At 70.3% G+C, this 115,343-nt stretch carries 95 protein-coding genes, 4 pseudogenes and 2 riboswitches (1 of these 101 only partly in view); of the genes and pseudogenes, 70 read left to right on the top strand and 29 right to left on the bottom strand.

All coding sequences use genetic code 11. From position 1 onward, the window contains the following. From ACZ49J_RS18825 to ACZ49J_RS18805, 5 genes and pseudogenes are all read left to right on the top strand, one after another. Positions 1-145, top strand: the 3' end of a protein-coding gene (locus ACZ49J_RS18825; RefSeq protein ID WP_467449302.1) for a L,D-transpeptidase. 1,088 nt of this gene lie to the left of the window's left edge; 145 of the gene's 1,233 nt are visible here — the last part of the coding sequence; its start codon lies off the left edge, out of view; it ends in the stop codon at positions 143-145. Between the two features lie 203 nt (positions 146-348). Continuing rightward, a complete protein-coding gene (locus ACZ49J_RS18820; protein WP_467449301.1) occupies positions 349-1,605 on the top strand; it encodes a L,D-transpeptidase in 1,257 nt (418 codons plus the stop codon). 325 nt (positions 1,606-1,930) lie between these two features. Beyond that, positions 1,931-2,698 (top strand): enoyl-CoA hydratase/isomerase family protein, encoded by a 768-nt coding sequence (locus tag ACZ49J_RS18815; RefSeq protein WP_467449300.1) that lies wholly within the window; start codon positions 1,931-1,933, stop codon positions 2,696-2,698. Between the two features lie 309 nt (positions 2,699-3,007). Continuing rightward, entirely contained in the window at positions 3,008-3,511 is a 504-nt protein-coding gene (locus ACZ49J_RS18810) for an ATP-binding protein (RefSeq protein ID WP_467449299.1), read from the top strand. Positions 3,512-3,756: 245 nt separating this feature from the next. Further along, positions 3,757-4,971 (top strand): annotated as a pseudogene (locus ACZ49J_RS18805) (YncE family protein). Between the two features lie 197 nt (positions 4,972-5,168). Here the strand turns inward: ACZ49J_RS18805 and ACZ49J_RS18800 are convergent. Beyond that, a complete protein-coding gene (locus ACZ49J_RS18800) occupies positions 5,169-5,807 on the bottom strand; it encodes a GNAT family protein (protein WP_467449298.1) in 639 nt (212 codons plus the stop codon). 64 nt (positions 5,808-5,871) lie between these two features. Between ACZ49J_RS18800 and ACZ49J_RS18795 the strand changes: the two genes are divergently transcribed. Next, positions 5,872-6,786, top strand: a complete 915-nt coding sequence (locus ACZ49J_RS18795) for a MerR family transcriptional regulator (protein WP_467449296.1) — start codon at positions 5,872-5,874, stop codon at positions 6,784-6,786. Positions 6,787-6,842: 56 nt separating this feature from the next. After that, a complete protein-coding gene (locus tag ACZ49J_RS18790; RefSeq protein ID WP_467449295.1) occupies positions 6,843-7,055 on the top strand; it encodes an EF-hand domain-containing protein in 213 nt (70 codons plus the stop codon). Between the two features lie 697 nt (positions 7,056-7,752). Here ACZ49J_RS18790 and ACZ49J_RS18785 read toward each other — a convergent pair. Beyond that, the gene (locus ACZ49J_RS18785; protein WP_467449294.1) at positions 7,753-8,910 is read right to left on the bottom strand and encodes an FAD-dependent monooxygenase; all 1,158 of its coding nucleotides are present in this window, start codon (positions 8,908-8,910) and stop codon (positions 7,753-7,755) included. Positions 8,911-8,983: 73 nt separating this feature from the next. Between ACZ49J_RS18785 and ACZ49J_RS18780 the strand changes: the two genes are divergently transcribed. Then, positions 8,984-9,541, top strand: a complete 558-nt coding sequence (locus ACZ49J_RS18780) for a TetR/AcrR family transcriptional regulator (protein WP_467449293.1) — start codon at positions 8,984-8,986, stop codon at positions 9,539-9,541. Between the two features lie 284 nt (positions 9,542-9,825). Next, positions 9,826-9,947 (top strand): annotated as a pseudogene (locus tag ACZ49J_RS18775) (VOC family protein); the annotation flags it as partial. Positions 9,948-10,038: 91 nt separating this feature from the next. Here the strand turns inward: ACZ49J_RS18775 and ACZ49J_RS18770 are convergent. Then, a pseudogene (locus ACZ49J_RS18770) lies at positions 10,039-10,221 on the bottom strand (VOC family protein); the annotation flags it as partial. Between the two features lie 499 nt (positions 10,222-10,720). Next, positions 10,721-11,278: a glycoside hydrolase family 25 protein gene (locus tag ACZ49J_RS18765; RefSeq protein ID WP_467449291.1), complete on the bottom strand. Its 558-nt coding sequence runs from the start codon at positions 11,276-11,278 to the stop codon at positions 10,721-10,723. A gap of 335 nt (positions 11,279-11,613) precedes the next feature. On the opposite strand from ACZ49J_RS18765, the gene ACZ49J_RS18760 reads away from it, so the two are divergent. The 9 genes from ACZ49J_RS18760 to ACZ49J_RS18720 all read left to right on the top strand — a co-directional run bounded on the left by ACZ49J_RS18760 (position 11,614) and on the right by ACZ49J_RS18720 (position 23,792). Continuing rightward, on the top strand, positions 11,614-12,711 hold the full coding sequence (locus tag ACZ49J_RS18760) for a LamG domain-containing protein (protein WP_467449289.1): 1,098 nt from the start codon (positions 11,614-11,616) through the stop codon (positions 12,709-12,711). Positions 12,712-12,941: 230 nt separating this feature from the next. Beyond that, positions 12,942-13,889 carry a glycosyltransferase family 2 protein gene (locus tag ACZ49J_RS18755; protein ID WP_467449288.1) on the top strand — a complete coding sequence of 316 codons (948 nt, stop codon included), beginning with the start codon at positions 12,942-12,944 and terminating at the stop codon, positions 13,887-13,889. Between the two features lie 95 nt (positions 13,890-13,984). Then, on the top strand, positions 13,985-14,788 hold the full coding sequence (locus ACZ49J_RS18750; RefSeq protein ID WP_467449287.1) for a hypothetical protein: 804 nt from the start codon (positions 13,985-13,987) through the stop codon (positions 14,786-14,788). A 19-nt stretch (positions 14,789-14,807) separates the two neighbouring features. Beyond that, positions 14,808-15,914 carry a glycosyltransferase family 4 protein gene (locus ACZ49J_RS18745; protein WP_467449285.1) on the top strand — a complete coding sequence of 369 codons (1,107 nt, stop codon included), beginning with the start codon at positions 14,808-14,810 and terminating at the stop codon, positions 15,912-15,914. After that, on the top strand, positions 15,911-18,784 hold the full coding sequence (locus ACZ49J_RS18740; protein WP_467449284.1) for a hypothetical protein: 2,874 nt from the start codon (positions 15,911-15,913) through the stop codon (positions 18,782-18,784). The genes ACZ49J_RS18745 and ACZ49J_RS18740 overlap by 4 nt, the downstream gene beginning before the upstream one ends. Continuing rightward, entirely contained in the window at positions 18,781-19,902 is a 1,122-nt protein-coding gene (locus tag ACZ49J_RS18735; protein ID WP_467449283.1) for a glycosyltransferase family 4 protein, read from the top strand. The genes ACZ49J_RS18740 and ACZ49J_RS18735 overlap by 4 nt, the downstream gene beginning before the upstream one ends. After that, on the top strand, positions 19,895-21,349 hold the full coding sequence (locus ACZ49J_RS18730) for a lipopolysaccharide biosynthesis protein (protein WP_467449280.1): 1,455 nt from the start codon (positions 19,895-19,897) through the stop codon (positions 21,347-21,349). Before ACZ49J_RS18735 ends, ACZ49J_RS18730 begins: the two co-directional genes overlap by 8 nt. Beyond that, positions 21,346-22,512, top strand: coding sequence for a glycosyltransferase family 4 protein (locus ACZ49J_RS18725; RefSeq protein ID WP_467449278.1), 1,167 nt, complete (start codon positions 21,346-21,348; stop codon positions 22,510-22,512). The genes ACZ49J_RS18730 and ACZ49J_RS18725 overlap by 4 nt, the downstream gene beginning before the upstream one ends. Positions 22,513-22,652: 140 nt before the next feature. Beyond that, on the top strand, positions 22,653-23,792 hold the full coding sequence (locus ACZ49J_RS18720; protein WP_467449277.1) for a glycosyltransferase family 4 protein: 1,140 nt from the start codon (positions 22,653-22,655) through the stop codon (positions 23,790-23,792). 145 nt (positions 23,793-23,937) lie between these two features. Here ACZ49J_RS18720 and ACZ49J_RS18715 read toward each other — a convergent pair whose 3' ends face one another. Next, a complete protein-coding gene (locus tag ACZ49J_RS18715; protein ID WP_467449275.1) occupies positions 23,938-25,143 on the bottom strand; it encodes a cellulase family glycosylhydrolase in 1,206 nt (401 codons plus the stop codon). A gap of 419 nt (positions 25,144-25,562) precedes the next feature. Then, the gene (locus tag ACZ49J_RS18710; RefSeq protein WP_467449274.1) at positions 25,563-25,793 is read right to left on the bottom strand and encodes a hypothetical protein; all 231 of its coding nucleotides are present in this window, start codon (positions 25,791-25,793) and stop codon (positions 25,563-25,565) included. A gap of 582 nt (positions 25,794-26,375) precedes the next feature. Between ACZ49J_RS18710 and ACZ49J_RS18705 the strand changes: the two genes are divergently transcribed. From ACZ49J_RS18705 to ACZ49J_RS18680, 6 genes are read left to right on the top strand one after another with little or no spacing between them, the layout of a single operon-like run. Next, positions 26,376-27,311 carry an aldo/keto reductase gene (locus ACZ49J_RS18705; protein WP_468349476.1) on the top strand — a complete coding sequence of 312 codons (936 nt, stop codon included), beginning with the start codon at positions 26,376-26,378 and terminating at the stop codon, positions 27,309-27,311. Further along, entirely contained in the window at positions 27,268-27,726 is a 459-nt protein-coding gene (locus ACZ49J_RS18700; protein WP_467449272.1) for an FKBP-type peptidyl-prolyl cis-trans isomerase, read from the top strand. The genes ACZ49J_RS18705 and ACZ49J_RS18700 overlap by 44 nt, the downstream gene beginning before the upstream one ends. A 35-nt stretch (positions 27,727-27,761) precedes the next feature. Next, positions 27,762-28,481, top strand: a complete 720-nt coding sequence (locus ACZ49J_RS18695; RefSeq protein ID WP_467449271.1) for a hypothetical protein — start codon at positions 27,762-27,764, stop codon at positions 28,479-28,481. Beyond that, complete coding sequence (locus ACZ49J_RS18690; RefSeq protein ID WP_467449270.1) at positions 28,430-29,500, top strand: UDP-N-acetylglucosamine 2-epimerase; 1,071 nt, start codon at positions 28,430-28,432, stop codon at positions 29,498-29,500. Before ACZ49J_RS18695 ends, ACZ49J_RS18690 begins: the two co-directional genes overlap by 52 nt. Beyond that, on the top strand, positions 29,497-30,081 hold the full coding sequence (locus ACZ49J_RS18685) for a hypothetical protein (protein WP_467449268.1): 585 nt from the start codon (positions 29,497-29,499) through the stop codon (positions 30,079-30,081). The genes ACZ49J_RS18690 and ACZ49J_RS18685 overlap by 4 nt, the downstream gene beginning before the upstream one ends. Next, complete coding sequence (locus ACZ49J_RS18680) at positions 30,081-33,587, top strand: alpha/beta fold hydrolase (RefSeq protein WP_467449266.1); 3,507 nt, start codon at positions 30,081-30,083, stop codon at positions 33,585-33,587. The genes ACZ49J_RS18685 and ACZ49J_RS18680 overlap by 1 nt, the downstream gene beginning before the upstream one ends. Here ACZ49J_RS18680 and ACZ49J_RS18675 read toward each other — a convergent pair. Then, positions 33,562-34,287, bottom strand: coding sequence for a PIG-L family deacetylase (locus tag ACZ49J_RS18675; protein ID WP_467449265.1), 726 nt, complete (start codon positions 34,285-34,287; stop codon positions 33,562-33,564). The two genes, ACZ49J_RS18680 and ACZ49J_RS18675, sit on opposite strands and share 26 nt — an antisense overlap. A gap of 112 nt (positions 34,288-34,399) precedes the next feature. Here ACZ49J_RS18675 and ACZ49J_RS18670 point away from each other — a divergent pair, with 112 nt between their 5' ends. Continuing rightward, positions 34,400-35,200, top strand: a complete 801-nt coding sequence (locus ACZ49J_RS18670; protein ID WP_467449264.1) for a hypothetical protein — start codon at positions 34,400-34,402, stop codon at positions 35,198-35,200. Positions 35,201-35,445: 245 nt separating this feature from the next. On the opposite strand, the gene ACZ49J_RS18665 is transcribed toward ACZ49J_RS18670, so the two are convergent. The 4 genes from ACZ49J_RS18665 to gcvT all read right to left on the bottom strand — a co-directional run bounded on the left by ACZ49J_RS18665 (position 35,446) and on the right by gcvT (position 39,837). Next, the gene (locus tag ACZ49J_RS18665) at positions 35,446-36,813 is read right to left on the bottom strand and encodes an L-serine ammonia-lyase (RefSeq protein WP_467449263.1); all 1,368 of its coding nucleotides are present in this window, start codon (positions 36,811-36,813) and stop codon (positions 35,446-35,448) included. A gap of 93 nt (positions 36,814-36,906) precedes the next feature. Further along, positions 36,907-38,172 carry a serine hydroxymethyltransferase gene (gene glyA, locus ACZ49J_RS18660; RefSeq protein ID WP_467449328.1) on the bottom strand — a complete coding sequence of 422 codons (1,266 nt, stop codon included), beginning with the start codon at positions 38,170-38,172 and terminating at the stop codon, positions 36,907-36,909. Positions 38,173-38,194: 22 nt separating this feature from the next. Further along, positions 38,195-38,575 (bottom strand): glycine cleavage system protein GcvH, encoded by a 381-nt coding sequence (gene gcvH / locus ACZ49J_RS18655; protein ID WP_467449261.1) that lies wholly within the window; start codon positions 38,573-38,575, stop codon positions 38,195-38,197. A 128-nt stretch (positions 38,576-38,703) separates the two neighbouring features. Next, positions 38,704-39,837 carry a glycine cleavage system aminomethyltransferase GcvT gene (gene gcvT, locus ACZ49J_RS18650; RefSeq protein ID WP_467449259.1) on the bottom strand — a complete coding sequence of 378 codons (1,134 nt, stop codon included), beginning with the start codon at positions 39,835-39,837 and terminating at the stop codon, positions 38,704-38,706. A 38-nt stretch (positions 39,838-39,875) separates the two neighbouring features. Then, a riboswitch (glycine riboswitch) is annotated at positions 39,876-40,000 on the bottom strand. Next, positions 40,001-40,108: riboswitch (glycine riboswitch) on the bottom strand. Between the two features lie 198 nt (positions 40,109-40,306). Here gcvT and ACZ49J_RS18645 point away from each other — a divergent pair. From ACZ49J_RS18645 to ACZ49J_RS18600, 10 genes are all read left to right on the top strand, one after another. Continuing rightward, positions 40,307-40,993: an AAA family ATPase gene (locus ACZ49J_RS18645; RefSeq protein ID WP_467449258.1), complete on the top strand. Its 687-nt coding sequence runs from the start codon at positions 40,307-40,309 to the stop codon at positions 40,991-40,993. A 170-nt stretch (positions 40,994-41,163) separates the two neighbouring features. Further along, positions 41,164-41,940 (top strand): enhanced serine sensitivity protein SseB, encoded by a 777-nt coding sequence (locus tag ACZ49J_RS18640; RefSeq protein WP_467449257.1) that lies wholly within the window; start codon positions 41,164-41,166, stop codon positions 41,938-41,940. A gap of 201 nt (positions 41,941-42,141) precedes the next feature. Continuing rightward, positions 42,142-42,933: an enhanced serine sensitivity protein SseB C-terminal domain-containing protein gene (locus tag ACZ49J_RS18635; RefSeq protein WP_467449255.1), complete on the top strand. Its 792-nt coding sequence runs from the start codon at positions 42,142-42,144 to the stop codon at positions 42,931-42,933. Positions 42,934-43,425: 492 nt separating this feature from the next. Next, entirely contained in the window at positions 43,426-44,427 is a 1,002-nt protein-coding gene (locus tag ACZ49J_RS18630) for an ABC transporter permease (protein ID WP_467449254.1), read from the top strand. 98 nt (positions 44,428-44,525) lie between these two features. Next, the gene (locus tag ACZ49J_RS18625) at positions 44,526-46,292 is read left to right on the top strand and encodes an ABC transporter substrate-binding protein (RefSeq protein WP_467449251.1); all 1,767 of its coding nucleotides are present in this window, start codon (positions 44,526-44,528) and stop codon (positions 46,290-46,292) included. 135 nt (positions 46,293-46,427) lie between these two features. Further along, a complete protein-coding gene (locus tag ACZ49J_RS18620) occupies positions 46,428-47,429 on the top strand; it encodes an ABC transporter permease (protein WP_467449248.1) in 1,002 nt (333 codons plus the stop codon). Then, entirely contained in the window at positions 47,426-48,523 is a 1,098-nt protein-coding gene (locus ACZ49J_RS18615; RefSeq protein ID WP_467449247.1) for an ABC transporter ATP-binding protein, read from the top strand. The genes ACZ49J_RS18620 and ACZ49J_RS18615 overlap by 4 nt, the downstream gene beginning before the upstream one ends. Beyond that, complete coding sequence (locus ACZ49J_RS18610; protein ID WP_467449246.1) at positions 48,520-49,773, top strand: ABC transporter ATP-binding protein; 1,254 nt, start codon at positions 48,520-48,522, stop codon at positions 49,771-49,773. Before ACZ49J_RS18615 ends, ACZ49J_RS18610 begins: the two co-directional genes overlap by 4 nt. Before the next feature lie 65 nt (positions 49,774-49,838). Further along, on the top strand, positions 49,839-50,522 hold the full coding sequence (locus ACZ49J_RS18605; protein WP_467449245.1) for a trimeric intracellular cation channel family protein: 684 nt from the start codon (positions 49,839-49,841) through the stop codon (positions 50,520-50,522). A 25-nt stretch (positions 50,523-50,547) separates the two neighbouring features. Then, a complete protein-coding gene (locus ACZ49J_RS18600) occupies positions 50,548-51,393 on the top strand; it encodes a thioesterase family protein (RefSeq protein ID WP_467449243.1) in 846 nt (281 codons plus the stop codon). Between the two features lie 313 nt (positions 51,394-51,706). Here the strand turns inward: ACZ49J_RS18600 and ACZ49J_RS18595 are convergent, their stop codons facing one another. Further along, complete coding sequence (locus tag ACZ49J_RS18595) at positions 51,707-52,333, bottom strand: TetR family transcriptional regulator (protein WP_467449242.1); 627 nt, start codon at positions 52,331-52,333, stop codon at positions 51,707-51,709. A 118-nt stretch (positions 52,334-52,451) separates the two neighbouring features. Between ACZ49J_RS18595 and ACZ49J_RS18590 the strand changes: the two genes are divergently transcribed. From ACZ49J_RS18590 to ACZ49J_RS18575, 4 genes are all read left to right on the top strand, one after another. Beyond that, entirely contained in the window at positions 52,452-52,619 is a 168-nt protein-coding gene (locus ACZ49J_RS18590) for a hypothetical protein (protein ID WP_467449240.1), read from the top strand. A 31-nt stretch (positions 52,620-52,650) separates the two neighbouring features. Further along, positions 52,651-52,920, top strand: coding sequence for a DUF4190 domain-containing protein (locus ACZ49J_RS18585; RefSeq protein WP_467449239.1), 270 nt, complete (start codon positions 52,651-52,653; stop codon positions 52,918-52,920). A gap of 194 nt (positions 52,921-53,114) precedes the next feature. Then, on the top strand, positions 53,115-54,284 hold the full coding sequence (locus ACZ49J_RS18580; RefSeq protein ID WP_467449238.1) for a cysteine desulfurase family protein: 1,170 nt from the start codon (positions 53,115-53,117) through the stop codon (positions 54,282-54,284). A gap of 381 nt (positions 54,285-54,665) precedes the next feature. Next, the gene (locus ACZ49J_RS18575) at positions 54,666-55,112 is read left to right on the top strand and encodes an SRPBCC family protein (protein WP_467449237.1); all 447 of its coding nucleotides are present in this window, start codon (positions 54,666-54,668) and stop codon (positions 55,110-55,112) included. A 17-nt stretch (positions 55,113-55,129) separates the two neighbouring features. Here ACZ49J_RS18575 and ACZ49J_RS18570 read toward each other — a convergent pair whose 3' ends face one another. After that, a complete protein-coding gene (locus ACZ49J_RS18570) occupies positions 55,130-55,858 on the bottom strand; it encodes an N-acetylmuramoyl-L-alanine amidase (RefSeq protein ID WP_467449236.1) in 729 nt (242 codons plus the stop codon). 60 nt (positions 55,859-55,918) lie between these two features. On the opposite strand from ACZ49J_RS18570, the gene mnmA reads away from it, so the two are divergent. Further along, on the top strand, positions 55,919-57,049 hold the full coding sequence (mnmA, locus tag ACZ49J_RS18565; RefSeq protein ID WP_467449235.1) for a tRNA 2-thiouridine(34) synthase MnmA: 1,131 nt from the start codon (positions 55,919-55,921) through the stop codon (positions 57,047-57,049). A 4-nt stretch (positions 57,050-57,053) separates the two neighbouring features. Here mnmA and ACZ49J_RS18560 read toward each other — a convergent pair whose 3' ends face one another. Then, positions 57,054-57,377, bottom strand: a complete 324-nt coding sequence (locus ACZ49J_RS18560) for a DUF427 domain-containing protein (RefSeq protein ID WP_467449234.1) — start codon at positions 57,375-57,377, stop codon at positions 57,054-57,056. A 106-nt stretch (positions 57,378-57,483) separates the two neighbouring features. Here ACZ49J_RS18560 and ACZ49J_RS18555 point away from each other — a divergent pair, with 106 nt between their 5' ends. The 4 genes from ACZ49J_RS18555 to ACZ49J_RS18540 all read left to right on the top strand — a co-directional run bounded on the left by ACZ49J_RS18555 (position 57,484) and on the right by ACZ49J_RS18540 (position 63,948). Continuing rightward, the gene (locus ACZ49J_RS18555; RefSeq protein WP_467449233.1) at positions 57,484-58,173 is read left to right on the top strand and encodes an SDR family oxidoreductase; all 690 of its coding nucleotides are present in this window, start codon (positions 57,484-57,486) and stop codon (positions 58,171-58,173) included. 42 nt (positions 58,174-58,215) lie between these two features. Continuing rightward, complete coding sequence (locus ACZ49J_RS18550; RefSeq protein ID WP_467449232.1) at positions 58,216-59,238, top strand: methionine synthase; 1,023 nt, start codon at positions 58,216-58,218, stop codon at positions 59,236-59,238. Positions 59,239-59,253: 15 nt separating this feature from the next. Beyond that, positions 59,254-61,446, top strand: coding sequence for an NAD-dependent DNA ligase LigA (ligA, locus tag ACZ49J_RS18545; RefSeq protein ID WP_467449230.1), 2,193 nt, complete (start codon positions 59,254-59,256; stop codon positions 61,444-61,446). Positions 61,447-61,674: 228 nt separating this feature from the next. Further along, entirely contained in the window at positions 61,675-63,948 is a 2,274-nt protein-coding gene (locus tag ACZ49J_RS18540) for a putative bifunctional diguanylate cyclase/phosphodiesterase (protein ID WP_467449229.1), read from the top strand. Between the two features lie 103 nt (positions 63,949-64,051). Here the strand turns inward: ACZ49J_RS18540 and ACZ49J_RS18535 are convergent, their stop codons facing one another. Further along, on the bottom strand, positions 64,052-64,636 hold the full coding sequence (locus ACZ49J_RS18535) for a TetR/AcrR family transcriptional regulator (protein ID WP_467449228.1): 585 nt from the start codon (positions 64,634-64,636) through the stop codon (positions 64,052-64,054). Positions 64,637-64,723: 87 nt separating this feature from the next. Here ACZ49J_RS18535 and ACZ49J_RS18530 point away from each other — a divergent pair, with 87 nt between their 5' ends. From ACZ49J_RS18530 to ACZ49J_RS18475, 12 genes and pseudogenes are all read left to right on the top strand, one after another. Further along, positions 64,724-65,095, top strand: a complete 372-nt coding sequence (locus ACZ49J_RS18530; protein WP_467449226.1) for a DUF4267 domain-containing protein — start codon at positions 64,724-64,726, stop codon at positions 65,093-65,095. A gap of 49 nt (positions 65,096-65,144) precedes the next feature. Beyond that, a pseudogene (locus ACZ49J_RS18525) lies at positions 65,145-65,680 on the top strand (cupin domain-containing protein). 43 nt (positions 65,681-65,723) lie between these two features. Continuing rightward, positions 65,724-66,020, top strand: a complete 297-nt coding sequence (gene gatC / locus ACZ49J_RS18520; RefSeq protein WP_467449224.1) for an Asp-tRNA(Asn)/Glu-tRNA(Gln) amidotransferase subunit GatC — start codon at positions 65,724-65,726, stop codon at positions 66,018-66,020. Positions 66,021-66,027: 7 nt separating this feature from the next. Continuing rightward, the gene (gatA, locus tag ACZ49J_RS18515) at positions 66,028-67,524 is read left to right on the top strand and encodes an Asp-tRNA(Asn)/Glu-tRNA(Gln) amidotransferase subunit GatA (RefSeq protein ID WP_467449223.1); all 1,497 of its coding nucleotides are present in this window, start codon (positions 66,028-66,030) and stop codon (positions 67,522-67,524) included. Beyond that, on the top strand, positions 67,521-67,760 hold the full coding sequence (locus tag ACZ49J_RS18510) for a hypothetical protein (protein WP_467449221.1): 240 nt from the start codon (positions 67,521-67,523) through the stop codon (positions 67,758-67,760). The genes gatA and ACZ49J_RS18510 overlap by 4 nt, the downstream gene beginning before the upstream one ends. 15 nt (positions 67,761-67,775) lie before the next feature. Next, a complete protein-coding gene (gatB, locus tag ACZ49J_RS18505; protein WP_467449219.1) occupies positions 67,776-69,290 on the top strand; it encodes an Asp-tRNA(Asn)/Glu-tRNA(Gln) amidotransferase subunit GatB in 1,515 nt (504 codons plus the stop codon). A gap of 311 nt (positions 69,291-69,601) precedes the next feature. Continuing rightward, on the top strand, positions 69,602-71,923 hold the full coding sequence (locus ACZ49J_RS18500) for an MMPL family transporter (RefSeq protein WP_467449218.1): 2,322 nt from the start codon (positions 69,602-69,604) through the stop codon (positions 71,921-71,923). Beyond that, positions 71,901-72,467, top strand: coding sequence for a GNAT family N-acetyltransferase (locus ACZ49J_RS18495; protein WP_467449216.1), 567 nt, complete (start codon positions 71,901-71,903; stop codon positions 72,465-72,467). The genes ACZ49J_RS18500 and ACZ49J_RS18495 overlap by 23 nt, the downstream gene beginning before the upstream one ends. A gap of 72 nt (positions 72,468-72,539) precedes the next feature. Next, positions 72,540-73,178: a hypothetical protein gene (locus ACZ49J_RS18490; RefSeq protein WP_467449214.1), complete on the top strand. Its 639-nt coding sequence runs from the start codon at positions 72,540-72,542 to the stop codon at positions 73,176-73,178. Positions 73,179-73,378: 200 nt separating this feature from the next. Next, positions 73,379-73,573 (top strand): hypothetical protein, encoded by a 195-nt coding sequence (locus ACZ49J_RS18485; RefSeq protein WP_467449212.1) that lies wholly within the window; start codon positions 73,379-73,381, stop codon positions 73,571-73,573. Positions 73,574-73,743: 170 nt separating this feature from the next. Continuing rightward, complete coding sequence (locus ACZ49J_RS18480; protein ID WP_467449326.1) at positions 73,744-76,812, top strand: helix-turn-helix transcriptional regulator; 3,069 nt, start codon at positions 73,744-73,746, stop codon at positions 76,810-76,812. Positions 76,813-76,858: 46 nt separating this feature from the next. Next, the gene (locus ACZ49J_RS18475) at positions 76,859-77,113 is read left to right on the top strand and encodes a DUF6191 domain-containing protein (protein ID WP_467449211.1); all 255 of its coding nucleotides are present in this window, start codon (positions 76,859-76,861) and stop codon (positions 77,111-77,113) included. A gap of 61 nt (positions 77,114-77,174) precedes the next feature. Here the strand turns inward: ACZ49J_RS18475 and ACZ49J_RS18470 are convergent, their stop codons facing one another. Both ACZ49J_RS18470 and ACZ49J_RS18465 read right to left on the bottom strand, forming a co-directional pair. After that, positions 77,175-78,323 carry a PQQ-dependent sugar dehydrogenase gene (locus tag ACZ49J_RS18470; RefSeq protein ID WP_467449209.1) on the bottom strand — a complete coding sequence of 383 codons (1,149 nt, stop codon included), beginning with the start codon at positions 78,321-78,323 and terminating at the stop codon, positions 77,175-77,177. 313 nt (positions 78,324-78,636) lie between these two features. Further along, positions 78,637-79,635: an aldo/keto reductase gene (locus ACZ49J_RS18465; protein WP_467449325.1), complete on the bottom strand. Its 999-nt coding sequence runs from the start codon at positions 79,633-79,635 to the stop codon at positions 78,637-78,639. A 75-nt stretch (positions 79,636-79,710) separates the two neighbouring features. Between ACZ49J_RS18465 and ACZ49J_RS18460 the strand changes: the two genes are divergently transcribed. The 6 genes from ACZ49J_RS18460 to serA all read left to right on the top strand — a co-directional run bounded on the left by ACZ49J_RS18460 (position 79,711) and on the right by serA (position 90,016). Beyond that, positions 79,711-80,664, top strand: coding sequence for a 2-hydroxyacid dehydrogenase (locus ACZ49J_RS18460; protein ID WP_467449205.1), 954 nt, complete (start codon positions 79,711-79,713; stop codon positions 80,662-80,664). 400 nt (positions 80,665-81,064) lie between these two features. Further along, positions 81,065-84,250, top strand: coding sequence for a putative bifunctional diguanylate cyclase/phosphodiesterase (locus tag ACZ49J_RS18455; RefSeq protein ID WP_467449203.1), 3,186 nt, complete (start codon positions 81,065-81,067; stop codon positions 84,248-84,250). A 246-nt stretch (positions 84,251-84,496) separates the two neighbouring features. Further along, on the top strand, positions 84,497-86,347 hold the full coding sequence (locus ACZ49J_RS18450) for an acetolactate synthase large subunit (protein ID WP_467449200.1): 1,851 nt from the start codon (positions 84,497-84,499) through the stop codon (positions 86,345-86,347). Positions 86,348-86,379: 32 nt separating this feature from the next. Beyond that, a complete protein-coding gene (gene ilvN, locus ACZ49J_RS18445; RefSeq protein ID WP_030942875.1) occupies positions 86,380-86,904 on the top strand; it encodes an acetolactate synthase small subunit in 525 nt (174 codons plus the stop codon). A 132-nt stretch (positions 86,905-87,036) separates the two neighbouring features. Continuing rightward, positions 87,037-88,038 (top strand): ketol-acid reductoisomerase, encoded by a 1,002-nt coding sequence (gene ilvC / locus ACZ49J_RS18440; protein WP_467449196.1) that lies wholly within the window; start codon positions 87,037-87,039, stop codon positions 88,036-88,038. Between the two features lie 388 nt (positions 88,039-88,426). After that, a complete protein-coding gene (gene serA / locus ACZ49J_RS18435; RefSeq protein WP_467449195.1) occupies positions 88,427-90,016 on the top strand; it encodes a phosphoglycerate dehydrogenase in 1,590 nt (529 codons plus the stop codon). Between the two features lie 140 nt (positions 90,017-90,156). Here the strand turns inward: serA and ACZ49J_RS18430 are convergent, their stop codons facing one another. The 5 genes from ACZ49J_RS18430 to ACZ49J_RS18410 form a co-directional block, all read right to left on the bottom strand. Then, positions 90,157-91,473, bottom strand: a complete 1,317-nt coding sequence (locus ACZ49J_RS18430) for an RNA-guided endonuclease InsQ/TnpB family protein (protein WP_467449194.1) — start codon at positions 91,471-91,473, stop codon at positions 90,157-90,159. A 240-nt stretch (positions 91,474-91,713) separates the two neighbouring features. Next, entirely contained in the window at positions 91,714-92,391 is a 678-nt protein-coding gene (locus ACZ49J_RS18425; RefSeq protein ID WP_467449193.1) for an ATP-binding cassette domain-containing protein, read from the bottom strand. Beyond that, a complete protein-coding gene (locus ACZ49J_RS18420; protein ID WP_467449192.1) occupies positions 92,388-93,407 on the bottom strand; it encodes an ABC transporter ATP-binding protein in 1,020 nt (339 codons plus the stop codon). Before ACZ49J_RS18420 ends, ACZ49J_RS18425 begins: the two co-directional genes overlap by 4 nt. Then, positions 93,397-95,172, bottom strand: a complete 1,776-nt coding sequence (locus ACZ49J_RS18415; RefSeq protein ID WP_467449190.1) for an ABC transporter permease subunit — start codon at positions 95,170-95,172, stop codon at positions 93,397-93,399. Before ACZ49J_RS18415 ends, ACZ49J_RS18420 begins: the two co-directional genes overlap by 11 nt. Next, complete coding sequence (locus tag ACZ49J_RS18410; RefSeq protein WP_467449188.1) at positions 95,169-96,656, bottom strand: ABC transporter substrate-binding protein; 1,488 nt, start codon at positions 96,654-96,656, stop codon at positions 95,169-95,171. The genes ACZ49J_RS18415 and ACZ49J_RS18410 overlap by 4 nt, the downstream gene beginning before the upstream one ends. Positions 96,657-96,822: 166 nt before the next feature. On the opposite strand from ACZ49J_RS18410, the gene ACZ49J_RS18405 reads away from it, so the two are divergent. Beyond that, positions 96,823-98,277, top strand: a complete 1,455-nt coding sequence (locus tag ACZ49J_RS18405) for an FG-GAP and VCBS repeat-containing protein (protein ID WP_467449187.1) — start codon at positions 96,823-96,825, stop codon at positions 98,275-98,277. A gap of 2 nt (positions 98,278-98,279) precedes the next feature. On the opposite strand, the gene ACZ49J_RS18400 is transcribed toward ACZ49J_RS18405, so the two are convergent. Continuing rightward, complete coding sequence (locus ACZ49J_RS18400; RefSeq protein ID WP_467449186.1) at positions 98,280-99,470, bottom strand: PucR family transcriptional regulator; 1,191 nt, start codon at positions 99,468-99,470, stop codon at positions 98,280-98,282. A gap of 181 nt (positions 99,471-99,651) precedes the next feature. Between ACZ49J_RS18400 and ACZ49J_RS18395 the strand changes: the two genes are divergently transcribed. Together ACZ49J_RS18395 and pruA are read left to right on the top strand one after the other, a co-directional pair. Beyond that, on the top strand, positions 99,652-100,578 hold the full coding sequence (locus ACZ49J_RS18395; protein ID WP_467449185.1) for a proline dehydrogenase family protein: 927 nt from the start codon (positions 99,652-99,654) through the stop codon (positions 100,576-100,578). Positions 100,579-100,630: 52 nt separating this feature from the next. Continuing rightward, a complete protein-coding gene (pruA, locus tag ACZ49J_RS18390; RefSeq protein WP_467449183.1) occupies positions 100,631-102,262 on the top strand; it encodes an L-glutamate gamma-semialdehyde dehydrogenase in 1,632 nt (543 codons plus the stop codon). Between the two features lie 209 nt (positions 102,263-102,471). On the opposite strand, the gene ACZ49J_RS18385 is transcribed toward pruA, so the two are convergent. Next, entirely contained in the window at positions 102,472-104,400 is a 1,929-nt protein-coding gene (locus tag ACZ49J_RS18385) for a glycoside hydrolase family 97 protein (RefSeq protein ID WP_467449181.1), read from the bottom strand. Positions 104,401-104,736: 336 nt separating this feature from the next. On the opposite strand from ACZ49J_RS18385, the gene ACZ49J_RS18380 reads away from it, so the two are divergent. Further along, positions 104,737-104,868 carry a hypothetical protein gene (locus ACZ49J_RS18380; protein WP_134036311.1) on the top strand — a complete coding sequence of 44 codons (132 nt, stop codon included), beginning with the start codon at positions 104,737-104,739 and terminating at the stop codon, positions 104,866-104,868. A 100-nt stretch (positions 104,869-104,968) separates the two neighbouring features. Here ACZ49J_RS18380 and ACZ49J_RS18375 read toward each other — a convergent pair whose 3' ends face one another. After that, positions 104,969-106,540 carry a purple acid phosphatase family protein gene (locus ACZ49J_RS18375; RefSeq protein ID WP_467449179.1) on the bottom strand — a complete coding sequence of 524 codons (1,572 nt, stop codon included), beginning with the start codon at positions 106,538-106,540 and terminating at the stop codon, positions 104,969-104,971. 143 nt (positions 106,541-106,683) lie between these two features. Between ACZ49J_RS18375 and ACZ49J_RS18370 the strand changes: the two genes are divergently transcribed. From ACZ49J_RS18370 to cimA, 3 genes are all read left to right on the top strand, one after another. Then, a complete protein-coding gene (locus tag ACZ49J_RS18370; RefSeq protein ID WP_467449177.1) occupies positions 106,684-107,727 on the top strand; it encodes a 3-isopropylmalate dehydrogenase in 1,044 nt (347 codons plus the stop codon). Positions 107,728-107,998: 271 nt separating this feature from the next. Continuing rightward, on the top strand, positions 107,999-109,087 hold the full coding sequence (locus tag ACZ49J_RS18365) for a branched-chain amino acid aminotransferase (protein ID WP_467449176.1): 1,089 nt from the start codon (positions 107,999-108,001) through the stop codon (positions 109,085-109,087). Positions 109,088-109,495: 408 nt separating this feature from the next. After that, on the top strand, positions 109,496-111,100 hold the full coding sequence (gene cimA, locus ACZ49J_RS18360; RefSeq protein ID WP_467449175.1) for a citramalate synthase: 1,605 nt from the start codon (positions 109,496-109,498) through the stop codon (positions 111,098-111,100). Positions 111,101-111,163: 63 nt separating this feature from the next. Here the strand turns inward: cimA and ACZ49J_RS18355 are convergent, their stop codons facing one another. From ACZ49J_RS18355 to ACZ49J_RS18340, 4 genes are all read right to left on the bottom strand, one after another. Beyond that, positions 111,164-112,531: a hypothetical protein gene (locus tag ACZ49J_RS18355; protein WP_467449173.1), complete on the bottom strand. Its 1,368-nt coding sequence runs from the start codon at positions 112,529-112,531 to the stop codon at positions 111,164-111,166. A gap of 10 nt (positions 112,532-112,541) precedes the next feature. After that, on the bottom strand, positions 112,542-112,772 hold the full coding sequence (locus ACZ49J_RS18350; RefSeq protein ID WP_467449172.1) for a hypothetical protein: 231 nt from the start codon (positions 112,770-112,772) through the stop codon (positions 112,542-112,544). A gap of 68 nt (positions 112,773-112,840) precedes the next feature. Continuing rightward, complete coding sequence (locus ACZ49J_RS18345; RefSeq protein WP_467449171.1) at positions 112,841-112,990, bottom strand: hypothetical protein; 150 nt, start codon at positions 112,988-112,990, stop codon at positions 112,841-112,843. A 37-nt stretch (positions 112,991-113,027) separates the two neighbouring features. Continuing rightward, on the bottom strand, positions 113,028-113,651 hold the full coding sequence (locus tag ACZ49J_RS18340) for a YceI family protein (protein ID WP_467449169.1): 624 nt from the start codon (positions 113,649-113,651) through the stop codon (positions 113,028-113,030). Positions 113,652-113,857: 206 nt separating this feature from the next. On the opposite strand from ACZ49J_RS18340, the gene ACZ49J_RS18335 reads away from it, so the two are divergent. After that, complete coding sequence (locus ACZ49J_RS18335; RefSeq protein WP_468349448.1) at positions 113,858-115,159, top strand: glycosyltransferase; 1,302 nt, start codon at positions 113,858-113,860, stop codon at positions 115,157-115,159. The last annotated feature ends 184 nt before the right edge of the window (positions 115,160-115,343 follow it).

Here is a 115,343-nt window from a genome sequence, read left to right as displayed (position 1 = left end):
CGCGGGCTGGTTCTTCGACCGCAGCCTCATCGGGGACGTCGTCGAGGTGGTCAACAGCAATGACAAGAACGTCGCTCCTGACAACGGCCTCGGAGGGTGGAACATGGGCTGGGAGGAGTGGAAAGCGGGCGGGGCGGTGAAGTAACCGACAGGGCGACGACACAGGGGGATCGCACGAGAGGGGGGCCGCATGGAACGGGATGGCGCTCAGGGCGGTCCTACTTGGGACTGAACAGTGACAATGGCGAGGCCCATTCCATCCCGATCTTGCGGTTAATGTACGCACAAACGCGGGGGACGCGTTGGGGGTGCGGGCCTTGAACAGGCCGTGCGAGGGGAGACACGAACTTGAACGCGCGACCGATATCGGGGGCGTCGCTTGGTGCGCGGACGCGGAGGAGCCGGCGGAGCCAGGGGATACCGGCTCTGCTGCTGGGGGCGCTGCTCCTCACGGTGACCGCGTGCGGCGGAGGCGGGGAATCCGGCTCCGGCTCGGAGAAGGCGAAGGACGGCAAGGGCTCTTCGGGTGCGGCGGGCAGCAAGGCCTCCGAGGCCGTCGTGACCATAGCCCCGAAGAGCGGCGCCGACGACGTGAAGACCAGCGGCGCCCTCAAGGTCACCGCCACGAAGGGCAAGTTGACCGAGGTCACGGTCAAGAACCCCAAGGGCGAGGAGATCGAGGGGAAGATCACGGGGAACGGCGCCGGCTGGGAGCCGTCGACCCACCTCGCCTCCGACACGAAGTACACGGTCCACGCCGTGGCCGAGGACAAGGAAGGCCGTGAGGTCACCGAGGAGTCCTCGTTCACCACGCTGACCCCGAAGAACACCTTCACGGGTGTCTTCACCCCCGAGGACGGCTCCACGGTCGGCGTCGGAATGTCGTTCTCGCTCCGCTTCACCCGCGGCATCACCGCGCCCGAGGACGTCGAGAAGTCCATCACCATCAAGACCGAGCCGGCCGTCGACGTCGAGGGCCACTGGTTCGGCAACGACCGCCTCGACTTCCGTCCCGAGAAGTACTGGAAGCCCGGCACGAAGGTGACGGTCGACCTCAACCTCCACGGCGTCGAGGGCCGTCCCGGCGTCTACGGCGAGCAGAAGAAGAGGGTCTCCTTCACCATCGGCCGCAGCCAGGTCTCCACCGTCGACGTCAAGACCAAGAAGATGACCGTCGAACGCGACGGCAAGGTCATCAAGACCATCCCCGTCACCACCGGCAAGCCCGGCTACGACACGTGGAACGGCCAGATGGTCATCACCGAACGCCTGGCCGTGACCCGCATGAACGGCGACACGGTCGGCTACGGCGGCGAGTACGACATCAAGGACGTCCCGCACGCCATGCGCCTGACCACCTCCGGCACCTTCATCCACGGCAACTACTGGGGCGGTGGCGCCTTCGGCAACTACAACGCCAGCCACGGCTGCATCGGCCTGCGCGACGTGAAGGGCGGCTGGGACAAGAACGTCTCGGCGGCCTGGTTCTTCAACCGCTCGATGATCGGCGACGTGGTGATCGTGAAGAACTCCAACGACCGGACCGTCGACCCGGACAACGGGCTCAACGGCTGGAACATGTCGTGGGAGAAGTGGAAGGCGTGAGCCTTCGATGACGGGCGGCCCCGGTGCGAGGTACGGCACCGGGGCCGCCCGCACGTGTGGCCGCCCGTGCGGTGTCTGCCTGGGGCGCCCCCCAGACCTCCGGCCGGGGTGTGATCGAGCGCACCAGGACCACTGCCGTTAGTGCCCGTGCGGTGTCTGCCTGGGGGCGACCCCCAGACCCCCGGCCGGGGTGTGATCGAGCGCACCAGGACCACTGCCGTTAGTGCCCGTGCGGTGTCTGCCTGGGGGCGACCCCCAGACCCCCGGCCGGAGTGTGATCGAGCGCACCAGGACCACTCCCGTTAGTGCCCGTTAACCTGCCTGCATGACTGTGCATCTGGAAGTCGCCGAGGGCGTCGGCACCATCCGCCTGGACCGCCCGCCCATGAACGCGCTGGACATCGCCACCCAGGACCGCCTCAGGGAACTCGCCGAGGAGGCCGCGAACCGCGCGGACGTGCGCGCGGTGGTCCTGTACGGCGGGGAGAAGGTGTTCGCGGCCGGCGCGGACATCAAGGAGATGCAGGCCATGGACCACGCGGCGATGGTCGCGCGCTCCCGGGCCCTGCAGGACTCCTTCACCGCCGTGGCCCGCATCCCCAAGCCGGTCGTGGCCGCCGTCACCGGTTACGCGCTGGGGGGTGGCTGTGAACTCGCGCTCTGCGCCGACTACCGCATCGCGGCGGAGAACGCCAAGCTCGGGCAGCCGGAGATCCTGCTGGGCGTGATCCCCGGCGCGGGCGGCACCCAGCGCCTGGCCCGGCTGATCGGCCCGTCCAAGGCCAAGGACCTGATCTTCACCGGCCGCATGGTGAAGGCCGACGAGGCGCTGCGACTGGGCCTCGTGGACCAGGTCGTACCGGCCGACGACGTCTACACGCGGGCGCACGAGTGGGCCGCGAAGCTCGCCCAGGGCCCGGCGATCGCGCTCCGCGCCGCCAAGGAGGCGATCGACACGGGCCTTGAGACGGACATCGAGACAGGGCTCGCGGTGGAGCGCAACTGGTTCGCGGGTCTGTTCGCCACGGAGGACCGGGAGCGCGGGATGCGGAGCTTCGTGGAGGAGGGGCCGGGGAAGGCCAAGTTCGTGTGACACCTCGCGGTCGTGCGCGGCGACACATGGCACTCAAGTTCCGTTGATCGGCTTGCAGTTGACGCGGTGTCCTGCCCGTGTCCCTCAAAGGGGCGGACTTGTGGAAACCTTAAGGCAGTCTTAACCGGACCGTGTGAGACCGGCGGACGATTGCCGATATCGCGCGAATCGCAGCAGCTCAGACGGTGGATGACACCTACCTTCATGCCTTTGGCATATGCCTATTGGCCCCCCGGGAATGGAAGGCCTCGGGGGGCGTATTCCTGAGGAACGGCCCCGGGCGAAGCACTGGGCGGCCATGATGGGGGCATGGCGGGGCTGGAGGGTGTCGAACAGCCGCGGCGGCACGGGAGTGCGACCGCGGCGCGCTGGTCGCCTGCGGTCGAGGACGAACGGGCGCTGAAAGCGCTGGAGTTGTTCGGCAACCCCGCCGAGGCCGAGGTGCCACTGCCGTCCCGGCCCGAGTCCGCGGCCACCGCGCGACGGCTGACCCAGGTCGTCGTGCTCCGCCACTGGGGGCACTCGCCGAAGATGACCGAGGACGCGGTCCTGCTCGTCTCGGAGCTGGTCGGCAACGCCGTGCGGCACACCGGAGCCCGTGTCTTCGGACTGCGTCTGCGCCGCCAGCGGGGGTGGATCAGGGTCGAGGTCCGCGACCCCTCGCGGGGGCTTCCCTGTCTCATGCCCGTCCAGGACCTGGACATCAGCGGACGCGGCCTCTTCCTCGTCGACAAACTCTCCGACCGCTGGGGCGTCGACCTGTTGCCCCGCGGCAAGACGACGTGGTTCGAAATGCGGGTCTCCGACCGCTGACCGCCTCCCGTGCCGTGAGGGGTGCGGGGAACTGCGCGACCAGCCACACGCGACCCGACAGCCAAACCCGCCCACCCGAGCCCTTCCCGGCGTCGCGGGGCGGAGCCCCGGGGATGGGACGGGTAGGGGCGGAGGGGGCGACGAAAACCGGTCACGCCCCCGCGACCAGGCTCCGCCGGGCCACCGAAACCCGTACGAGCCGTCAACCGGGTGAATCACCGGAATTCCCCACCGCCCACCCTTAAATGGTGCGCGTGCCCCCCACCACCCGCACCCGCACCCGCGCCCGCACCCTGATCGCAGCCGCCACCCTCACCGCCCTTACCGCCTGCGCCACCGGCACGGACACCCCGAACCGCACCCCCACCGCCGCAACCACCACCCACCACTCGACCGTCGAGTCCGCCCCGCCGAAGCAGCGCGGAATCCAGGGCTTGCGCGGCATGCCCCCTGTGCTCGACCCCAAGGACGCCTACGCCGCCAACCGCCCGGGAAAGCTCTCCCCGGTCGTCAGGGACTTCCCGTCCCGCGTCTACGTCCCGAACACCGAGTCCGACACCGTCACCGTCATCGACCCGAAGACCTACAAGATCACCGAGACGATCCCGGTCGGCCGGTAACCGCAGCACGTCGTCCCCTCCTGGGACCTGAAGACCCTCTGGGTCAACAACAACCGAGGCCACACCCTCACCCCCATCGATCCAAGGACGGGCAAGGCGGGCAAGCCGGTCGCCGTCCACGACCCGTACAACCTCTACTTCACCCCGAACGGCAAGTACGCCGTCGTCATGGCCTCCCTCGACCGCGAGCTGGTCTTCCGCGACCCGCACACCATGAAGCGGATCAGGACCGAGCCGGTCAGCTGCTACGGCGTCAACCACGCCGACTTCTCCCTCGACGGCCGGTACTTCATCGTGTCCTGCGAGTTCAGCGGCGAACTGCTGAAGGTGGACACCGAGAGGATGAAGGTCGTCGGACAGCAGAAGCTCCCCTTCGAAGGCGCCATGCCGCAGGACGTCAAGCTCTCCCCGGACGGCAAGCACTTCTACATCGCCGACATGATGGCCCACGGCATGTGGGTGCTCGACGGCGAGAAGTTCACCACCCCCGAACTCCTCCCCACCGGAAAGGGCTGCCACGGCCTGTACGTCAGCCGCGACTCCCGCGAGATGTACGTGTCCAACCGGGGTGAGGGCACCATCTCCGTCTTCGACTTCACCCGGAACAAGCTGACCAGGAAGTGGCACCTCCCCGACGGCGGCAGCCCCGACATGGGCGGCGTCTCGTCCGATGGCAAGGTCCTGTGGCTCTCCGGCCGCTACGACGCCGAGGTGTACGCCATCGACACCCGCACCGGCACCCAGCTCGCCCGCATCCCCGTCGGCAGCGGCCCGCACGGTCTCGCGGTGTACCCACAGCCCGGCCGCTACTCCCTCGGACACACGGGCGTCTTCCGCTGACGAACGCGTGTGACAAGCGCGTGTGACAAGCACATGCCCGGACACACCGCCGTGCGGGTGATGGTCCACGGCCCGCCGTCGCGCGAGAGCGATCGCGCTCCTCATGATCATCACTCGTCTGCGGACCGAGATGATGAGCGGCTGCCGCAGCAACCTGCTCTACGAACCCTGGCCCTGAGCCACGGCCCTTCCCGGTCTCAACCGGCGATGAGCAGCGCCTCCGCGCCCACGGGTCGGTACCCGGCCGCCTGGAACGCCCGCGCGCTGCGGGCGTTCCCCGCGGCCACCTGCGCCCACACGTGCCCGTCCGGCACCAGGTGCCGGGCCGCCGTCGCCAGCGACCGGCCGAGCCCCCGGTGCCGTACCCCCTCGTCCACCTCGATCGCCGTCTCCCAGCGCCCCCCGATCCCGCGCCCCAGGACGAGGACGCCGCCGTCGGCGGCCCACACCCGCACGTCGTCCCGTCGCTTCCGGGCGCTCACGACCCGCGGGTGATCCGGATCGGCGACCTCCTTCAACGCCACCGGCGGCTCACCGGTCAGCCGGGTGCCGACGTTCATCACGTCGATGGTGTCCGTCGACCGTCCCGTACGCGCCATGAACGCCGCCAGGAACCGCGGGTTCATGGTCGCGGCCAGCGCGTCGCACTCCAGGGCACCCAGCGTCTCGTACACCCACTCCGGGTCCTCGTCCGTGAAGACGACCGAGTGCGCGGTGAAGGCGAGGACCCCGGCGTCGCGGTGGGCGTGCTGACGGACGACGGTCGTCCCCCCGTCGGCGGGAGGGAAGCTCCCTAGAGCGGCCGCGTCCAGAACGTCCCGCAGACTGCCGGCCACGACGCCGCCCCCTCGCTCGAACCCTCTTGAGTCTCCACCCACTGGAAGGCCCAGACTCCCAGACATGATCGACGACGGCACCGGATTTCTCACCATCGGCCGGCTGGCCCGGGCGACGGGCCTCACCGTGCGCACGATCCGCTACTGGTCCGACGCGGGCGTTCTGGAGCCGGTGGCCCGCAGCGAGGGCGGCTACCGGCTGTACGACGCGGAGTCGGTGGCTCGCCTGGAACTCATCCGCACGCTACGGGAACTGGGCCTCGGCCTGGACGACGTACGGCGCGTGGTGGCGGGCGAGACGACGGTCGCGGAGGTCGCGGCCGCGCACGTGGCGGCCCTGGACGCGCATATCCGCGCTCTCAAGGTGACCCGGGCGGTGCTGTCGACCGTGGTACGACGCGGCTCGACCGCCGAGGAGACGACACTGATGAACAAGCTGGCGCGGCTGTCGGCCGCCGAACGCAAACGCATCATCGACGACTTCATGGAGGAGACCTTCGGGGGACTCGACACCGCGGACCCCGACATCCGCACCCGGATGCGGTTCGCCATCACCGACCTGCCCGACGACCCGACGCCCGAGCAGGTGGACGCGTGGGTCGAGCTCGCGGAGCTGTTGCAGGACCCCGGGTTCCGCGCGCGCATGCGCGGGACGATCGAGTTCAACGCGGCCGACCGGGGCCCGGAGGTGCCGCCCGGCACGTCCCTGTGGTTCATGAGCCGCCTGGTGCAACTGGCGGCCGAGGCGCGGGAACAGGGCATCGACCCCCGCTCGCCCCGCGCCGACGAGGTGCTGGACAGGCTGCTGGGCAACGCCGACCGGGCCGACGTACTCGAACGGATGGAGTCCGTCACGCACACCGAACTCGCCCGTTTCCGTGAGCTCACCGCGCTGGTGCGGGGCACCGAACCGCTGCCCGCGCACGCCGAGGAGTTCGCCTGGGCGGTCGCCGCGCTGCGGGCCCGGCTCGCCGGTTAATCTGAGCCCGCCAGTAAAGGCTGAATCGCACGAATGCACGATGAAGGGGCGGATCGGTGGCGGACATCGAGGAAGCACGCAAGCAGTTCCAGCGGATCGACACGGACGGTGACGGGTTCATCAGCGCCGCCGAGTTCAAGACCGCCCTGGCCCAGGGAGGCGACTGGAACGTCACCGAGTCGGTGGCCGAGGCCATCATCGCCAGCCGGGACCTCAACAGCGACAAGCTGCTCTCGTTCGACGAGTTCTGGGCCCACCTGAACAAGTGACCCACGGCATGGGGCGCCCGCCCGTCACGGCTGCGGGCGCCCCTTTGGCGTGCCCGCGGTCCAATTGCACGTCAGCAAGGGCGAGGGTGGCTGCTCATCCTTCGGTGTCGGTGTCGGTGTCGGTGTCGGTGTCGGTTGGGTTGCTTCCCGCCCGAGTGCCGAGCGACCGCGGGATTCGTGAAGCGCTGTGCGCCCTCGATCGCGAGGCCTCGTAAGCTCCCGCACGGCGCCAAAGCCTTCGTCACCGCGACAGACCCCGTCGAGGACCGGCCCACCCGGCTCCTCGCGGGCCGCGATCGCGGACGTTTACGAGGTCCGTTTCGCAGTCGAGGTTCATGTCGCCCGGCCGGTAGCGCTGCGGCGCACGCCCGAGGACGTCACCAACTGGAAGCCGGCCTTGTCGCCGCGAATGAGGCCGTTGCCGACGCCGTCGGTCTACTGCGTCGCGGCTGGGCAGCCTTACTGATCGTTTCAGGATGAGGCTCGTAGGCGGCGGAGGCAGGTGAGGCTGCAGGCCAGTGCGAGCAGCCCCTGGTGGATGTCGGCGCGTGGTTCGTAGCGGATGCGGGTCGTTTGTGAGGAACTGGGTGACATCGTGGAGGTTTCCTTCAGCAAGCGTGACCGCGGGGTTCCGCAGTGGTCGACGATTAGGCGATGCGTGGAGCCGGGACGCGAGTTGACGGGGGCGTGGATCGGATCAGTTCAGCTGGGGTGGGGTCCAGGCGTGGTGCCGAAGGATCATGCGGGTTGCAAGGTGGGAGGGTGTCAGCCGCATCGCCGTGTTGCGCAGGGTGACGGCCAGTGGGTGGGAGAGCTGGTGGCCCATCCGTCCGGCCTGTCGGGCTGCGCGCGCGACGGCCTGGCTGCGCGGCCGACGCTCGGCGTCGTAGCGGGCGAGCGCGGCTTCGACGGTGGGCTCGGTGGCGAGCGCGGCGGCCAAGGTGACCGCGTCCTCCAGCGCCTGGCAGGCGCCCTGTCCGAGGTGGGGGGTCATCGCGTGTGCCGCGTCACCGAGCAGCGCGATCCGGCCGACCGTGTACGAGGGGAGCGGCGTGCGGATTTCGTTGACGTCGTGGTGCAGCACGGCGGCGGGTCGGGTCGCGTCGAACAGCGCGGGGATCGGGTCGTGCCAGTTGTGGAACCGTCGGCGCAGTTCGGCCAGCGGGTCGGCGAACCGCGTCCCGGCGGGCATGTTGAGGACGGCGTGCCACTCGGCCCGCCCGTCAAGAAAGGCAATGTGGCCGAACTCGGCCCCCTGCCCCCAGGTCAGCTCGAAGTCGGTGCGAAGTTGGACCGCTTGCTCGGTGATGGCGCGCAGCACTGTCGAGCCGCTGTAGACCGGGCCGGGGTGGGTTGGGAAGAGAAGACCGCGCACCTTGCTGCCGATGCCGTCGGCCGCCACCACCAGATCGGCGTCAAGGACCGTGTCGCCGCAGCCGACTCGAACCGTCCCGGGGCCGGTCTGCCGGACCGAGCCGGCCTCGGAGCCGATCAGCAGTGCCTCGGTGGGCAGGGCCTCGCGAAGCAGCCGGTGCAAGGTGGAGCGAGGGATGCCCATGATCGGCGTGCCCACCGCCTTCTCCAGCACCGCGCCGTCCATCCGGGCCAGCCAACCGCCCTCTGGCGTGCGGGTGCCGCCTCTGTACTGGCCGCGCGAGGCATCCCGTACCGCCTCGCCGACGCCGAGTTCGTCCAGCGCCCGCACTCCGTTGGCGGCCAGTGATATGCCCGCCCCCGCGTCCTCAAGCATGGACGCGCGCTCGACGAGCGTCACTTCCCATCCGATGCGGCGCAGGCCGATCGCGGCGGCCAGCCCACCGATGCCCCCTCCGACCACCACTGCCGTGTCGCCCATGCCGAACCCCCAGCGCTTCTACATCTGTAGAAGGATCACCCTATCTGAGGCTCTACAGGTGTAGAAAGGAGCCATGGCTTCGGATCGGCGCACCCTCCTCGCGGACGCGGCTCTCGACGTACTCGCCGACGAAGGGGTCCGCGGCCTGACGCACCGGGCAGTCGACCGTAAAGCGGCCATGCCGCCCGGCACCACGTCGGCGTACTTCCGCACCCGGGCCGCGCTGCTCACCGGACTCGTCACACGCCTGGTCCAGCTCGATCAGGAGGAGCTGCAAACGATGGCCGAGCATCTCCCGCCCATCCGCACGGCCGAGGAACTGGTGGACGGCATGGTGTTGCTTACCCGACAGCGACTCACCGGCGAGGGCCGCCGCCGCTCGCTCGCCCGTTACGCCTGTGCCGTCGAGAGCGTGCGGGACCCCGAACTGCGCGAGATTCTTGTCCCCCGCGAGAACGCCGGCCGCGAGGCCGTCCGACTGTTCCTCGCCGATCAGGGCGTGACGGATGTGGAGAACCGCACGCACACCCTGCTGACCTGCATCGACGGGCTGGTCTTCGACCGGCTGGTGTGCGGCGGCGAAGTGCCACGCGAGCCTCTCGAAGGCATTGTCGCCGCCGCCCTGCGTTAGACCCCAGCCGCCCACCGGATACCGTTCCCCGACATGAAGATTGCGATCTGGTCCTTCCTTGCCCTGTTCCTCATCGTCTGTGCCATCGGTGGCTTGCTCAGCGCCGTCAATGGAAACGACGCGCCAAGCATCATCCGCGGCCTGGTCGTCAGTGCCCTGTTCTCGCGGGGGGCCTGGGGCAGTTGGAAGAGGGCGTCTCGCCCCCGGACCCCGGGAATTGCCCGGATGGAAGAACCGCACCTGAGACCTTGGCGGCGACGATGACCCTGCCGCCCGACACCGCCCTGAGCAGCCTTGGCGCCGCCAAGGTGGACCTGGGCCAGGGCCCTGGCCGGAGCTGGGTGGTCATGGCCGACCCCGAGGGCACGAGTTCGACGTCCTGCGCACCCTGGCACCGTCCAACTAGATGATCACATCCGAGGGTTAGCGGTCATCGACGGTCAGTGAGCGCAGGACGAGCTGTCCGCTCTGGTCGTTGTGCCAGATGGCGGTGGTCAGCGTGAGGATGCGAGGCCAAGCAGCCTGGCCACCTCGTCGTCGGTACTGCCGTCGATCGGGCTGACGTCCAGGTGGAGCCGGTTCTTTACGGTCTTGCCCTCGGGCACCCGGATAAAGACCAGGGTGGGCGGCATCTGGCGGGCCCGGTCCTCCTCGACGGTCGGCCCCCAGGAGTCGATCTCGCAACCCTTGGCATCGATCATTCAGACTCGGTACACCGAACGCCGCCCGCACCCTCCTCGCCGACCTCCTCGACGATCTCGGCGGCACTGCGGCCGTCCAGCGCCGCGAGGTCAGGTCGCCCCACTGGCCGAGCCCGATGTTTCAGTGGCCGTATGCGATGAGCGGCGTGCCGGCGGGACTGGATGCCGGCCTCGGGCCACTCCCGGAGGCGGCGCCAGGCCGTCACACCGGAGCAGCCCACGGTCTCAGCCGGGACGTCGCGCCGGTCCGCAGCACGTACATAACGCCGGCGAGGACCGCCCGGTCGGGAACGCGCAGCCGGCCGAGCCGGCGGTGGCGGCGTGCAGGAACGGATGGCAGCAGAGGAGCCACACGCTCCCGCAGGTCGTCCGGAACAAGATCAACACGCACTCGGATGCCCTGGCGAGCAAGATCACCGAGTGCAAGATCTGCGACTCAACTCGTTCTGAAACGATCAGTTGAGGGGGAGGGGAGTGGTCAGGCGCTCGTTGCCCACGTGCGGAGCGCGGCCCTCGTTTCGAAGTCGGCGACGTTCTTGTCGAGGGGGTTGTCCGTGTACTGGTGGAAGCGCCACTTGGCCTGGATTCGCGGTTTCCCGGCGGTCACGTAGTCGGCGATCCACAGGGCGTCGCCAGCGTACGAGGTGTCATCGATATTCAGCCAGTAGTGGCGGTTGCAATAGAGAACGACCCTGTGGTTCGGCCGGAGTGCCTTCACCTTGCGTATGAACCGGTCCTTCTCGGCGTTGCTCGCGTGGGTGCCGTCGCTGGTCGTCTCCCAGTCGACAGCGAGGATGTCCCCCGCCTTTTCGGGGGCCTTGCTCACGAAGTACTCGGCCTGGGCGGTCAGGTTGCCGGGCCAGAGGAAGTGGTAGAAACCGACGACGAGGCCCGCGTCTCTGGCGGTCTTCGTCTGCGCGGTCAGTTTGGGATTCGTGTACGTCCGGCCTTCCGTCGCCTTGATGAAGACGAAGGAGAGGCCGTCGGTGTTGTACGAGGACGACTGGTACGAACTGACGTCGATGCCTCGCAGCATGAGGCGCCTCCGGGCGTGGGGGGACGGGGCACTGGGGGGTGCTCGTTGGGGGGAAGCCAACCTACAGCGGCTTACTGTGGCTTTTCCCTCGCTCGGGCCATCTCACCCTTTTCACGCCCCAACACCCTGTTTTCGTCCCGGCAGCGGCTTTTGCGGGACGGACGGGGTACGTCGCGCGGGCCGAACGGGGCACGTCGCGCGGGCGGGACGCGCCAGGAGGCCGTCGCAGGTGACAGCGGGGTGCCGTCACCGCGGAGTTGACCGTGGCGCGGGCCGACGGCCAAGAGGAGGCAGGGAGTCGTGCCGGGTGCGGCGCTGCTTTAGCATCCGTGCTTATGACTGACGGCACGGAACACCCGGAGGGGGCAGCTGCCCCCGGGCAGGGCCCCTGGAACCCTTCGTCTGCTCCGCAGCCGTCCGCTGCGCCGGGCGGTTATGGGTATCCGCAGCAGGAAATACCGTACGGGCAGCAGCCCGGATACCAGCAGCCCGAATATCAGCAAGCCGGCCAGGAACTGCCGCCTGCCTATCAGCAGCCCTCCTTCTCGGGCGGCATGGACTGGGAGGCCATGGCCGAGCGCAACGAGGCGCAGCGGCGCCGGAGGAAGAGACTCTGGACGGCCGGAATCGCCTTGGTGGCATGCCTGCTCGGGGTCGGGGCCGGATTCCTGGTCGTCCGGCATGAGAACGGCAAATCAAACACGACCACCTCTCCTTCCAGCAGCCGTTCACCCTCGCCTTCGTCCTCGTCCGACAAGAAGTCGCCCACCGTTCCGGGCCAGGACAACGTTCTCGACGACAAATCCGGGGAGAACAATCTCGCTCTCGGGCCCGACGCCGCCGTGGACGACGTGGGGAACGGCTACGCGGCCCGATTCCGGAGCAACGTCAACTCCTACGCCCAGTCCTCCGCGCAGCTGATCGACGTCTCCAAGAGCTTCAGCGTCTCGGCCTGGGTCTACAACGAGGCCCGGAACAGCCCCCGTTCCGCGATCAGTCAGGGAGACGGTGACTCGTCCTCCTTCAGCCTGGGCCGCGACGCGTCGGGCGACGACCGGAACTGGGTGTTCGAGGTGCAGACCGCCGCGGGCGGCGCGGACAGCACGACCTACGAGGCCAAGGCGGCGAAGAACATCGGCACGGTCGGCGAGTGGGTGCTGCTCACCGGTACGTACGACGCGAAGGCCAAGACGATCACGCTGTACGTGAACGACAAGAAGGCCGCCTCGGCCAAGGTGCCCGGCATCTGGGCCGGCAAGGGCCCGTTGCAGCTGGGCCGGGCGCGTACGCACGGCGTGTGGGGGAACTACTGGGCGGGCGTCGTGGGCCACATTCAGGTCTGGGAGACGGCGTTGACGCCGAATCAGGTGAAGGACGTCGAAAAGGGCGGATCGGGTGGGGATGCGAAACCTGTCGCTTCCTGGCTGATGTGACGTCGATTACTGTCACAACTCGGTCACATCCTTAACAACTTCAACCAGGGTGAAATAGGGTCTCAACTGCTTCAACACTTATGATCTGACGGACGAACCGTTCTCCGTGTTCGCCGAGGTCCGCGTTCCTGGCCACAGTGCAAGCTGTGGCCTTCTCCTTCTGCGATGAAGTGTCCAGGAGAGGCGTGGGGCTCGGTATCCGTCCGGGCAGCCCTGGGGGAGGGCAACGCGTGAGAACCCTGTCAGTGGTCATTCCTGCCTACAACGAGGCATCCAACATCCCTGACGTCATCGCCTCCGTGCCGCTGGCCGAGTTGGCCGCGGAGGGCTGGGAGACCGAGGTCATCGTGGTCGACAACGCCTCGACCGACGGCACCGCCGATGTGGCGCGTTCACTCGGGGCGCGCGTGGTGCACCAGCCGGAGAAGGGTTACGGCAACGCTTACATGGCGGGCTTCGGGGCCGCCTCCGGCGAGGTCATAGCCACTGGGGACGCGGACTGCACGTACCCCTTCGACGCGCTTCCGCGGCTGCTGCGCACGCTGGTCGAGGAGGACGTCGAGTTCATGACGACCGACCGGCTGCGGCGCGAGAACCGCCATGCCATGAAGCCCTCGCACACCGCGGCCAACCACGCGCTCAGCGCCCTGAGCCGACGGCTCTTCCGCAACGGTCTCCGTGACTCGCAGTCGGGGATGTGGGTCTTCCGGCGCCATGTATGGGAGGGCCTGGACGTCCGTTCCGGTGGTATGGCCTTCTCCCAGGAGATCAAGAACGCGGCGACCCTGGCGGGATACCGCTACACCGAAGTGCCCATCGAGTACCGCCCGCGCCAGGGCGAGGTGAAGCTCAACGCGCTGCCCGACGGTGCCGCCAATCTCCGGCAGCTCTTCACGCACCGCTTCCGTCGCTCCGCCGCGCCGGCCGCGGAGCGGGCTCGGACGGACAGCGGGGCTCGGACGGACAGCGCGGCTCGGACGGACAGCGGGGCTCGGACGGGCCTGGTGGAGGAGGCCCCCGCGGCGAACCACCTGGTGCCCGGGCCCCGGTGCGAGCAGCGGCCGGCCGAGGCGGCGGAGGCCGGCGTGCCCGGCCGGCCGGGCCAACCCGACCAGTCCGGCCGACCCGCTCGGCCCGGGCAGCCCAACAGGCGGACAGGCCAGTACGAAACGGTATGAGTTCTTTGCCCGACGGACCCGACGAACCCAAAGGATCCGGCGAACCCGGCGAGCCCGGGAAGCCCGGGAAGCCTGACGTATCCGGCGCACCTGACGTGTCCGGTGATTCCGGCGTACCCGGCCAGGCCGACGCCCTCGAACCCGACGCCGATCCGTTGCCTGGCGCCGGTCCCGCGCCCGAGGCCGATCGGGAGCCTGGCGCCGGTCCCGCGTCCGAGGCCGATCCGGAGCCGGGCGCCGGTCCCGCGTCCGAGGCCGATCCGGAGCCGGGCGCCGATCGGGAGCCGGGCGCCGGTCCCGCGTCCGACGCCGATCCGCAACCCGAAGCCGATCCGGAAGCCGCCGCCGGTCCGGCACCCGGGCCGTCGTGGGCCCGCAGGCCACGTGCCGAGGGCGGGCGCGGGCAGCGCCGTGTCCTCGCGGCCCTCGACTCACCGGCCCGGCGGGCAGCTGCCCTGGTGGCGGCCCTGGCGGTCGTCGCCGTGCTGGCCGGGGGACTGTGGTCGGTGCCGTCGGTCCGTACGGTGCTGCTCCAGTCCTTCACCCGGCAGCAGACCCCGTACACCGAGCTGTACTTCACCGCCACGCCCAGCTTCGACGGGGGCAAGGTGGTCGTCCCCGTCGCGGTGAACGCCCACGGGACGGGCGTCACCTCCTACCGGCTGAAGGTGACCGTGGAATCGGACCAGGGAAAGCCGGTGGGCACGGCGACGGTGAAGTTCGAGCCGCGCGACGGCAAGGCGGTGCCGGTCGTGGCGCGCGTCAGCAGGAAGACGGCGGAGGTGGCCGTGGTGCGGGTCGCCCTCGTCGGCCATCCCCAGTCGCTGCACTACTCCTTCGTGACGCCGTCGCCCTCGGCAACGGCGACCGCTTCCCCCAGTACCACGCGCACCCCCTGACGTACGAGACTTGAGCCTGATGCGACGCACCGTTCTGCAGATCACCCCCTACTACCCGCCCCACTTGGGCGGGCTCGAACGCGTTGTGGAGCACCTCGCCGAGCAGCTCGGGCAGCGTCACGACGTCCGGGTCGTCACGACCGCGCTCGGCGCGGACGGTACGCCGCGCCGCTCCGGTGCCGGTCGGGTGACCGTACGGCGGCACCGCGCGGTCGAGTTCGCGCACACCGCGCTCGCGCCGGGGCTCCCCGTCTCCCTGTGGCGTGCTCCGCGCGGCGCCGTCCTGCATGTGCACTGCGCGCACGCCGTGATGCCCGAACTGGTCGCCCTCACCGCCCGGCTCCGCGGGCAGCGCTTCCTCTTCCACTTCCACCTCGACGTGGATGCCTCGGGCCGATTCGGGCGGCTGCTGCCCGCGTACAAGAAACATGTCTTCGGCCGGGCGCTGCGCGCCGCCGCCGGGGTGATCGTGCTGACCGAGGCCCAGCGCGCGTTCGTGGCGCGGACGTACGGGGTCGGGGCCGAGCGGGTGTTCGTGGTGCCCAACGGTGTCGGTCCCGACTACTTCATGCCGGTGCGTGAGGCGGCGGAGCGACCGCTGCGGCTGCTGTACGTCGGCCGGCTGAGCGCCCAGAAGAACGTCGCCCGGCTCCTGGAAGCGATGGCCCTGGTACGGGAGCCGGTGCGGCTGCGGATCGTCGGTGACGGCGAACTGCGGCAGGAACTCGAGGTCCGGGCCGCCGAGTTGGGGCTGAAGGACGTCGAGTTCTCCGGCGGGTTGCTCGGCGCGGACCTGGTGGGTGCCTACCGGGACGCCGATGCCTTCGTGCTGCCCTCGGAGAAGGAGGGCATGCCGCTGGTCGTCCTGGAAGCGATGGCCGCCGCCCTGCCGGTGATCGCGACCGACGTGCCCGGCACCGCCGAACTGCTCGACGGGGTCGGCCTGCTGGCCGCCCCCGACCCGGCGGCGCTGGCCGCCGCCATCGACTCCGTCGCCGCCGATCCGGGCCTGCGCCTGCGGCTCGCCCGGCGCAGCGAGGCGGCGGCACCCCGCTACTCCTGGGAAGCCGTGGCGGCCCGGGTCGAGCGGGTCTACGACGATGTCTACGCGGAGGTCGGCGGGTGACGGCGCGCGACGCGGCGGCCAAGGGAGCCGCCGAGACCAGGCACGGTTCCGGTACCGGCGGGCGGCGCGCCGACCGGCGCCCGTCCTGGGCGGTCGATCCGGACGCGGAGGACGCGTCCGGCAGCGAGCCCCTGCCCGGGCACGACGCCCCGGCCAAGGGCTCGGATGGCGGGGCCAAGGGCGCGGACGGCAAGGGTAAGGCCGGGGGCGGCAAGGCCAAGGGCTCGGATGGCGGGGCCAAGGGCGCGGACGGCAAGGCCAAGGGCGCGGACGGCAAGGCCAAGGGCGCGGACGGCAAGGCCAAGGGGCCGGACGGCAGAGGCAAGGGCTTGGACGGCGGGGCCAAGGGCGCGGACGGCAAAGGCAAGGGCACGGACGCCCCAGGCAAGCGCTCAAACGCCCCGGCCAAGCATTCAAACGCCCCGGCCAAGCACTCGGACGCCCCCGGCAAGCGCTCGGCCGACGACGCCGCGGCCAAGGGTCGCCGGGCCGCCCGGCATGCCGCCCCTTCCGGCTCCGCGTCCACCTCCGGTGCCGGGCGGGCCGGCGGGCTGCGGGCCGCCGACCTCGTGCGGGGCCGGCTCGGGGTGCTGGTCAGCGTCGCCGTGGCCTGCGTCCTGGAGATGCTGCCCGGGGTGCCCGGGGCGGTGCTGACGGTGGCCGGTCTGTGGCTGCTGTTCGGGGCGCCCGTCGCGCTGTGGCGGGGCGTGGCCTCGCGTGTGGTGTCCACCAGGGACGGCAGCCTGCTGCTCGCCGTCGGCATGGCGGTCATCACGGACATCGTGGTCGCCCTCGCCGTGAACACCGTGCTGCCGCTCTTCGGCGTCGACCGTCCGCTGACCCAGGTGTCGCTGGCCGGGGCCACGGCGCTGACGCTGATCGTGATCGGGGCCTTCGCGCCGGAGGAGGAGCGTGCGGAGCGGGAACCCCGGGCGTTCTGGCGGCGCGGCGGCCTGCCGCCGGGGGCGCTCCCCGTGGCCGGATTCGCCGCAGTGGCCCTCCTGCTGTCGGTCGCCGGACCGATCCGGCTGAACAACGGCCTCGGCGGCTCCGTCAGCATGGCCGCCCTCATCGCCGTCGCCGCGCTGCTGGTGCTGTTGATGATCCGCCGCTGGCGCTACCCGGTGGCGGTGCTGGAAACCGGGCTGTTCCTCGCCGCGACCGCCCTGCTGCTGCTGAACTCGCTGCGCGGCTGGTCCATCACCGGCCACGACGTGCAGCGCGAGTACGAGTACTTCCGGCTCACCCTGGGCGGCTCGCTCTGGGACATCTCGACGTACCCGGACGCGTACAACGCCTGTCTGAGCATCACCCTGCTGCCGGTCAGCGTGTTCCGGCTCACCGCGATCCCCGACACCTACATCTTCAAGATCGTGCTGCCGGTGCTGTTCGCGCTCACCCCGGTGCTGATCCACCGCGCGGTGCGCAACGTCGCGCCGCACCTGGTGTCGCTGCTGTCGGCCGTGCTCTTCATGGTCTTCCCCACCTTCCTGTCCGACATGACCTTCCTGGGCCGTCAGGAAGTCGCCTTCGTGCTGCTCGGCTGCGCGATGGTGGTGCTCACCGACGCCGGCCGGCCGGTCCGCGTCCGGCGGATCGCCTTCGTCGCGCTGCTGGCCGGCATCACGCTGTCGCACTACTCGACGATCTACGTCATCGTGGTGATCCTCGGCGTCGCCCTGGTCACCGACCTGGCGTGGCGCCTGGCCGAGCGCTTCCGGGCGGCCCGCGGGCACCAGGGCAAGCACCGTCCGGTCAAGGCGGGCTCCTTCGTGACCTGGTGGATCGTGGCGGGGGCGGCGGCCATGGCGCTGGTGTGGGCCGGCCCGGTCACCCACACCAGCGGGCAGCTGCGGACGACACTGAGCGATGTCGTACAGACCGCGCTGCACGGCAAGAGCGAGGGCGGCTCCTCCGACGTCTCCTACAGCCTGTTCGGCGGGACCGGCATGACCGCGCAGCAGCGGCTGGACGCCTACCGCGCCGAGAACCTGAAGCAGACCGCGAAAGGGCGCGCCGAGGGCAGATATCTGCCCCTGGAGACAGTCGACGCCTACCGGACCCCGGTGGTGAAACAGCAGGACATGCCGCTCACCGCCGCCGGGAGGGCCCTCGACGGGATCGGCGTGGACGTCAGCACCGTCAACTCCCTGCTCCGCCGGTCCGCGGCGGCCCTGCTCCAACTGCTGCTGGGCGTCGGCCTGCTGGTGATCGTCCTCGGGCGGCGAGGGGCCTTCCGGCCCGTGCGCGACCAGACCACGCTGACCGTCGGGGCCGTGGTCCTGCTCGGGATGCTCACGGTGATCCCCTCCCTGTCGGCCGACTACGGAGTGCTCCGCGCCTTCCAGCAGGGGCTGTTCTTCTTCGCGCCCTTCATCGCCGCCGGCCTGCTGGCCGCCCTGCGCTGGGCCGGGCGGCGGCGCATGGCGATGGTCTACGCCCTGGTCACGGCGCTCTTCCTGGACCTCACCGGCGTGGTGCCCAAGCTGCTGGGCGGCTACCCGGCGCAGCTGCAGCTCAGCAACTCCGGCCAGTACTACGACATCTACTACCCGACCGCCGAGGAGCGGAGCGCCGCCTACTGGCTGGTGCGCGGCTTCGACGCAGCGGGCAAGCAGTCGCTGGTGCAGACCGACCGCTTCACCTTCAACCGGCAGCAGACCACCATCACCGGCCCGGCCGTGGGCGACCTCTTCCCGACCGCGCTGCGCACGGACGCCTACATCCTGGTGGGGAGCACCACCGTGCGCACCGGCAGGGTGACCTTCTCCTACGAGGGCGACCTGGTCACCTACCGCTATCCCCTCGGTCTCCTGGACGCGACCAAGAACGTGATCTACAGCAGTGAGGGGGCGAGGATCTACCGATGAGAGTGCTCCTCGTCAGCCACTACTACCCGCCGCACGTCGGGGGCATCGAGTACGTCGTCCGTCAGGAGGCGGTCCGGCTCGCCGCCCGCGGCGCCGACGTCACCGTGCTCACCAGCGGCGAGCGCTCCTCGGTCCGCGAGGAGGAGGGCGTACGGGTGGTGCGCGTCGCGGCCTGGAACGGCGCCGAGCGGGCCGGTGTCCCCTTCCCCCTGCTGTCGCCGCGGCTGCCGGCGGCCGCGGCGCGCCTGGCCCGCCGGGCCGACGTCATCCATGTGCACGACTGCCTGTACCTGACCTCGTGGGCCGCCGGGCTCGCCGCCGTGCTCACCCGCACCCCGCACGTCGTCACCCAGCACGTCGCCCTGGTGCGGCACCCCTCCGCCGTCGTACGAGGCGTGCAGCGAGCGGTGTACGCGGTCGCGGGCCGCGGCCTGCTGCGCCGGGCCCGCACCGTGTTCACCCTCAACGCCACCGTCGCGGACTTCGTACGGCGCCACGGAGCCCGACCCGAGCGGGTCCGCCATCTCGCGAACGGCGTGGACACCGAGCTGTTCCGTCCCGCCGCCTCGGACGAGGAGAGAGCGCTCGCCCGTAAGCGCTTCGGCCTGCCGGGAGACCGCCCCCTGGTGCTGTTCGCCGGCCGGCTGGTGCCGAAGAAGGGGTACGACCTGCTGCTGGCCGCCCAGGACGACTCCTTCGACCTGGTGTTCGCCGGAGGCGGGGACACGGGCGCCCTGGCCGACAGGCCCGGCGTCCACCACCTCGGCGTGCTGCCGCCCCGGGAACTGGCCGAGGCGTACCGGGCCTGCGACGTCTTCGCGCTGCCGTCCACCGCCGAGGGCTTCCCGCTCACCGTCCAGGAGGCCATGGCGAGCGGCCTGCCCGTCGTCACCACGGACGACCCGGGTTACGCTCCCTACCGCCTCGACCCCACCTGGGTCACACTGCTGCCCCGGGACGCGGACGCGCTGCGCTCCGCGCTGTCCGCCCTCGCCGGGGACGGCCCGAAGCGAGCACGCATGGGCCGCTACTCCCGTGAGTACGCGACGAAGGCCTTCGCCTGGGAGGAGCATGTGAGCGCGCTGGTCCAGTGCTACCGGGACGTCACCGATGGCTAGGGGCAGGCACGCCCGGCCCGCCGATCAGGTGTACCGCAGCTCCTTCTTCCTGATGGCGTCCACCGCGACCACCGCCGGACTGGGCTTCGTCTTCTGGATCGTGGTCGCCCGTTTCTACAGCCCCGGACAGGTGGGCCTGGCGACCTCGCTGATCTCGGCGATCTCGCTGATCTCGTATCTGAGCCTGTTCGGTCTCAACAGCACGCTGATCCGCTTCCCGGCGGCGGCCGAGGCCCGCAACGGCCAGCTCACCCAGTCGATCGCCCTGGTGACCACGGCGTCGTGCCTGGTCGGCACGGTCTACCTGGCCGGCCTGCCGCTGTACGGGGAGAAGCTGGCCTTCGTACGGGACCGGCTGCCGCTGGCGGCGGCCTTCGTCGCCATCTGCGCCTGTGCCGCGGTGAACCAGCTCACCGACTCCGTCTTCATCGGCGCCCGCATCCCGCAGTACAACGCGCTCGTCGACGGAGTCCTCCAGGGGCTGACCAAGCTCGCCCTGCCGGTCGCCCTGGTCGGCCTCGGCTGGGTGGGCATCGTCGGCTCGGCCGGCGGCGGCTCCGCGGTGGCGGTGCTCGCCTCGCTGTTCCTGATGCACCGCCGGCTCGGCTTCCGCTTCGACTTCCGTACCCGCGGCACCAGACTCCGGGAACAGCTGCGTTTCTCCGTCGCCAGCTATGTCACCAGCCTGCTCAACCTGATTCCCCAGCTGGTCGTCCCGCTGATCGTGCTGCACGAACTCGGAGCGGCGGCGGCCGGCTACTACTACGTCGCCTTCCAGATCGCCAGCCTGCTCAACGCCGTGTCCTTCTCCGTCGGCGAGGCCCTCTTCGCGGAGGGCTCGCACGACCCCTCCCGGATCGGCGTACTGCTTCGCAGGACCGCCGCCGTCATCGCGGCCCTGATGGTCCCGGCAGCCGCCGTGGTGGCGCTGGGCAGCGGACTGATCCTGAAGCTGTTCGGCGGCTCCTACGCCACCGAGGCCGGGCCGCTGCTCATGGTGTTCGCTCTCGGTGCGCTGGCCGTCGCCCTGTCCAGCTGGTCGAACTTCGCGCTGAAGCTGACCCGGCAGATGCGGCAACTGGTCGTCAACAACCTGGTTTTCGCGACCGTCTCCATCACGCTCGCCTTCCTCTGGGCTCCGCGGGGCCTGGTCTGGGTGGGCTGGGCCTGGGCCGCCGGCAACCTCGCGTCCGGTCTGGTGGCCCTGGCGGCGCTGCTCGGCCACCGGCGCCGCAGTCTCGCGGCCGTACGGCGGTCCGAGCCGAAACCGGAGCCGGAACCGGAGCCGAAACCGGAGTCGAAACCGGAGTCGAAACCGGAGTCGAAACCGGAGCGGAAACCGGAGCCGGATCCCGAGCCGGATTCCGATGCGGATTCCGACCCGGAGCGGGATTCCGACCCGGAACCGGACCCGGATCATGTCCGAACCGCGGAGGCACAAGCATGAGGATCCTGCAGATCGTCAACATCGGCTTCGAGGCCGGCGGGGCGGAGAAGAGCGTCCGGCTGATCACGGAAGGACTGCGGGCCCGGGGCCACACCGTGAGCGTGGTCGCGACCGACCGCATGGCGGCCGGGCACGAGCTGTTCGCCGACCACATCGTGCCCGCGGTGAGCGGCGGCCCGGCCAGGCGGCTGCTCGGCTACTTCTGGCACCACACGGCCTACCGGCGGCTGGGGCGGATCCTGGCCGAGTTCCAGCCGGACGTCGTCCATCTGCACACCATCGGCGAGTTCAGCCCCTCGGTGCTGGCCGCCACCCGGCGTTACCCCCGGCTGCTGACCGCGCGGGGCCCCGAGGACTGGACGCTGAAGCTGCTGCGCTGGAACCTCGGCACCGCCGTGGGCGGCGGCCGGCTCAGCGCGACCGACACCGCGCGCTATCTCTATCTGCGGTTCCTGCAACGGCCCGCCTACCTGGTGTGGCTGCGGGGCCTGGACCGGGTGCTCGCGCTGAGCCGTTACATGGCCGACACCGTGCGCGGGGACGTGGGCCGGGTCCCGCTGTTCGTCGTGCCCAACGGCACCGAGAGCGGCTTCGGTTACGAGCCGATCGTCGACACCGGGAGCGTGCTCTTCACCGGCCGCCTGGAACGCGTCAAGGGCGTCGACGTCCTGATAGCGGCCTTCCGGCAGGTGACCGAGCGGCACCCTGGAGCCAGGCTGGTCATCATCGGCGACGGTGCGGACCGCGCGCGGCTGGAGTCGCTGGCGGCCGACCTGACAGCCCAGGGCCGGGTGGTCTTCCGGGGCTGGCTCGGCAAGGCGGAGGTCGCCGAATGCCTCAAGGCCGCCTCGGTCGTCGCCGTGCCCTCGCAGTGGCCGGAGGTCTTCGGGCGGGTGGTCCTGGAGGCGTTCCAGACCGGCCGTCCCGTGGTGGCGTCCCGCTGCGGCGGCCTGCCGGAGCTGATCTCCGACGACAACGGCCTGCTGGTGGACCCGGGAGACGTACGAGGGCTGGCCGACGCGCTGTCCTCCCTGCTCGGCGACCGCGCCACGCTGGAACGACTCGGCAAGGGCGCCGCCCAGTGCGCCGAGCGCTACCGCCTCGACGCGATCATCGACGCGCACGAGGAGCACTACAGGGCGGTTTTGCAGGGCCGCCGATGAAGCCCGCGGAACCGGCGCCGTACGTGGATCCGGTGGGTGCCGCGCCCCCGAAGGGGGCGCGGGGAACTGCGCGACCAGCCACATCGGACCGGCAGCCAGGCCACAACCGCCCCGAGGTACCCGCACCCATGCCCGTGCACATGACGGAGCCCGTTCGTACTGTCGCCGTCGTCGCGCCCTACTACCCGCCCAAGGTCGGCGGCGTGGAGAACTACGCCGCCCGGATCGCCCGCGCGGTCGCCGACGCCCCCGGCCTGCGGCCGGTGGTCATCACCACCCGCCTGTCCGGACGGCGGACCTCGGTGAGCGTCGAGGACGGCGTCCGCGTCATCCGCCTCGGCGCCTGGCTGCGGCTGTCCAACACCCCCCTCAGCCCGCTGTGGCCGCTGCAACTGCGCTACTGGCTGCGCCGCACCGGCGCCCAGGTGGTGAACGCGCACGCCCCGGTCCCCGGCCTCGCCGACCTCGCGGTCGCGGTCTCCGGCAGCCGGCCGGCCGTCCTCACCTACCACGCGGGTTCGATGCACAAGGGCGAGCCGGGCAGCGGTCCGGCGGACCGGCTCATCGGCGCGTACGAGCGATGGGTGCTGCCCCGGGTGTTCCGGCGGGCGCGGGTGCTGGTCGCGGTGTCACCGGTCTCGCTGGCCGCCGCTCATGCCCATGCCGTGGAGATCACACCGGGCGTGGACACCGAGCGGTTCACGCCCGGCGAGCCGGCCTCCAGGCGTCCGCGTACGGTCCTCTACGCCGGCCGGATGGACCGCTCGTCGGCCTGGAAGGGCGTCGACGTGCTGCTGCGGGCCTTCGCCGAGCTGGCGGGCGACGCCGCCGACGCCCGGCTGCTCCTGGTCGGCGGCGGTGACGCGGTCCCGGACCATCTGCGGCTCGCGTCGGAGCTCGGGATCGCCGACCGGGTGGAAGCCACCGGGGAGCTGACCGGGGAAGCGCTGGCCGGCGTCATGCGGACGGCGGCCGTGGCGGTGCTGCCGTCGCGTACCGAGGCGGAGTCCTTCGGCATGGTGCTGGTCGAGGCGATGGCCTGCGGAACCCCGGTCGTCGGCTCGGCGGTGGGAGGCATCCCGCATGTCGTGGCGGACGGCGAGACCGGACTGCTGGTCCCGCCCGGCGATCCTGATGCGCTGGCCGCCGCCTGTCGCAGGCTGCTGGCCGACGGCGAACTCGCCGACCGGCTGGGCGCGGCGGGGCGGCGGCAGGCGGAGCGCCGGTTCGCCTGGAACGGACTGATGGAGCGTTACATCGAACTGTTCCGGACCCTGTAGGCGAAAAACCTCGCAGGACGAACACCCCGCAAGGCGAACACCTCGCAAGGCGAACACCCCGCAAGGCGAACACCTCGCCGGGCGAACCCCTTGAGAGCGAACCCCTGTGAGGCCCGCCGGGCCGGGCCCCGGCTTCCTCGGCTTCCTACTTCCGCTTCCGCTCGTACGCCGTGATGGCTTCCTTGAGCGCGTCGAAGGCCGGCTTCTTCGAACCGTCGAAGCGGCGCAGCCCGTAGTAACGCGTCGGCCTCAACTTCTCCTCGGCGGGCGCCAGATCCTGGTCGGTGTACCAGAACATCGCGTCCACGTGCGGGTTCGCCACCGCCGTCTTCACCGTGTCGGCGGCGATCTCGGCCTGGCGGGCCTCGGTCACGTGGTCCGTGTCCTCGGTGATGGTCGTGCCGTCCGACACCTCGCCGGGCCCGCTGGTCGGCGCTCCGGTCTCGGTGAGCCAGATCGGCACGTCGGGGGTGCCGTACGTGTCCAGCACGGCCATCAGGTTCCCCTGGACGGTGCTGATCCGCTCGAAGGCCGTGCCGGTGCCGGGGGTCGCGCTGGGCAGAGTCGGGAAGTTGTACGGGTGGTAGCCGACGGCGTCCACGTACTTGTTGGCGCCCCGTTTGGCGGCGGCCGTCAGGAAGTCCAGCGGCGACAGCCTGGTGCCCTTGGAGTCGCTCTTGATCCCCGCGAGACCACCCATGACCACGTACGCCTTGGAGTCCGCGGAGCGCAGCGCCCGGCTGGTCGCCTTGAGCAGCTCGGCGAAGCGGGCCGGGTCGGGAGCGGGCTTCCAGAAGCCGATGTTCGGCTCGTTCCACACCTCCCAGGTGTGCACGCCCATCGCCGCGTACCGCTCGGCCGCCAGCTTGGCGAAGCCGGCGAAGGTGTCCGGGTCGGCCGGCGCGCAGCTCTGACTGCCCGTGCAGCCCGCCACCCGGGCCCACTTCGGGGTGTAGGCGATCACGGCGAGCACGTTCAGACGGTGGTCCTTGGCGGCCTTGGCGACCCGGTCGAAGCGGTGCCACTCGTAGTCGGACGGGGACTCCGGCTGGATGTTGTTCCAGGACAGGTCGACCCGGACCCACTTCGCGCCGACGGCGACCGCGTCGTCGAGTGCCCGGTCCAGGCCCTTGTCCGACTTCCAGGTCAGGGTGTCACCGTACGAGATACCCATCCGTACGTCGCGTACATCGCCGGAAGGAGATGCGGAGGAGGATGCGGCACCGTCCCCTTGCGGTGCCGCGGAGGAGCCGGACGGCAGGGAGGCGGCCACGATGGTCGCGGTGGCGGAGACCACGAACGCCACCAGTGCCACCAGCAGCCGCTGCCGTCGACTTGATTCCTTCAGCATGCCGCACAGCCTAAGCCAATGGTGCGCACCGCCCTTGGCGTTGCCGGGTCTTGAGACGGCCCCAGCCTGCGTGGAGCGGACTGGCCCACGGGGGTGTTTCCGTGGGTTCAACGCAATCGAGCGTCGTTTGCGGTACGCGGCGGAGTTCCTGCTGGTTGCCGATAGGGTCGGGGAAGCCGTGGTGGCGGGAGCGCACACGCCGGGCGGGACACGCCGCCGTCCCCGGGTGAACCGTCGCCTGCAGAAAGGCGTTGCCGTTGGCCGCCGCTCGATCACGTGCACGGCGTGCGAGGCACCGGGGACCAGTGAGCGAGTAGCCGGCGAGATGCTCGTCGCCGACGCCGGCCCCCTGGGCCGAGTCACCTCGACTTGTGCGGTCGACGATGGCTGCGAAGGCGCCTGCTCGTTCGCATGACGATCTACGGGCTGCGTCCGACTGTTTGCTCCTGGTACGTCTTCATGGCGGCCGTGTCGATCGTCATCCCGCCTCCCAGGTCCGGGACGAGCGTGACGACGGCGAAGGCCGGAGCCGAGGTGCCAAGGTCGGCGAGCAGTTCAGCTTCAACAGGCTCCAGTTGCCCGGCTCGGTCGCGCTCGGCGGTGAACTGGGAGAATGAGGCGGCGCGCACTTCGGGCTGCGAGGGGTGCACGGTCGTCGGGTTGCGGCGGGGAGAAGCGCGACGAATCGTTGACCAGGACAGCGTGGAGCCCCTTGGCGCTGTGTGAGACTGCGATCAGGTAGAAGCTCGGGCGGATTCCGTGCCCGGTCGCGCGCTCACACCAAGCTGCGGGACCGGCGAAACTCCGGCGGGGAGTCCGAATCGACGACTGCACGTGTCCCGTATCGGGGGCAACTGGGAGACTCCTCCGGGCGGTCATCACCCTACATCCGGCCAGATCAGAGCGAAGTTGGGAGGCTCAGTGCGTCGCAGCGCCGTGACGCACGGCATCCGCTCGCTCTCCTGGAGCTTGCGCGATGACGAGCCAGACATCATGCAGCTGACCGAGGCTCTGGCCGACGACCTCCTCCCCACTTACTCGTAGCTCCCGATCCGTCCTGGCTTACCGCAAACTGCGTAGCTGGAACGGTCCCTTACAGAAAGGGACGGCTGGCTGGCCAAGATCAGGGCTAACCTGATGACCCATCTCCTCGCGGCCCAACGGCGGGGACTAGCGAAAGGTGGACATCGACAGTGACGCCGATCCTCCCTTCGACCTTCACACTTCCCTCAATGGGTTTGGGCACCTTTCCGTTCAGCGGAGTGTTCACCCCTCTTGATCAGCAGGCCGCCAGTGACGTGCTGAGGGCGTTTGTGGAGGCCGGCGGATGGTACATCGAGACGGCCCCGGTCTACGCACCCAACGGCATCGACTTCGCGCAGCTCGTCAAATCTGTCGGCCGCGAAAGGCTGTTTCTCGCCACGAAGTGCGTGACCGGGAGAGACGCTACCGGCGCAACAGTTCGCAGCGGCAAGTCGCATCATCTACGGGAGCAGTGTCACGGCGAACTGAAGCGCTTGGGTGTCAACCATCTCGATCTACTGCAACTGCACACAGTTCCAGAGGATGCCAGCGCGGAAGAATCGTTCGGCACCCTGCAGGAGTTGAAGGCCGAAGGGCTCGTACGCAACGTGGGTGCGTCGAACGTGTCCCTGGCCCAGCTCAAGGCCTTCGCAGCTGTCGGTCCTGTCGACTTCGTCCAGAACCGCTTCTCCTTCGTCTACCGGGCCCAGCACCGGGAAATCGAGGGCTTCTGTCGAGCTAACGGCACACTGCTCAATCCGTATCAGGTCATTGAACGAGGTCTGCTCACCGACAGCCCCCGCCAGGCGTTCCGGGATGGAGACCTCCGCAACAACAAGTACGAGTACAGCGGAGACGTGTACGCGTACATCCGGTCATGGGTCCTCAGCGACCTGAAACCCATCGCCGAGGCACACGGAGTGTCGGTAACTCGTCTGGCCCTCGGATGGGCCATGCACCAACCCGCTGTGGGTGTCGTCCCTGTCGGCGCCACATCCACGGAACAGGTTCGCGCCAACATGGCGGCCTCGACCGGGGCTTTGCCGGCCGACGTCATCGCCGAGATGGAGTCGGCCTTCGAACGCCTCGAGGGCGCTGTTCGTGACCGCGTGGGCCTCTCGGTCGACGAATACCGGGGGCTTTGAGGTGCCCGCCGAGACCGAACTGCACATTCAGGACACGAAGGTGTGTGGGGGGCCGGCAGTCGAGCCCGGCAGTGTGGTCTCGTTGCTCTACCGTGTGGCACTCACCGCCGAGTATCTCGAGACCGGGCGCTGCATTGAGACGAACTACAGTCCGGACATCCCCATCACGGTCACACTCGAGCGCGATCAACTTCTCCCCGGCGTCTATGAGGCACTCTTGGGAATGCGCTCTGGCGGTTCGGTGAGACGGGTCCACATTCCAGCCGCACTGGCATTCGGAGACCGAGGCGCTCGAGGCGTACCACCAGGCTCCGACCTGTGGGTGGAGATATGTGTCACGCACATTGGCCAGTCCCCGCTCGAGCCGGACAGAAGCCGTACGGAACCCGGACCCACGGGCCGCGGTGGCGGATGAATTCGATCCACCGGACAGCAGTCCTCGAAGGTCGTGTGGAGATCGGCTCGAACAACGTCATCGGCCCCGGTGTCACCATCCAGGGGCCGGTGATCATGGGGGACGGTAACTACATCGGTCCAGGCGCATCGGTGGGATCGGTCAGCCGTGAACGACTGGAAGGCAGCCATCGCCTCGCCGACCCGTTACTGCCAGAGGAGTCTGCCGTAGTCATCGGCAGTAATACCATGTTGTTCGACCAGTCGGTCATCTTCAAACCGATGTTCAAGGAAACGCGGATCGAGAACAACGTGGAGATCGGTGCGCACGCCATGGTCGGCCACGACTGCACCATCCGCAATCACGCCATCCTTTCACCCCACGTTGCACTCGGCGCATACGTCACTGTCGGATCGGGCGCGAACCTGGGAATCGCCAGCGCGGTTCACAACAGGCTCACCATCGGCGGTCTCTCCATGTGCGGAATGGCTTCGGCGATCGTGGGTCATGTACCGCCGGGAGCGCTCGTATTTGGCAACCCTGCCCGCATCCGCGGTGTGAACAGCGTCGGCCTGACCCGCGCGGGCTTCCCCGAGGGCGACATCGAGACAGTGCTGGCCGCTCTGCGTGGGTGTCCCGTCAAGCCGGACAACGACCTCAGGGAAATCTTCGAGCAATACCGTGCGGACGTTCAAAAATGGCCGACAGGCAAGAAGGAGGTCCGGTGGGAGATCCTCAAGTCGTCATCATCGCCGGAGTCCGACCCCAGTACGTGAAGACCAGAGCCGTCCTGTGGCTCCTCGAACGACATCATCCCGACATCGCCGCGAGAACGGTGACCTTCGATATAGGCCAGCATTACAGTCCCGAACTCTCCGACGACATCGTCGCGGATTTGGGGTTCTCATTCACCCATCGGCTCACCCATGCTCCTGACCAGCTGCTGAGGGGCGTCATCCTGGGAAGCGCCATATCGGAACTGTCCACCTACTTCGACGGCCTCCGGTCCAGACCGGCAGTGATTGTCTTCGGGGACGCGGCGAGCGGGCTGGCGGGGGCCTTTGCAGCCCACAATGCGCAGTTACCCCTCATCCATGTCGAAGCGGGTGCGCGGCGGGACCCACGAGAGATCGAGCACCACAACAGTGTCGTCATCGACTGTCTGGCGGATAAACGTCTGGCCTACACGGAACGCGCCATGACCGAATTGGCCGAAGAGGGCCGAGCAGAGGGCAGCTTCCTTGTCGGAGACGTTGCCTACGACTGGTACAGGGACAGGTATGCCGAGCAGTTCGCCTCTCCCCGCCCTCATGGACCGGCCCCCGTCCTGGTCTCCATGCACCGCCCCGCCAACATGACAGCCGAGACGATGCGGACAGTCGCCGAAGCCCTCCTGGCCACTGGACGGGAGGTCCGCTGGCTCGATTTCCCACGCGCCCGGCCCTATCTGGGTCCGCTTCGGAAGATGGGAGTCACCATCGTCAGGTCCATGAACCACCACGAAGCGATCGGCGAACTCGCCCGCAGTGCCTTCTTGTTCACGGACAGCGGCGGCCTGAGTCGAGAGGCGCACTACTTCCGCTGTCCTGTCGTGATGCGCCGTGACGCCGGTGGCTGGCCGGAGCTGGCCGCAGCCGGGTACCTCTACTCGCTGACCGGGCGCACACCGCAGGACATCGACTCGGCCATCATGTGGGCAGAGTCCGCGAAGGTCCCTGACCTGGACCGGTCTCCTCTCGTCGTGCCGGGCGGGGGCGCACTGATCGCCGATCTCATTCAGGCAAGCACCCGATGAGAAAGCTGCTGAACGCGGTGGTGCGTGCATGGCGCTCGATCTGGAGCCGCTGGATCTTGCTGGCGGCTGTGTGCCTCCTGCTCTCCATGGACGCGTATGGAGTGTCCTTCTTCGGTTCCGGCACGATCGATCCCAAGCGAGTGGGTGATCTGGGCGAGTGGTTCGCCGGAGCAGCCACGGCCGGCGCGGTGATCGTGGCGGGCTCCGGCCTGCGCAGAGACCGCCTCGAGGCGGAACTGGCACGGGCCCGGCGTGAACGAGCGGCAACCGGCGAGGTCTATTCGTGGGTGGAGCTGCGCCAACTCAGACCGGGACGCAAGACGCCGGTCCTTTTGGTCGTCAACAGAACAACCAATCCGATCTACGACTGGGAGGTGACGTTGATCGGATGCAGGCACCAGCCGATAGGCCATGAGACGCACGGCCCTCTGCTCCCCGAGGCGCGTGTCGTAGAACTCGACGAGGACGACCTGGGCCGCACCGCAGCTTCGTCGCCGGTGAAGACGACGGTGTCCTTTACCAGCTCCATGGGGAAGAGACTCAAACGGGATTCGAGCGGACTGCTGACGGAGGTCGAGTAGTGACGCCAGACGACGAAGACTGGTCCAGCACACGCTCGCACTCCCACGTGGAAGCAGCCCTGGAAGCCCTGTATGAGGATCTTGCCTACATCCGGGGCGGTATGGGACAACGCGGCCCGGCACGACTCAGTCTTCAGAACATCTACGTCCCCCTCAGGTCGGACATCAGCATCGACCTGGCCGTGGAACGTTACGCACCGTCCTCGGTCGTGGTCCGCCAGGCCGCGAGCGCGCTGGGGACCGCCGCCGCCGACGGCCACGAAACCCGTATCACGAGCAGAAGCCGCAATGTGGACACGGGCTTTCTGGAGCTCCTGCTCACGCGATGCGAAAACCTGATCGCCGAGGGGGCGCTGCGGGGTCTGCGTCTGGCGCCACGACCGTTGATCGCGGCACCACTGTGGGCAGACGGGCAACGCTCGAACATCGCTGTCCTGGAGGCCGCCTCAGCTGTCAACGTCTTCCGCCGAGCCGTTCTCCTTGGCCCACCCGGCAGTGGCAAGAGCACTCTCGCCAAGATGCTCGCCCTCGCTCATCTGCGTCCGCTGACGCGCCTGAGCGTGGAGACCCCCGACTCACTGGGTCTGTGGAGGTCCAATCCGCTCACCCCGATCTTCGTCGAGCTCCGACATCTCGCGGCCTTCCCCGAATTTCCCCCAGTGGACCAGCCGGCCAATGTCGAACATCTGCTGCACTATGTTCAGCAAGTGATCTGCAAAGGGGATGCGGGACTTTACTCATATCTGATCGGCGAGCTCTACGGTGGTCGGGCGTACCTCATTCTGGACGGGCTCGACGAAGTCCCCATCCCGCACGACATTCCCGACGCCCTCGAGTTTCGCCGAGAACAGGTGACCGGCCTCATCGCCTCGGTGACCGGCCGGTTTCCACAGCTCAAGATCCTGGTGACCAGCAGGCCTGCAGGTTATTCAGGTTGGACCCTGCCTGACTTCGATGTGCTCTATCTCGTCCCGCTCTCGCCGATGGAAACGCGATCCCTGATTCATTCCTGGTACCGCGGCATGGGACATCCGGAGGACTGGTGTGCGGAGCGGACCGCTCGCCTGGAAAATCAGCTGCCCTCCATTCCGGAGAGTCTTAGATCACAGCCTCTGTTCGTCTCGCTGCTCGCACAGCTCTACGAGTCGAGCGACGCCGACCTGCCCAGACAACGCGGCGCCCTCCTGGCCGAGGCGATCGACCTTCTCCTGGGCGCCTGGTCGCTCCCGCGAACCGGCGAGGCCTCCCTCCCCGATGTTCTCGGCTGTACGACGGATCAACTCCTGTCTCGCCTCGAGGTGATCGCCCTGAAGTCACTGCAGAGTGGCGGGCTGAGCTCCAGGCCTGACGAACCGTCGATCCCGCGCTCACTGATCCTCGACGAGCTGTACGAACTCGGCTCCCATGTGAACCCGGCGGGCGCGCTCGACTACATAAGCCAGCATGCCGGCATCATGACATCGCCGGCTCCACGCAGGTACCGATTCGCGCATCGGCTGTTCCAGGAGTACCTGGCCGCCTCGGCCATCGCGAAGTCGCAGTCTCCGGGACCCCTGATGATCGACCTGCTGAAGGCAGGCCTACCCATATGGCGAGAAGTGGCACTGCTTCTTGCCGACGTGCTCACGAACAGCAGACGAGGCAGCGACGTCTGGGAATTCGTCGGCGATCTGGTCAGTTCGTCGGGCCCTCGGCTCCAACTGATGGCCGCTGACATCGTGGTGGACCAGTCCAGCACACTCACACGGACCGGACGCATCTACGAGTCCATCGCGCCTGTTCTGCGCGAGGCCTTTCGCCGTGTCCTGACAAGCCCGGAACTGGCACCGGATGAGCGCCGACGCGTTGGAAGTGCTCTCGCCTGGGTCACCGACGACCGGCCTGGCGTGGGAGTCGACGATCAGGGCCTCCCCGAACTCGACTGGTGCGTGATACCCGGCGGTCGAGCAATTCTCGGTACGAATGCTGCTACTCGCCGGGCGCTGGACAGATACGGCACCGGGTGGTCGTACGAACGGGAGGAACCGCCGCACCGTGTCGACGTCCACACCTTCGACATGTCGAGGTACCCGATCACCGTCGAGCAGTACCAGGCGTTCGTGGAGGCAGCCGACGGGTACAGCGCGGATCGATGGTGGCCGCCAGGCGGCCTCGAATGGAAACAGGCCAACCCTCCGGCTGCCCGACCAGTGGGCCTGCCGGACAACGCTCCTCAAGGAAACGTCACCTGGTACGAAGCGACCGCGTTCTGCGCCTGGCTCTCAACACGGTCAGGCCAAGCCGTACGGCTGCCGACCGAGGCGGAGTGGGAATGGGCCGCGCGCGGTCCAGCCAGCGCACTCTACCCTTGGGGGGACACCCCGGACGGCTCCCTCGCGAACACGCGTGAGGCGGGCGTGCTCCAGCCCATGTCCGTCGGATCCTTCGAGAACGTCACCCCATGGGGCCCCTTGGGCCCGAGAGATCTGATCGGCAACATGTGGGAGTGGTGCAGTTCTGCGGTGGAGACCGACAGCCGCACTTTCGCCTATCCGTACGAAATGTCAGATGGGCGGGAAGACTGCTCGGGCGGCGACAGCGTCAAGAGGGCGACGCGCGGTGGCTACTTCGGAACTTCCCAAGCGGTGTCCCGGTCCACTTTGCGCGGTCGCGACATCCCTTCAGTGCGCGTGGAGAGACAAGGTTTTCGTCCGGTTCGGTCCAGGAGTGAGGCTTCCGTGAATGTCACGCACCATCGAGTTACAGTACGAGAAGGCCTGAAACTGCACGTTCAGGTCAGCGAAGTAGATGGGCAGCAGTCCACCAAGCCAGTCATCGTGTTCGTACACGGATTCATCACCTCAGGCACCGAGAACCACGGCATTTTCGTGCGTGCTGCCCGTCTGGCACATCAACGAGGATATCCGACCGTACTGTTTGATTTTGAGGGAACGGGCTACAGCGACGGGGACTACAGCGATTTCCGGGTCACCACAGCTGTCGCCGATCTCGCCGCCATCGTGAACTGGGCAGTGGAAACCGTCGGGTGCAACGGCAGCGCTGTGCTCTTCGGGCAGAGCCTGGGTTCGGCTCTGGCAGTTGTGGCGCAGGCCAGCTCACGGAGCCGCTTGTCCGCACTCGTGCTCTGGAACCTCTCCGCCAACTTCGAGGACCGGTATCCGTCACTGTTCGGTCTGTCCGCAGACGCTTCGGAGGACCAGTGCGTGGCACGCAAAGGCTACGTGGTCGGGGCAGATTTCCTGAGGGACGCAGGCACCGTCGACGTACTCGCCCATGCTGCTGCCATCTCCTGTCCCACACTGCTGCTCAACTGCACCGGGGACGACGTGGGTGACGTCTCCATCGCCCAGGAGGCCGCACGCCTCGCGACCCGTGTCGGGCCAACCCTGAGAAGTCTCGATGCCAACCACTCGTTCAACTGCGAGCGTCCGCTTGAACTGGAGGCCGTCTGCACCTCGTTGGACTGGCTGGATGCGGCGCTCAGTGAGGGGGCTTCCAGTCGTTGACAACACGCCGGACGCGGTACCACTCCTGTGCACCCGTCCATTCCCGCATGCGTGGGTCGTTCTCGGGAAGCCAGGTGGTGCCGTCGACCTTCTGGCGCCTGTAGTGGTTCAGGAGCCTTGATTTGGCACGCGTGTCATGGTGGTAGGTGACATGAGCCTGACCAGGCGCGCTGAACGTCCAGACATCCCTCAGCCGCGTCGTTCCTGCCAGTGGCATGACAGCGTCGTGCACACACCGGTGCTGTGGATGGCCGTACTCGCCCGCAAAACCGTGGGTGATCACCACGTCGGCATCCGTGAGCAGGCCCGTCTGACGCACGGCCGTACGAACGGTCCTGACCCGCTCCTGGTAGTCCCGGTCCTGTCTGGTCGACGTCTGCGGCAGGTTGGGTACATGGAGTTGCAACGACCCGGCGTCGAGGTCGGAGCAGACAGCGTCGAACGCGGCAGTCCTGCGCCGCCTGCGCTCGATCTCCAGCGACGAAGGCACGGTGATCTCGCGCGGTGCACTGGTCGTCTCGACGCTGGTCACGACCACCACGTGCAGATGTGCCATGACCGGTCGCATGTCGGCTAGCAGGGCACCGCAGAACAGTGTCTCGTCATCGAAGTGGGCAACGACGACCCAGACGCGAGCCCCAGCCAGGTCGGCCGGCGACGGCTGCCGATCAGTTGAATGATCTTTTCTCAGGGCATACATGAGCGAGAGGTTGTATCCCCGCCACCTCTCCGTCAAGCGTACCTTGACTGACGCGATATACCCGTTTACGAAGGCTTGATGTGAACCAATCTCCTCCCTTATTGTCAACGGTATGAAGATTGGCATAGTGGGTTGCGGCACCGTCGGCAGAGCGGTTGAGCGGCTATTCGCCGGGTATGCCGAGACCATAGCTTGGGATGTCACGCTCGACATCGCTTACCCGACTGCAGAGTTCTCCGTCTGTGACTGCGTTTTCGTCTGCGTTCCCACGCCGCCCGCAAAAGACGGTTCGGCCGATCTGAGTTTTGTCTACGACGCGCTGTCCCGGCTCCCAGCCACCCGAGTCATCCTGAAGTCCACCGTCCCGCCAGGGACAACATCCGCACTGGCAAAAGAATTCAAAAAGGAGCTGTGTTACTGGCCTGAATACATCAGCGAAAGCTCATACTTCAACCCTTTCTTCAGTGACCAGATCGAGAGTGTTCCCTTTGTCATCGTGGGTGGTTCGCCAGAAAACCGGACGTGGGCTCTTTCGATATTACAGCCGATTCTGGGACCTACTCGACGGTACTTTCAATGCTCCGAACTGGAGGCGGAGCTGATCAAGTACACGGAGAACGCGTTCTTTGCGGCCAAGGTGACATTCGCGAACGAGATGCAGCGCGTTTGCGCGGCACACGGCGCCGACTGGAACATGGTCCGGGAAGGATGGATTCTGGACCCTCGGGTCACGCCGATGCACACCCTCGCCTTCGTGAACGACCCGGGCTTCGACGGGAAGTGCCTTCCCAAGGATCTGAGCGCCATAGTCGCCTCGGCGGTACGAAACGGGTACGAACCGGCGTTCCTCAAGGAGATCATGCAGTCGAACGCCCGCTTTCGGGGCGAGGGCAGACACCCGGGAAACGTGTGAGGGGCCCCGCCCCGTCTACCGTCGGAAGGTCGGGACAAGGGGGCGTCCAACTCGCGCGCGATGTGCTAGAGCTCGCTGACCCCGCCCCGTCAGCCCCGGCGCAGGTAGCGGCCGAGCGCGGACAGAGTGGGATTTCCCAGAGACTTGCACGTCTGTCACAGGCATTCTCCAGGGGCTTTCCGCCGAGTAGGAACGGAAGGCCCCGAAGCGCTGGAAGACACCAACGCGCTGGTCAGGGCTCGCTTCTAGCACTCGATGATGTTCACGGCCAGCCCGCCCCGCGCCGTCTCCTTGTACTTCACGCTCATGTCGGCGCCGGTGTCCTTCATGGTCTTGATGACCTTGTCCAGGGACACCTTGTGGGAGCCGTCGCCGCGCATCGCCATACGGGCCGCCGTGACGGCCTTCACGGCGGCCATGCCGTTGCGTTCGATGCAGGGGATCTGGACCAGGCCGCCGACGGGGTCGCAGGTCAGGCCGAGGTTGTGTTCCATGCCGATCTCGGCGGCGTTCTCGACCTGTTCGGGGGAGCCGCCCAGGACTTCGGCGAGGGCTCCGGCGGCCATGGAGCAGGCGGAGCCGACCTCGCCCTGGCAGCCGACCTCGGCGCCGGAGATGGAGGCGTTCTCCTTGAAGAGCATGCCGATGGCGCCGGCGGCCAGCAGGAAGCGGACGACGCCGTCCTCGTCGGCGCCGGGCACGAAGTTGATGTAGTAGTGCAGGACGGCGGGGATGATGCCGGCCGCGCCGTTGGTGGGGGCGGTGACCACGCGGCCGCCGGCGGCGTTCTCCTCGTTCACGGCCATCGCGTACAGCGTGATCCACTCCATGGAGCGGGCCAGCGGGTCGCCCTCGGCGCGCAGTTGGCGGGCCGAGACCGCGGCGCGGCGGCGGACCTTCAGGCCGCCGGGCAGGATGCCCTCGCGGGACATCCCGCGCGCCACGCAGGCCTGCATCACCCGCCAGATCTCCAGCAGGCCGGTACGGACCTCGTCCTCGGTACGCCAGGCCCGCTCGTTCTCCAGCATCAGCGAGGAGATGGACAGGCCCGTCTCCTTCGCCGTGCGCAACAGTTCGTCGCCCGTGCGGAAGGGGTACTTCAGGACCGTGTCGTCGAGTTTGATGCGGTCCGCGCCCATCGCCTCCTCGTCCACCACGAAGCCGCCGCCCACCGAGTAGTACGTCTTCGTCAGCAGCTCGCTGCCCGAGGCGTCGTACGCCCACAGGGACATGCCGTTGGCGTGGTAGGGCAGCGCCTTGCGGCGGTGCAGTTTCAGGTCCGCGTCGGCGTCGAAGTCGATGTCGCGGTCGCCGAGCAGGCTGATCCGGCGGGACTGCCGAATCGTTTCCACCCGCTCGTCGGCCGCCTCCACGTCCACCGTGCGCGGTGAGGCGCCCTCCAGGCCCAGCAGGACCGCCTTGGGGGTGCCGTGGCCGTGGCCGGTGGCGCCGAGCGAGCCGTACAGCTCCGCGCGGACCCTCGCGGTGGAGGCGAGGAGGTCCTCGTTCCGCAGACGCCGGGCGAACATGCGCGCCGCGCGCATCGGGCCGACCGTGTGCGAGCTCGACGGGCCGATGCCGATCGAGAACAGGTCGAAGACCGAGATGGCCACGGGGACTCCTCACGTACGGGGTGGTGCGGGGGCGGTGCGAGGGGTGGGCACCGCGCTCACGTCCGAGTGCGCGCGGTGCCCGGGGGCGGTGAACTACTTGTCCAGGCCCGGGTACAGCGGGTGCTTCCCCGCCAGCGCGGTCACGCGGGCCTTCAGCGCCTCGGCGTCGAACGACGGCTTCAGCGCCTCCGCGATGACGTCGGCTACCTCGGCGAAGTCCTCGGCCGTGAAGCCGCGGGTCGCCAGGGCCGGCGTGCCGATCCTGAGGCCCGACGTCACCATCGGCGGGCGCGGGTCGTTCGGGATCGCGTTGCGGTTGACCGTGATGCCGATGCCGTGGAGGCGGTCCTCGGCCTGCTGCCCGTCGAGCTCGGAGTTCCGCAGGTCGACGAGGACCAGGTGGACGTCGGTGCCGCCAGAGAGGACGTCCACGCCGGCCGCCCTGACGTCGTCCCGCACCAGGCGCTCGGCGAGGATGCGGGCGCCCTCCAGGGTGCGGCGCTGCCGCTCCCTGAACTCCTCGGAGGCGGCGACCTTGAAGGAGACCGCCTTGGCCGCGATCACGTGCTCCAGCGGACCGCCCTGCTGACCCGGGAAGACAGCGGAGTTGATCTTCTTCGCCAGCTCGGCGGTGGAGAGGATCACGCCGCCGCGCGGGCCGCCCAGCGTCTTGTGGGTCGTGGTCGTCACGACGTGGGCGTGCGGGACCGGGTTCGGGTGCAGCCCGGCCGCGACCAGGCCCGCGAAGTGCGCCATGTCGACCATGAGGTAGGCGCCGACCTCGTCCGCGATGCGGCGGAACGCGGCGAAGTCCAGCTGCCGCGGGTACGCCGACCAGCCCGCCACGATCAGCTTGGGCCGGGACTCCTTGGCGAGCCTCTCGACCTCGGCCATGTCGACCAGACCGGTCTCCGCGTCGACGTGGTAGGCGACCACCTCGTACAGCTTGCCGGAGAAGTTGATCTTCATGCCGTGGGTCAGGTGCCCGCCGTGCGCGAGGTTCAGGCCCATGATCGTGTCGCCGGGCTTGAGCAGCGCGAACATCGCGGCCGCGTTGGCCTGGGCGCCCGAGTGCGGCTGGACGTTGGCGTGCTCGGCGCCGAAGAGCTCCTTGATCCGGTCGATCGCGATCCGCTCGACCACGTCGACGTGCTCGCAGCCGCCGTAGTAGCGGCGGCCGGGGTAGCCCTCGGCGTACTTGTTGGTCAGCACCGAGCCCTGGGCCTCCATGACCGCGGCCGGAGCGAAGTTCTCCGAGGCGATCATCTCCAGGGTGGACTGCTGGCGGTGGAGCTCGGCGTCGACGGCGGCGGCGACGTCCGGGTCCAGCTCGCGCAGGGACGCGTTCAGAAGTGACATGTCAGCCATGGGGTACGACTCCTCAGCCGGCGGAGAAGGCGGTGTACTCGTCGGCGGAGAGCAGGTCGGCCGGCTCCTCGGTGACCCGCACCTTGAACAGCCAGCCGCCCTCGAAGGGGGCCGAGTTCACCAGCGACGGGTCGTTGACCACGTCCTCGTTGGTCTCGGTGACCTCACCGCTGACCGGGGCGTACAGGTCGCTCACGGACTTCGTCGACTCCAGCTCCCCGCAGGTCTCGCCCGCGGTGACGGTGGAACCCACGTCAGGGAGCTGGACGAAGACGACATCGCCGAGCGCGTTGGCCGCGTGCTCCGTGATGCCGACCGTCGCGACGCCGTCCTCGGCGGCCGACAGCCACTCGTGCTCCTTGCTGTAGCGCAGCTGCTGGGGATTGTTGCTCATGGCCTGAATTCTCCTGTACGCGTGGCAGTGGTGATGAATGGGGGACTGCTGGAAACGCATGTGAGCAGCGGAAACGTGCACGGGGCCCGGCCCGGGACAGGCACGGGACGCGATACCGCTCTCAGTCTCTACTTCTGCCGCTTGTAGAACGGCAGTGCCACGACCTCGTACGGCTCGTGGGTGCCCCGGATGTCCACGCCGACACCGGGCGTGCCGGGCGCGGAGTGCGCGGCGTCGACGTACGCCATCGCGATCGGTTTGCCGAGGGTGGGGGAGGGCGCCCCGGAGGTGACCTCGCCGATCACCTCGCCGCCCGCGACCACGGCGTACCCGGCGCGCGGGACGCGACGGCCCTCGGCGACCAGGCCGACGAGGACGCGCGGCGGGGCGCTCTCGGCCCTGGCGGCGGCCTCGGCGAGCGCCTCGCGCCCCACGAAGTCGCCCTTCTTGTCGAACTTCACGACCCTCCCGAGGCCCGCGTCGAAGGGGGTGAGCGAGGTCGACAGCTCGTGCCCGTACAGCGGCATGCCCGCCTCAAGGCGCAGCGTGTCCCGGCAGGACAGCCCGCACGGGACCAGGCCGGCGCCCTCGCCCGCCTTGGTCAGCGCCTGCCACAGCTCGACGGCGTGCTCCGGCTTCACGAACAGCTCGAAGCCGTCCTCGCCGGTGTACCCGGTGCGGGCGATCAGGGCGGGCACGCCCGCGACGGTGCCGGGCAGGCCGGCGTAGTACTTCAGGCCGTCGAGGTCGGCGTCGGTGAGCGAGGCGAGGATGCCGGGGGACTCGGGGCCCTGGACGGCGATGAGGGCGTAGGCGTCCCGGTCGTCGCGGACCTCGGCGTCGAAACCGGCCGAGCGCTCGACCAGCGCGTCCAGCACCACCTGGGCGTTGGAGGCGTTGGCGACCACCATGTAGTGAGAAGATCCGGCCTCCGTCTCGGCGAGCCGGTACACGATGAGGTCGTCGAGGATGCCGCCGTCCTCGCGGCAGATCATGGTGTAGCGGGCGCGGCCGGCCCGGACTCCGCTCATGTCGCCGACCAGCGCGTGATCCAGCAGCGCGGCCGCCTGCGGTCCGGTCACGGTGATCTCGCCCATGTGCGAGAGGTCGAAGAGGCCCGCCCTGGTGCGGACGGCGTTGTGCTCGTCGCGCTCGGAGCCGTACCGCAGCGGCATGTCCCAGCCGGCGAAGTCGGTCATCGTCGCGCCGAGCGAGCGGTGCAGGGCGTCAAGGGCGGTGCGGCGGGGCTCGGTACTGCTCATCGGTCGGTCGTCTCCCGGGGCATGACAGGCGAGGGCGTTCCTCCCCATCTGTCATCGGAACCTGAGAGGTTCGCCATGACCACGGATGACCCGGACGATCACGGCTTGCACCTTGGGTGGAGCGCGCCCCTGAGGTCAGGGACGGCCCGCTTTTCAGATATGCCTCGCCCGCGCGGTGACTGGGCCTGAGAGATTCAAGGGAGGGACTTGCTCCTTCGGCGTCCCAGCGTCGAGCGCCGTGCTCGTCTGGGAACTCTCCCGCGCGGATTCAAGCGGCCGGTATGCAGTTGGCGCGCACATCATCGCACGCATCGCTCCGGCACGGCAGGGGCCCTCCCGCACAGGGGGCGCACAGGACCCGCGGCGGAGCACGGCGTCCTGTAGCAGGGCTGTGGCAGGACGGGGACGGAAAGGAGAGACCCCGGGATTACCTTCTCTTTACACTCGACGGGGATGGGACTCCATACCCATGGGGAGGACGATCACGGTGAACAGGACCACGGTGTATGCGACGACCTACGGCATCGCGCTGCCCGGCCGGCCGACGGCCCCGGCCGGGGAGGCGTGCGGCCCGTTCCCGACGGCGGTCGTCCGCGACCTGCGCGAGCGCTCAGGCCGCAGCCCGCACGGACTCACCTTCGGTGCGAGCGACCTCGTCGTGGTCACCGGACTCCCCGGCAGCGGCAAGTCCACCCTCATGCGGCGGGCGGTGCGCGGTCCGCGCATCGACTCCCAGGACACCCGTGACCGCTGGGACGCCCGTCTGGCCCGCTTCCTGCCGTACGCGCTCTACCGGCCCTTCGTGCGGATCGCCCACTACGCCGGGCTCCGCCGCGCGCTGCGCACCGGCGCCGGTGTCGTCGTGCACGACTGCGGTACGCAGGCCTGGGTGCGCGGCTGGCTCGCCCGCGAGGCCCGCCGCCGGGGCGGCACGCTGCATCTGCTGCTCCTCGACGTCACCCCCGACGAGGCCCGTGACGGCCAGCGGGAGCGTGGGCGCGGGGTGTCGCAGTTCGCCTTCGCCCGGCACCGGGCGGCGACGGCGCGGCTGCTGAGGGGGGTGGAGAAGGGGCGGCTTCCCGAGGGGTGCGGGGGAGCGGTGCTGCTCGACCGGGCGGCGGCGGGGGTGTTGCGGCGGATTGATTTCTCCGGGTGAGAGCTCCCTGATGTTGGTGGGTATCCGCGGGGCGTCTGTGGCTTGTCGCGCCCACGCGGCGGAGCCGCACATGACACAGCCCCGCGCCCCTGACGGGGCGCACCTCCCCAACCGCCCATTAGGGTTCAGCCACAGCAGCGGTTCGGAGAACAAGCGGTAGGCAGCAGACGATGGATTTCGCGGCGGACTTCCCGGCACAGGCGCACCCCCATCCGCACGGCGGATGGCCCGGCAACGAGCTGGAGGAGGTGCTCTCGGCGGCCCTCGGCCGACCGGGCGCGGGCGGCCGGATCGTGGAGGTGCTCGGCCGCAGCTTCCTGTGGGTGCCCCTGCCCGAGGGCGGCGGCCCGCACAGTGGCCCGCTCGCCCTGCCGACGATGGAGATCGACGGGCAGGCGTATGTGCCGGTGTTCAGCTCCGAGGAGCAGTTCCGCCAGGTCGTCGGCAGCCACATGTCGTACACGATCGCGCCCGCCGTCGAGTTCGCACGCGGGCTGCCGCCGCACGTGGGCATCGCGGTGAACCCGGACGGCATGATCGGCGTACCGCTGCCGCCGCCGGCCGTGGCCGAGCTGTGCCGGGCCGGGCGGACCCCGCTGGACGGGTCGGCGAGCGGCGCCCGGGTGCGGTTGTTCGAGCCGGACTGGCAGGACGATCCCGTGGACTTCCTCGCCGCGGCCTCCGCCGAGTTCGCCGGCGCCAGAGCCGTACTCAGCGCCCGCCGCTGCCTGGCCGCCATCGAGACCTCCGACCCGGTGATGTTCATCGGCGTCGAACTGTCCTCCTGGGAAGCCGACCGCGCCCTCCCCCTGGACGCCCTGGCCCGCGCCCTGACCACCGCCCCGGTGCGGTACGCCGTGAACATGGTCTTCCTGGACGTCGCCCAGGACCCCGTGGGCGACTGGATGCGCGAAAAGGTCCGGCCCTTCTACCAACAGGGCTACTAGGGCGCGCCCCCGCAAGGGACGCGCCTGGGGCGTGGGGCCGTGTCCTTTTGCGGCTCCGCCGCGTGGGCGCGACAAGCCACAAACAACCCGCAGCCGCCCACAGACAACAAGCCCCGAGCTCATGGGCGGCTGTTGTCAGCTACCCCGCCTAAGCTGGTTTCATATCCAAGGTGCAGGTTTTCTCGAGAGGGCGGTAAAAGGGTGAGCGCGAGCGGCACGGCCGCGACCGGCCAGGTCGAGCACATGCTGCGCCAGGTGACGCCCGGGCGTTACGACGCCTACGAGGCGTTGCTGCGCGCGCTCGCGACCCCGTCCTCCGGCCAGGTCTGGATGCTGCTGTGGCACGGCCAGGCAGGCTCCCCGGACGCCCAGTACGGGAACATGGAGGTGGAGGGCCACGGCTACGCCCCCTGCGTCACCTCCGCCCAGGAGCTCTCGGCCAGCGGCTGGAACCGCAGTTACGAGGTGGTCGACGGCCTCGACGTGGCCCGCACCCTGTACCCCGACCACTACGGGCTGTGGCTGAACCCGCACGCGCCCGGCGGAGGCGTCGGCATTCCCTGGCTGGACCTGCGCCGGATCGCCACCGGCCTGGAGCGCCAGCCCGCCGGCCCCCTGCGGCTGTCCGAACCGGGCATCGAGATCCCGCAGTTCTACGCCCTGCTCACGCAGAACGCCCACCGCACCCCGGCCGTCCGCTCGTTGCGCCGCGCCTGGGTGCAGCCCGCGCTCGGCGCGCCGTACCTGGCCATCGGGCTCGACGTGTACGACACCTCGCCGCCCGCGGTGGACTCGGTGCGGGCGATGATGCAGCAGTCCATCGGCGCGGTCCCGGACGGGCTGCCCGTCTCCACCGTCGCGATGTCCGACGAGTACGACCCGGTGGCGATGTGGCTGCGCGCCAACGCCCGCCCCTTCTACGACCGCGAGGCCCACGCGGCCCCGGCCCAGGCTCCCGCGGCAGGCGGGTACGGATACCCGGGCGGGTACTGACGGAAAGACCCGGGCGCGCCGGACGGAAGACCCCGGCACGTACTGACGGGGAATCAGGCTTGTGCTGGAGGCCTGCACCGCAGGCCCGCACTGAGGGCCCGTATGCAGGCCCGACGAAGCGTCCCGGATCCCCCTCACGGCTCGTCGACCACCCCGCACGGCGCACCCACAGACACCCTCGGCGTTTTCGCGGGACATGTCCGCATCTACACGGGTAAATGTAAGCCGCGGCCTCTTGCGCCCCAACTGCCCCCCGTCCGAATCACGTTGCGTGACGTCCGCATAACGGAACTCCGAGGACAGCATCACGGTTAGGCATCCATTCGCCGTCAAGTCTGGCAACAGATCGGCGAAGCGTTGAAGACTCCCGCACCAGGGGGCTTCACCCCTGTGCACGGCAGGGGAACTCCACCCCTGCCCACGACGGACGATCAGGCCGCTACCGCGGCAAGTGCGGGCCGGTCACCGCCGGTTGAGAGGGGTCCCTGCCAGATGACGGCGCCATTGCACGACACGACCGCGGAAGCGGCCCCGACTGCTCCTGCCGATCCGGCGGAGACAGGCGCCGAGAAGGTCGAGGGCCGGTCCCTCAAGCAGATCGCCTGGAACCGTCTCAAGCAGGACAAGGTCGCTCTCGCCGGCGGCGCCTTCGTGCTCTTCCTGACCCTGGTCGCCGTGTTCGCCCCGCTGATCGTCGGTCTGCTCGGCCACCCGCCGAACGAGTTCCACCAGGACAAGCTGGACCCGCTGACCAACCTGCCGCAGGGCGCGTGGGGCGGCGTGAGCGGTGACTTCCTCTTCGGCGTCGAGCCCAACAAGGGCCGCGACGTGTTCAGCCGCATCGTCTACGGCGCCCGGATCTCCCTGCTCGTGGCGTTCCTCGCCGCCGTCGTCGCCGTGGCGCTCGGCACCCTGTTCGGCATCATCGCGGGCTACTTCGGCGGCTGGATCGACGCGCTGATCAGCCGCACCATGGACGTGCTGCTCTCCTTCCCGCAGCTGCTCTTCATCATCTCCCTGGTCTCGGTGCTCCCCGACGACCTGCTGGGCCTGACCGGTTCCGGCGTGCGTATCGCCGTACTCGTCCTGGTCATCGGCTTCTTCGGCTGGCCGTACGTGGGCCGCATCGTCCGCGGCCAGACCCTCAGCCTGCGTGAGCGCGAGTACGTCGAGGCCGCCCGCAGCCTCGGCGGCGGCCGACGGCACATCCTCTTCCGGGAGTTGCTGCCGAACCTGGTCGCCCCGATCCTCGTCTACGCGACGCTGATGATCCCCACCAACATCCTCACGGAGGCGGCGCTCAGCTTCCTCGGCGCGGGTGTGCGGCCGCCGACGGCGTCCTGGGGCGGCATGCTGCGCGACGCGCTGGAGACCTACGAGCACGATCCGATGTTCATGGTCTTCCCCGGCGCCACCATCTTCGTCACCGTCCTCGCGTTCAACCTCTTCGGAGACGGTCTGCGCGACGCGCTGGACCCCAAGGGCACCCGCTAGAGCTCATCCACGACTTGCCCCTGCCGCACCGTCAGGTGGCTGACCCCATGGTTCTCCGGCTCAGGACCGGGACCGCGAATCTCGGAGGTTACGAGAAAATGTCCACAGCTTCCCCGAAGCGACGGCTTGCTGCCGGTGCGGCCCTCGTAGTCGCGGCGCTGGTGACCACCACGGCGTGCGGCGGCGGTGACAGCGACAACGGCAAGGACGAGGGCGCGGGGTACAACGCGGCTCTCAACAAGGTCGTCAACGCCTCCACCAAGAAGGGCGGGACGCTGAAGTTCATAGGCAAGCAGGACTTCGACTCCCTGGACCCGCAGCGCACCTACTACGGCATGACCTGGGACTTCATGCGGTTCTTCACCCGCACCCTGGTCACGTACGACACCAAGCCGGGCGAGGCCTCCAACAAACTGGTCGGCGACCTCGCCACCGGCCCCGCCGAGGTCTCCGCCGACGGCAAGACCTACACGTACAAGCTGCGTGACGGTCTGACCTGGGAGGACGGCTCGGCGCTGACCTCCAAGGACATCAAGTACGGCATCGAGCGCATCTGGGCGACGGACGTCATCACCGGTGGCCCCGCGTACATCAAGCAGACGCTGGACCCCAAGGGCGAGTACAAGGGCCCCTACAAGGACACGTCCAAGGACAAGCTGGGTCTGAAGGCCATCGAGACGCCGGACGACAAGACCATCGTCTTCAAGCTGCCCAAGCCCAACGGTGACTTCGAGCAGTTCCTGGCCATGCCCACCGGTGCCCCGGTGAAGCAGAGCGAGGACACCGGCGCCAAGTACACCAACAAGCCGTTCTCCTCCGGCCCGTACAAGGTCCAGTCGTACAAGGCGGGCAAGGGCCTGACCCTGGTGCGCAACACCAACTGGAAGAAGGCGTCGGACCCGATCCGCCCGGCCCTCCCGGACAAGATCACCGTGACGATCTCCGCCAACCTGGAGGAGAACGACAAGCGGCTGATGGAGGGCGACTACGACCTCGACGTCAACGGCACCGGCATGACCCAGTCGGGCCGCGTCACCGCCGTCCAGGACCACAAGGCCAACATCGACAACATCCAGACGTCGTTCGTCCGTTACGTGGCCCTCGTCCAGACGACCAAGCCGTTCGACAACGTCGACTGCCGCAAGGCCGTCTTCTACGCCACGGACTTCGCCGGTCTGCAGCAGGTGCGCGGCGGTGAGATCGCCGGTGGTGAGATCGCCAACTCCGTCTTCCCGAAGTCGATCCCGGGCTACACCGACTACGACCCGTACGGCGTCCTCGCCCGCAAGGGCAAGCCGGACCTGGCGAAGGCCAAGGAGTCGCTGAAGGAGTGCGGCAAGCCGAACGGCTTCTCCACCAAGATCACCGCCCGGACCAACCAGCCGTCCGAGGTCGACGCCGCCGAGGCCCTGCAGGAGCAGCTCGGCAAGGTCGGCATCAAGCTGGAGGTCGACCCGATCGACGGCGCCCAGTCCTCCAGCATCACCGGCTCGCCGAAGGTCGTGAAGGAGCGCGGCTACGGTCTGACGATGAGCGGCTGGGGCCCGGACTTCCCGACCGGCCAGGGCTACGGGCAGCCGCTGTTCGACAGCCGCTTCATCTTCCCGAACGGCAACTACAACGAGTCGCAGATCAAGGACCCGGAGATCGACAAGATGTTCGACGACGCGATCGCGTCGACGGACCCGGCCGAGGCCAAGACGATCTACGAGAACATGAACAAGCGGCTGCTCGACAACGCCGACTGGATGCCCTTCATCTACGAGAAGAACATCTCCTGGCGCAGCCCGCGGCTGACGAACGTCTACTCGTCCGCCGCGTACAACGGCCGCTACGACTACGTCATGCTCGGCGTCACGAAGTAACCGCCGAACTGCCGTAGCCGACCGTTCCCACGCCGCCGAAACCCGCCAGTCCGAAGGGCAGGTGATGGCCCCGGGCGGCGGCCGGGACTCTTCCTGGTCTCTTGAGGAGTTCCGGCCGCCGCCGGGCCGCGCACAGTGCTTGCTTATCTCATCCGGCGCCTGATCGCCGTTGTCATCATGGTGCTGGTCGTACTGCTCGCGACCTTCACCGTCTTCTACATGCTGCCCAAGTGGGCGGGACAGGACATCGCCGTCCTCTTCGCCGGCAAGGCGACGGGAGCCGAGCAGGTCGAGGGCATCCGCACCAAGCTGGGCCTCGACGATCCGCTGCTCGTGCAGTTCTGGGAGTTCGTCAAGGGCATCCCCCTGGGACGCGACTTCGCCAACGGCAACGACGTGACCCACTGCCCGGCCCCCTGCTTCGGCTACTCCTTCGTCACGGAGGAGCCGGTGTGGAACACCCTCAAGGACGCGCTGCCCGTCACCGCCGCCCTCGCCGCCGGCGCGTGCGTGCTGTGGCTGGCCGGAGGCGTCGCCACCGGTGTGGTCTCCGCGCTCAAGCGGGGCACCATCTGGGACCGCGGCGCGATGATCGCCGCGCTCGGCGGTGTCTCCCTGCCGATCTTCTTCACCGGCATGGTCGCGATGGGCATCTTCGTGCACAGCCTGGGCTGGGTGAAGATCGAGGACAACCTCAGCACCGACGACTCCATCGGCGTCTGGTTCGAGACGCTGCTGCTGCCGTGGATCGTGCTCGCCCTGCTGAACGCCGCGATGTACGCCCGCCTCACCCGCGCCACCATGCTGGAGGTGCTCGGCGAGGACTACATCCGCACCGCCCGCGCCAAGGGCCTCGGTGAACGCGTGGTCATCACCCGGCACGCCCTGCGCTCGGCGATGACGCCCATCCTGACCGTGTTCGGCCTCGACCTCGGCGTGCTGCTCGGCGGTGCCGTGCTCACCGAGTCGACGTTCAACCTGCCCGGTCTCGGGCTCGCCGCGGTCCAGGCCATCAGCAGCAAGGACCTGCCGGTGATCCTGGGCGTGACCCTGTTCGCGGCCCTCGCGATCGCCGTCGCCAACCTCGTCGTCGACCTTCTGTACGCCGTCATCGACCCGCGAGTGAGGCTGGGATGACCGACCTGAACAAGACGGGAGCGGCCGTCGGGGAACCCGTCGCCGCCGGGCCCGCCCCCTCCGCCTTCCTCGAAGTGCGCGACCTGAAGGTGCACTTCCCGACCGACGACGGCCTGGTCAAGTCCGTCGACGGGCTCAGCTTCTCGCTGGAGAAGGGCAAGACCCTCGGCATCGTGGGCGAGTCCGGCTCCGGCAAGTCGGTCACCTCGCTCGGCATCATGGGCCTGCACACCGCCGGCCAGTACGGCAAGCGCAAGGCGCGGATCTCCGGCGAGATCTGGCTGGACGGCACCGAGCTGCTGTCCGCCGACCCGGACCACGTGCGCAAGCTGCGCGGCCGCGAGATGGCGATGATCTTCCAGGACCCGCTGTCCGCGCTGCACCCGTACTACACGATCGGCCAGCAGATCGTGGAGGCGTACCGCATCCACCACGACGTGGACAAGAAGACCGCCAAGCGCCGTGCCGTGGAGATGCTCGACCGCGTCGGCATCCCCCAGCCGGACAAGCGGGTCGACAGCTACCCGCACGAGTTCTCCGGCGGTATGCGCCAGCGCGCGATGATCGCGATGTCGCTGGTCAACAACCCCGAACTGCTCATCGCGGACGAGCCGACGACCGCCCTCGACGTGACCGTCCAGGCGCAGATCCTCGACCTCATCCGGGACCTGCAGAAGGAGTTCGGCTCCGCGGTCATCATCATCACCCACGACCTGGGCGTCGTCGCCGAACTCTCCGACGACATCCTGGTGATGTACGGCGGCCGGTGCGTCGAGCGCGGCCCCGCCGAGAAGGTGTTCTACGAGCCCCGCCACCCCTACACCTGGGGCCTGCTCGGCTCGATGCCGCGCCTGGACCGCGACCAGCAGGACCGGCTCATCCCGGTCAAGGGCTCCCCGCCCTCGCTGATCAACATCCCGTCCGGCTGCGCCTTCAACCCGCGCTGCCCGTACGCGGACCTCCCGAAGGACAACGTCACCCGCACGGTCCGCCCCGAGCTGACCGAGGTCGGCAGCCGGCACTGGGCCGCCTGCCACATGACGCAGGAGCAGCGGGAGCGGATCTGGACCGAAGAGATTGCGCCGAAGCTGTGAGCGACAAGGCAGACGACAAAGAGCTGAGCATCCCCGCACAGGCCGGCGGCGCGGAACCGGGTGCCACCGCGGGCGCGACCCTGACCAAGGAGGACCCCGCCCCCGGCGAGATCCTGCTGAAGGTCACCGGCCTCCAGAAGCACTTCCCGATCCGTGAGGGCCTGTTCAAGCGGCAGACCGGCGCCGTCCGCGCGGTCGACGGCATCGACTTCGAGGTGCGCTCCGGCGAGACCCTCGGTGTCGTGGGCGAGTCGGGCTGCGGCAAGTCGACGATGGGCCGGCTGATCACCCGGCTGCTCGAACCGACCGCCGGCACGGTCGAGTTCGAGGGCAAGGACATCACGCACCTCGGTGTCGGCGGCATGCGCCCGCTCCGCCGTGACGTGCAGATGATCTTCCAGGACCCGTACTCGTCGCTGAACCCGCGCCACACCATCGGCACGATCGTCGGCGCCCCCTTCAAGCTCCAGGGCGTCACGCCCGAGGGCGGCGTCAAGAAGGAGGTCCAGCGGCTGCTGTCGGTGGTCGGCCTCAACCCCGAGCACTACAACCGCTATCCGCACGAGTTCTCCGGCGGTCAGCGCCAGCGCATCGGCATCGCCCGCGCCCTCGCGCTCAACCCGAAGCTGGTCGTCGCCGACGAGCCCGTCTCCGCGCTCGACGTGTCGATCCAGGCACAGGTCGTGAACCTGCTGGACGACCTCCAGCAGGAACTCGGACTGACGTACGTGATCATCGCGCACGACCTGTCCGTGGTCCGCCACGTCTCGGACCGCATCGCGGTGATGTACCTCGGCAAGATCGTGGAGCTCGCCGACCGCGACGCGCTCTACAAGGCGCCGATGCACCCCTACACCAAGGCGCTGATGTCGGCGGTGCCGATCCCCGACCCCAAGCGCCGTACCGCCAAGAGCGAGCGCATCCTGCTCCGCGGCGACGTGCCCTCGCCGATCAGCCCGCCGAGTGGCTGCCGCTTCCACACTCGGTGCTGGAAGGCGACGGAGATCTGCAGGACGACGGAGCCCGCGCTGCTGGAGCTGAAGCCGGGCCAGCGGGTGGCCTGCCACCACCCGGAGAACTTCGAGGACCAGGCCCCGCAGGACACGGTCCTCCTCTCCGCCGCCAAATCCGCGGGGGAGCTCGTGCCGGACGCGGTGCTCGCGGAGTCGGCGGAGACGTCCCAGGCGCTGGCGGCCGAGGTCGCGGAGGAAAGCGTGGAGAAGTCGACGGACAAGTCGACGGACAAGTAAAGACTGTTGGAGGGTGTGCACCTTGCAATGCAAGGTGCACACCCTCCGTGTGTAACGATACTTAGGTGATCCAGCAACTCTTCACCCCTTCCGTCCAGCACGCGGTCGAACTCGTCGGCATCTTCGTCTTCGCGATATCCGGCGCGCTGCTGGCCGTCCGCAAGAACTTCGACGTCTTCGGCATCGCCGTCCTCGCCGAGGTCACCGCGCTGGGCGGCGGGGTGTTCCGCGACCTGGTCATCGGGGCCGTGCCGCCCGCCGCGTTCACCGACCTCGGCTACTTCCTCACGCCGCTGCTCGCCGCCCTGCTGGTCTTCTTCCTCCACCCGGAGGTGGAGCGCATCCAGACCGGCGTGAACGTCTTCGACGCGGCCGGCCTGGGGCTGTTCTGCGTCTCGGGCACCACGAAGGCGTACGAGTACGGGCTCGGCCTCACCGCCTCGGCCGCTCTCGGGGTGGCGACCGCCGTCGGGGGCGGCGTCCTGCGCGACGTGCTCGCCAACGAGGTGCCGTCTCTGCTGCGCTGGGACCGCGACCTGTACGCGGTGCCCGCGATGGTGGGCGCCGCGCTGGTCGTGCTGTGCGTCCGCCACGAGGCCCTCACCCCGCTCACCTCCGCACTCGCCGCGCTCACCGCCTTCGTGCTGCGGCTGCTCGCGATGCGCTTCCACTGGAGGGCGCCCAGGGCCTGGAACCGGAGGTCCTCGGCGGCGGAGGTGGACGAACAGGTCCACAAAGCTACCGCTTAGTAGTTTTCTGCTGTACGGTACCGCCATGACCCAGATGACCCAGGCGACCATCGGCGACAGCGAGTTCGACCGCGACACCGCCGTGACGCGACGCGAAGAGGGTGTCTACGACATCAACCTCTCCGCCGGCTGGACGATCATCAGCGCCGTCAACGGCGGCTACCTCCTCGCCGTTCTGGGCCGTGCCCTCGCGGACGCCCTGCCGCACGCCGATCCGTTCACGATCTCGGCGCACTACCTGACGGCGTCCGAGCCCGGCCCCGCGGTGATCCGCACGGACGTCGTCCGCGCCGGCCGCACCCTCTCCACCGGCCAGGCATCGCTCGTCCAGTACGACGAGGACGGCCGCGAGGTCGAACGGATCCGCGTGCTCGCCTCCTACGGCGACCTGGACTCCCTGCCCGACGACGTCCGTACGACGGCGGCGCCGCCCGCGTTCCCGCCCATGGAACAGTGCTTCGGCCCGGAGGACGGACCCGCTCCGGTCTCCGGCAGCTCCGCCATCACCGAGCGGCTGATGCTCAAGCTCGACCCGTCGACGCTCGGCTGGGCGCTCGGCGCACCGTCCGGGAAGGGCGAGATGCGCGCCTGGTTCGGCCTCGCGGACGGCCGGGACCCGGACCCCCTGTCGCTGCTGCTCGCGGTCGACGCGCTGCCGCCGACCGCCTTCGAGCTGGGCGTCTCCGGCTGGGTCCCGACGGTCGAGCTCACGGTGCACGTACGCTCCCGCCCCGCGCCGGGCCCGCTCCGGGTCTCCATCACCACCCGCAACCTCGCCGGCGGCTTCCTGGAGGAGGACGCCGAGGTCTGGGACAGTGCGGACCGTCTGGTCGCCCAGTCCCGCCAGCTGGCACGGGTGCGGCTCGGCTGAGGCGTTCGCACAGGTGGGCCACAGGGCTGACCCAGGTGACTCGTCGTCGGCCACGAAGGAGTCGACGAAGGACACGTGACCTGGCGGTCGGTACGCAGCGGTGGCGCGCCCCTCGGGGCGCGCCACCGCTTTTACGGGCGCGGGGGTGCCTCTTCTGCTGAGGTGCGCCCCTCGCTGTTGAGGGGCGCGGGGCCGCGTTGGATGTGCGGCTCCGCCGCGTGGGCGCGACAAGCCACGACGCGACCGGCACCGAACCACCGGCAGGACCCGGCAAGACCCGGCAAGACCCGGCAGGATCCGGCAGACGAGGCGATCACACCAACCAGTGCCGGCGCCCCACACTGATCAACCGCATCCGCCGAACCGCCACGTCCGCCACCGCCGCCCGCTCCTCCGCGGACGCGCCCACCGTCTCCAGGAACAGCGACGCGGTCACCAGCATCTGATCGACGTACAGCCCGGCGAGCATCAGCAGATCGTCGTCGCTCCAGCCCGCGGACTCGGGCTGTTTGGCCAGCTCGGCCTTCACCTCCTCCGCGAACCGCGCCAGTTGCGCACTGATCGCCGCTCGCACCGGCTGCACACCACCATGTCGCTCACGGGCGATAAACCGGACGTGCGCCGGGTACGCGTCCACGTGGCGGGCGATCAGATCGACCGCGCGCGCGATGCGTTGACCGCTGTCGCCGGCCGTGGACACCGTGGTCCCGATCATCGGGTGCAGGCTGCCGAGCGCCTCCTCGACCAGCGCCACGCCGAGGTCCGCCGTCGAGCGGAAGTGCCGGTAGAACGCGGTCGGGGCGAGCCCGACGGCGCGGGTGACCTCGCGCAGGCCCAGGCTGCTCAGGCTCTGCTCCTCCAACAGTTCCAGGGCGGCGTCCAGGAAAGCCTGCCGGGTCTTCTGCTTCTGGGCCTGCCGGATGCCGAGGGTGTGACTCATGCCATGCAGTTAACAACTGTTCTCTGAGATTGGGAAGTCGTACCGCGCGCTAGACTGGGTAGTCAGTGAACAAGTGTAACTACAACCGTTCACCGAACCGTAACGAGAGGCAATCGACATGCTGTTCCTCGTCGCCGCCCTCATGCTGCTGGGTGTCGTCATGGGCACCGTGGCCCACGCGCCGCTGCCCGTCTCCCTCATCGGCGCGGCCGTCATCGGCGTCTGGCTCGCGGTCTTCGCGGTCCGTGAGCGTCACGGCCGCCGCCGTCACACCACCACGCACTGACCCTTCGTCCTCCTGTGGGAGCTGACCGATCATGGAACTCACCGCCACACCGCAACGCCGCCGCACCGTGACCCGTGACGCCGACGGCATGGCCGTGGCGTCCTTCATCCTGGGCCTCCTGGGGCTCCTCGTCCTCAACGTCTTCCTGGGGCCGGTCGCCGTCGTGCTGGCCGCCGCGGCCCTGTGGCGCGGTACGAACCGCCGCGGCCGTGCCTACCTCGGGCTCGGACTCGGGGTCGCCGACCTCCTCGTCCTGGTCGTGCTGGTGCAGCTGGACCACACGGTGTCGTGGAGCTTCTAGAAGAACGCGGGCGGGCGGCCGGGGACGGGCCGCAGCCGCCGACGTACTGACTGAGCCGACTGAGCCGGCTTGGCCGATCGGCGGCAGTCGCAGCGCGTGCCGCAGCCCGGGAAGGGCGCTCCGTCGGAGGGCGCGTTCGCGACACCACGGCGGCCGAGGTCGGTGTGCCGGGCCCCCGTAGAATCGGGGCCACCATGGCTTACCTCGACCACGCAGCGACGACTCCGATGCTCCCGGAGGCGGCAGAGGCCCTGACCGCCCAGCTCGGCATCACCGGCAACGCCTCCTCGCTGCACGCGGCAGGCCGCAGGGCCCGCCGCACCATCGAGGAAGCCCGCGAGACACTCGCCGAGGCCCTCGCCGCCCGCCCCAGTGAGGTCGTCTTCACCTCCGGCGGCACCGAGGCGGACAACCTCGCCGTGAAGGGCCTGTACTGGGCGCGTCGCGACGCCGACCCCGCCCGCACCCGGGTCCTCGCCAGCCCCGTCGAGCACCACGCGGTACTGGACGCCGTTCACTGGCTGGGCGAGCACGAGGGCGCCACCGTCGAGTACCTGCCCGTCGACGCGCACGGGCGTGTCCACCCCGAAGCCCTGCGCGAGGCGATCGCCCGCAACCCCGACGACGTCGCCCTGGCCACCGTCATGTGGGCCAACAACGAGATCGGCACGATCATGCCGGTCCGTGAACTCGCCGACGTGGCGCGGGAGTTCGACGTGCCGCTGCACGCCGACGCCGTCCAGGCCTTCGGTCAGGTCTCCGTCGACTTCGGCGCCTCCGGCCTCGCCGCGATGACGGTCTCCGGTCACAAGATCGGCGGTCCGTACGGGATCGGCGCCCTGCTCCTGGGCCGTGAGTACAGTCCCGTACCCGTTCTGCACGGGGGCGGACAGGAGCGCCACGTCCGCTCCGGCACGCTCGACGTCCCGGCCGTCGCCTCGTTCGCCGTCGCCGGCCGCCTCGCCGCCGAGCAGCGCGAGTGGTTCGCGAGGGAGATCGGCGCCCTGCGCGACGACCTGATCGAGGCGGTCCGCTCGGCCGTCCCCGACGCGATTCTCGGAGGTGATCCGTCCCCCGAGGGCCGGCTGCCGGCCAACGCCCACTTCACGTTCCCGGGCTGCGAGGGGGACTCGCTCCTGCTGCTGCTGGACGCCCAGGGCATCGAGTGCTCCACCGGCTCCGCGTGCACCGCGGGCGTCGCCCAGCCCAGCCACGTGCTCCTGGCCACCGGCACCGACCCCGACCTGGCTCGCGGCACCCTGCGCTTCTCGCTCGGCCACACCTCCACGGAGGCGGACGTCGCCGCGCTCGCGAAGGCGATCGGCCCGGCGGTGGAGCGGGCGCGCAGTGCGGGGCTGACCTGAGGACTGCCTGCCCCAGCCCCCTCATGGTTCGCAATGGTTCGCACCCGCGCGCACGAAAACGACCTACGAGACGGGTTCCCTTCGCCAGCATGACCCGGATCAGGTGACTGGGGGTCGCCTTCCAGTCGTGGACCTCGCGATCCACGGCCTTCCGGCCTCTCAGCTCGACCGTCGACGTCGGCATCGGCGGAAGCCGAAGCTTCTCGCCAAAGTCGGCTACTCCGGTCGAACTCCCTCACTCGTCCCGTAGGCCTGATATCAGGATAGAACGTCCATCCCGAGATGGAATACCTGAAAACATGATTTTTTCCCGCACTTGCGCCCCGCTGTCGCGGTGGGACGATGTGGGCAAATAGGCAAACCGGGCAAAAGGGAGTTCGCATGCCTGCGATCAAGGAAAGCGTCGACATCGCCCGCCGCCCCGAGGACGTCTTCTCCTACGCGGCCGACCCCTCGCACATGCCCGAGTGGCAGGAGAGCGCCGTGTCCGTGCGCCCCGTGGGAGACGCCCCGCTCGGAGTGGGCTCGCGCGTCGTGGTGACCCGCCGGATCGGCCGCCGGGAGATCCCCATGACCATGGAGGTCACCGAGCTGGACCAGCCGAGGAGCTGGCGCGCCGAAGGCGTCGACGGCCCCGTCCGCCCCCACTTGCGGGGAACGATCGAGCCGCTCGCCGACGGTGAACGGTCGCGTCTGACGCTGTCCCTCGACTTCGAGACGCACGGAATCGGCAAGCTGCTGGTGCCGCTCGTCGTCCGGCCGTATGTGCGCAAGGAGATGCCGGAGAACGAGCTGACGCTGAAGAGACTGCTCGAAGGCGGCGCGTGAACGTCGAGCCGTAGGGCCTACGCCGGGCGACCGGACGCCGCCCGCGGACTCGCGGCGGCTTCGGCTTCCGTCGCCGCCGTACGCGCCTGCCGTACGAGCCGCATGTACCGGTCCCAGTCCCAGTGCGGGCCGGGATCCGTGTGGTCCGTGCCCGGCACCTCCACGTGCCCGATGATGTGCTCGCGGTCCACCGGGATGTCGTACCGCGCGCATATGCGGGCCGTGAGCCGTGCCGACGCCTCGTACATCTCGTCCGTGAAGGAGGACGCCCGCTCCACGAAGCCCGCGTGCTCGATGCCGACACTGCGTTCGTTGTACTCGCGGTTCCCGGCGTGGTACGCCACGTCCAGCTCGCGGATCATCTGCGTGATGTGGCCGTCCTCGCGCACGATGTAGTGCGACGCCGCGCCGTGCTCCAGGTCCTGGAAGACCTTCACCGCGCTGTCGAAGCTGCCCTGGGTGACATGGATGACCACCATGTCCACCCCGTAGTCGTCGGGACGGTCCGCGCGCCGCCAGTTCGCGTCCGACGCCGACACCCAGCGGGCTCCCGCGAAGTCGACCTCGCCCTCCTTGCGTGGTTTCTCCACGCCCGGAACGCGCCACCACAGGTGCCCCAGCTCGTCGCGCGCGAACACGGCGGTGCCCGCGGCGGCCACCGCCCCGCCGATGAGCAGGGCACGCCGCCCGATCCGCCGGTCGCCGTCCCGCGGAGCCTTCCTCCGCCGGGCCCTTCGTTCTTCCATGTGATCGTGAACGGATACTCGCGGGATCCGGTTCCCGTCGCCCCGTACCCTTGAAGGGCTATGACTGAGATCTCGCAGCGCCCCCGCCCCCTCCGTGTCCTCGCCGCCATGTCGGGCGGAGTGGACTCCGCCGTCGCAGCCGCCCGCGCCGCGGAAGCGGGACACGACGTGACGGGCGTCCATCTCGCGCTGTCCGCGAACCCGCAGTCGTTCCGCACCGGCGCGCGCGGCTGCTGCACCATCGAGGACTCGCGCGACGCCCGCCGGGCAGCGGACGTGATCGGCATCCCCTTCTACGTCTGGGACCTCGCCGAGCGCTTCCGCGAGGACGTCGTCGAGGACTTCGTCGCCGAGTACGAGGCCGGACGCACCCCGAACCCGTGCCTGCGCTGCAACGAGAAGATCAAGTTCGCCGCGCTCCTGGACAAGGCTTTGGCCCTCGGCTTCGACGCGGTCTGCACGGGCCACTACGCGAAGGTGATCCTCAAGGAGGACGGCACGCGCGAGCTCCACCGCGCCTCCGACATGGCCAAGGACCAGTCGTACGTCCTCGGGGTCCTCGACGAGAAGCAGCTCGCGCACGCGATGTTCCCGCTGGGCGACACGGTGACGACCAAGGACGAGATCCGCGCCGAGGCGGAGCGACGCGGTCTCGCGGTCGCCAAGAAGCCGGACTCGCACGACATCTGCTTCATCGCCGACGGCGACACCCAGGGCTTCCTGGCCTCCCGGCTCGGCAGGGCGGAGGGCGACATCGTCGACGAGTCCGGCACCAAGGTCGGCACCCACGAGGGCGCGTACGGCTTCACGATCGGCCAGCGCAAGGGCCTGCGCATCGGCACCCCGGCCCCCGACGGCAAGCCCCGCTACGTCCTGGACATCTCCCCCGTGGACAACACGGTGACGGTGGGCCCGGCGGCCTCGCTGGACGTCTCCGCCCTGACCGCCGTCAAGCCCCGCTGGTGCGGAGTCGCCCCCTCCGGCCCGGGAACCTACACCGCCCAGCTCCGCGCCCACGGCGGCGAGACGGAGGTCACGGCGGAACTGGTCGACGGCACCCTGGAGGTGTCCTTCACGGAACCGGTCCGCGGCGTGGCCCCCGGCCAGGCGATCGTCCTGTACGACGGCACGCGCGTCGTGGGCTCGGCGACGATCGCGACGACGCGGCGGGCGACGGCCGGGGTGGCGTGAGCCGTCACGCCACTTCCACGTCGTAGAAGCACAGGTGCCCCTTGATCTCCGCGACCTCCGGCTTCGGGTCGGGGTAGGCCCACACGAGGTCGGGGGCGTCCGGGAGGGACCAGTACGAGGCCGTGCCCTTGAACGGGCAGTACGTGTGGGTCTCGGACGCGGTGAGCAGGTCCGTACGCACGTCCCCTTCGGGGATGTAGTACCGCGCGGGACAACCCGTCTCGCGCAGCACCAGGGCGCGGGTGCTCTCCGCGAGGACCTGTCCGTCGCGCACGACACGTACGTGCTCGGTGCTCTGCTCGATGGTGATGCTGTGCCCCTTGGTCACGATGATCCTCCTTGGGTGGCTCGTTTCCCCGGGTACAGCGCACGCTGCCGCTGGGTTCTTCCCCCTGGGGCCGCCGCCCGGCGTGGGGTGGTGCGAGCATGACGGCATGGCTACACATGTGATCACCGGAGCCGGCTCCGGCATCGGCGCGGCCGTCGCCCGCCGTCTGCACGCGCGCGGGGACGACCTCGTGCTGCACGCGCGCGACGCGGGCCGTGCCAAGGAGCTGTCGGCCGAGTTCCCCGGCGCGAGGACCCTGGTGGGTGATCTGGCGGACCCGGACAGGCTGTCCTGGGCCTTCTCCCACCAGTCACTGCCGGACCGGGTGGACTCCCTGCTCCACATCGCCGGCGTGGTCGACCTGGGCCCGGTCGGCGAGCTGACCCCGAAGTCCTGGCGTCACCAGCTGAACGTCAACCTGATCTCCCCGGCCGAGCTGACCCGCCACTTCCTGCCCCAACTGCGCACCGCCCGCGGGCACGTGGTGTTCGTGAACTCGGGCGCCGGCCTCAACGCCCACGCCGACTGGTCCGCGTACGCGGCGTCCAAGCACGGCCTGAAGGCCCTGGCGGACTCGCTCCGCCACGAGGAGCACGCGAACGGTGTTCGCGTCACCACGGTCTACCCCGGCCGCACGGCCAGCCCCATGCAGGCCAAGGTCCACCGGCAGGAGGGCAAGGAGTACGACCCGTCCCACTGGATCGACCCCGAGTCGGTGGCGACGACGATCCTGATGGCTCTGGATCTGCCGAGGGACGCGGAGATCAATGACGTGACGGTACGGCCGGGTCGCTGAGGCCGTCCCTGGATGCCCTCGGGGGTTACGTAGGCTTCCAGGGTGAGTGAGATCAGCCAGTTCAGGTTCGGCCCCGCCACCGGCGTCGGCTCCATGCCCGGCACCGACGCCCGCGAGGCCGCCAAGACCGTCTCCGGGACCTTCGAGGGCCCGGAGACGGGCATGCCGCACCTGCCCGAACTCCCCGCCCGCGGCCCCGGCGCCGACATGATCGGCCGCACCACCGGCCTGCTCGTCGAGCTGTACGCCCGCGTGGAACCCAGCGGCTGGCGCATCGGTGACCGGCCGGGCCGCGACACCAAGCGGGCGAGATCGTGGCTGGGGGAGGACCTCGACGCGCTCGAGGAGTTCACGCAGGAGTACGAGGGCCCGCTGAAGGTCCAGGCCGTCGGACCGTGGACCCTCGCCGCGGCACTGGAGCTGAAGAACGGCGAGGCCGCCCTCTCCGACCCCGGCGCCTGCAGGGACCTCGCCGGGTCACTCGCCGAAGGGCTGCGCACCCACATCGAGGACGTACGGCGCCGCCTACCCCGCGCCCAGGTCGTCCTCCAGCTCGACGAGCCGTCCCTCGTCGCCGTCCTGCGCGGCCAGGTGAAGACCGCCAGCGGCTACCGCACCCACCGCGCCGTGGACCGCCAGGTCGTCGAGGCCACCCTCCGGGACGTGGTCGGCGCGCACGGCCCGGACGGACCCGTCGTCGTGCACTCCTGCGCACCCGACGTCCCCTTCGCCCTGCTGCGCCGCGCCGGCGCCGCCGCGATCTCCTTCGACTTCGCCCTGCTCACCGAACGTGACGACGACGCGATCGGGGAAGCCGTGGAGGCAGGCACGAGGCTGCTGGCCGGTGTCCTGCCGGGCACCGACGGCCCATTGTCAGACCCTGCCGGTAGCGTCATGGGTGTCAGGACGCTGTGGCGCAGGCTGGGGCTGAATCCGGGGCTTCTCACGGAGGCGGTCACGGTCACGCCGTCGTGCGGACTCGCGGGGGCCTCCCCGGCGTACGCGCGCGCGGCGCTCGCCCACTGCGTCCGGGCGGCGAGATCCCTCGCGGACAACCCAGAGTAACGGGAGGACAACACGGTGGCCGGCGACAAGCAAGCGGAGACAGCGGTGCCCGCCGAGGCACGGGACAAGCACGCGCAGCTCGCTGAGCAGATCGAGGAGCACCGCTTCCGGTACTACGTGAAGGACGCTCCGGTCATCAGCGACGCGGAGTTCGACCGGCTCCTGCGCTCCCTGGAGGCACTGGAGGACGAGTATCCCGAGCTGCGCACCCCCGACTCACCGACCCAGAAGGTCGCGGGGGCGTACGAGACGGAGTTCACGGCCGTCCAGCACCGCGAGCGCATGCTCTCGCTCGACAACGCCTTCGACGACGCGGAGCTCGCCGCCTGGGCCGAGCGGGTCGCCAAGGAGGTCGGCAGCTCCGAGTACCACCTCCTGTGCGAGCTCAAGGTCGACGGCCTCGCGGTCAACCTGACGTACGAGCACGGCCGCCTCACGCGCGCGGCGACCCGCGGTGACGGCCGCACGGGCGAGGACATCACGCCCAATGTCCGGACGATCGCGGAGATTCCGGACAGGCTTCGGGGTGACCGGGTTCCCGACCTCGTGGAGATCCGCGGCGAGGTCTACTTCCCGATGGAGAAGTTCGAGGAGCTCAACGCCCGTCTGGTGGAGGCCGGTGACAAGCCCTTCGCCAACCCCCGTAACGCGGCTGCGGGTTCGCTGCGCCAGAAGGACCCGCGCGTCACCGCCACCCGCCCGCTCCACATGGTGGTCCACGGCATCGGCGCCCTGGAGGGCTTCGACGGCCTCACCCGCCTCTCCCAGGCGTACGACCTGCTCAAGGCCTGGGGCCTGCCCACCTCCCGGCACAACAAGGTGGTGGACGACCTCGACGGCGTGCGCGAGTTCATCGCGTACTTCGGGGAGAACCGCCACTCCGTGGAGCACGAGATCGACGGCGTGGTCGTCAAGCTCGACGAGATCCGCCTCCAGGGCCGCCTCGGCTCCACGGCCCGCGCCCCGCGCTGGGCCATCGCGTACAAGTACGCGCCGGAGGAGGTCAACACCAAGCTGATCAACATCCGGGTGGGTGTGGGCCGTACGGGCAGGGTGACGCCGTACGCGCAGGTCGAGCCCGTCACGGTCGCCGGCTCGGAGGTGGAGTTCGCCACACTGCACAACCAGGACGTGGTCAAGCTCAAGGGTGTCCTCATCGGCGACACGGTGGTGCTGCGCAAGGCCGGTGACGTCATCCCGGAGATCCTCGGCCCGGTCGTCGACCTGAGGGACGGCAGCGAGCGGGAGTTCGTGATGCCGGCCGAGTGCCCCGAGTGCGGTACGGCGCTGGCCCCGGCCAAGGAGGGTGACGTCGATCTGCGCTGCCCCAACTCCCGCACCTGCCCTGCCCAGTTGCGCGAGCGCCTGTTCTACCTCGCCGGCCGCAAGGCGCTGGACATCGAGCACTTCGGTTACGTCGCCGCCGCGGCCCTCACCGCGCCGCTGGAGCCGGCCGACCCGCCGCTGGTGGACGAGGGCGACCTGTTCGACCTCACCGTCGAGCAGTTGCTGCCCATCAAGGCGTACGTCCTCGACCAGGACAGCGGTCTGCCCAAGCGCGACCCGAAGACGGGCGAGGAGAAGATCGCCACGGTCTTCGCCAACCAGCAGGGCGAGCCGAGGAAGAACGCGCTGGCGATGCTGGAGAACATCGCGGCCGCCAAGGAGCGCCCGCTCGCCCGCGTCCTCACCGGTCTGTCGATCCGTCATGTCGGACCGGTCGCCGCCGAGGCCCTGGCCCGCGAGTTCCGCTCGATCGACCGCATCCAGCAGGCCACCGAGGAGGAACTGGCGAACACCGACGGTGTCGGCGCGATCATCGCGGCCTCGCTCAAGGAGTGGTTCGCGGTCGACTGGCACCAGGAGATCCTCCGCAAGTGGAGGGCCGCGGGCGTACGCATGGAGGAGGAGGGCTCCGGCGAGGACGAGGGCCCGCGCCCCCTCGCGGGGCTCACTGTCGTGGTCACTGGCACCCTGGAGCACCACACACGCGACGGCGCGAAGGAGGCACTGCAGAGCAGGGGGGCGAAAGTGACCGGTTCAGTGTCGAAGAAGACCTCATTCGTCGTGGTGGGTGACAACCCCGGATCGAAGTACGACAAAGCGATGCAACTCAAGGTGCCGGTCCTGAACGAGGAGGGCTTCGCCGTTCTGCTCGCACAGGGGCCGGAAGCAGCCGCGGACGTCGCGCTTCCGACTGAGGAGTAGCGGTTGAAGGCCACCTGTTCGGCGCATACCAGATGCATACGGGTGGCCGGGTCGCATTCGGGCAACCGTCGACGACCGCTGCCCGTGGAAGCCTTCTGCGGCCTACTGTTGAGGTGTGCGCCTGCCGTGCCCGGACGCGTGGTGGGTTTTCAGACGCGGTGCCGTTGATGGTTGTCGGGAGCATCGGGCCGCGCTGCGTGGGCACGGCCGGCTGTGAGAGGGACGGGAATGGAACCGACGGAGAGCGCCGCCCCGGACTCCCGGCTGCTTCTGCGCCGGGTGCCCGGGGCATGGCTGAGCAGCCGGCGAGCGGGTGCAGGGCGATCGTCGGAGGGCGTGAACGGCGCGCGCGTGCGTGGTGAGGACGCTGCCGTGCGCGGCGCTGTGGTGCACCTACCCGGCGCGCACGGATCGGCGCACCCCGGTGCCGAGCGCGGCGCGGGCCTCACGGGACACGAGGAGCGGCACCTGTCCTGGCCCGCGGTGCCCGCGGCGATCGTCGGCGTGGCCGGAGCGGTGCTCGGTGCCGGCTTCTACCGGGCGTTCACGGGGCATCACGCGCTCTTCCCCTCCGGTACGGCCGGCTGGTCCCTGGCCGTGCTGTCCGGCGTCATCGTCGGCCACCTGGTCGCGATGGGGCGGGCCCGCTGGTGGGGCGGCACCGGATCGGGCGCCGCCCTCACCCTCGCCGTCCTGCTGCTCTACGGCTGGGTGCCCGCCGGGATGGTCAGTCTCACCGTCGTCGTCCTCGTCGGTGCCGCACGCCGGGGCCGCTGGCGGCAGGGCGTGCTGCACGGTGCCGTCGACATACTGGGCATCGGTGCCGGCGCGCTCGTGCTCGCCGCGTTCGGGCGGGTGCCGTCCGTCGAGTCGCCGTGGAATCCCGAGAGTTGGAATGTGTACGCGGCACCCCAGGTGGTGCTCGTGGCCACGGCGTACCTCGTGGTCACCCGTGGCCTGCTCTGGTACCTCCACGCGCCCCGTGGCGGCGGCGTCCCCACGATCGCGCGGACGGCCCTGGTCAGACAGGGGCTGGTCGCGGTCGCGCTGCTCGGCATCGCGCCGCTCGTCTGTGTGGTCGCGGTCGCCCAGCCGCTGCTGCTGCCCCTGTTCGCCATCCCCCTGATCGCGCTCGACTCCACGCTGTGGATCGCCCGCGCCCGGGCGGAGGAACAACTGCGCGACCCCCTCACCGGGCTGCCCAACCGCCAGTGGCTGCTGGAGCGGACCTGGACGGCGCTCGACGACGCCGAGCGGATCGGTGCGCGGGCGGCCCTGATGCTGATCGACATGGACCGCTTCCGGTCGGTGAACGACACACTCGGGCACCTGGCCGGTGACCGGTTGCTGCTGCAGATCGCCGACCGGCTGAAGCTGGCGCTGCCGCGCGGGGCGGAGGCCGCGCGGCTCGGCGGCGACGAGTTCGCCGTCTTACTGCCGGTCGCCGACTCCACGACGTCCGCGTCGCGGGTCGCCCGCAACCTCGTCGCCGCGCTCGGCTCGCCCCTCGACCTCGACGGGCTCACCCTCGTGCTGGAGGCCAGCGCCGGGGTCGCCGTCTTCCCCGACCACGCCCTCGACGCGGAGGGGCTGCTGCGGCGGGCGGACGTCGCGATGTACCAGGCGAAGCGGGACCGTACGGGGGTGGAGGTGTACGAGTCCAAGCGGGACTCCAACACCCCAGACCGCCTCGGCCTGCTGGGCGATCTCCGGCGCGCGCTCGACGCACACGAGGTCGAGCTGCACTACCAGCCGAAGGTCCGCTTCGACGGGCAGGTCGCCGGTCTTGAGGCGCTGGTCCGGTGGGTGCACCCCGAGCGGGGCAAGGTGCCGCCGGACGAGTTCATAGCGATCGCCGAGTCGTCGGGGCTGATGCCGCACCTGACGGAGTACGTGCTGGAGACCGCGCTCGGCCAGGTCGCCGCCTGGCGCGCCCAGGGCCTGTACGTGCCGGTCGCCGTCAACGTCTCCCCGCGTGACGTGCACACTCCCGGCTTCGCGGGCTCCGTCGCCGCCCGGCTCGCCCGTCACGGAGTTCCCGCGGGAGCGCTCCAACTCGAGATAACGGAACACGTCCTGCTGGAGGACCCGCAGCGGGCCGCCGACACCCTGCACGGGCTGACCGGGCACGGCGTGAAGATGTCCCTGGACGACTTCGGCACCGGCTACTCCTCCCTGGTGCACCTGCGGCGCCTGCCGGTGAGCGAGCTGAAGATCGACCGGTCGTTCGTGGCGCGGCTGGCCGTGGACACCGAGGACGCCGAGATCGTGCGGTGCACCGTCGATCTCGCGCACTCGCTGGGGCTGTTGGTGGTCGCGGAGGGCGTCGAGGACGACGAGACGTGGGAGCGGTTGCGCGATCTCGGCTGTGACGCCGTACAGGGCTGGCTGGTCGCGGCGGCGATGCCGCCCGAGGAGACCACGGCCTGGCTGCGGGCCCGCGGCTCACGCGGCTGGCAGCGCCCCGCGGCCGCTCTCCCGGCAGCGGCCACCGACGAATAGCCCACCGGGCCACCGGCCCACCCGTTCACGCAGGCGGAGAAGCGGGCGTTCCCCCATGAGGGCCGCCCGCCGTCGGCGCCACCCCGCGCCTTGGCCCGCGCCCTCAGCTCGCCCCCGCCGCGAAGTGCTTGATCAGCAGCTCCAGGCGCCTGTCGTGCGCGCCCTCCGGCAGGCGGCCGCTGCGCATCAGGGTGACCAGGCCGTGGAGGCTCGCCCAGTACGTCTCCGTGAGCAGGCCCGGGTCGTCGCCCTCGGTCGCCGCCGGTTGCACCGCCGCGGCCAGCTCGTTGAAGGCGTCCCACAGGGCCTTGGGGGCCTCCGGGGTGGCGAACGGCAGGTCCACGGCGTGCGTGAAGATCGCGTCGTAGAGAGCCGGCCGCCGCCGGGCGAACGCCGTGTAGGCCTCGCCCACCGCCGTAAGGCCGGCCCGCGTGCCCTCGGCCGCCAGCCGCGCCGCCCGCAGCTCCGCCGCCAGCTCGGCGCAGCCCTCCACCGCGACAGCCGCCATGATCGCGTCCTTGCCCTTGAAGTGGCTGTAGAGGACGGGCTGGCTGTACTCGATCTCCGCCGCCAGGCGGCGCGTCGTCACCGCGTCCCAGCCCTCGGCCTCCGCCAGTTCGCGCGCCGCCGTGACGATCAGCTTCTCGCGCTCCGCTCGTTCGCGCTCTCGGCGCGTCTGGATCGACATGCCAGGAATTCTAGCAGCGCTAGCCATTCTGTCGATGCTCTGCTAGCTTCGCTCTCGTCCCTAGCGCTGCTAGCAAGGAGAAGAGACATGACCGTCACCGCGTACACCCTGGCCATCGTGCTCAACCTGTTCTGCCTGTTCCTCGGCTACCGGTTCTGGTTCCAGCCCGCCTCCGCCGCCGCCGGTTACGGCGTCCCGGCGGACCCCGCCGGCGACGCCGGCGCCTACCTCGCCAACAAGGGCCTCAAAGACGGCACGTTCGGCATCGTGGGTCTGGCGCTGCTGGCCTTCGTGGGGGCGCGTGCCGAGGCCTGGTTCATGCTCTGCGTGGCACTCATACCGCTCGTCGACACGCTGATAGTCCTGCGGCACGGCGGCACGAAGGCCCTGGCGTTCGGGGTCCACTTCGCCACCGCGGTCGTCGTGCTGATCAGTGCCGCCCTGCTCTTCCTCGTCTGACCACGTCGACGTCCGACCACGTCAATCGCATCGACCGGCGGTCTTGGCCATGTCGCTGTTCGTTTGGCAGTTCGACGAGTCCGTGATCGTGCGCGAGGCCGAGGCCGAGGCCGAAGTCGTCGGCCCCGCGCCCGCGACCATCCGCCTGCCGGCCGACAGCAGCCGGACCGGCGGCGCCCTGTCCATCCAGCGCGTCACCATCAAGGAGGGCGCGGACGGTGCCAAGCCGCACTGGCACGACGATTCCGCCGAGATGTACTTCCTGCTCGACGGCGCCGTGGAAATCCTCTCCGGCGAGGACGTCGTCACCGCCGAGCCGGGCGACCTCGTCATCGTCCCGCCGGGCAGGCCGCACGCCTTCGCCGCCGTCCCCGGGCCGACGCCGACATCCTCGTCGTCATCACGCCCGGCGTCGAACGCTTCGAGTACTTCCGTCATCTCCGGCGCGTCGCCCTGGGCGAGGCGAGCCCGGAGAACCTCCTCGCGGTGCAGGAGCTGTACGACAGCCACTTCCTCAAGAGCGCGGCGTGGGAGGGAAGGCGCCAGCGGCAAACCGTTGTACGGGCACGGCTCCTCGCCCCATAGGATTGGGCCCAAACACCACACACTCACCCCAGAGGATCGCTGCATGCCTGGCATCACGCGCGAGGAGGTCGCCCACCTCGCCCGGCTGGCGCGTCTGGAGCTGAAGCCCGAAGAGCTCGACCACTTCGCAGGCCAGCTGGACGACATCATCGGCGCGGTCGCCCGCGTCAGCGAGGTCGCCGACCAAGACGTACCGCCGACCTCGCACCCGCTGCCGCTGACGAACGTCATGCGCACGGACGAGGTCCGTTCGTCGCTCACCCCCGAGCAGGCGCTCTCCGGCGCCCCGGCCCAGGAGCAGCAGCGTTTCAAGGTGCCGCAGATCCTGGGGGAGGACTGATCACGTCATGACCGACGCCATCATCAAGCTCACGGCGGCCGAGACCGCCGCGAAGATCGCCTCCGGCGAGCTCACCGCCGTAGAGGTCACCGAGGCCCACCTGGCCCGCATCGAGGCCGTCGACGAGAAGGTGCACGCCTTCCTGCACGTCGACCGCGAGGGCGCCCTGGCCCAGGCCCGCGCCGTCGACGCCAAGCGGGAGCGCGGCGAGAAGCTCGGCCCTCTCGCGGGTGTGCCGCTCGCGCTCAAGGACATCTTCACCACGGTCGGGGTTCCGACGACCGTGGGTTCGAAGATCCTGGAGGGCTGGATCCCGCCGTACGACGCCACGGTCACCCGGAAGCTGAAGGACGCCGACGTCGTCATCCTCGGCAAGACCAACATGGACGAGTTCGCCATGGGGTCCTCCACCGAGAACAGCGCGTTCGGGCCGACCGGCAACCCCTGGGACCTCACCCGGATTCCCGGTGGTTCCGGTGGCGGGTCCTCCGCCGCCCTCGCCTCCTTCCAGGCGCCCCTCGCCATCGGCACGGACACCGGCGGCTCCATCCGCCAGCCCGCCGCCGTCACCGGCACGGTCGGCGTGAAGCCCACCTACGGCGGGGTCTCCCGCTACGGCATGGTGGCGTTCTCCTCCTCCCTGGACCAGGGCGGGCCCTGCGCCCGTACGGTCCTGGACGCGGCCCTGCTGCACGAGGTCATCGGCGGGCACGACCCGCTCGACTCCACCTCCATCGACGCCCCCGTCCCGCCCGTCGTCGAAGCCGCCCGCAACGGCAGCGTCGCCGGGATGCGCGTCGGTGTCGTCAAGCAGTTCCGCGGCGAGGGCTACCAGGCCGGAGTGCTGCAGCGGTTCGACGAGGCCGTCGCGGTGCTCAAGGAGCTGGGTGCCGAGATCGTCGAGCTGGACTGCCCGTCCTTCGACCTGGCGCTCTCCGCGTACTACCTGATCGCGCCCAGCGAGTGCTCCAGCAACCTCGCCCGGTTCGACGGCCTGCGCTACGGCCTGCGGACCGGCGACGACGGCACGCACTCCGCGGAGGAGGTCACCTCCCTCACCCGCGCCGAGGGCTTCGGGCCCGAGGTCAAGCGCCGCATCATGCTCGGCACGTACGCGCTGTCGAGCGGCTACTACGACGCGTACTACGGCTCGGCGCAGAAGGTCCGCACGCTCATCACCCGCGACTTCGAGAAGTCGTTCGAGAAGGTCGATGTGATCGTGTCGCCGACCACGCCCACCACCGCCTTCCCCATCGGTGAGCGCGCCGACGACCCGATGGCGATGTACCTGGCGGACCTGTGCACCATCCCGACCAACCTGGCGGGCAACGCCGCCATGTCCCTGCCGTGCGGCCTCGCGCCCGAGGACGGGCTGCCGGTCGGCCTGCAGATCATCGCCCCGGCACTGAAGGACGACCGCCTGTACAAGGTGGGCGCGGCCGTCGAGGCCGCCTACGTGGAAAAGTGGGGGCACCCGCTTCTCGAGGAGGCTCCGTCGCTGTGAGCGCACTGTCCAAGGCCAAGGGCTTCAACAAGTCCAAGTCCGGTATGTACCTGTCCATGGCCGCCACCGCGTTCGGTGCGATCGGCGTCGCCAAGCGACTCAAGAAGGCCCGCGCCGAGAACGACACGCTGGTCGTGATCGACGCCGCCGTGTCCGCCGTCGGCATCGTCACCGGCCTCGCCGTCCTGTACCGCGAGCTGAAGCGGCGGGGCGACGACGACGTCCTGCTGGGCTGAGAGGGAACTTTCACCGTGACCACCACGACCGACCTGGTGTCGTACGAGGACGCGCTGGCGTCGTACGACCCCGTCATGGGCCTCGAGGTCCATGTCGAACTCGGCACCAAGACGAAGATGTTCTGCGGCTGTTCGACCGAACTCGGTCAGGACGCCAACACGCAGACCTGCCCCACCTGCCTCGGCCTGCCCGGCTCGCTCCCGGTCGTCAACGCGACCGGCGTCGAGTCCGCGATCAAGATCGGTCTCGCGCTGAACTGCGAGATCGCCGAGTGGTGCCGCTTCGCCCGGAAGAACTACTTCTATCCGGACATGCCGAAGAACTTCCAGACCTCCCAGTACGACGAGCCCATCGCCTTCAACGGCTACCTCGACGTGCAGCTGGAGGACGGCACGACCTTCCGCGTGGAGATCGAGCGCGCCCACATGGAGGAGGACACCGGCAAGTCCACCCACGTGGGCGGCGCCACCGGGCGTATCCACGGCGCGTCGCACTCGCTGCTCGACTACAACCGCGCGGGCATCCCGCTCATCGAGATCGTCACCAAGCCGATCGTCGGTGCCGGGGAGCGCGCCCCCGAGGTCGCGCGGGCGTACGTCGCCGAGCTGCGCGAGCTCATCAGGGCGCTCGGCGTCTCCGAGGCCCGTATGGAGATGGGCCAGATGCGCTGTGACGTGAACCTGTCCCTGATGCCCAAGGGCGGCGACAAGTTCGGCACCCGCAGCGAGACGAAGAACGTCAACTCGCTGCGGTCCGTCGAGCGTGCCGCGCGGTACGAGATCCAGCGTCACGCGGCCGTGCTGAGCGGCGGCGGAACGATCGTCCAGGAGACCCGCCACTTCCACGAGGACACGGGGTCCACCACCTCGGGCCGTGTGAAGGAGGAGGCCGAGGACTACAGGTACTTCCCGGAGCCCGACCTGGTGCCCGTCGCTCCGACCCGGGAGTGGGTCGAGGAACTGCGCGCCGGCCTGCCCGAGCTGCCGCTCGCCCGCCGCAACCGGTTGCGCGAGGAGTGGGGCATCTCGGCGGTCGACATGCAGGCGATCCTGAACGCCGGTGCCATCGAACCGATCGTCGCCACCATCGAGGCGGGCGCCGACGCGGCCTCCGCCCGCAAGTGGTGGATGGGCGAGCTGGCGCGTACGGCCAACGAGACGGGCGTGTCCCTGGAGGCGCTGCCCATCACGCCCGAGCAGGTCGCCCGGGTCGCCGCGCTGGTCGCCGAGGGCTCCCTCAACGACAAGCTGGCCCGACAGGTCATCGAGGGCGTCCTCAAGGGCGAGGGCACCCCGGACGAGGTCGTCGAGAAGCGCGGCCTGAAGGTCGTCTCCGACGAGGGCGCCCTGACCACCGCCGTCGACGAGGCCATCGCCGGCAACCCGGCCATCGCGGACAAGATCCGCGGCGGCAAGGTCGCCGCGGCCGGTGCCCTCGTGGGCGCCGTCATGAAGGCCACCCGCGGCCAGGCCGACGCGGCCCGCGTCAAGGAGCTCATCCTGGAGAAGCTGGGCGTCAGCGAGGGCTGATCCGCCGTATCGCTTGTCCCCTGGGGCGGTGCATCGACTGCGATGCACCGCCCCAGGTGTGTCCGGGACCACAGAGGGCCCACAGGGGGGCGACGGGGAAACGGAGGCGGAGCACAGGCCAGGCGACAGAGTCGGCGTTACTGTCCTGTGATCCGGCTCGCAAACCCTGTGACAAAGGGCACGAAACGGACAAAGGATCAGCTTCGCCTGTCAGAGTGGTGGGCATTGCTCAGGCGTTCTTTGCGGGCTGTTCGGTTCCAGGCAACTGCTCCCGGTCAAAGATCCACCCCCCACCCCCAGGGAGCACGTTCGTGGCAGCCCTAGCGCGCTGGTGTGTCCGGCACCGCCTCGTCGCCGTACTTCTGTGGCTTCTCACCTTCGCGGGCGTCACCGCCGGCGCGGCCGTCGCGGGATCGGCGTACTCGAACGACTACGCGACCCCGGGGACCGAGTCCAGCCGCGCCACCCAGCTCCTCAACGAGGGCTTCCCGCGCATGAGCGGAGACAGCGACACGGTCGTGTGGCACACCACCCAGGGCACCGTGAAGGCCGCCGACGTCGAGCAGACCATGACCCGCACCCTCGACAGGATCGAGGACCTGCCCGGTGTGGCGTCCGTGACCAGCCCGTACGAGGGCGCGCGCGCCGGCCAGATCAGCGGGGACGGACACACCGCCTACGCCACGGTCACCTTCGACCACCGTGCCAAGGACGTGGACAAGGCCGAGGCCCAGCAGGTCGTCGACACCGCCAAGGCCGCCGAGACCGACGGGTTGCGGGTCGAACTGGGCGGCCGGGCGATCGGGCTCACCGAGTCGTCGGGCGGACACATGGCCGAGGTGGTCGGCGTGGTCGTCGCCGCCGTCGTGCTGTTCCTCGCCTTCGGCTCGCTCGCCGCCTCGCTGCTGCCCATCGCGACCGCGCTGGTCGGCGTCGGCACCGCGTACGCCGGGATCGGGCTCCTCGGCCATGCCATGACCGTCGCCGACTTCGCGCCCATGCTCGGCATGCTGATCGGGCTGGGCGTCGGCATCGACTACGCGCTGTTCATCGTGACCCGGCACCGCAGGGGACTGAAACGCGGGCTGTCCGTCACCGAGGCCGCGACCAACGCCGTCGCGACCACCGGCCGGGCCGTCGTCTTCGCGGGCGCCACCGTGTGCATCGCCCTCCTGGGCATGCTCATCCTCCGGCTCAGCTTCCTCAACGGTGTCGCGATCGCCGCGTCGCTCACCGTGGTCCTCACCGTCGCCGCCTCCGTGACACTGCTGCCCGCCCTGCTCTCCCTCATAGGCATGCGCGCCCTGAGCCGCCGTGAGCGCCGCCACCTCGACGAGCACGGTCCCGAGCCGGAGCTGCCCACCGGGCTCGCCGCCCGCTGGTCCGCCTTCGTCGAGCGGCACCCGAAGAAGCTCGGCGCCGTCGCGCTCGCCGTCATGGCCCTGCTCGCACTGCCCACGCTCGGCCTGCACCTGGGCACCTCCGACCAGGGCAACGACCCGAAGACGGCGACCACCCGCCAGGCGTACGACCTGCTGGCCGACGGCTTCGGACCCGGCGTGAACGGCCCCCTCACCCTCGTCACCAAGGTCGACGGCGCCCAGGACAAGCGCGCCCTCGACCACCTCGACACCACCCTCCGAAGCACCGAGGGCGTCGCGTCGGTGAGCCCGGCGACGTACAGCACAGCCGGTGACACCGCGTACCTCAGCGTCGTACCGGAGTCCTCCCCGCAGTCCACGCGGACCAGCGACCTCGTCGACCACCTGCGCGACGACGTCCTGCCACGCGCCGAGTCGGGCACCTCGCTCGACGTGCACGTCGGCGGTGTCACCGCCGGTTACGACGACTTCGCGGACGTCATCGTCGGCAAGCTGCCGATGTTCGTGGGCGTCGTGATCGGGCTCGGCTGCCTGCTGCTCCTGTTCGCCTTCCGGTCCGTCGGGATCCCGCTGAAGGCCGCCGCGATGAACGTGGCCGCCGTCGCCTCCGCCTTCGGGGTCGTGGTCGCGATCTTCCAGTGGGGCTGGGGCAGCGAACTGCTGGGTCTCGGCAGCGCCGGGCCGATCGAACCCTTCCTCCCCGTGATCATGGTCTCGGTCCTCTTCGGGCTGTCCATGGACTACCAGGTCTTCCTGGTCAGCCGGATGTACGAGGAGTGGCTGGAGACCCGGGACAACCGGCGCGCGGTCCGCGTCGGCCTCGCCGAGACCAGCCGGGTGATCAACTCCGCCGCCGTCATCATGATCTCGGTGTTCCTCGCGTTCGTGCTCAGCGGCGACCGCGTCATCGCGATGTTCGGCATCGCCCTGGCCGCCGCCGTCGCCCTCGACGCCTTCGTGCTCCGTACGCTCCTCGTGCCCGCCCTGATGCACCTGCTCGGCGGCGCCAACTGGTGGCTGCCCCGCTGGCTCGACCGCCGGATGCCGCGCATCAGCATCGAACCGCCCGAGCTGCGCGCCGCCGCCGTCACCGCCGACGCCGAAAAGACCGGCGCGGACGAACCCTCCCGTGCGACCATCCCCGGGCAGCGAGCGGACGGTGACCATCCGGTCACCGAGGACTCGCCGGACGGCGAACTGGTCCTACTGGTGAAGGAGCGACAAGAGGATGTACGCGATATCCCTGGGTGACGACGGAGCCGAACTGCGGCCTCTGGACCCCTGGCACGCCCAGGAGTTCCTGGCCCACCTCGACCGGGGGCGCGAGTTCATCGGACAGCACATCCCCTGGGGCGCCAAGGCCACCGACGTGGACTCCGCGCGGGAACTCCTCCAGTCGTACGCCGACAAGCGCGCCGCCGACACCGGCAGCCTGCACGGGCTGTGGCTGGAGGGGAAGCTGGTCGGCGGTGTGCTCTTCCGGATCTTCGACGCCGCGAACGGCACGTGCGAGGTCGGTTGCTGGCTCGAACCGGCAGCCTCCGGACGGGGGTTGATCACCCGGGCCATGAGGGTCCTCATCGACTGGGCGGTTGACGAGCGCGGCATCCACCGTGTGGAGTGGGTCGCGTCGTCCGCCAACGAACCGAGCATCAACGTGGCGCGGCGGCTGGGCATGAGCCGCGACGGTGTCCTGCGGCAGAGATTCCCCTACCGGGGCGTACGCCAGGACTCCGAGGTGTGGTCGGTCCTCGCGCCCGAGTGGCGGGAGGCACGCGCGCGTACGGAACGATGACCCCACGCGCACGCGTACTGCTCACAACGATCATTAAGAGACTTCTCAGACAGCGTCCGTACGGTGCGAGGCATGGGATCAAAGACAGTTGACGAGGCCGGGGTCGAGACCGGCGCAGAGGCACAGCGCGACCAGGAGGCGGTGGACGTCACCAAGGAAGCCACGGAGAGCGAGGAGGCCGCGGAGACCAAGGCCTCCGGGGCCGAGGGAGGGACGTCCGGGGAGGCCACCGCCGACGAGACGGACGACCTCGACGACCTGACCGACGACGAACTCGTGGCCCTCCGCGGGAAGGGCGCCTCCGACGCCTCCGCCGGGGTCGGCCAGGGCGCCGCGGCCATCGTGTCCGTCGGGCTCGGTCTGGTCTCGCTGACCGGCAGCTGGCTCGGCACGGTCGCGCAGGCCCGCGACTCGCTGTACGGCCAGCTGGAGGCCACACAGCAGGGCGCGAGCGTCGCCTCGCAGATCAAGCAGGTGTACGCCGACTCCTGGAACGTGAACGCCCTGGTCGGCGGCCTGTTCGCGCTGGTCGCCCTGCTCGTGGCGGTCGCCGTGCTGGTCCGGCCCGCGTTCGGCGACCCCGACCGGGCGCCGCAGACGCCGTGGATCAAGTCGGCCGCCTGGGCGGGCATCTCGCTGGGCTTCCTCGGCCTGGTGCTCGCCGCCCTGAAGGTCTCGAACATCCTGCTCGCCATGCCGACGACGGGTTGAGCCCGCCGCACGAGGAGGCATGTCCTCGCGGCTCTGAGGGGCCTTAGGTTCGCCGTGCGCGTCGTACGGCGAAACCTAAGGCCCCTCTCCCGTGCGAGATGCGGAACTCTCCCGATGTGGCGCACCCGCCTTGGAGACGAAGGTTGGGGCATCGCGACAAGCGAGCGAGCCCGAAACCGACACGTCACGAGGAGTGCGCCATGTTCCCGCACGAGTTCCGCCACGAGCTCCAGCAGATCCGGTCCGCCGAGCTGATGCGCGAGGCCGCCGAGCACCGGCTCGCCCGCGAGGTGCGCCGCGCCGCCCGCGGGAAGTCCCGGCGGCACGACGCCGAGGGGAGGCCGGACAGTCCCCGGCCACGCCCCCGCCGGCACCGGTTCACCCGCGCCGCGTGAGCCCGGAGGCGGGGGAGGGCGGCCGTCGGGTGGGCGGCCGTCCCGTGGCAGGCCGTCCTGGCCGCTCGGTGAGCGTCCGCCCACCCCGTGCGGGGACCGCCGCGCCGGTGCGCGCCCGCCCCGGCGCTGTCATCCCGATATTCGGTGCCGCGCTGTCGGACCCGCGTGCGATGCTCGGCAGCGTGGAGATGAAATCCGTCAGCCCGGTGTTCGTCGGCCGCACCGACGAACTGGCGGTGTTGCGCGACGTGCTCTCCCGCGCCGCCGCGGGAGAGCCGCAGGCGTTACTGCTCGGTGGCGAGGCCGGAGTCGGCAAGACGCGCCTGATCGAGGAGTTCGCCGCCGCGGCCCGCCGCGACGGCGCGGTCGTCGCGCTCGGTGGCTGCGTCGAGATCGGCGCCGACGGGCTGCCCTTCGCGCCCTTCTCCACCGCTCTGCGCTCCCTGCGCCGGCAGCTCCCGGACGAGGTGGCCGCCGCGGCCGACGGACAGGAGCCGGAGCTGGCCCGGCTCCTGCCCGAGCTGGGCGAAGCGTCCCGCCGACCGGACGGCCGGCACGACGAGGAGGGCACGGCCCGCCTCTTCGAACTCACCGCCCGCCTCCTGGAGCACGTCGCCGCGGACCGCACGGTCGTCGTCGCCCTGGAGGACCTGCACTGGGCCGACGCCTCCACCCGCCACCTCCTCGCCTACCTCTTCCGCACGCTGCGCACCGGCCGCCTGGTCGTCGTCGCCACCTACCGCGCCGATGACATCCATCGCCGCCACCCGCTCCGCCCGCTGCTGGCCGAGCTGGACCGCCTGCGCACGGTCCGCCGCGTGGAACTGCGCCGCTTCAACCGCGCCGAGGTCGCCCGCCAGCTCGCCGGCATCCTCGCCGCCGAGCCCGACCCCGCCGAGGTCGACGAGATCTTCGAACGGTCCGACGGCAACGCGTTCTTCGTCGAGGAACTGGCCGTCGCCACCCAGGAGGGCTGCCGCACCGGCCTCACCGACTCCCTGCGCGACCTGCTCCTCGTACGTGTCGAGACGCTGCCCGAGGACGCCCAGCGTGTGGCCCGCATCGTCGCCGAGGGCGGTTCCACCGTCGAGTACGGCCTGCTCACGGCCGTCGCCCGGCTCCCCGAGGACGAGCTCATCGAAGCGCTGCGGGCCGCCGTCGGCGCCAACATCCTGCTCGCCGTGCCCGACGGCGACGGCTACCGCTTCCGGCACTCCCTGGTCCGCGAGGCCGTCAGTGACGACCTGCTGCCCGGCGAGCGCTCCCGCCTCAACCGCCGGTACGCCGAGGCACTGGAGGCCGACCCGTCACTCGTCCCGGCCGACGGCCGCGCCACTCGCCTGGCCAGCTACTGGTACCACGCCCACGACGCCGCGAAGGCGCTCCCCGCCGTCCTCCTCGCCTCGGTGGAGGCCCGCGGCCGCTACGCCCACTCCGAGCAACTGCGGCTGCTTGAACGGGCCATGGAGCTGTGGGAGGCCGTCCCCGACGCCGTACGGGCCGGACTGAGGCCCGTCGACTACGCCGAGGTCTACCCGCCCTGCGGCGGCGACCCGGAGAGCACACCCCTGCGCTACCTCGACCTCATGGCCGAGGCCGCCGTCGCGGGCCGGCTGTGCGGGGAGCGCGAACGCGCCCTGAAGATCACCAAGCGGGCCCTGCACCTCCTGGAGGAGGACGGCGACCCCCTGCGCGCGGCCTGGTTCTGGGTCCAGCGCTCCCTGCTGGTGCAGGGCCTGGCCCGGGGCGACGGGTGGAAGGAGCTCGGCACCGCGCAGGAACTGGTGCGCGGACTGCCCCCCTCCGAGGTGCACGCCGAGGTACTGGACAGGGCCGCGGGCTGGTCCATGCTCCACTCACCCGGACCCGAGGCGCTCTCCGACGCCCAGCGCGCCGTCGAGTACGCACGCATGGTGGGCGCCGAGGACATCGAACTGAGCGCACGCCTGACGCTCGGCGGCCTGATGGTCGGCGCGGGGGACATCGACGCGGGACTCGCCGAGATGTACGCGGTCAGGGACCAGGCGGAGAAGCGCTCGCTGACGTCCCTCGTGGGCCGCAGTTATGTGAACCTGCCGTCGGCACTGGAGAGCCTCGGCCGCTCCCGAGAAGCCGTCGAGGTAGGGCGCAGAGGCATCGAACTCACTCGCAGGATGGGCCTGTCGGAGTCGGAGACGTGGGTCTGGAGCAACCTCGCGGAGTCGCTCTTCCCGCTGGGCCGCTGGGACGAGGCCGCCGAGGCCGCGGCCAACGCGATCAGCGGGGCACCGGGTGTGAGGTCACGCGCCGGCGGCTCCGCGCACCTCTCGACCATCGAGCTCGCCCGGGGCGACGTGGCCGCAGCCGCCCGCCACCTGGCCGTCGCCCGCGACTCCACCGGCACCCACGACCCCCAGCCCCAAAACGACATCCCGCTGGCCGCACTCACCGTCGCCGTCGCCGCCGCCGAAGGCCGGCTCCTCGACGCCCGCGCCGCACTGCGCCAGGCCCTGGACGCCGGCTTCCCGCCCGGCACGCACAGCCTCGCCTGGCCCCTGGTGCTCGCCGCGGTCACGGCCGAGGCCGACGCCCGCGGGCTGCCGCTCGCCGACGAGGGGCGCGCAGAGGTCCTGTCGAGCGTCTTCGAGGCCGTCAGAAAGCTCACCACGGACGTACCGGTCTGGCTCGCGTACGAGAAGTGGGTGCGGGCCGAACTCCGCCGCGCCGAGGGCGTACTGGAACCGGAGACCTGGTCGGAGGTCGTGACCGTCTTCGAGCCGCTGGAGCGCCCGTACGACCTCGCCCGCGTCCGGTACCGGCTCGCCGAGTCGCTGCTCGCGACCGGCGCCGACGAGGACAGCCGGGACCGCGCGACGCAACTCCTCCGCCTGACCGCGGCCGTGGCCGACCACCTGCGCGCCCGCCCCCTCGCCGACTCCGTCGCCCTGCTCGCCCAGCGCGCCCGGCTGACCCTGGCCCGCGCCCCCGAGCCGTCGGCCCCGGCTCCGGACGACCCCGTCGAGGCCCTCGGCCTCACCAGCCGCGAGCGTGACGTCCTGCGCCTGGTCGCCGCCGGCCGCAGCAACCGCCAGATCGCGGAGGAGCTCTTCATCTCCCCCAAGACGGCCAGCGTCCACGTCTCCAACATCCTGGCCAAGCTGGGCGTCTCGGGCCGGGGCGAGGCGGCGGCGGTGGCGCATCGGCTGCGGTTGTTCCCGTCAGGGGCCGGCGAGCGGCTTCCGGTGGGAGGATCGCGTTGAGGGACGCAGAGGCGAGGACCGGTGCGGCCGGTCCGGGGGAGGGCTCGTGTTCAACCCGTTCGAGGAACTGTTCGCGCCGGGACGCAAGCACACCCGCGACGAACGCAACCGCCTGGAGACGACCCGCGTGGACGTCGGCGACAGCGACCCCGGGCGGGGGCCGATAGACCTGGACTCGGGCACGGCGGTCATACGCCCACCCGCCCGTGCCCACGACGAGGGGGAGCCCGACGGGGGAGAACCGGACAGGGGAGATCCGGACAGAGGAGATCCGGGTGGGGGAGAACCGGACGAGGACTGAGGCCCACCGGCGGCTCGGGCGCTCCGGCGGCCCACTTCCCGTGGCTGCTTCCTCCCGAGGGCTACTTCACCCGCAGCTCGAGGAGCTTGTCGTCGCCGTCCCCGGGTGAGCCGCGGCCGTCGGTCTCGCTCGTGGTCAGCCACAGTTTGTCTCCTCCCGCGGAGACGACCGTGCGCAGACGCCCGTACTCCTCCGTCAGGAAGGCCTGGGGGTCGGCGGACGGTTTGGTGCCGTCGAGGGGGATGCGCCACAGGCGCTCGCCGCGCAGGCCCGCCATCCAGACCGAGCCCTCCGCGATGGCGACACCGCTGGGTGACGCGTCCTCCGTGCGCCACTGGGCCACCGGATCGACGAAGCCGGACTCGTCCGCCTTGCCCTCGACGTCCGGCCAGCCGTAGTTGCCGCCCGGCTTGATCTGGTTCAGCTCGTCCCAGGTGTTCTGGCCGAACTCCGACGCCCACAGACGCTGCTTGGTGTCCCAGGCGACGCCCTGCACGTTGCGATGGCCGTACGAGTACACGAGCGAGTCACCGAACGGGTTGCCCGGTGCAGGCTCGCCGTCCGGGGTCATCCGCAGGATCTTTCCGCCGAGGGACTTCTTGTCCTGGGCCAGCGGGCCCTCGTACCGCTCGCCCGTGGTGGCGTACAGCATCTTGTCGGGGCCGAAGGCCAGGCGGCCGCCGTTGTGGTTCGTTCCCTTGGGGATGCCGCGCACGATCGTGTCGGGGGCGCCCAGTTGCTCGCCCGACGGCTTCTCGGGGTCGTACAGCATGCGCACGATGCGGTTGTCCGACTCCGAGGTGAAGTACGCGTAGATCATGTGGTCCGACGCGTAGTCCGCGGAGACCGCGATGCCCAGGAGGCCGCCCTCGCCGGCGGGGGAGACGCCGGGGACCTCGCCGAGCTCCGTCTTCTTGCCGCTCTTCTCGTCGACGAGCGTGATCGTGCCCTCGTCCCGCGAGGACACCAGCAGTCCGCCCTCGGGGAGTGGGGCGAGGCCCCAGGGGCTGTTCAGGTCCTCGGTGACCGTGCGCACCACCTTCACCGAGCCCTTCGCGGGCGGGGCGCTCTCCTCGGTGCGCTCCTCCGGAGAGGACCCGGAGTTCTCACTGTTCGCGGCCGAGGTCCCACCGGTGTCCGGCTCGTCACCGTCGTCGGAGGAACAACCGGCTGTCACCAGGAGTACGGCCGCGGCCAACGCGGCCGTCACAGCTCGACGTTGCACGATCAAGGTCCCTTCGACGTGGAGCCACTACCTGTTCTTACGCCGCGAGTGCCCCGCGCGTTCCGGCTTCGGCGGATTGAGCCGTACATTTCGGCGGGAGCCTTCCTTCCGGGGCGGTCGCGGACGGTTTTCTCGCCCCCGCCGCCCCTACCCGTCCCGCCCCGGGGGCTCCGCCCCCATGCCCCCGGGGCGGGGTGTCCGGGGTGGGTGGTTTGGTGCGGGTTGGGTGTGACTGGTCGCGCAGTTCCCCGCGGCCCTCACGGGCGTCCTCAAGCGCCGGACGGGCTGACAGGCGCTCTCAGTCCCACGACCCCTGGGCAGGAGGCAGGGCCGCGAGTTCGGTCAGGTCCTGCGGGGTCAGGTGGAGGGCGTCGGCGGAGGCGTTCTGTGTCACCCAGCGCTCCTGCTTGGTGCCGGGGACCGGCACGACGTGGGCGCCCTGGGCGAGGACCCAGGCTATGGCCACGTGGGCCGGCGTCACACCGCCGCCGTGGCGTGCCGCCACTCTGCGCAGCCCCGCCACGATCGGCTGGTTGGCCGCCATCATCTCGGCCGTGAAACGGGGGTGCCGGGCTCGCATGTCGTCGCGCTCGAAGCCCTGGCCCGGCGTCAGCGTGCCGGTGAGGAAGCCGTTGCCCAGGGGCATCGCGGCGAGGAAGCCCACGCCGCGGGCCGCGCACCAGGGCAGGAGCGCGTCGAGGGCGTCGGGCGACCACACCGACAGCTCCGCCTGGACCGCGCTGACCGGGAAGACCTGCTGGACGCGTTCCAGCTGACGGATCGTCCCGTCATGCAGCCGCGCTCCGCCACGGCGGCCCGCCCGCGCGCCCACCGCGCACAGGCCGAGCGCGCGCACCTTCCCCGCCTGGACGAGCTCCGCCATGGCACCCCAGGTCTCCTCGACGGGCACCTCGGGGTCCGCGCGATGCAGTTGGTAGAGATCGATGACGTCCGTCTGGAGGCGGCGCAGGGAGGCGTCACAGGCGCGCTTCACATAGCCGGGGCGGCCGTTCGCCACGATGTGCTGCTCACCGACCAGCAGACCGACCTTCGTCGACACGAAGGCCTCCGCGCGGCGCTCCTTCAGGACGCGGCCCACCAGGAGTTCGTTCGTGAACGGCCCGTACATGTCGGCCGTGTCCAGGAGAGTGGAGCCGAGGTCCAGCGCGCGGTGCACCGCCCGGAGCGACTCCTCGCCCCGCTGCCGCGACCCGGAGTACGCCCAGCTCATCGGCATGCACCCGAGACCCACCGCCCCCACCTCGAGCGTCGCCGCGCCGATCGTCCTGCGCTCCACCTGGTCGTACCCTCCCTCTCCTGGCACCCCAAACTAACCTCTGCGGCCGGGGAGGCTTCGCATAGCCTCCTGAGCATGACTGGTGACGTGTGGCTGCCGTTCCGCGCCGACGAGATCGAGGGGCTCCCCATAGGACCCAACTACCGCTATTGGGATGGTGACCAGGAGTTTCCCGGTGATCCGGGCGAGTGCGTCTTTTACGTCGTGCCCTATATGAAGGCACCCGAGATCTCCCAGCGGCCGCTGCCCGGCATGGCCTCCGTGCAGGTCGTGCAGACGCTCTCCGCCGGCATCGACCACGTCGAGCCCGGCCTGAGGTACCTGCGCCCCGGCGTGCGGCTGTGCAACGCACGCGGTGTGCATGAGGCGAGCACGGCCGAGCTCACCCTCACGCTGATACTCGCCTCGCTGCGGGGCGTCCCCGACTTCGTGCGCGGGCAGGAGCGCCAGGAGTGGCGGAGCGGGTTCCGCCAGGCGCTCGCCGACAAGTCCGTGCTCATCGTGGGGTACGGGTCGATCGGCGCCGCCATCGAGGACCGGCTCGCACCCTTCGAACTGGCGCGGGTGGCGCGCGTCGCGCGCTCAGAGCGCACCACGGAGCGCGGACCGGTGCACCCGCTCACCGAACTGCCCTCCCTGCTGCCCGAAGCGGACGTCGTCGTCCTGTCGACGCCCCTCACGGAGGCCACGCGCGGCATGGTGAACGCCGCGTTCCTGGCCCGTATGAAGGACGGAGCGCTGCTCGTGAACGTCGCGCGCGGTCCCGTCGTCGACACCAAGGCGCTCCTCGCCGAGCTGGAGACCGGACGCCTCACGGCGGCTCTGGACGTCACCGACCCCGAACCCCTCCCCAAGGGGCACCCCCTGTGGCACGCGCCCGGCGTGCTCATCAGCCCTCATGTGGGAGGCCCGACGTCCGCCTTCCTGCCGCGTGCGAAGAGGCTTCTGGTGGACCAGTTGAATCGGTTCGTGAACCGGCGGCCGCTGCGGAACGTGGTCCTTACGACGGGCGATACGGCGAACTCCTAATCCACTTCGGGCACCCTCCGCAGTCCCCCGGATGCGGATGGTGTCCGTATCGGGCTTGATCGTCACGGAGCGTAGAGAAGCTATGTCCCTGAGTGACGAGACTGGTGTATCGTCCCGACAGGGGCTGCGCCGCGCACCGTTCGGCGCCGGGGATGGACATGCGACTGCGAGGGGGGCGACGGGCGATGCACGGCCTAGGGACGAACGATCCGACGCGGCGGGGCCGCCGACGGCGATCCTCGCGGGGCGCGACAGCCGGACAGGATCACAGCCGCCACGGACAGCACGGGCAGCACGGACATCTCGGGAACCATCTCCGCAGGCACGGCGGTCGCAGGAGGCACACCCCTCCGGCGCACCGCGACCGGCGGGACGCGGGAGCGGCACCGGAGGAGGTCCGGTGAGCGCCCGGTCGTCCTCCGCCCCCGGGCTCAACCCGACGCTGCCGGCGCAGCCGTTGGCGGGCCCGCTGCTGTCCGGCGGGCCGGCCCTGCGCGGCCGCTCCGTGCGGAGCGTGCGTGCGCAGCTCGTCCTGGCCCTGGTGTGCTCGGGATACGCCGTCGGTTCCGCGTTCGGCTGGGGCTCGCCGTACGTGGCGCTCATCATGGGTGACTTCGGGCTGAGCGCCGCGGCCCTCGTCGCGGCCGTGTCCTGCTTCCGCTACGCGCGCACCCGCCGCAGCCGCTTCCGGCCCGCCTGGCTGATGTTCGCGCTGTCCTCGACGATGGCGGCGCTCGGCAACCTGGTCTGGGGCTGGTACGAGGTCGTGCTGCGCCGCCCGGTGCCCGACCCGAGCTACGCCGACCTGTTCTTCCTGTGCTTCGCGCCGCCCGCCATCGTCGGGCTGCTCGTCCTGGCCAAGAGGCCCGTCACCAAGGCCGGCTGGGTCTGCCTGGCGCTGGACGCCTGGCTGATCGGCGGCTCCCTGGTCACGCTCTCCTGGAGTCTGGCCCTCGCGCAGACCGCCAAGAACAACGGCGACGTCGCGCACACGGCGCTCTCGCTCGCCTACCCGCTCCTCGACATCGCGCTGGTCAGCATGGTGCTCGCCCTGCACTTCCGGCGCTCGTCGGTGAACCGCTCGGCGGTGAACACCGCGATCGGCGCCCTCGCCCTCACGGTGATGTGCGACGCCCTGTTCACCTCACCGCTGGTGCACAGCAGCTACCGCTCGGGCCAGCTGCTCGACGCGGGCTGGTTCGCGGGCTCGCTGCTCCTCGCGTACGCCCCCTGGGTCGGCCACCGACGGGCCCGCCCGGCCGCCGACAGGCACGACGCGGCCGGGGACACCGCGGACCGGCACACCTCCGACGGGCACACGCGCGTGGCGCACGAGCACACCCCTGGGCAGCAGCACGAGACCAAACGGCTCGAAACCGCACGTTACGAAACGCCACGGCACGAAACCCCACTGCACGAAACCCCACGGCACGAAGCCCACCGACCCGAAGCAGACCGGCACGACGGACACCAGGGAGGAGATGTGCACATGCTCCTCCAGGGAGTGGGGCTCAGCCGCGGTCCCGCCACCCGCCCGATCGCCGGGTCGCTGGCCGCGCTGACTCCCTACCTGGCCGCCGCCGTCTGCACCCTGGGCATCCTCTACACCGTGCTCAACGGCCGCAGCGTCGACCGCGTGGTGCTCATCACCGCCTGCACCGTCGTGCTCGCCCTCGTCGCACGCCAGGGCATCATGCTCCTCGACAACATCACCCTCACCCAGGAGCTGGCCCAGAAGGAGAACCACTTCCGCTCCCTGGTACAGGGTTCCAGCGACGTCATCATGATCGCCGCCCCCAGCGGCATCCTGAGGTACGTCAGCCCCGCCGCCGCCGGTGTGTACCGGCTCCCCGCAGAGGAACTCGTCGGGACCGAACTCGCGGGCCTCATCCACCCGGAGGACCTGGGCTGCGTGGTGCACGAAGTGCGCCGCTTCCTCGCCGCCAGCCCCCTCGAAGAACCCACGACCCGCATCGAGTGCCGCTTCAGGTCCGGCGACGGCGGCTGGCTGAACGTGGAGTCCACCGTCAACCGCCACCACGGCGGCCTCATCTTCAACAGCCGGGACGTGACCGAAAGGGTGCGCCTCCAGGCGCAGCTCCAGCACAACGCCGAGCACGACCCGCTCACCGACCTGCCCAACCGCGCGCTGTTCACCAAGCGTGTGCAGCAGGCCCTGTCCGGACGCCGCGCCACCGACCGGGGCCTCGCCCTGCGCAACACGGCGGTCCTCTTCATCGACCTCGACGGCTTCAAGGCCGTGAACGACACGATCGGCCACCAGGCCGGGGACGAGCTGCTCGTCCAGGCCGCCCGCAGACTCCAGGACGCCGTCCGGCACGGGGACACCGCCTCCCGTCTGGGCGGTGACGAGTTCGCGGCCCTCATCGCGGGTGACAACACCCGCGACCGTGCCGCCCGCGAGCGGCACATCTTCGAGCTCGCCGACCGGCTCCGGATCGCCCTCTCGCAGCCGTACACCATCGGGGGCAACGAGGTGCGGGTGGCCGCCTCCATCGGCGTCGCCTTCGCCGAGCCGGGCCTCGGCGCGGGCGAGCTGCTGCGCAACGCCGACCTCGCCATGTACCGCGCCAAGGCCTCCGGCAAGGGCCGCGTCGAGCTCTACGCCCCGCAGATGCAGCAGGACGTCGTACGGAAGGCCGAGCTGGCCACACGGCTGCGCGCGGCCCTCAGCGACGGCCAGTTCACGCTGCTGCACCAGCCCGTCGTGGCCCTGGAGGACGGCCGGATCACGTCGGTCACCGCGCAGGCCCGCTGGCGCTCCTCCCAAGGGGTGCTCTTCACCCCCGCCGAGTTCCTCAGGGGCTCGGAGGACAGGGACAAGACCGCCGAGCTCGACCGCTGGCTGCTGGAGGAGGCCGTCGAGCAGGCCGCCGAGCGCACGGCGGCCGGTGTCGGCGTGCCCGTGACCGTCCGGATGGGCGCCCGGCGCCTGCTGGACCGCTCGCTGCCGGTCGGCTCCGTCGAGGCGCTCCTGACCCGCCACGGGCTCCCTTCCGGCGCCCTGGTGATCGAGCTGGCGGACATCGACCCGCCGGTCTGCCTGGACGACCTGGAGCGGCGGCTGAACACCCTCAGGCGGCTCGGCGTCCGGATCGCTCTGGACGGGTTCGGCAGTGGCCACGCGGCGCTCACGGCGCTTCGGCGACTCCCCGTCGACATCCTCAAGCTCGACCGGGGTCTGGTCGAGGGGATCGTCGAGTCACCGCGCCTGCACAAGATCACCAGTGGGCTCCTGCGGATCGCGTCCGACCTGGGCATGCAGTCGCTCGCGGACGGAGTGGACCTTCCCGAGCAGGTGATCGCCCTGCGCGCCATGGGCTGCAGCCACGGACAGGGAGCCGCCTTCTCCGCACCACTGGACGAGTACCGGCTGCGCCGGGCACTCTCCTCGGGGCCCTACCCGGTGCCCCACGGGCCGGCGGAACCCGCGTTCGCGGGCGGCGGGAGAGGCGAGCGAACCCTGGAAAGGGGCGCGGGAGGCTACACCAGCGGTGTGCCCGCGGTCTACGGAGGCACTACGCCCTTCAGCTCACATAATGAGACTCCCGTCCCACCCACTTGACACGTGATGCGTGCCGGGTAGAGGGTCTGTGCCATGCGCACCCGAATTCTCGTACTTGGAAAGCGCGTCGGCTGAAGCTGGGGCCCACCGGATGACCCACCGGAACTCCCAGCGACCGTACCCGGCGCGCTCCCCTCGCTTGCCTTATGGCACGAGGGGTTTTTTGTTGCACAGGCACCTGTCGCACACCGAACAAACCTCGCAAAAACCCTCGCACAACACCTCAGCATCGAGAAGAGAATGCCGATGACCGAGCAGGCCACCGGGGCCCACCATCCGCAGCCGCGGCCCCGATCCGGAGGACCCCAGAGCACGACCGTCGAGCAGGTGACGGGCGCGCAGTCCCTCATCCGCTCGCTCGAGGAGGTCGGGGCCGACACGGTATTCGGTATTCCCGGGGGCACCATCCTGCCGGCGTACGACCCGATGATGGACTCCAAGCGGGTGCGTCACGTGCTGGTCCGTCACGAGCAGGGCGCCGGCCACGCGGCCACCGGTTACGCGCAGGCCACCGGCAAGGTCGGGGTGTGCATGGCGACGTCCGGGCCGGGCGCCACCAACCTGGTCACGCCGATCGCGGACGCGCACATGGACTCCGTGCCGCTGGTCGCGATCACCGGGCAGGTCGTGTCCAAGGCGATCGGCACGGACGCCTTCCAGGAGGCGGACATCGTCGGCATCACCATGCCGATCACCAAGCACAGCTTCCTGGTCACCAAGGCGGAGGACATCCCCCGGGCGATCGCGCAGGCGTTCCACATCGCCTCCACCGGCCGCCCGGGACCGGTCCTGGTCGACATCCCCAAGGACATCCTCCAGGCGAAGACCACCTTCTCGTGGCCGCCCACCATGGACCTGCCCGGCTACCGGCCCGTCACCAAGCCGCACGCCAAGCAGATCCGGGAGGCCGCCAAGCTGATCACCGCCGCGAAGCGGCCCGTCCTGTACGTCGGCGGCGGCGTCATCAAGTCCCGCGCCACCGCCGAGCTGAAGGTCCTCGCGGAACTCACCGGAGCGCCCGTCACCACCACCCTGATGGCGCTCGGCGCATTCCCCGACAGCCACCCGCTGCACGTGGGAATGCCGGGCATGCACGGTTCGGTCACCGCCGTCACCGCGCTGCAGAAGGCCGACCTGATCGTCGCCCTCGGAGCCCGCTTCGACGACCGCGTCACCGGCAAGCTGGACAGCTTCGCCCCGCACGCCAAGATCGTCCACGCCGACATCGACCCCGCCGAGATCGGCAAGAACCGCGCCGCCGACGTGCCGATCGTCGGTGACGCCCGCGAGGTCATCGCCGACCTGATCCAGGCCGTCCAGAAGGAGCACAGCGAGGGCAACCAGGGCGACTACACCGCCTGGTGGACCGACCTGAAGCGCTGGCGGGAGACCTACCCGCTCGGCTACGACCACCCCGACAACGGCTCGCTCTCCCCCCAGCACGTCATCGAGCGCATCGGACAGCTCGCCCCCGAGGGCACGATCTTCACCGCCGGTGTCGGCCAGCACCAGATGTGGGCCGCGCACTACATCGAGTACGACAAGCCCGCGACCTGGCTGAACTCCGGCGGCGCCGGGACGATGGGCTACGCGGTCCCGGCCGCCATGGGCGCCAAGGCCGGAGCCCCGGAGAGGACCGTCTGGGCGATCGACGGCGACGGCTGCTTCCAGATGACCAACCAGGAGCTCACCACCTGCGCCCTGAACGGCATCCCGATCAAGGTCGCCATCATCAACAACGGCGCCCTCGGCATGGTCCGCCAGTGGCAGACCCTGTTCTACAACCAGCGCTACTCCAACACCGTCCTGCACTCCGGGCCCGACGACGTCAACCCGGACGCCAGGGGCACCCGCGTCCCCGACTTCGTGAAGCTGTCGGAGGCCATGGGCTGCCACGCGATCCGCTGCGAGTCCCCGGACGAGCTGGACAAGGTCATCGAGGAGGCGAACTCGATCAACGACCGCCCGGTCGTCATCGACTTCATCGTCCACGAGGACGCGATGGTGTGGCCGATGGTCGCCGCCGGCACATCCAACGACGAGATCATGGCCGCCCGGGACGTCCGCCCCGACTTCGGCGACAGCGAAGACGACTGAGCGAGAGACGTAAGAGAGAGACGTAAAAGACCATGTCCAAGCACACGCTCTCCGTCCTGGTGGAGAACACCCCGGGCATTCTGGCCCGGATCGCGGCCCTGTTCTCCCGCCGCGGCTTCAACATCGACTCGCTCGCCGTCGGCGTCACCGAGCACCCCGACATCTCCCGCATCACCATCGTCGTGGGCGTCGAGGACCTGCCGCTGGAGCAGGTGACCAAGCAGCTGAACAAGCTCGTCAACGTGCTGAAGATCGTCGAGCTGGAGCCGTCGCAGGCCGTTCAGCGCGAACTCGTTCTGGTGAAGGTGCGCGCCGACAACGAGACGCGCTCCCAGATCGTCGAGATCGTCCAGCTGTTCCGCGCCAAGACCGTCGACGTCTCCCCGGAGGCCGTGACGATCGAGGCCACCGGCAGCAGCGAGAAGCTGTCCGCCATGCTCAAGATGCTGGAGCCGTACGGCATCAAGGAGCTCGTCCAGTCCGGCACGATCGCGATCGGCCGCGGCGCCCGTTCGATCACGGACCGGTCGCTGCGGGCGCTGGACCGGTCGGCGTAAGGCGAGAACCGGGCGGTCGGCAGGTGCCGGCCGCCCGTCGTGCCGCCCGCATTCCGAGACCCCGAGACCCTCACCGAGTCCACCGTCATACGGTGGGACGCAACACCTGCACTCCCAAGGAGAGAACCCAAAGTGGCCGAGCTGTTCTACGACGCTGACGCCGACCTGTCCATCATCCAGGGCCGCAAGGTCGCGGTCATCGGCTACGGCAGCCAGGGCCACGCCCACGCCCTGTCGCTGCGCGACTCGGGTGCCGACGTCCGCGTCGGTCTGCACGAGGGCTCCAAGTCCAAGGCGAAGGCCGAGGAGCAGGGCCTGCGCGTGGTGACCCCCTCGGAGGCCGCCGCCGAGGCCGACGTCATCATGATCCTCGTCCCGGACCCGATCCAGGCCCAGGTCTACGAGGAGCACATCGCCCCGAACCTGAACGACGGCGACGCCCTGTTCTTCGGCCACGGCCTGAACATCCGCTACGGCTTCATCAAGCCCCCGGCCGGCGTGGACGTCTGCATGGTCGCCCCCAAGGGCCCGGGCCACCTGGTCCGCCGCCAGTACGAGGAGGGCCGCGGCGTTCCGTGCATCGCCGCCGTCGAGCAGGACGCCACCGGCAACGCCTTCGCGCTCGCCCTGTCGTACGCCAAGGGCATCGGCGGCACCCGCGCCGGCGTCATCAAGACGACCTTCACCGAGGAGACCGAGACCGACCTGTTCGGCGAGCAGGCCGTCCTCTGCGGCGGTACGGCCGCCCTGGTCAAGGCGGGCTTCGAGACGCTGACCGAGGCCGGCTACCAGCCGGAGATCGCGTACTTCGAGTGCCTGCACGAGCTGAAGCTGATCGTCGACCTCATGTACGAGGGCGGCCTGGAGAAGATGCGCTGGTCGATCTCCGAGACCGCCGAGTGGGGCGACTACGTCACGGGCCCGCGCATCATCACCGACGCCACCAAGGCCGAGATGAAGAAGGTCCTCGCCGAGATCCAGGACGGCTCGTTCGCCCAGGCCTGGATGGACGAGTACCACGGCGGTCTGAAGAAGTACAACGAGTACAAGACCCAGGACTCGGAGCACCTGCTGGAGACCACCGGCAAGGAGCTGCGCAAGCTGATGTCGTGGGTGAACGACGAAGAGGCGTGATCCTGACCCGTGGCGGTGCCCTCAGCCGGGGTACCGCCACGGGGCTCCGCCCCGGACCCCGCTCCTCGAACCGGAGGGGCCGCGGTGGCGGGGCGATCGCCGGAGAGGGTGTTCCGCTTCCGCGCGGCCGGCGGCCAAGTGTGCCCGTCCGGGTGATCCTCGCGGAGAAGCGCCGGACGCCCCCGTCACGCCACTACACTGCCGTACTACATACGCGTCAGGCCCACAGCGTCGTGCGTCTTCCACGCGGCCAAGCGACACCGAAGAAGTGCGGGCACGTCCTCACGCCGCCCGGCACAGGAACGCACCCGCCCTTCCCCGGTGCTACTCCCCTCCACCGCCAGCGGCCGTCGGGACGGCCGTCCGCATTGGACATGTGAGGACTCACGTGAGCTCGAAACCCGTCGTACTCATCGCCGAAGAGCTGTCGCCCGCGACCGTCGACGCGCTCGGCCCGGACTTCGAGATCCGGCACTGCAACGGAGCGGACCGAGCCGAGCTGCTCCCGGCCATCGCCGAGGTCGACGCCATCCTGATCCGTTCCGCGACGAAGGTGGACGCCGAGGCCATCGCCGCCGCGAAGAAGCTCAAGGTCGTCGCGCGAGCCGGCGTCGGCCTGGACAACGTGGACGTCTCCGCCGCCACCAAGGCCGGCGTGATGGTCGTCAACGCACCCACCTCGAACATCGTGACCGCCGCAGAGCTCGCCTGCGGTCTCCTGCTCGCCTCCGCGCGCCACATCCCGCAGGCCAACACGGCGCTCAAGAACGGCGAGTGGAAGCGCAGCAAGTACACCGGTGTCGAGCTGGCGGAGAAGACCCTCGGTGTCGTCGGTCTCGGCCGCATCGGCGCGCTCGTCGCCCAGCGCATGTCCGCGTTCGGCATGAAGGTCGTCGCGTACGACCCGTACGTCCAGCCCGCCCGGGCCGCGCAGATGGGCGTCAAGGTGCTGTCGCTGGACGAGCTGCTCGAGGTCTCCGACTTCATCACCGTCCACCTGCCGAAGACGCCCGAGACCGTCGGTCTCATCGGTGCCGAGGCGCTGCACAAGGTCAAGCCTTCCGTGCGGATCGTCAACGCCGCGCGCGGTGGGATCGTCGACGAGGAGGCGCTGTACTCGGCGCTCAAGGAGGGCCGGGTCGCGGGCGCCGGCCTCGACGTGTACGCGAAGGAGCCGTGCACGGACTCCCCGCTCTTCGAGCTCGACCAGGTCGTCTGCACCCCGCACCTCGGCGCGTCCACGGACGAGGCCCAGGAGAAGGCGGGCATCGCGGTGGCCCGGTCCGTCCGGCTCGCCCTCGCCGGTGAGCTGGTGCCGGACGCGGTGAACGTCCAGGGCGGTGTCATCGCCGAGGACGTCAAGCCGGGTCTGCCGCTCGCCGAGCGTCTGGGCCGGATCTTCACCGCGCTCGCGGGCGAGGTCGCGGTCCGTCTCGACGTCGAGGTGTACGGCGAGATCACCCAGCACGACGTGAAGGTGCTGGAGCTGTCGGCGCTCAAGGGTGTGTTCGAGGACGTGGTCGACGAGACCGTCTCGTACGTGAACGCTCCGCTGTTCGCGCAGGAGCGGGGCGTGGAGGTGCGGCTGACGACGAGCTCGGAGTCGCCGGACCACCGCAACGTCATCACCGTGCGGGGCACGCTCGGCAGCGGCGAGGAGGTTTCCGTCTCCGGTACGCTCGCCGGTCCCAAGCACCACCAGAAGATCGTCGCGGTGAACGAGTACGACGTGGACCTCGCGCTGGCCGACCACATGGTCGTCTTCACGTACGTGGACCGGCCGGGTGTCGTCGGTACCGTCGGGCGCATCTTCGGTGAGGCCGGGATCAACATCGCCGGTATGCAGGTCTCCCGCTCCACCGCGGGTGGTGAGGCTCTCGCCGTCCTGACGGTCGACGACACGGTGCCGCAGCCGGTGCTGGCGGAGGTCGCCGAGGAGATCGGTGCGACGTCGGCGCGGTCGGTGAACCTGGTCTGAGGTTCGTCCCGGTACGACGGTGGGCCCGGTCACCTGGTGGTGGCCGGGCCCCACCTGTGTGCGGGTGCGCCCCTGGGGGTTTCTCGCCCCCGCCGCCCCTACCCGTCCCGTCCCCGGGGCTCCGCCCCGGACCCCGCTCCTCAAACGCCGGAGGGGCTGATTCTTGCGCGGAGAACTGCGCGGTCTTCACAAACCCCGGCGTGACCGCCCCGGCGTTCCGTCAGGCCACCGCCTTCTCCCGGTTCCGCTCCGGCGGGCGCTTCGCCCTCCGGCACCCGCAGCCTCCGCAAAGCCACCACACCCGCCACCGCCGCGCCCAGCAGCACCACCAATGCCCACGCCGAGCGTGCACGGTCGCGCACGTTGACCCCGGCGACGACGTCGGCGGGGCCAGCGAGCCCGCACCGACGACAGCGGAAATGGTCCCGGTCGGACCGGTTGGCCCGCTCGGTGTGACCGCAGCGCGGACAGCGCTGCGAGGTATGGCGCGCGTCCACCTCCAGGAACGGCACCCCGGCCTTACGAGCTTTGTAGGCGAGGTGGTGTCCGAGCTGGTGGAAGGGCCAGGAGGAGAGGGTGCCCCGCTGGTCGCCGCGTAGCCGTACCCGCTCACGGATCCCGCCGAGTGCCTCGACGGCGATGCCGCGACCGGTGCGTTGGGCAACGGACACGATCTCCTTGCTGATCCGATGGTTCACATGGGTGGCATGGCGGCGTTCCTTCTGTGCGCGGCGGGCGAGGCGGCGGGTGGCCGAGTGGGTCTGCCTGGCCTGGAGTTCGGCGCGTTTGCGGGCCTGCCAGCGCCGGTAGCGGGACAGGCGGCGCCCCTGGTGGTTGGTGCCGTCGGAAGTGGTGGCCAGGTTCACGATGCCCCGGTCGACCCCGATGAAGTCGGCAGGCTCGTACACCTCTGGGTCGGGGATGTCGCAGGTGGCGATCAGGAACCACTTCCCGCCGCGCTGGACGAGGTCGCTCTCGCCCTTGCGGTACTGCACGAGGGTCTTGAGCTGGTCGGGGGAGCAGGCGAAGCCGATGCCCTTCATCCGTCCGTCGACGGTCCAGAGGGAGACGGTGCGTGCGTCGTACTGCCACGACAGGCAGCGGTCGTCAAACGGCTGGGCCGCATCGAGGCGGAAGGCGATCGGTGAGCCGACCGCCCTGCGGTGCCGCTTGGAGGTGGACGGGCCCAGGTTTCCGGCCTGAAGATTGGCTTTCAGGGCGGCGTAGGCGTCGACGACCTTCTTCACCACGCGCACCGCCGGCTGCGCCGACAGCCCGAACGTGGCCTTCAGATCCGCGTACACCTCCCTCTGCAGACCGTTGCGGTCCTTGAGGTGCTTGGCGAAGGCAACCTGCGAAGCGTAGGTGGCGGCCCGGTTGCAGGCGCGCAGGGTCACCTCAAGCGCCGACGCCTGCTCCGGCGTCACCAGCAGCTTCACCTGCACGACCAGCTTCACGACATCGGACCGTAGTACGACTTCCGCACACACAACCGCCATTCGCCCGGCACTCACCACAGCAGGTGACCCGCGGGACGGCTGTTCGCATTCCCCGGCTCCGCCGGGCAGCCGTGCGGGCGCTCCGCGCCGGACGAAGAGCCGACGCGGCGACGCTCCGCGTCGCAGCCGGCAAGAGGCGATTCCTTCCCGGCGTGAACGCCGGGGCATCCTCGCCAGAAGCAGGTGATGCGTCGTGACCTACGTGACGCGCCCCTCGCGCATCTCGATCGACCGGTCCGCGAAGTGCCGTACGACCGCGCGGTCGTGACAGATGAACAGGTACGCGAGCCCCAGCTCCTCCTGGAGGTCCGCGAGCAGGTTGAGGACCCCGGCGCGTACGGACGGGTCGAGGGCCGAGACGGGCTCGTCGAGGGTAAGGAGGCGCGGCCCGGACGCCAGCGCGCGGGCGATTCCGGCGCGTTGGCACTGGCCGCCGGACAGTTCGTGCGGGAAGCGGTCGCCGTGCTCCGGGGCCAGGCCGACCCGGTCGAGGAGTTCCGCGACCCGCTCCGGGCCGGTCGCGTCCCAGCGGCCCTGGACGCGCAGGGGTTCCGCCACCGCGTCGCGGATGCGGTGGCGGGGGCTGAGCGAGCCGTACGGGTCCTGGAAGACCGGCTGCAGACGGGGGCGGACCGGGCGGAGCTCCCGTTCGGTCAGACGCGTCAACTCACGGCCCTCGAAGCGCACGTCCCCCGCGTCCGGGCGGCGCAGCCGCAGGACCGCCGCGAGTGTGGACGACTTGCCGCAGCCCGACGGGCCGTTCAGAGCGACGGTCTCGCCCGCGTCCACGGTGAACGAGACGTGGTCCACGGCGGTGACCGGGCCGTACCGTACGACCAGGTCACGGACGTCCAGGAGGGGTGAGCTCGGTTTCATGCGGGCTGCTCCAGGAACAACTCGGCCGCCGGGTACGGGATCTCGTCCCAGCGGTGACAGGTGACCTCCCGCTCGTCGTCCAGCCGCCGGGGCTGCGGCTCCTCGCGGTGACAGCGGTCCTCCGCGAGCGGGCAGCGTGGGGAGAAGGCGCAGCCGGGCGGCAGGGAGGCGGGGGTGGGCGGCGCGCCGGGGATGCTGGCCAGGCGCCGGCGGCCCTTGGCGGGGCGTTCCTCGTGCGGACGGTCCTCCTCCGGACAGTCCTCCTCCGGCGGGAGCGACGCCAGCAGCCCGGCCGTGTACGGCGCCCCCGGGCGGTCCAGTACCCGTGCCGCCGGGCCCTGTTCGACCTGGCGGCCCGCGTACATGACGAGCACGCGGTCGGCGTGCTCCCGGACCACGGACAGGTCGTGCGTGACGATCACGAGCGCGGCGCCGGAGGCCTCGCGCCGCTCGCCCAGGACCCGCAGGACCTGTTCCTGGAGCTCCGCGTCCAGCGCGGTCGTCGGCTCGTCGGCGACCACCAGGTCCGGGTCGTTGACGGTCGCCATGGCGATGACAGCGCGCTGGCGCATGCCGCCGGAGTACTCGTGCGGGTACGCGCGCGCCCTGCGTACGGCGTCGGGGATGCCCACACGGTCGAGTGCGGCGACCGCGCGGGCGCGGGCCTCCTTGCGTGAGACGCGGGCCACCGACCGTACGGCGGCGGCGATCTGGTCGCCCACGGGGTGCACGGGGGAGAGGGCGGAGAGGGCGTCCTGGGGGACGAGCGCGATCCGGCGGCCGCGCTGGGCCGCGAGGTCCGTCGCACCGCGCAGGCGCACCGTCCCGCTCGCCCTCGCGCCCCGGGGCAGCATCCCGAGCAGGGCCCGTGCCGTGAGGGACTTGCCCGCGCCCGACTCACCGACCAGGGCGAGCACTTCACGCGGACGGACGTCGAAGGACAGGCCGCGCACGGCCTCCACGCCCGCGAAGGCGATCCGCAGATCACGCACCGACAGCAACACTTCAGACTCCAACGGTGGGCTCCTTCGTCAAGGCGCCGGCCTCGGTGACCTCTCGGGTGCGCCGGCCTCCGGGTCCTTCCGCGTACGCCGCCGTCGACACCGCCAGACCCGCCAGCAGGGCGAGGGCCACCGCCGGGGCCAGGGCCGCCCACGGGGCGCGTTCCACGTAGGCGCGGGACTCGTCGAGCAGCAAACCCCACTCGGGGGCGGGCGGTTGGGCGCCGAGGCCCAGGAAGCCCAGCGAGGCGAGGGCGAGGGCGATGCCGGGGAGGCGGAGGACGGCATGGCGGGAGACGGGGCCGGCCACGGAGGGCAGCACGTGCCGGGTCAGGATCCACCACGGCGAGGCACCGATGGCCCGTTGGGCGGTCAGGAACGTCGACGCGCGGACCTCCTGCACCAGGGCCGCCGCGTGCGCCGCCAGAGCGGGCCAGGACAGCAGGGCCACGGCGAGGGCCGCGCCACCCGTGCCGGGGCCGACGACCGCCGCGACCAGGATGCCCGCGATCACCGGAGGCAGCGCGTTGGCGATGTCCGACGCGCCGGACGCCACGGACGGCAGGAAACCGAGGGCGAGGGAGAGGAGCAGGCCCGCCAGACAGACCGCCGCCGCCGTGCCGATCGTCGACGCCGCGCCGTGTCCCAGCCGGGCCAGTACGTCCCGGCCCAGACCGTCCGTGCCGAGAGGGTGCGCCCAGGACGGTGCCAGCAGCCGGGCGGTGGTGTCCACGGCGTACGGGTCGCGCAGCAGCCCCCAGCCGACCGCCGTCAGCAGCACCGCCGCGAGCGCGACCGGAACGGCCGGGTGCGAGCGGACCGGGCGGGCAGTGGGCAGGGTCAGCCCCGCGTCCCGCAGTGCCGGGCCGAGCAGCCGTCGCCGCACGAGTGCCGCGAGCGCGCCCGTGACCAGGCCGAGCGCGAGCAGTGCCAGGACCGCCCCCTGGAGCAGCGGCAGGTCCTGCGACTTGGCCGCGCCCAGTGCCGTACGGCCGATGCCGGGCACCGCGAACACCGTCTCCACGGCGACCGCGCCGCCCGTCAGACCGACGGCCACCATGCCGAACTGCGGGACGAGGGGCGGCAGTACGCGCCGCAGCGCCGCCGCCGCGACGCGTGCCCGGCTCACCCCGGCGCCCCGCCACAGCTCCACCCAGCGCTCGTCGAGTACGGCGGGCAGGGCGTCCGCGACCAGGCGCCCGAGGAGTCCGCCCGCCGGCACACCGAGCGCGATCGCGGGCAGCACCATGTACGCGGGGCCCTGCCATCCGGAGGTCGGCAGCCACCCCAGCCACACCCCGCACACCAGCAACGCGACCGTGGCCAGCAGGAACTCCGGCACGGCGGCCAGCATCGCGGCGAACGCCCCGCCCGAACCCCGGCCCCGGACGAGCACCGGCGCCACCAGCGCGCACGCCAGCAGTACCGCGATCGCGAAGGCGGCGGCCATCAGGCCGAGCGACACCTGGAGACCGGAGACCACGGAGGGCAGCACCTCCGTGCCCGACACCCATGACGTGCCGAGGTCGCCGCGCAGCAGTCCGGAGGCCCAGCCCCCCAGCAGGGACAGGGGGCCCGCGTCCAGGCCGAGGTCGGTACGGATCGCGTTCAGGGCCTCCGGCGTCGCCTCCTGCTCGGCCGACCGCGCGCGCAGCACGGTCAGCGCGGGGTCCTTGCCGGAGAGCCACGGCAGCAGGCCGACGGCGGCCAGGACGGCGACGAGACAGATGAGGCGGGTCAGCCCGGCCGGGCTGACCAACCGCCTTGCGGTGCGCTTCACTTGACGTACGTGTCCGCCGTGACCAGCTCCCGCTCGCGCGGGTCGTGGGCCGCGCCCGTGACCCCGGCGGCGTCGCCCTGGATCACGCGCTCGTGCAGCATCGGCACGGCCGCGTCGGTGGCGAGCACGGCGGCCTCGGCCTCGATGACCGCCTTGCGGCGCCCGTCACCGGCCTTCGCCTCGGAGGCCGTGTCCAGGGCCGCGTCGACCGTCGTGTCGGCGAGCTGGGAGAGGTTGAAGGAGCCCTTGGAGCCGAAGTCGCTGTAGAGGTAGGCGGCCGGGTCGCCGGAGTCGAGGACGGTCGCCCGGGAGAGGACGAACGCGTCGAACTCTCCCGCCAGCGCGTCCGACTCGATGTTCGCGTACTCGCGGATCTCCAGCTTCACCTTGAACCCGGCCTTCTGGAGCTGCTGCTGCAGCGCGGCGGCGACCTCGGGCAGCTCGGCCCGGTCGGTGAAGGTACCGATGGTGACGGACCTGCCGGACGGGTCGGCGGCCTTCGCCCGCTTCACCGGCGACCGCAGATCGGCGGCCCAGGGCAGCGCCGGGCCGAGCAGCCCCTCGGCGACGTCCGCCCGCCCCTCGTACACGCCCTCGACGATCGACTTCGCGTCGATGGCCTCGCGGGCCGCGGCCCGGAGCCCGGCGTCCTTGAAGACGCCCTTCTCGGTGTTCAGGTACAGGGTGTTCGTGCGCGGCATGGGGACCTCGGTGATCAGGTCCTGGTCGAGCACCGCGGCCTGGGAGACGGGGACGGCCTCGACGATGTCCGCCTCGCCGGTGCGCAGGGCGGCGGCACGCGCGGTGCCGTCGGGCACGAACTTCACGTCGATTCCGGGGGACTTGGCCTTGCCGCCCCAGTAGTCGTCGTAGCGGTCGAGGGTCGCCGAGGAGGTGCCGTTCACCTTCGTCAGCTCGAAGGGGCCGGTGCCCGCGCCCACCGGGTTCACCGTCTTCCCCGTGTACGCCTTCGCCGCCAGGATCGACAGCTGCGGCGAGCTGAGGCGCTGCGGGACGAGCGGGTCCTCCGTGCCCGTGGTGACGGTGACCTTGCCGTCCTGGGCCTTCGCGGTGAGGTCGACCCCGTCGAGGATGCGGGGCTTGGGGGAGGCGGTGGCCGCCCTGGTGAGGGAGCGGGCGACGGCTTCGGCGGTGAGCTCGGTGCCGTCGTGGAACGTCACGCCGTCCCGTATCTCGAACGTCCAGGTCCGCCCGTTCTGCTGCCACCCGGTGGCCAGTGCGGGTCTTGCGTCACCCTCCGCGTCCAGCTTCACCAGCGTCTCGGCCGTCGACCAGCGCGACAGCTTGAACGCGTCGTCGGACAGCGGGGACAGGCCCGAGCGCGGCGGCAGCATCATGGCCAGGCGTATGCGCTGTCCTCCGGTGCCGTCCGTGGCCGGCTCCGCGCCGGTGAAGCATCCGGTGAGCAGGGCGGAGGCCGCGGTGAGGGCCGTGACGGGCAGGAGTCGGGTGGGCAGGCGCACGGAACCCTCCGGGTAAAGGGGCGGTCAAGGACGATGAGCTGACCGTAGCATGATGACAATCGTTTTCAACAATCACGGAATCCGACCTTCCGGCCAGGGCAACCGTCCGACTGCCCCACGCGTCACTTGCGTGAATACAGACACCACACGAGATGAAGTGATCGACGTGCGCAGAAGACTTCTGGCGGCCACCGCCGTGGCCGCGCTGGCGGCCGGCGGCCTGACCCTGCCCCTCGCCGTGCCGGCCTCGGCCGCGGGCGCCACCGCCGACGACTTCAACGGCGACGGTTACACCGACCTGGTGGCCGCCACCCCGAAAGCCAAGGTCAACGGGCAGTCGCAGGCGGGCCAGTTGACCGTCCTGTACGGCTCGGCGTCCGGCGTCTCGACCAGCCGCTCGGCCCTGATCAGCCAGAACACCGCGGGCGTACCCGGCACCGCGGAGGCGTACGACCACTTCGGCGACTCCTACGCCACGGGCGACCTCGACGGCGACGGCTACACGGACCTGGCCGTCGGCGTGACGATGGAACGCTCGAGCGCTCCCGACATCGGCATCGTCCAGATCCTGTGGGGCGGCTCCAGAGGGCTGACCAACGGTGCGCTGACCGTGTACGGAACGGAGAACTCCAGCTCCGCCTACCTCTTCGGCTCCAACGTCGCGATCGGCGACTTCGACGGCGACGGCCACGACCAGCTCGCCGTGACGGGCTACGCCGGACTCTCGGTGTTCGCCGACGGGTTCACCCGGTCCGCGGCTCCCGCCCGTACCGATCTGTCCACCGGCTCCGACCAGGTCTACCGGGGTACCGGGGCGATCGTGGCGGGCGACTTCGACCACGACGGCGCCGACGACCTGGTCGTCTGCGGGGACAGTGACATCGAGGACGACGAGTCGTCGAGCCTGTGGCTCGGCTACTACGCGGGCGGCGCCGGCGGTATGACGTTCACCCAGAATCCCGCGAGCGTGCCCCTCGACGCCGCGAGCGTCCGGGCGGCGGGCGACCTCGACAAGGACGGGTACGACGACCTGGTCACCCACGGTCCGGGAAGCTCGGGAGCGGGCACCGTCGCCGTCCACTACGGCGGCCCCGGGGGAATCCCGGGCAGTACGCGCAGCCAGTCGATCGACCAGGGCACCGCGGGCGTGCCGGGCGTGAACGAGCAGGGTGACGGCTTCGGCAGCCAGGTCTCGATCGGTGACGTCAACGGCGACGGCTACGCGGACGCGGCGGTGGGCGCGCCCGGCGAGGACGTCGGCTCCCTCGAGAACGCCGGAGCGCTGTGGCTGCTGAAGGGCTCGGCATCAGGCCTGTCCGGCAGTGGTGCCCGGTCCTTCACGCAGAACACCGCCGGGGTGCCCGGCACCGCCGAGTTCATGGACCAGCTGGGATCCGCCGTCCGGCTCCAGGACCTGAACAGCGACGGCCGTGCGGAGCTCACCGCCGCCGCTGCCGGCGAGGACGTCTTCGACGACGACGTCCACTACCACGACGGTGCCGACTGGATCCTGCGCGGCAGCGGTTCGGGGCTCACGACGTCCGGCGCCGTGTCGTTCAGCGAGAAGGCGTTCGGCCTCACCTACCGCAACAAGTCCTTCGGCTCGGTGCTCGGCAGCTGACCTCAGAGGCGGTGTGCCTTCAGGGCCATGTGGAGCAGGAGGCGGTCCTCGCCGTCGTCCAGGTCCAGGCCCGTGAGCTGCTCCACCCGCGAGAGGCGGTAGTACAGCGTCTGCCGGTGGATGCCCAGCTCGGCCGCCGTGCGGCCCGCCTGGCCCGCGCAGTCGAGGAACACCTCGGCGGTGCGGGCCAGTTCGTGATGGGCGGCCGTCAGCAGCCTGCGGACCGACGGGTCCCGCGCCGCCTGAGGGGGCAGGGAGGTCAGCAGGCGGAACGGGCCGATCGCGCTCCACTCGGCCACCGGGCCGAGGCGGGATTCCGCCAGCGCGGCGCGGGCCGACGCGGACGCCTCCTGCCACGCGGTGCCCAGGTCGGCCAGCCCGGGGCGGGCGCTCGCGACCCCGGCCGCCGCGTCCGCCCCGGCCCGCTCCAGCAGCCGGGCCGCCGCCGCCCGCGCCGGCTGCGTCACGTCCGCCGAGCGCAGCCGCACCAGCAGCGCCAGGCTCTGGGCGGCGGACCCCCACGGCACGGTGCACAGGGCCGTCGTCCCCGGTACCGCCCGCGCGGACGGCGCGTCCGACGGGTCGGCGGACGGCCAGGGGGCCACACAGACCACCGTGTGGAGGCCGTCCGCACGCGGCCCCAGACCCGTGCGGAGCTCTCCCACCGCCATCTCCTGCTGCCAGCCGGGCTCGGCCGTGAGGGCCGCGCGCAGCTCACGCGTCAGGTCCGCGCCCGCCTGGGCCTCGTCCACCAGCAGGGCGCCGATCCGGGAGGTCACCTCCATGGCGGCGGACAGCTGGGCGCCGGTGGGCCCCGGCTCGCCGTCCAGCAGCCAGACGTACCCGAGGACGACACCCCGGTGGCGGACGGGCAGGCAGATGCGCCCGCGGTACACGCCCGCCTCGGGAGTGGGCGGAATCCGTACCGGGCCGGACGCCCGGGTGATGCCGAAGCCCTCGAACCACTCCCGTACGGCCGCGGTCGAGCGGCGCGTGAGGATCGAGCGGGTGCGCACGGGGTCGAGCGCCGACTCGTCGAGGTCGCCCTCACTGTCGTACGCCCCGAAGGCGATCAGCTCGAAGTCGCGGTTCTCCAGCGTGGCAGGCGCGCCCAGCAGGCCCGAGATCTCGTCGACCAGCTCCTGGTAGTCGTCCCGGCCGCCTGGTCCTCCGGCCTTGAAAACGTCCGTCACCCGGGCATTCTCCCGCGTTTCCCAAAGTCTTCATACATCTGTCTGAGATCCAGGGCACGGACGCGTGACAGCTGTCGATGGCCGACGATCGGAGGGATCCTTAGGTTTCACGGTGGTTCTCCGTGCCGTACCCGACTGGTCGGGTGGCGGCCTTCCGCTGGTTCCCTTGTGGAGGTGCCCCGTGCTGGGTCCCGTGATTCTCGCCGCGTCGCGCAGCGACCGGATGCGCCGGATGATCTCGGCGGCACCCGTGACGAAGTCCGTCGTCGACCGCTTCATCCCCGGTGAGACGGTGGACGACGTCGTGCCCGTCATCAAGGACCTCACCGGCAGGGGCCTGGACGTGACCCTCGACGTGGTCGGCGAGGACATCACCACGCCCGAGCAGGCGTCGGTCGCCCGGGACGCGTACCTGGAGCTGGTCGACCGGCTCGGGGGCCTGGAACTCGGGGCACGGGCCGAGATGTCGGTCAAGCTGTCCCTGTTCGGGCAGGCGCTGCCGGGCGGGCACGAGCTCGCCCTCGCGGGTGTCCGCCCCGTCGTCGAGGCCGCCGCGGCCATCGGGACCACGGTCACGCTGGACGCGGAGGACCACACCACCCTCGACTCGATGTTCGCGATCCACGAGGAGCTGCGGAAGGACTTCCCGCAGACCGGGTGCGTGATCCAGTCGTACCTGTTCCGCACGGAGGAGGACGCCCGCCGCCTCGCCGCGAACGGCAGCCGCGTACGCCTGGTGAAGGGCGCGTACAAGGAGCCCGCCGAGGTCGCGTACCAGCGCAAGCACGAGATCGACCGGGCGTACGTGCGCGTCCTGAAGATCCTGATGGAGGGCTCGGGGTACCCCATGGTCGGGTCCCACGACCCGCGCCTCATCTCCATCGCGCAGGAGCTGGCCCACCGGGCCCGGCGCAAACCGGACGAGTACGAGTTCCAGATGCTGTACGGCATCAGGAGTGACGAGCACCTCCGCCTGGCCTCCCAGGGCCACCGGATGCGCGTCTACACCGCCTACGGCACCGACTGGTACGGGTACTTCATGCGACGGCTCGCGGAGAAGCCGGCCAACCTGCGGTTCTTCGCGCGCAGCATGATCACCAAGGGCTGAGGCCCCGCACCCCCGCTCGCAACACCGCTCAAGACAAGGAGCCACGGAACACATGGACGCTGTGACCCAGGTCCCCACCCCCGTCAACGAGCCGGTGCACGGCTACGCCCCCGGCTCGCCCGAGCGTGCCCGGCTGGAGGCCAAGCTCAAGGAGCTGGCCGAGAACCCCATCGACCTGCCCTGCACCATCGGCGGCGAGAAGCGGCTCGGCGGCGGCGAGCGCTTCGACGTCGTCCAGCCGCACAACCACAAGGCCGTCCTCGGCACCTACCGCAACGCCACGGGGCAGGACGCGCAGGACGCGATCGACGCCGCCCTCGCCGCCGCGCCCGGCTGGCGCGCGATGTCCTTCGACGACCGCGCCGCGATCATCCTGCGCGCCGCCGAGCTGCTGTCCGGCCCCTGGCGCGAGACGCTGGCCGCCTCCACCATGCTCGGCCAGTCCAAGACCGCCCAGCAGGCCGAGATCGACACCCCCTGCGAACTGATCGACTTCTGGCGCTTCAACGTGAAGTACGCCCGCGACCTGCTCGCCGAGCAGCCGGTCGCCAACGCCCCGGGCGTCTGGAACCGTCTCGACCACCGCCCCCTTGAGGGCTTCGTCTACGCGATCACGCCGTTCAACTTCACGGCGATCGCGGGCAACCTGCCGACCGCGCCCGCCCTCATGGGCAACGTGGTGGTCTGGAAGCCGTCCCCGACGCAGACCCACGCCGCGGTGCTGCTCATGCGGCTGCTGGAGGAGGCCGGTCTGCCCAAGGGCGTGATCAACCTCCTCACCGGCGACGGCATCGAGGTGTCCAACGTCGCGCTGGAGCACCGCGACCTCGCGGGCATCCACTTCACCGGTTCGACGAAGACCTTCCAGTACCTGTGGAAGACCGTCGGCAACAACATCGAGAAGTACCGCTCCTACCCGCGCATCGTCGGCGAGACCGGCGGCAAGGACTTCGTGGTCGCCCACCCGAGCGCCGACCCCGCGGTGCTGAAGACCGCCCTGACCCGCGGCGCCTTCGAGTACCAGGGCCAGAAGTGCAGCGCGACCTCCCGGGCCTACGTCCCGGCGTCGATCTGGAACTCCGGCTTCAAGGAGGAGTTCGCCGCCGAGGTCGACGGCATCGCCATGGGCGACGTCACCGACCTGTCGAACTTCATCGGCGCTGTCATCGACGAGCGCGCCTTCGCCAAGAACAAGGCGGCGATCGACCGCGCCAAGGAGGACCCCGCCTGCACGATCGTCGCGGGCGGCACGTACGACGACTCGGTGGGCTGGTTCGTCCGCCCGACCGTCGTGGAGTGCTCCGACCCGGAGAACGAGGTCTTCACGACCGAGTACTTCGGCCCGTTCCTCGCCGTGCACGTCTACGAGGACGAGAAGTACGAGGAGATGCTGACCCAGATGGAGTCGGTGGCCGACTACGCGCTCACCGGCTCGGTCATCGCGGGCGACCGCGCGGCCGCCGCGTACACGGCCGAGAAGCTCCGCTACGCGGCCGGCAACTTCTACATCAACGACAAGTCGACGGGTGCCGTCGTCGGCCAGCAGCCCTTCGGCGGCGGCCGCGCCTCGGGGACGAACGACAAGGCGGGCGCCCCGCAGAACCTGATGCGCTGGACGCTCACCCGCGCCATCAAGGAGACGCTGGTCCCGCCGACCGACTACACGTACCCGCACATGGGCTGATGTCCCGGCAGACTCTCGACCAGGACCTGGCCGGAGAGCGGGACGACGGGGACGATACCGCGCCGACCACGTGGCCAGGCCGCTCGGCGGCCCGGCCACGGCCGTCGGCCGGGACCAGCGTGGCTGAGTACACCCACCGCCGGCGGGCTGGGGCGGTCGCGACGGTGCCGTGAGGACCGTCGCGACCGCCCACGCGTCACCGGCGGGGCTCAGCTGTCGCAGGTCGTGCGGCCCTTCCACCACCGGCACGCCTGCGCCGCGAAGCCGCCGTCCGCGACCACCGGCACGGAGAGGGTGTCACCGCCCCGGACCACCTTCGGGGTGCGGACCAGCCCCGACGGACCGTCCGTGACCGTCTCCACCAGCCAGCGGCCCGAGCCCAGCCGCAGCGGAACGTCCACGGTCCGCGCCGCGCCCGCGAACGTTCCGCCGATGAACCACCGTCCGTCGGGCGCCTGCCGGGCGAGCACCGCCGAGCGGCCCGGGTCGCCGGTCAGCAGCCGGGTCCTCTCCCAGCGCGCGGGCAGCTGCTCCAGGTAGCGGCGGGCCTCCGGCCGGGCGTCGTACGACTCGGGCGTACCGGCGAGGTTCTGGATGCCGGACTCGTACAGCACGCTCAGGCCCAGCTCACTCGCGTCCGAGTTCACGTTGGGCCGGTACGGGCGGTGGAAGGCGCCCGGGGTGAAGTCCATCGAGCCCAGGACGTTGCGGGTGAAGGGCAGCGCCGCGAGGTGCTCGGCGGTGTTGGTGCGCTTCTCCTCGCCGCCGACGCCCTCGAAGGTCATCACGTGCGGCCAGGTGCGCTGCATGCCCTTCGGGATGGTCGAGCCGTGGAAGTTGACCATCAGGTGGTGGCGGGCGGTCGCCTCCAGGACGTCGTCGTACCAGCGCATGCGCTCCTGGGACTCCGAGTCCATGAAGTCGATCTTGACGCCCGTCACGCCCCAGCGCTCCAGCGTGGACAGCCACTTCTCACGCTCGGCGGGGTCCGTGAGCAGTGTGTAGTGCAGCCACACCTGGATCTTGACGCCCTTGGCCGCCCCGTACCGCACCAGCTCGGGCATCCAGTTGTCCGTCTGCCAGTTGGGGTCGATGACCTCCCACTCGCCGGGCTTGAAGTACCAGCCTGCGTCCACGACCTCGTACGGCCAGCCGCGCTCGGCCGCGTAGTCGACGTACTTCTTCTGTGCCTCAAGGCTCTGCCCGGCCTCCCTGCCGCCCGCGAGCCAGGTCCACAGCGCCGGACCGGGCTTGATCCAGGAGGTGTCGCGGACGCGGGAGGGCGGGGCCAGGTCGTCGATGAAGTTCGACTCGGTGACGGTCGTCAGGTCGCCGGTGACGACCGCCCGCCAGGGGGTGGTGAGCGAGGAGCCGTCGGGCACCTGGACCGGTTCGTCGTTCCAGAGGCCGACCTTGTACGTGGAGGAGCCCTCCTCGTGCGTCAGACGGGCTCCGGAGTACGAGCCGCCCAGGTCCGACTCGGCGATCAGGGCATGTCCGCCGGGGGTGTTGAAGAGGGCCTGCATCGAGTACTGGCCCGTCGGCGGCTGGGTCGCCGAGGCGTACCGGGAGAAGAGCAGCTCATTGTCGTGGCGGTACTTGCTGATGACCGCGTCCGTGCCGGCGGGCAGTGTGAACGAGGACGCCTCGCGCAGGACGTCGCCCTCGTCGCGGGGGAGCACGTAGCGGTAGGCGACGCCGTCGCGGGCCACCCGGGTCACCAGGTCGAGGCGGGCGCCGTCGGCGGTGCGGAACCGGAAGCGGGACTCGTTCATGCGGACCGTGCGCCGCTCGGACTTGCCGGACGTGCTGGTGTAGCTGCCGGCCACCGTGCGGTCGCTGCGGCCGGTGAAGGTCAGATCCTTGGTGAAGTCGGCCCGCTCGGTGACCAGGCCGACGGGGGAGGGCTCCAGGACCGTGCGGCCCGAGCGTCTGACGGCCAGGGTGGGCACGCCGTCGGCCGGGTCGAGCGCCACGACGGCCGTGGGGGAGCCGGGCGGTCCCGACACCTCCCAGGACCGTGCCGTCGGCGTGGGGCCGGCGAGGGCGGGCGGCGCGGCCACCGCCGAGGCGAGAAGTGCGGAACAGAGGGTCAACACGAGGGTGCGCGGCCTTAACAGGGCCGGGATGGCGGGCATGCGGCTCTCCCTGTCGCAGTCATCCGATGACTGTGAGGGTGGATGCGTCGCCTGAGGCTGTCAAGGAGTCAGGCAGCCATATACATCGGATAACTACAGGGTGTGACCCACTGCACTGTCTCAGATAGTAGGAAGGCCAAGTAATTGTGGAGACAGGCGGTCCGCCGTCCCTTACTTTTGTAGAAGCCGAACGTCTCGCTCGACCAAGCGAATGGCGGTCGTGAGCCGGAGCCCGAAGGCAGGCAACCCCTGCGGCCCCGCTCCCCGCCCCTTCCGGCGTCTGTCTCGTTACCCCTCTTTCCTTACTCCCGCATGTCCTCGAAGGAGTGGATCCCCATGGCCGAGACGACCGCCCGCCGCCGAGTCCGCCGCATGACCCGCACGAGTGAGTCCGACCGCAAGAACGCCGCCGCCGCGCTCCAGCGCGCCCTCGACCGCAGGGACAACGGCGGAGCGACCGGACACTGATCCGAGCCGCACCACCAGTCGCGCACCCCCTCAGCCGGGAGCCGCACCCGCGCGGGGTGCGGCGCGGCCGTGGGCCCGGGGTCATCGGACGTGCTCCGGCTCACTTGCCGCGCCGCACCTCGAAGTGGTCGACGCGCTCACCCTTCTCCGAGAGCGCCGACACCTTCAGCCGGGCGGCCCCGCCGCCCGTACCGGTCTCCACCTCCACCGAGAGGAAGGAGAACCCGGTGTACCTGACCCGCGACCACTCCACGGTCTCGCTCTTCTCCTTCCGCGACTTCGTCCAGAGGAACGACTCGATGGACTCGCGGTCGCTGACGTGCCCCTCGTAGCTGTCCTTCACGCCCTCCGGAAAGCCGTAGAGGGTCTTGCCGCCGCCGCCCGCCGTGACGTACACGATCCCGTCCCGTGCCGGATCCGTCGACGCGCCGATCGGCACGGGCTTGCCGACCTCGCCGTTCTTGATGGCGTCCGTCCGCTCGTACACGTGGTTGTGGCCGTTGATCACCAGATCGACCTGGTGCTGGGCGAACAGCGGCAGCCACTCGGCGCGCAGACCGCCGTCGGAGGCGTGCTTCGACGTGGAGTACGCGCAGTGGTGGAAGAAGACGACGATGAAGTCGACCGCGTCCGACGCCCGCAGGTCCTTCAGCGTCCGGTCAAGCCACCTGGTCTGCTTTCCGTCGGTGTAGCCGAAGTTGGCCGGAATCTCGTACGAGACGTCGTTCGCGTCCAGGGACACCACACCGACGTTGCCGTACGTGAACGCGTACACGCCCGGCGCCTTCCGGGGGTCGAAGCCGTTGTCCGGGAGGGAGAACCGGGCCAGCTGCCCGCCGTACCCGTCCGGCGAGTACCACGCCTCCATGTCGTGGTTGCCGACCGCCACCATCCACGGCACCGACTTCGCCACCGGCTCGGTCTGCTTGAGGAACGAGTCCCACGTCGACGGGTTGAACAGGTCCGACTTCTCGCCGTGGCCGGTGTTGTCCGCGTAGCAGATGTCGCCCGCGTGCAGATGGAAGGCGGGTTCCTGGCGCAGCAGCACCTTGTCGTTGGCGATCGCCTCCGCGCTGACGCCCTGGTCGCCGAAGGCGGTGAAGACGAACTTCTCCGGGCTCGCGGGCGCCGTGCGGAAGGAGGTGATCGTCGCCCTGTTGCGTGGCGAGGCCGGGTCGAAGCCGTCGTGGCCGACGCCGTAGTAGTACGTCGTCCCGGGCCGCAGACCGTCCAGGGCCGCGTGCACGTAGTACTGCTCGTACGCCGGACGGCCCCCCAGTGCCGGAGTGGCCAGGTCGCGGACCTCGGCCTCGATCTTCCGGCTCAGGTCGTCGGGGCGGGCCCCCACGCGGATGTACGGCTTGCGCACCGCGAGCGGCACCTGCCAGGAGACGCGCATCTGCGTCTTCGGGTCGGCGCCGAAGGCGAGATGACGGCCGAAGGGCGCGACGACGGAACCGTCCACCCGCTCCGTCGCCGTGGCCGACGCGGACGAGCGGCCCGCCGTCGTCGTGTCCGGCCCCGAGCAGCCGGTCAGCAGCCCGCCGGCCACCGCGCCCGCGGTCACCAGCGTGCGGCGCCGGGACAGTCTCGTGCGCAGGTACTCGTGCTGTTCCGCCATGCTCATCCGGCGCGCGAGCTGATGAGGAATGCCGAAGTCCGGTGTCTCCATGTCGTGCAACTTCCCAGCGATGCCCAACTCCGGGCAAACGCGGGGGTGAACGCCGGTCAACGGCTTGGTGCCGCACCGACACGATGAGGTCCACATCCCGGACACCGCGTGTCATCCCATGGGACAAGGAGTACGGTGCCGTCATGTCTCGCAGCCTCAATCTCGCAGTGATCCCCGGTGACGGCATCGGCCAGGAAGTCGTGGCCCAGGGTCTGAAGGTCCTCTCCGCCGTCCTCCCGCAGGATGTGAAGCTGGAGACCAAGGAGTACGACTTCGGCGCCAAGCGCTACCACGCCACCGGTGAGACCCTCACCGACGCCGACCTCGACGCCCTGAAGCAGCACGACGCGATCCTGCTCGGCGCCATCGGCGACCCGTCGGTGCCGTCCGGCGTGCTGGAGCGCGGCTTCCTGCTCAAGCTCCGCTTCGCCTTCGACCACCACGTCAACCTGCGGCCTTCCAAGCTCCTGCCGGGTGTGGCCACCCCGCTCGCCGGTGAGCCGCGGATCGACTTCGTCGTGGTCCGCGAGGGCACCGAGGGCCCGTACACCGGCAACGGCGGCACCATCCGCAAGGGCACCGAGCACGAGGTCGCCACCGAGGTCTCCGTCAACACGGCCTTCGGTGTCGAGCGCGTCGTCCGCGACGCCTTCGCCCGCGCCCAGGCCCGCCCGCGCAAGAAGCTCGCGCTGATCCACAAGAACAACGTGCTGACCTTCGCGGGGCACCTGTGGACGAACATCTTCAACAAGGTGGCCGCGGAGTACCCCGAGGTCACCACCGAGTACATGCACGTCGACGCGGCGACGATCTACCTCGTCACCCAGCCCGAGCGCTTCGACGTGATCGTCACCGACAACCTCTTCGGCGACATCATCACCGACCTCGCCGCGGCCGTCTCCGGCGGCATCGGCGTGGCCGCCTCCGGCAACATCAACCCGAGCGGTGAGTTCCCGTCCATGTTCGAGCCCGTCCACGGCTCGGCCCCGGACATCGCCGGCCAGGGCAAGGCCGACCCGTCGGCCACCGTCCTGTCCGTCGCCCTCCTGCTGCGTCACCTCGGCTACGAGGCCGAGGCCGCCCGCATCGAGGAGGCCGTCTCCGCCGACCTCGCGGAGCGCGTCGGGAAGCCCGCCCGCTCCACCGAAGAGATCGGCGACGCGCTCGCCGTACGAGTAGCCGGCTGACCCCGCCGCCCTACTCACTCACCTTCTGAGTAAGCCGCCGGGTCGCACCCCACGCACCCGGCGGCTTTCCCGTGCCCTCGCCGGGTGTCACCATCAATCTCCCTGGGCATGCCCAAGGGTCGCCTTCACGCCATTCCTGCATGGCCGCCCGCTTGCGATAATCGAACGCGGAGCTGCCTCAGGGGATGCTCGGACGTCCTAGGACTGGTCCTCCAGAGCCGTACCGAGGAGCGCGGCCCGTCACACACATACCGGTGAAGGACAACGACACATGACGACGCCCACGATCGAGCTCAAGCCCTCGGCCAACCCACTCTCCGACGCGGAGCGCGAGGCGATTCTGGCCAACCCGGGGTTCGGCCGCCACTTCACCGACCACATGGTGACGATCAAGTGGACCGAGGGCCGCGGCTGGCACGACGGCCAGCTCGTCCCCTACGCGCCGATCTCCCTCGACCCCGCCACGATGGTCCTGCACTACGCCCAGGAGATCTTCGAGGGTCTCAAGGCCTACCGGCAGCCCGACGGCTCCGTCGCCACCTTCCGCCCCGAGATGAACGCCCGTCGCTTCCAGCGCTCCTCCCACCGCCTCGGGATGCCCGAGCTGCCGGAGGAGACGTTCATCGAGGCCTGTGACGTGCTGGTCCAGCAGGACAAGGCGTGGGTGCCCGCGCACGGCGGCGAGGAGTCGCTGTACCTGCGCCCGTTCATGATCGCCACCGAGGTCGGCCTGGGCGTGAAGCCGGCGGGCGAGTACCTCTTCCTCGTGATCGCCTCCCCGGCGGGCGCGTACTTCCCGGGCGGCGTCAAGCCGGTCTCCATCTGGCTCTCCGAGGACCGCGTCCGCGCCGTCCCTGGCGGCATGGGTGACGCCAAGACCGGCGGCAACTACGCGGCCTCCCTGCTCGCCCAGGCCGAGGCCGCCGCCAAGGGCTGCGACCAGGTCTGCTACCTCGACGCGGTCGAGCACAAGTGGATCGAGGAGCTCGGCGGCATGAACCTGTACTTCGTGTACGGGGACCGGATCGTCACGCCCACGCTCACGGGCTCGATCCTTGAGGGCGTCACCCGTGACTCGCTTCTCACCGTCGCCCGCGACCTCGGGTACACCGCCGAGGAGGGCCGCGTGTCCATCGACCAGTGGCAGCGTGACGCCGAGAACGGCACGCTCACGGAGGTCTTCGCCTGCGGCACCGCCGCGGTCATCACCCCCGTCGGCACCGTCAAGCGCACGGGCGCCGAGTGGCAGCAGTCGGGCGGCGAGCCCGGCGAGGTCACCCTCCGGCTCCGTGAGGCGCTGCTCGACATCCAGCGCGGCACGGCGGAGGACACCCACGGCTGGATGCACAGGCTCGGCTGACCCTCACGGGTGACCGCGGGCCCTCTCGGGTGACCGCCAGCCCTCGCCGGCGACCGTCAGGGCCGCCCGGATCCTGGTCCGAGGCGGCCCTGACACCTGCGATGACAGCCCGGTGCTCGCATACTGAGACGGAAGGTGAGCGCGGGGGCAGCTTGTGCCACACTGCCTCCGTGCTCTCGTTCGCCATGATTATTGGCAGCAGGCGCGCCGGTCCGCAGTGACCGCCACGTACGACCAGGTACGGGCGGACACCGTCGTCCTCGACCCGCGCGCAGACCTCTCGCACCCGCGAGAGGTCTTTCGTTTTCCTGGCCCCACCAGCGGCCAGGAGGAGAGCGCGAGGGAGCACGGGGGATGGTGGAGCCGGTCATTCCGGTAGACCGAGATCCAGTACAGGAGCCCAAAGCGATGACCAAGACCAGCGACCTCGACGATTCCTTCCACGTCTTCGACACCACGCTGCGCGACGGCGCGCAGCGTGAGGGCATCAACCTCACCGTCGCGGACAAGCTGGCCATCGCACGGCACCTGGACGACTTCGGCGTGGGCTTCATCGAGGGGGGCTGGCCCGGCGCCAACCCGCGCGACACCGAGTTCTTCGCCCGCGCCCAGCAGGAGATCGACTTCCGGCACGCCCAGCTGGTCGCCTTCGGCGCGACCCGCCGCGCGGGCGGCAAGGCGAGCGAGGACCCGCAGGTCAAGGCGCTGCTCGACTCCGGCGCCCCCGTCATCACCCTGGTCGCCAAGTCCCACGACCGGCACGTGGAACTGGCCCTGCGCACGACGCTGGACGAGAACCTGGAGATGGTCCGCGACACGGTGTCCTTCCTGCGGGAACAGGGCCGCCGCGTCTTCGTCGACTGCGAGCACTTCTTCGACGGCTACCGCGCGAACCCCGAGTACGCGAAGGCGGTCGTCCGCGCGGCATCCGAGGCCGGCGCCGACGTGGTCGTCCTGTGCGACACCAACGGCGGCATGCTCCCCGCCCAGGTCCAGGCCGTCGTCGCCACCGTCCTCGCCGACACCGGCGCCCGCCTCGGTATCCACGCCCAGGACGACACGGGCTGCGCGGTCGCCAACACGCTGGCCGCGGTGGACGCGGGCGCGACCCACGTGCAGTGCACCGCGAACGGCTATGGCGAGCGCGTCGGCAACTCCAACCTCTTCCCGGTCGTCGCGGCCCTGGAGCTGAAGTACGGCAAGAAGGTCCTCCCCGAGGGCAGGCTGCGCGAGATGACGCGGATCTCGCACGCGATCGCCGAGGTCGTGAACCTCACACCCTCCACGCACCAGCCGTACGTCGGCGTCTCGGCCTTCGCGCACAAGGCCGGCCTCCACGCCTCCGCCATCAAGGTCGACCCGGACCTGTACCAGCACATCGACCCCGAGCAGGTCGGCAACACCATGCGCATGCTGGTCTCCGACATGGCGGGGCGCGCCTCCGTCGAGCTCAAGGGCAAGGAACTCGGCGTCGACCTGGGCGGCGACCGCGAGCTCGTCGGCCGCGTCGTGGAGCGGGTCAAGGAGCGCGAGCTCAAGGGCTACACGTACGAGGCGGCCGACGCGTCCTTCGAACTGCTGCTCCGCGAGGAGGTGGCGGGCAGGCCCCTGCGCTACTTCCGCACCGAGTCCTGGCGCGCCATCGCCGAGGACCGCCCCGACGGCAGCCACGCCAACGAGGCCACCGTCAAGCTGTGGGCCAAGAGCGAGCGCATCGTCGCCACCGCCGAGGGCAACGGCCCGGTGAACGCCCTCGACCGCGCCCTCCGCGTCGCCCTGGAGAAGATCTACCCGCAGCTCGCGAAGTTCGAGCTCGTCGACTACAAGGTCCGCATCCTGGAGGGCAAGCACGGTACGAACTCCACGACCCGCGTGCTGATCTCCACGTCCGACGGGGCGGAGGAGTGGTCCACGGTGGGTGTCGCCGACAACGTGATCGCCGCGTCGTGGCAGGCCCTGGAGGACGCCTACACGTACGGCCTGCTGCGGGCCGGGGTGGAGCCCGCGGAGTGACCACCGGCTGACAGACGGGCTCCCCGGGGCCGGCCACGCCGTCCCGGGGAGCCCGTCCAGCGGTCAGAAACCTCCGCCGAAGTCTCCGCCGCCTCCGAAGTCGCCACCCCCGCCGAAGTCCCCGCCGCCGAAGCCGCCGGAGAAGTCGTCGGTGCTGAAGTCCGCGCCCGAGACGTCGCCGCCGTCGTAGCCGCCGCCGCTGAAGTCGCCGTAGCCGGCGCCGTACATCGCGGCGTACGCCGGGGTGGCCATCATGTGGCCGAGCAGGGTGCCGATCAGCAGGCCGGGCAGGATGCCGCCGCCGAAGTAGCCGCCCGCCCAGGGCCCGTAGGCCGGTCCGGCCTCCCAGTACGGGCGGCGGCCGGACACCGTGTCCACCTCACGGGCCATCGGGTCGAGGCCGTCGGCCAGCCGTGCCTGGTCGGCCGCGCAGACCGGGACCTCCCGGGGAGTGCCGCCGTCGGGGCTCCACGCCGCGTCGGCCACCGACGGGCCGTGCCGCGGGTCGAAGAAGCACGGCGGGCGGCGGTCGGGCAGCGGACGGCCCTCACGGCGCGCGGCCAGCAGGGCGAGCGAGAACCGGCCGTCCTCCAGGGCCTCGGTGACCCCGCGCACCTCCTCGGGGCGCCGGGCCGCGGCCATCAACGACTTCGCCCGCTCGTAGGCGTCCAGCGCCCGCTCGTAGTCCGCGCGCATGGCGTCGTCCGCGCCGGGCTCCGCGGGGTGGAAGTCGAGGCGGTCGAGTTCCTCGCCGAAGGCGGTGATGTCCTCGTCGACCACGACACGCAGCTTCTCCAGGGCCTCGCGCCGTTCCTCCTCCTTCCGGCGGCGGTTCCGGCGGACCAGGGCGTACGCGCTCGCGCCGCCCGCCGCGAGCACCGCGCCCACAGCGGCCAGGGCGCCCGCGTCCACGCCCGCGTCGCCGCCGTCCCCGCTCCAGGCGGACGGCGCCGAACCGCCGATGTCACTGCGCACCGCGTCGTCGACGAAGTCGTTGAGCTGGGCCTTGGCGTCACCCGCGTCCCGGGCCGCGGTGACGAGGTTGCCCACCGCGTCCCGGCTCAGCACGCTGCTGTCGGCGCGGGCGTCGAAGCGGTCACCGACGCGGACGCCGTACAGCCCGGTGATCCCCGTCTCCGTACGGAGGTTGGCGAAGAGGTTCCGGGTCGGCTGGTCCTCCGGCAGGACCGCCACGAAGATCGGCTTGTCCGCGTCCCTGATCTTGTCGGCCAGCGCCTCGGCGTCCGACCCGGAGAGCTGGTCGGTGGCCTCCGGATCGACGTAGACGGGACCCTCGCGCAGGGAGTCGGCGACCGTGGACAGGTCGGTGGCCGCGTGCGCGCCGGGCGCACCGACCGAGAGCACCGCCAGCGCCGCGACGAGCGGGGCGACCAGCAGACACAGAAGACCGCGAACGAGTGCAGCGTTCATACATTCGAAGCTACCTCGCGAGGGGCGAAAGCGGACGAAACGGATGGTCGAGGCCTGAAAACCGGCTGGCCATGGACACATTGACCATGAACGCGCTGGCCATGAAAAACGGGCTGGCCATGAACGCGCTGGCCATGAACGCGCTGGCCATGAACGCGCTGGCCATGAACGCGCTGGCCATGAACGCGCTGGCCATGAACGCGCTGGCCATGGACACGCCGACCGTGAACGCGCTGTTCATGAAGCCGCTGTCCACAGGCCGGTGGGCTCGAACGCGGACCAGCCGCGCCCGGGCCCACCCGTGTACCGTCACGCCGCCCGGTACGCCTCCGCCGGCGCCGCCCCGTACCGGCCGGTCGTCAGCAGGTGCTCCGCCTCGGCGAACGGCTTCGCGGTCGCCGCCGTGACACCGCCGCCCGCGATGAGCTTCGCCTGGGTGATCAGCCGGGCCCTGGTCACGGCAGCGGGGGAAGGGCGTGAGGGCTCGCCGCCCCGGTCAGCCGGCGTTCCTGATCGCGGAGATGTCGAAGACCAGCTTGATCTTGTCGGAGACGAGGACGCCGCCGGTCTCCAGGGCCGCGTTCCAGGTGAGGCCCCACTCGGAACGGAGGATCTCGGCCTTGCCCTCGAAGCCGACGCGCTCGTTGCCGAAGGGGTCCTTGGCGGAGCCGTTGAACTCCAGGTCGATCGTCAGGGGCTTGGTCGTGCCGAGGATGGTGAGGTCACCCGTGATGCGGTAGTCGTCCCCGCCGAGGGCCTGCGCCTCGGTGGAGCGGAACGTCATCGTCGGGAACTCCTCGGTCCTGAAGAAGTCCGCGCTCTTGAGGTGACCGTCGCGGTCGGCGGAACCGGTGTCGATGCTGTCCATCTTCACGTCGATCGAAGCGGTGGACCGGGCCGGGTCCGCGCCGTCCAGGTGCAGCGACCCCGAGAAGTCGAGGAAGCCGCCCTTGACGTTGGTGACCATGGCGTGGCGGGCCACGAAGCCGATCGTCGAGTGGGAGGGGTCGATCGTGTAGTCGCCGGTCAGGGCGGCGAGGTCGGGGTTCACGGCCGCGGCGGGCGCGGTGGCGGTCGTGGCGGTCTCGGTGGTGCTGCTCTTGCGGCCGAAGATGCTCATGACGTGCTCCTTGGGGGACGGGTCGCGGTTCCGGCGGGGAAGCCACGGCCAAGGTTGTTGAATCTTTGACGGTTTCAACGGCGCCCACCGTAGTGGTATTCCCGTCCAACATTCAACATTTCGCGCACTGCTTCCCCGGCCCCCGGAGCGCGTACATCGGCGGCGGACACCGATTGGACGCCTGGCGGAAGTGGTACTCGGCGATCATGGTCTCGGTCTCGGAGTCGGCCTCGCACTCGGTGTCCGCCTCGGTCGCGGTCCTGGTAGAACTCGTGCGGAGCGGTACGGCGGGCGGACACGTCAAGTGCTGGGAGCGCTTCGCGGAGAGCGCCGCCAGGCTCCCCGACTCAGCCCCCGGAGGCCTTGGGCTGGACCTGACCGTCTACTTCCTCGGGGAGCGGGAGCGGGTCGAGGTCCTCTCGCCACGGGTGCGGTTCGTCATGCTGCGACCCGTGCTCAGCACCGCCGCCCTGACGTCGGCCGACGGCGCGGAGGACGTCTCCGATCTCACCCCCTACCACCCGCGCCTCGCGGCACTGCTCCCTCGGCACGACGTCTGGCACCTGACGCACTGCTTCGCGTACGCCACCACCGCCGCCCGGCTCGCCCGGCGCGCGGCACGGAAGGGCGCCGGACGCCCGAGGGTCGTCGGTTCCGTCCACACGGACGTCCCCGCGCTGGCGTCGGTGTACACCCGCTACCTCGCCGACCGGACGGTGCGGTGGGCGGGGGAGTGGGCGGCGGACCGGGCGCAGGCCTGGGCGCGGGGGCGGCGCGACCGGCTGTTGCGGGACTGCGACCGCGTGCTGGTCCCCACGCCGGCCGGGCGTGAGGAACTCTCCCGCGCCCTGGGCGCGGACAGGGTCTCGCTGCTGCGCCGCGGCGTCGACCACACCCGCTTCCGCCCCGACGGGACGGCCAGGGCCTGGCTCGCCCGCGAGTACGGGTTGCCGACGGACCGTCCGCTCGTCCTCTTCGCCGGACGGCTGGACGCGTCCAAGCGGGTGATGTTGCTGGCCGAGAGTCTGCGGCTGCTGCGGGACCGGGGGAGGGGCGTGCACGCCGTCATGGTGGGTGCCGGCGCGGAGGCGGGAGCGGTGGGACGGGTTCTCGGCGGGGACGTCACCCTGTTGGGGGCGCTGCCGCAGGAGCGGCTCGCGCGTGTGTACGCCGGCTGCGACGTCTTCGGGTTCCCGTCCCGCTCCGAGACCTGCGGCAACGTCGTCGCCGAGGCGATGGCCAGTGGTCTCGCCGTCGTCCTGCCCGAGGGCGCCCGGACCACGCGGTGGCTGGCCGCGCCCGGTGAGGACGGTGTCGTCGTACGGCCCGACGACGTGCGGGGCTGGGCGGATGCGCTGTCCGGGCTGCTCGACCGGCCGGGACTCCTCGACGCGGTGCGGCACCGCGCGGCGGCCACGGCCCGGGAGGCCCACCCTTCCTGGGACCGGGTACTGGCCGAGGACCTGCTTCCGGTCTGGGCGCCTGAGCTCAGCCCCTCAGGCGTTTGAGGACCGGGGCGAGGACGGCACCCCCGCCACCCGCCACGGACCGCACCCCGCCACCCGTCACCCGCCATGGACGCCACCGACGTCACCTGCCATGGACGGCACCCCCGTCACCTGCCATGGACGGCACCCCCGTCACCTGCCATGGACGCCACCGACGTCACCTGCCATGGACGGCACCGACGTC

This window comes from Streptomyces sp. NPDC030840, assembly GCF_055572015.1.
The sequence above is the reverse complement of the archived record's forward strand: the minus strand, read 5'-3'. Positions and strand labels throughout refer to the sequence as shown.

Bases quoted from the DNA above. Each gene is read 5' to 3' on its own strand.
- glyA (WP_467449328.1), bottom strand. From the start codon at position 38,172: ATGTCACTTCTGAACGCGTCCCTGCGCGAGCTGGACCCGGACGTCGCC.
- gcvH (WP_467449261.1), bottom strand. From the start codon at position 38,575: ATGAGCAACAATCCCCAGCAGCTGCGCTACAGCAAGGAGCACGAGTGG.
- ACZ49J_RS18590 (WP_467449240.1), top strand. From the start codon at position 52,452: ATGCTGTTCCTCGTCGCCGCCCTCATGCTGCTGGGTGTCGTCATGGGC.
- ACZ49J_RS18460 (WP_467449205.1), top strand. From the start codon at position 79,711: ATGACTGGTGACGTGTGGCTGCCGTTCCGCGCCGACGAGATCGAGGGG.
- ACZ49J_RS18335 (WP_468349448.1), top strand. From the start codon at position 113,858: ATGGTCTCGGTCTCGGAGTCGGCCTCGCACTCGGTGTCCGCCTCGGTC.
- ACZ49J_RS18705 (WP_468349476.1), top strand. From the start codon at position 26,376: ATGGGTTTGGGCACCTTTCCGTTCAGCGGAGTGTTCACCCCTCTTGAT.
- cimA (WP_467449175.1), top strand. From the start codon at position 109,496: ATGACCAAGACCAGCGACCTCGACGATTCCTTCCACGTCTTCGACACC.
- ACZ49J_RS18595 (WP_467449242.1), bottom strand. From the start codon at position 52,333: ATGAGTCACACCCTCGGCATCCGGCAGGCCCAGAAGCAGAAGACCCGG.
- mnmA (WP_467449235.1), top strand. From the start codon at position 55,919: ATGACTGAGATCTCGCAGCGCCCCCGCCCCCTCCGTGTCCTCGCCGCC.
- ACZ49J_RS18670 (WP_467449264.1), top strand. From the start codon at position 34,400: ATGAAGATTGGCATAGTGGGTTGCGGCACCGTCGGCAGAGCGGTTGAG.
- ACZ49J_RS18490 (WP_467449214.1), top strand. From the start codon at position 72,540: ATGGGATCAAAGACAGTTGACGAGGCCGGGGTCGAGACCGGCGCAGAG.
- ACZ49J_RS18765 (WP_467449291.1), bottom strand. From the start codon at position 11,278: ATGCTGCGAGGCATCGACGTCAGTTCGTACCAGTCGTCCTCGTACAAC.
- ACZ49J_RS18585 (WP_467449239.1), top strand. From the start codon at position 52,651: ATGGAACTCACCGCCACACCGCAACGCCGCCGCACCGTGACCCGTGAC.
- ACZ49J_RS18450 (WP_467449200.1), top strand. From the start codon at position 84,497: ATGACCGAGCAGGCCACCGGGGCCCACCATCCGCAGCCGCGGCCCCGA.
- ACZ49J_RS18785 (WP_467449294.1), bottom strand. From the start codon at position 8,910: ATGGGCGACACGGCAGTGGTGGTCGGAGGGGGCATCGGTGGGCTGGCC.
- ACZ49J_RS18480 (WP_467449326.1), top strand. From the start codon at position 73,744: ATGCTCGGCAGCGTGGAGATGAAATCCGTCAGCCCGGTGTTCGTCGGC.
- ilvN (WP_030942875.1), top strand. From the start codon at position 86,380: ATGTCCAAGCACACGCTCTCCGTCCTGGTGGAGAACACCCCGGGCATT.
- gatC (WP_467449224.1), top strand. From the start codon at position 65,724: ATGCCTGGCATCACGCGCGAGGAGGTCGCCCACCTCGCCCGGCTGGCG.
- ACZ49J_RS18495 (WP_467449216.1), top strand. From the start codon at position 71,901: ATGTACGCGATATCCCTGGGTGACGACGGAGCCGAACTGCGGCCTCTG.
- pruA (WP_467449183.1), top strand. From the start codon at position 100,631: ATGGACGCTGTGACCCAGGTCCCCACCCCCGTCAACGAGCCGGTGCAC.
- ACZ49J_RS18795 (WP_467449296.1), top strand. From the start codon at position 5,872: ATGATCGACGACGGCACCGGATTTCTCACCATCGGCCGGCTGGCCCGG.
- ACZ49J_RS18780 (WP_467449293.1), top strand. From the start codon at position 8,984: ATGGCTTCGGATCGGCGCACCCTCCTCGCGGACGCGGCTCTCGACGTA.
- ACZ49J_RS18485 (WP_467449212.1), top strand. From the start codon at position 73,379: ATGTTCCCGCACGAGTTCCGCCACGAGCTCCAGCAGATCCGGTCCGCC.
- ACZ49J_RS18645 (WP_467449258.1), top strand. From the start codon at position 40,307: ATGGGGAGGACGATCACGGTGAACAGGACCACGGTGTATGCGACGACC.
- ACZ49J_RS18340 (WP_467449169.1), bottom strand. From the start codon at position 113,651: ATGAGCATCTTCGGCCGCAAGAGCAGCACCACCGAGACCGCCACGACC.
- ACZ49J_RS18725 (WP_467449278.1), top strand. From the start codon at position 21,346: ATGAGGATCCTGCAGATCGTCAACATCGGCTTCGAGGCCGGCGGGGCG.
- ACZ49J_RS18675 (WP_467449265.1), bottom strand. From the start codon at position 34,287: ATGTATGCCCTGAGAAAAGATCATTCAACTGATCGGCAGCCGTCGCCG.
- ACZ49J_RS18350 (WP_467449172.1), bottom strand. From the start codon at position 112,772: ATGAACAGCGCGTTCACGGTCGGCGTGTCCATGGCCAGCGCGTTCATG.
- ACZ49J_RS18640 (WP_467449257.1), top strand. From the start codon at position 41,164: ATGGATTTCGCGGCGGACTTCCCGGCACAGGCGCACCCCCATCCGCAC.
- ACZ49J_RS18385 (WP_467449181.1), bottom strand. From the start codon at position 104,400: ATGCCCGCCATCCCGGCCCTGTTAAGGCCGCGCACCCTCGTGTTGACC.
- ACZ49J_RS18615 (WP_467449247.1), top strand. From the start codon at position 47,426: ATGACCGACCTGAACAAGACGGGAGCGGCCGTCGGGGAACCCGTCGCC.
- ACZ49J_RS18575 (WP_467449237.1), top strand. From the start codon at position 54,666: ATGCCTGCGATCAAGGAAAGCGTCGACATCGCCCGCCGCCCCGAGGAC.
- ACZ49J_RS18815 (WP_467449300.1), top strand. From the start codon at position 1,931: ATGACTGTGCATCTGGAAGTCGCCGAGGGCGTCGGCACCATCCGCCTG.
- ACZ49J_RS18685 (WP_467449268.1), top strand. From the start codon at position 29,497: ATGAGAAAGCTGCTGAACGCGGTGGTGCGTGCATGGCGCTCGATCTGG.
- ACZ49J_RS18720 (WP_467449277.1), top strand. From the start codon at position 22,653: ATGACGGAGCCCGTTCGTACTGTCGCCGTCGTCGCGCCCTACTACCCG.
- ACZ49J_RS18375 (WP_467449179.1), bottom strand. From the start codon at position 106,540: ATGGAGACACCGGACTTCGGCATTCCTCATCAGCTCGCGCGCCGGATG.
- ACZ49J_RS18580 (WP_467449238.1), top strand. From the start codon at position 53,115: ATGGCTTACCTCGACCACGCAGCGACGACTCCGATGCTCCCGGAGGCG.
- ACZ49J_RS18365 (WP_467449176.1), top strand. From the start codon at position 107,999: ATGACGACGCCCACGATCGAGCTCAAGCCCTCGGCCAACCCACTCTCC.
- ACZ49J_RS18370 (WP_467449177.1), top strand. From the start codon at position 106,684: ATGTCTCGCAGCCTCAATCTCGCAGTGATCCCCGGTGACGGCATCGGC.
- ACZ49J_RS18735 (WP_467449283.1), top strand. From the start codon at position 18,781: ATGAGAGTGCTCCTCGTCAGCCACTACTACCCGCCGCACGTCGGGGGC.
- ACZ49J_RS18630 (WP_467449254.1), top strand. From the start codon at position 43,426: ATGACGGCGCCATTGCACGACACGACCGCGGAAGCGGCCCCGACTGCT.
- ACZ49J_RS18730 (WP_467449280.1), top strand. From the start codon at position 19,895: ATGGCTAGGGGCAGGCACGCCCGGCCCGCCGATCAGGTGTACCGCAGC.
- ACZ49J_RS18760 (WP_467449289.1), top strand. From the start codon at position 11,614: ATGACTGACGGCACGGAACACCCGGAGGGGGCAGCTGCCCCCGGGCAG.
- ACZ49J_RS18570 (WP_467449236.1), bottom strand. From the start codon at position 55,858: ATGGAAGAACGAAGGGCCCGGCGGAGGAAGGCTCCGCGGGACGGCGAC.
- ACZ49J_RS18600 (WP_467449243.1), top strand. From the start codon at position 50,548: ATGACCCAGATGACCCAGGCGACCATCGGCGACAGCGAGTTCGACCGC.
- ACZ49J_RS18540 (WP_467449229.1), top strand. From the start codon at position 61,675: ATGGAACCGACGGAGAGCGCCGCCCCGGACTCCCGGCTGCTTCTGCGC.
- ACZ49J_RS18355 (WP_467449173.1), bottom strand. From the start codon at position 112,531: ATGAACGCTGCACTCGTTCGCGGTCTTCTGTGTCTGCTGGTCGCCCCG.
- gcvT (WP_467449259.1), bottom strand. From the start codon at position 39,837: ATGAGCAGTACCGAGCCCCGCCGCACCGCCCTTGACGCCCTGCACCGC.
- ACZ49J_RS18425 (WP_467449193.1), bottom strand. From the start codon at position 92,391: ATGAAACCGAGCTCACCCCTCCTGGACGTCCGTGACCTGGTCGTACGG.
- ACZ49J_RS18745 (WP_467449285.1), top strand. From the start codon at position 14,808: ATGCGACGCACCGTTCTGCAGATCACCCCCTACTACCCGCCCCACTTG.
- ACZ49J_RS18555 (WP_467449233.1), top strand. From the start codon at position 57,484: ATGGCTACACATGTGATCACCGGAGCCGGCTCCGGCATCGGCGCGGCC.
- ACZ49J_RS18810 (WP_467449299.1), top strand. From the start codon at position 3,008: ATGGCGGGGCTGGAGGGTGTCGAACAGCCGCGGCGGCACGGGAGTGCG.
- ACZ49J_RS18625 (WP_467449251.1), top strand. From the start codon at position 44,526: ATGTCCACAGCTTCCCCGAAGCGACGGCTTGCTGCCGGTGCGGCCCTC.
- ACZ49J_RS18715 (WP_467449275.1), bottom strand. From the start codon at position 25,143: ATGCTGAAGGAATCAAGTCGACGGCAGCGGCTGCTGGTGGCACTGGTG.
- ACZ49J_RS18380 (WP_134036311.1), top strand. From the start codon at position 104,737: ATGGCCGAGACGACCGCCCGCCGCCGAGTCCGCCGCATGACCCGCACG.
- ACZ49J_RS18535 (WP_467449228.1), bottom strand. From the start codon at position 64,636: ATGTCGATCCAGACGCGCCGAGAGCGCGAACGAGCGGAGCGCGAGAAG.
- ACZ49J_RS18530 (WP_467449226.1), top strand. From the start codon at position 64,724: ATGACCGTCACCGCGTACACCCTGGCCATCGTGCTCAACCTGTTCTGC.
- gatA (WP_467449223.1), top strand. From the start codon at position 66,028: ATGACCGACGCCATCATCAAGCTCACGGCGGCCGAGACCGCCGCGAAG.